Annotated in this window: 63 protein-coding genes and 2 riboswitches; of the genes, 43 read left to right on the top strand and 20 right to left on the bottom strand. The window is 66.7% G+C overall.

Annotated features, from left to right (window positions below; genetic code table 11):
• Positions 1-1,287, bottom strand: coding sequence for a hypothetical protein (locus HB724_RS08500; protein WP_213980490.1), 1,287 nt, complete (start codon positions 1,285-1,287; stop codon positions 1-3).
• A gap of 1,403 nt (positions 1,288-2,690) precedes the next feature.
• On the opposite strand from HB724_RS08500, the gene HB724_RS08490 reads away from it, so the two are divergent.
• Positions 2,691-3,263, top strand: a complete 573-nt coding sequence (locus HB724_RS08490) for a hypothetical protein (protein WP_213980488.1) — start codon at positions 2,691-2,693, stop codon at positions 3,261-3,263.
• 895 nt (positions 3,264-4,158) lie between these two features.
• Here the strand turns inward: HB724_RS08490 and HB724_RS08485 are convergent.
• Positions 4,159-7,176 carry an autotransporter domain-containing protein gene (locus tag HB724_RS08485; protein WP_213980487.1) on the bottom strand — a complete coding sequence of 1,006 codons (3,018 nt, stop codon included), beginning with the start codon at positions 7,174-7,176 and terminating at the stop codon, positions 4,159-4,161.
• 900 nt (positions 7,177-8,076) lie between these two features.
• On the opposite strand from HB724_RS08485, the gene HB724_RS08480 reads away from it, so the two are divergent.
• The 3 genes from HB724_RS08480 (at position 8,077) to HB724_RS08470 (ending at position 13,008) form a co-directional block, all read left to right on the top strand.
• On the top strand, positions 8,077-9,741 hold the full coding sequence (locus HB724_RS08480) for a ShlB/FhaC/HecB family hemolysin secretion/activation protein (protein ID WP_213980486.1): 1,665 nt from the start codon (positions 8,077-8,079) through the stop codon (positions 9,739-9,741).
• Positions 9,742-9,794: 53 nt separating this feature from the next.
• Positions 9,795-12,170 carry a filamentous hemagglutinin N-terminal domain-containing protein gene (locus HB724_RS08475; RefSeq protein ID WP_213980485.1) on the top strand — a complete coding sequence of 792 codons (2,376 nt, stop codon included), beginning with the start codon at positions 9,795-9,797 and terminating at the stop codon, positions 12,168-12,170.
• Between the two features lie 217 nt (positions 12,171-12,387).
• The gene (locus HB724_RS08470) at positions 12,388-13,008 is read left to right on the top strand and encodes a L,D-transpeptidase (RefSeq protein ID WP_213980484.1); all 621 of its coding nucleotides are present in this window, start codon (positions 12,388-12,390) and stop codon (positions 13,006-13,008) included.
• 624 nt (positions 13,009-13,632) lie between these two features.
• Here the strand turns inward: HB724_RS08470 and HB724_RS08465 are convergent.
• On the bottom strand, positions 13,633-14,388 hold the full coding sequence (locus tag HB724_RS08465; RefSeq protein WP_256731397.1) for a TetR/AcrR family transcriptional regulator: 756 nt from the start codon (positions 14,386-14,388) through the stop codon (positions 13,633-13,635).
• On the opposite strand from HB724_RS08465, the gene HB724_RS08460 reads away from it, so the two are divergent.
• The 8 genes from HB724_RS08460 (at position 14,381) to HB724_RS08425 (ending at position 30,457) form a co-directional block, all read left to right on the top strand.
• Entirely contained in the window at positions 14,381-16,855 is a 2,475-nt protein-coding gene (locus HB724_RS08460) for a TonB-dependent receptor (protein WP_213980483.1), read from the top strand. The two genes, HB724_RS08465 and HB724_RS08460, sit on opposite strands and share 8 nt — an antisense overlap.
• A 65-nt stretch (positions 16,856-16,920) precedes the next feature.
• Positions 16,921-18,483, top strand: coding sequence for a CehA/McbA family metallohydrolase (locus HB724_RS08455; protein ID WP_213980482.1), 1,563 nt, complete (start codon positions 16,921-16,923; stop codon positions 18,481-18,483).
• Between the two features lie 458 nt (positions 18,484-18,941).
• Entirely contained in the window at positions 18,942-19,433 is a 492-nt protein-coding gene (locus tag HB724_RS08450) for a hypothetical protein (RefSeq protein WP_213980481.1), read from the top strand.
• A 622-nt stretch (positions 19,434-20,055) separates the two neighbouring features.
• Positions 20,056-22,443, top strand: a complete 2,388-nt coding sequence (locus HB724_RS08445; RefSeq protein ID WP_256731396.1) for a TonB-dependent receptor — start codon at positions 20,056-20,058, stop codon at positions 22,441-22,443.
• Entirely contained in the window at positions 22,433-23,899 is a 1,467-nt protein-coding gene (locus HB724_RS08440) for an esterase-like activity of phytase family protein (protein ID WP_213980480.1), read from the top strand. The genes HB724_RS08445 and HB724_RS08440 overlap by 11 nt, the downstream gene beginning before the upstream one ends.
• 302 nt (positions 23,900-24,201) lie before the next feature.
• On the top strand, positions 24,202-27,009 hold the full coding sequence (locus tag HB724_RS08435) for a TonB-dependent receptor (protein WP_213980479.1): 2,808 nt from the start codon (positions 24,202-24,204) through the stop codon (positions 27,007-27,009).
• 2 nt (positions 27,010-27,011) lie between these two features.
• Entirely contained in the window at positions 27,012-27,719 is a 708-nt protein-coding gene (locus HB724_RS08430) for a DUF6250 domain-containing protein (RefSeq protein ID WP_256731395.1), read from the top strand.
• 14 nt (positions 27,720-27,733) lie between these two features.
• Positions 27,734-30,457 carry a Tat pathway signal sequence domain protein gene (locus tag HB724_RS08425; protein ID WP_213980478.1) on the top strand — a complete coding sequence of 908 codons (2,724 nt, stop codon included), beginning with the start codon at positions 27,734-27,736 and terminating at the stop codon, positions 30,455-30,457.
• Positions 30,458-30,510: 53 nt separating this feature from the next.
• Here HB724_RS08425 and HB724_RS08420 read toward each other — a convergent pair whose 3' ends face one another.
• The 6 genes from HB724_RS08420 to cysK all read right to left on the bottom strand — a co-directional run bounded on the left by HB724_RS08420 (position 30,511) and on the right by cysK (position 36,536).
• On the bottom strand, positions 30,511-31,356 hold the full coding sequence (locus HB724_RS08420) for an oxidoreductase (protein WP_213980477.1): 846 nt from the start codon (positions 31,354-31,356) through the stop codon (positions 30,511-30,513).
• Between the two features lie 150 nt (positions 31,357-31,506).
• On the bottom strand, positions 31,507-32,301 hold the full coding sequence (locus tag HB724_RS08415; protein ID WP_213980476.1) for a DUF1214 domain-containing protein: 795 nt from the start codon (positions 32,299-32,301) through the stop codon (positions 31,507-31,509).
• A 42-nt stretch (positions 32,302-32,343) separates the two neighbouring features.
• On the bottom strand, positions 32,344-32,817 hold the full coding sequence (locus tag HB724_RS08410) for a DUF1254 domain-containing protein (protein ID WP_213980475.1): 474 nt from the start codon (positions 32,815-32,817) through the stop codon (positions 32,344-32,346).
• A gap of 1 nt (position 32,818) precedes the next feature.
• Positions 32,819-33,778 (bottom strand): SUMF1/EgtB/PvdO family nonheme iron enzyme, encoded by a 960-nt coding sequence (locus HB724_RS08405; protein WP_213980474.1) that lies wholly within the window; start codon positions 33,776-33,778, stop codon positions 32,819-32,821.
• Positions 33,775-35,439 (bottom strand): arylsulfatase, encoded by a 1,665-nt coding sequence (locus tag HB724_RS08400; RefSeq protein WP_213980473.1) that lies wholly within the window; start codon positions 35,437-35,439, stop codon positions 33,775-33,777. The genes HB724_RS08405 and HB724_RS08400 overlap by 4 nt, the downstream gene beginning before the upstream one ends.
• A 137-nt stretch (positions 35,440-35,576) precedes the next feature.
• Entirely contained in the window at positions 35,577-36,536 is a 960-nt protein-coding gene (gene cysK, locus HB724_RS08395; RefSeq protein ID WP_213980472.1) for a cysteine synthase A, read from the bottom strand.
• A 159-nt stretch (positions 36,537-36,695) separates the two neighbouring features.
• Here cysK and HB724_RS08390 point away from each other — a divergent pair, with 159 nt between their 5' ends.
• The 6 genes from HB724_RS08390 to HB724_RS08365 are packed head-to-tail and all read left to right on the top strand — an operon-like array spanning position 36,696 to position 43,866.
• A complete protein-coding gene (locus HB724_RS08390; protein ID WP_213980471.1) occupies positions 36,696-39,056 on the top strand; it encodes a TonB-dependent receptor in 2,361 nt (786 codons plus the stop codon).
• Positions 39,057-39,058: 2 nt separating this feature from the next.
• A complete protein-coding gene (locus HB724_RS08385) occupies positions 39,059-40,399 on the top strand; it encodes an LLM class flavin-dependent oxidoreductase (RefSeq protein ID WP_213980470.1) in 1,341 nt (446 codons plus the stop codon).
• Positions 40,400-40,418: 19 nt separating this feature from the next.
• Positions 40,419-41,360: a TauD/TfdA family dioxygenase gene (locus HB724_RS08380; protein WP_213980469.1), complete on the top strand. Its 942-nt coding sequence runs from the start codon at positions 40,419-40,421 to the stop codon at positions 41,358-41,360.
• Positions 41,357-42,331 (top strand): aliphatic sulfonate ABC transporter substrate-binding protein, encoded by a 975-nt coding sequence (locus HB724_RS08375; RefSeq protein WP_213980468.1) that lies wholly within the window; start codon positions 41,357-41,359, stop codon positions 42,329-42,331. The genes HB724_RS08380 and HB724_RS08375 overlap by 4 nt, the downstream gene beginning before the upstream one ends.
• Entirely contained in the window at positions 42,328-43,107 is a 780-nt protein-coding gene (locus HB724_RS08370; protein ID WP_213980467.1) for an ABC transporter permease subunit, read from the top strand. Before HB724_RS08375 ends, HB724_RS08370 begins: the two co-directional genes overlap by 4 nt.
• A 3-nt stretch (positions 43,108-43,110) precedes the next feature.
• On the top strand, positions 43,111-43,866 hold the full coding sequence (locus HB724_RS08365; RefSeq protein WP_213980466.1) for an ATP-binding cassette domain-containing protein: 756 nt from the start codon (positions 43,111-43,113) through the stop codon (positions 43,864-43,866).
• 40 nt (positions 43,867-43,906) lie between these two features.
• Here the strand turns inward: HB724_RS08365 and ssuD are convergent, their stop codons facing one another.
• Together ssuD and HB724_RS08355 are read right to left on the bottom strand one after the other, a co-directional pair.
• A complete protein-coding gene (ssuD, locus tag HB724_RS08360; RefSeq protein ID WP_213980465.1) occupies positions 43,907-45,121 on the bottom strand; it encodes an FMNH2-dependent alkanesulfonate monooxygenase in 1,215 nt (404 codons plus the stop codon).
• 65 nt (positions 45,122-45,186) lie between these two features.
• Positions 45,187-45,630: an Rrf2 family transcriptional regulator gene (locus HB724_RS08355; protein ID WP_213980464.1), complete on the bottom strand. Its 444-nt coding sequence runs from the start codon at positions 45,628-45,630 to the stop codon at positions 45,187-45,189.
• Between the two features lie 93 nt (positions 45,631-45,723).
• A riboswitch (cobalamin riboswitch) is annotated at positions 45,724-45,926 on the top strand.
• Between the two features lie 109 nt (positions 45,927-46,035).
• On the opposite strand from HB724_RS08355, the gene cobO reads away from it, so the two are divergent.
• The 12 genes from cobO (at position 46,036) to cobU (ending at position 57,381) form a co-directional block, all read left to right on the top strand.
• Complete coding sequence (gene cobO / locus HB724_RS08350; RefSeq protein ID WP_213980463.1) at positions 46,036-46,644, top strand: cob(I)yrinic acid a,c-diamide adenosyltransferase; 609 nt, start codon at positions 46,036-46,038, stop codon at positions 46,642-46,644.
• The gene (locus tag HB724_RS08345; RefSeq protein ID WP_213980462.1) at positions 46,644-47,948 is read left to right on the top strand and encodes a cobyrinate a,c-diamide synthase; all 1,305 of its coding nucleotides are present in this window, start codon (positions 46,644-46,646) and stop codon (positions 47,946-47,948) included. The genes cobO and HB724_RS08345 overlap by 1 nt, the downstream gene beginning before the upstream one ends.
• Before the next feature lie 12 nt (positions 47,949-47,960).
• A riboswitch (cobalamin riboswitch) is annotated at positions 47,961-48,149 on the top strand.
• Positions 48,150-48,283: 134 nt separating this feature from the next.
• Entirely contained in the window at positions 48,284-50,236 is a 1,953-nt protein-coding gene (locus HB724_RS08340; RefSeq protein WP_213980461.1) for a TonB-dependent receptor, read from the top strand.
• A 35-nt stretch (positions 50,237-50,271) separates the two neighbouring features.
• Positions 50,272-50,814, top strand: a complete 543-nt coding sequence (locus HB724_RS08335) for a hypothetical protein (protein ID WP_213980460.1) — start codon at positions 50,272-50,274, stop codon at positions 50,812-50,814.
• Positions 50,814-51,221, top strand: coding sequence for a DUF1636 domain-containing protein (locus tag HB724_RS08330; protein WP_213980459.1), 408 nt, complete (start codon positions 50,814-50,816; stop codon positions 51,219-51,221). The genes HB724_RS08335 and HB724_RS08330 overlap by 1 nt, the downstream gene beginning before the upstream one ends.
• A complete protein-coding gene (gene cobT, locus HB724_RS08325; protein ID WP_213980458.1) occupies positions 51,218-52,234 on the top strand; it encodes a nicotinate-nucleotide--dimethylbenzimidazole phosphoribosyltransferase in 1,017 nt (338 codons plus the stop codon). The genes HB724_RS08330 and cobT overlap by 4 nt, the downstream gene beginning before the upstream one ends.
• Positions 52,231-52,800: a histidine phosphatase family protein gene (locus HB724_RS08320; protein WP_213980457.1), complete on the top strand. Its 570-nt coding sequence runs from the start codon at positions 52,231-52,233 to the stop codon at positions 52,798-52,800. The genes cobT and HB724_RS08320 overlap by 4 nt, the downstream gene beginning before the upstream one ends.
• Complete coding sequence (locus HB724_RS08315) at positions 52,797-53,516, top strand: adenosylcobinamide-GDP ribazoletransferase (RefSeq protein ID WP_213980456.1); 720 nt, start codon at positions 52,797-52,799, stop codon at positions 53,514-53,516. Before HB724_RS08320 ends, HB724_RS08315 begins: the two co-directional genes overlap by 4 nt.
• Positions 53,513-54,493, top strand: coding sequence for a threonine-phosphate decarboxylase (locus HB724_RS08310; RefSeq protein WP_213980455.1), 981 nt, complete (start codon positions 53,513-53,515; stop codon positions 54,491-54,493). Before HB724_RS08315 ends, HB724_RS08310 begins: the two co-directional genes overlap by 4 nt.
• Positions 54,486-55,424: an adenosylcobinamide-phosphate synthase CbiB gene (cbiB, locus tag HB724_RS08305; protein WP_213980454.1), complete on the top strand. Its 939-nt coding sequence runs from the start codon at positions 54,486-54,488 to the stop codon at positions 55,422-55,424. The genes HB724_RS08310 and cbiB overlap by 8 nt, the downstream gene beginning before the upstream one ends.
• Positions 55,412-56,872, top strand: coding sequence for a cobyric acid synthase (locus HB724_RS08300; RefSeq protein ID WP_213980453.1), 1,461 nt, complete (start codon positions 55,412-55,414; stop codon positions 56,870-56,872). The genes cbiB and HB724_RS08300 overlap by 13 nt, the downstream gene beginning before the upstream one ends.
• Positions 56,869-57,381, top strand: a complete 513-nt coding sequence (cobU, locus tag HB724_RS08295; protein WP_213980452.1) for a bifunctional adenosylcobinamide kinase/adenosylcobinamide-phosphate guanylyltransferase — start codon at positions 56,869-56,871, stop codon at positions 57,379-57,381. Before HB724_RS08300 ends, cobU begins: the two co-directional genes overlap by 4 nt.
• 4 nt (positions 57,382-57,385) lie before the next feature.
• Here the strand turns inward: cobU and HB724_RS08290 are convergent, their stop codons facing one another.
• From HB724_RS08290 to HB724_RS08280, 3 genes are read right to left on the bottom strand one after another with little or no spacing between them, the layout of a single operon-like run.
• Positions 57,386-58,255 (bottom strand): DUF4886 domain-containing protein, encoded by an 870-nt coding sequence (locus tag HB724_RS08290; RefSeq protein WP_213980451.1) that lies wholly within the window; start codon positions 58,253-58,255, stop codon positions 57,386-57,388.
• A gap of 13 nt (positions 58,256-58,268) precedes the next feature.
• Positions 58,269-61,364, bottom strand: coding sequence for a TonB-dependent receptor (locus HB724_RS08285; protein ID WP_256731394.1), 3,096 nt, complete (start codon positions 61,362-61,364; stop codon positions 58,269-58,271).
• 44 nt (positions 61,365-61,408) lie between these two features.
• Complete coding sequence (locus HB724_RS08280) at positions 61,409-62,731, bottom strand: dicarboxylate/amino acid:cation symporter (protein ID WP_213980450.1); 1,323 nt, start codon at positions 62,729-62,731, stop codon at positions 61,409-61,411.
• Positions 62,732-62,934: 203 nt separating this feature from the next.
• Here HB724_RS08280 and HB724_RS08275 point away from each other — a divergent pair, with 203 nt between their 5' ends.
• The 4 genes from HB724_RS08275 to HB724_RS08260 all read left to right on the top strand — a co-directional run bounded on the left by HB724_RS08275 (position 62,935) and on the right by HB724_RS08260 (position 69,123).
• Complete coding sequence (locus tag HB724_RS08275) at positions 62,935-64,701, top strand: ATP-binding protein (protein WP_213980449.1); 1,767 nt, start codon at positions 62,935-62,937, stop codon at positions 64,699-64,701.
• Positions 64,698-66,041: a sigma-54 dependent transcriptional regulator gene (locus HB724_RS08270; RefSeq protein ID WP_213980448.1), complete on the top strand. Its 1,344-nt coding sequence runs from the start codon at positions 64,698-64,700 to the stop codon at positions 66,039-66,041. The genes HB724_RS08275 and HB724_RS08270 overlap by 4 nt, the downstream gene beginning before the upstream one ends.
• 137 nt (positions 66,042-66,178) lie before the next feature.
• On the top strand, positions 66,179-67,813 hold the full coding sequence (locus HB724_RS08265) for an L-lactate permease (protein WP_213980447.1): 1,635 nt from the start codon (positions 66,179-66,181) through the stop codon (positions 67,811-67,813).
• 23 nt (positions 67,814-67,836) lie between these two features.
• Positions 67,837-69,123 (top strand): glycerate kinase, encoded by a 1,287-nt coding sequence (locus HB724_RS08260; RefSeq protein WP_213980446.1) that lies wholly within the window; start codon positions 67,837-67,839, stop codon positions 69,121-69,123.
• Here HB724_RS08260 and HB724_RS08255 read toward each other — a convergent pair.
• Positions 69,083-69,874: a hypothetical protein gene (locus HB724_RS08255; RefSeq protein WP_213980445.1), complete on the bottom strand. Its 792-nt coding sequence runs from the start codon at positions 69,872-69,874 to the stop codon at positions 69,083-69,085. The genes HB724_RS08260 and HB724_RS08255 overlap by 41 nt on opposite strands.
• Complete coding sequence (locus HB724_RS08250; protein ID WP_213980444.1) at positions 69,874-72,501, bottom strand: TonB-dependent receptor; 2,628 nt, start codon at positions 72,499-72,501, stop codon at positions 69,874-69,876. Before HB724_RS08250 ends, HB724_RS08255 begins: the two co-directional genes overlap by 1 nt.
• Positions 72,502-72,665: 164 nt before the next feature.
• Between HB724_RS08250 and HB724_RS08245 the strand changes: the two genes are divergently transcribed.
• The gene (locus HB724_RS08245; RefSeq protein ID WP_213980443.1) at positions 72,666-73,634 is read left to right on the top strand and encodes a LysR family transcriptional regulator; all 969 of its coding nucleotides are present in this window, start codon (positions 72,666-72,668) and stop codon (positions 73,632-73,634) included.
• A 169-nt stretch (positions 73,635-73,803) separates the two neighbouring features.
• Positions 73,804-75,105, top strand: coding sequence for an Hsp70 family protein (locus HB724_RS08240; protein ID WP_213980442.1), 1,302 nt, complete (start codon positions 73,804-73,806; stop codon positions 75,103-75,105).
• Between the two features lie 78 nt (positions 75,106-75,183).
• On the opposite strand, the gene HB724_RS08235 is transcribed toward HB724_RS08240, so the two are convergent.
• Entirely contained in the window at positions 75,184-76,089 is a 906-nt protein-coding gene (locus tag HB724_RS08235; protein ID WP_213980441.1) for a LysR substrate-binding domain-containing protein, read from the bottom strand.
• Positions 76,090-76,275: 186 nt separating this feature from the next.
• On the opposite strand from HB724_RS08235, the gene HB724_RS08230 reads away from it, so the two are divergent.
• From HB724_RS08230 to HB724_RS08220, 3 genes are read left to right on the top strand one after another with little or no spacing between them, the layout of a single operon-like run.
• Positions 76,276-79,485: an efflux RND transporter permease subunit gene (locus HB724_RS08230; RefSeq protein ID WP_213980440.1), complete on the top strand. Its 3,210-nt coding sequence runs from the start codon at positions 76,276-76,278 to the stop codon at positions 79,483-79,485.
• Positions 79,478-80,620, top strand: coding sequence for an efflux RND transporter periplasmic adaptor subunit (locus HB724_RS08225; protein WP_213980439.1), 1,143 nt, complete (start codon positions 79,478-79,480; stop codon positions 80,618-80,620). Before HB724_RS08230 ends, HB724_RS08225 begins: the two co-directional genes overlap by 8 nt.
• Positions 80,607-82,001: an efflux transporter outer membrane subunit gene (locus tag HB724_RS08220; protein WP_213980438.1), complete on the top strand. Its 1,395-nt coding sequence runs from the start codon at positions 80,607-80,609 to the stop codon at positions 81,999-82,001. The genes HB724_RS08225 and HB724_RS08220 overlap by 14 nt, the downstream gene beginning before the upstream one ends.
• A gap of 238 nt (positions 82,002-82,239) precedes the next feature.
• Here the strand turns inward: HB724_RS08220 and HB724_RS08215 are convergent, their stop codons facing one another.
• On the bottom strand, positions 82,240-85,395 hold the full coding sequence (locus HB724_RS08215; protein WP_213980437.1) for a TonB-dependent receptor: 3,156 nt from the start codon (positions 85,393-85,395) through the stop codon (positions 82,240-82,242).
• A gap of 337 nt (positions 85,396-85,732) precedes the next feature.
• On the opposite strand from HB724_RS08215, the gene HB724_RS08210 reads away from it, so the two are divergent.
• Positions 85,733-87,892, top strand: a complete 2,160-nt coding sequence (locus tag HB724_RS08210; RefSeq protein WP_213980436.1) for a prolyl oligopeptidase family serine peptidase — start codon at positions 85,733-85,735, stop codon at positions 87,890-87,892.
• Between the two features lie 251 nt (positions 87,893-88,143).
• Here the strand turns inward: HB724_RS08210 and hutC are convergent, their stop codons facing one another.
• Together hutC and HB724_RS08200 are read right to left on the bottom strand one after the other, a co-directional pair.
• Positions 88,144-88,899 (bottom strand): histidine utilization repressor, encoded by a 756-nt coding sequence (hutC, locus tag HB724_RS08205; protein WP_213980435.1) that lies wholly within the window; start codon positions 88,897-88,899, stop codon positions 88,144-88,146.
• A 100-nt stretch (positions 88,900-88,999) separates the two neighbouring features.
• A complete protein-coding gene (locus HB724_RS08200) occupies positions 89,000-90,361 on the bottom strand; it encodes a formimidoylglutamate deiminase (protein ID WP_213980434.1) in 1,362 nt (453 codons plus the stop codon).
• A gap of 106 nt (positions 90,362-90,467) precedes the next feature.
• Between HB724_RS08200 and hutI the strand changes: the two genes are divergently transcribed.
• The 3 genes from hutI to hutG form a co-directional block, all read left to right on the top strand.
• Entirely contained in the window at positions 90,468-91,676 is a 1,209-nt protein-coding gene (gene hutI / locus HB724_RS08195; RefSeq protein ID WP_213980433.1) for an imidazolonepropionase, read from the top strand.
• The gene (hutH, locus tag HB724_RS08190) at positions 91,673-93,211 is read left to right on the top strand and encodes a histidine ammonia-lyase (protein WP_213980432.1); all 1,539 of its coding nucleotides are present in this window, start codon (positions 91,673-91,675) and stop codon (positions 93,209-93,211) included. Before hutI ends, hutH begins: the two co-directional genes overlap by 4 nt.
• On the top strand, positions 93,204-94,605 hold a 1,402-nt coding region (hutG, locus tag HB724_RS20460; protein ID WP_256731393.1), incomplete at its 3' end, for an N-formylglutamate deformylase. The genes hutH and hutG, both read left to right, overlap by 8 nt.

Raw genomic sequence — 94,605 nt, 5'->3', positions numbered from 1 at the left:
TCATTCCCAAGATCGCTGATCGTCTCTGCGCCCGAGGATGTGGTTTGCCAAAAGCTGCATTCTCACGATGTCGGTAGAAACGCCAAAACGATCAGCCGCATCGTCATAGGTTTCCTCAGTCAAATCATCGGCCAAGAACGTTTTAAGCGCCTCGACTGGGCACAATAGCTCGGCAGCAAAACCGATCTGCGCGTTCTGCCGATCCGTGCGGCCGCGGGTGATGGGACGAAGCGATTCTTCTGTCCGTTCCATGTTACGGTCGCCGAGAATGCGAGCCAGATCAAAGCGTCGAGCACTCCCAGACCCGGAACGTAGCACAATGACGGATGGATTGAGTTCGAAAGATATAGGAACTCCGCCGATACGTCGATCGGTCGCCCCTCTCATCACGCCCGCCATTTCACAAAGCCTGTCATCGGTTACAACGTCGTCACCGAGCTTATCCGCCGCACGCAAGGCCGTGGCTGCATGAACTCCGCGCCACCAGGAAAGCGTTTGCGGGTCAGGTCCCTGGTACCCATGCCCAAGTGTGGCAGCATCTCCCAGCCTGGCGCCGATTCCTTCACGTCCAGCAATTTCCATCAATTCCGCGCGGCCAAGAGGCGCACGTTCTCCAGCCCCGTTTGCAGCGAGCTCCTCCACTGCACCAATCCCGAGTTCCTCGCTGTCAGCCTCGAGCTGCTCGATCAGCGCATCATCTGCTTCACCAGGATCCCAGCCCAACAGTGCCTCGAGCTTCCGAAAACGCGACAACTTGGGATCGGAACGCTCGGCAATGAGCTCATCCCACAAATCCCTCAAATTAGTCGCGCCAAGTTCCGAGCCTCTCAGCTGATCCAGGACACGGATCACAAAATTATCGATGGCCGCTTCGAAGTCATGCGCGGTCACAAGAAGCGGCAGTGATGAAAGGTAGCGCAACGGCTCGCTGGATCGAGGAAGGGTCGGGATTGGCCGGAGGATGACGTGATTGCCATCGGTTATGACAGCGGCGTTCGGCCAGATCCATCCGCCGCCGATCGCCGCCATATTGTGGGCGAGTCTCCAGCTTTGCGTTGAGCGAAATGGCTCCCATCGCAACCGCCACCAATTCCAGGTGAGCCATTCGGCCAAACGATAGGCGGGAAGATACACATGGCGCCCCGTTCTGCCCGCCAGAACATCATCGACCTCGGTTGCCCAACGATCGCCGACATGGATACCGAGCCCAGCATAGGTCGCACGCTCCTCCGGCGCGCCATGCTCAAGCCGCTCCCAATGAGCTTCTATCTGGAGGTGCTGGCCCATGCCGTATCCTAACGCAGATTCCCCCGGAATACGGCAGCAAAAGATCACTTACGTGGGTGCAATGCAGCCTACCCAATACGATGCCCGTAGCCCGATCTTGGTCTTACCCGGATGTTTTAGGGCCTCGGCTCATTGGACTCGCCAGCAACTCGTCCAGTTCACGTTCTATCTCACGCTGCGGGCGTGACACCGTAGACGCCGGCGCGTTTCCAAGGTGTCGAGAGGCCGCCGTTTCCTCAGCATTCGGCCGCACACGCACTTGCTCGGGGTATCGAGCACGCAGCGAAGCGACGAGGTCGGCTTCGACGAACCGCCAATCGCGGCCGATTTTCGCACCGGGTACGACGCCCGCCCTTACGTAACCCCTCAATGTGTTAGGGTGAACGCCGAGGATCTTGGCAGCTTCCTGAAGGGTCAGAACGCGTTCAGTAGTTCCTATGGGCCCGGCAACGCTAGGCGTGTGACTGTCGTCAGAGCTATGCATTTGTCATCGTTTCCCAGGCGCGCTGGCGAACCGACAGCGCCCTTGTGTTGCGGCCATCCTCAATCCACCGATAGCGCAGACACGTCCGCATCATGGCTGGAGCGAGGGCACGAATGCAGCTGAATGCCTCCACTTTTGATGATGCCTTGACCCGCCCGCTTTCAGTTTACAGTTCGGGCGTCATTTTACCGACTTAAGGCGCAATTGCATCACAATTTTACAGCATAAGCGATTGAAATATCAAGACTCTTGATCAGCAAGTCCTTGATTCGAGCCCAAAAGTGCGTCCGCCACAACTTCATCAAAGAAAACAATAAGTTAGGTCGTGGTCGCTAAAGCGACACCGACCTAATTTGCGTTTTAGGTCAGTTTTAGGTCGGTTTTTTCCGGAGAACTAACCGGGCATTGGCTTTGGCCTTCCCAAATCGATATCGCGAAACACGCGATCCATCTTGCGTTCGGCTGTGCGAGGGTTCCGCAGGGGGCAGCGTCGCGTTGTCGCCGATAGTGACCATCTCGGGGGATTGGCTGAGCCGCTTCACGGCCCCGGCGGCGATCGACAACGCAATCTCGGCGACTCTGCGACCGCCGATTGGCACCCCGGCTGGACCCTCGATGAAGGTGATCGCGTGCTCGGGCAACCGAGATGACGTCGCAGGCATCTACCGAGTCAGCCGTGCGAACGTTGTCAAGCATGGCATGGGTCCCGATCCGCGAGACCCAGCCACGCGCGCTCCGTCGCTGCGCGCGCGATATGGTCGATCTGATCGGCAGTCGGGATCGGGCATCGAGCCCATCAGATTCAAGACTCGGGATTTTCGCTGAGAGCCTCTCGACTGGGATGGAGGGCTACCCCAACGGAGATCCAGCAGCTTTTCGGATCATAAGCGGCACGTATATGCCCCAACCAGGAATTGAGGTGCCCGCACCCGGCACGTTCGTGCCCTCCCCCTTGAGAGATCCCCGCGACGCCGACAAACAAGATGGAGATCGGCCCGAAATTCGGCTGTGCCACAGGCTCTATGGAGTTCTGTTGAGCCGAAGGAATGGGACTGATCTGGCGGCCGTCAATCCGCGTGCGCGGCCGCAGCTCTTTGACACTGTAGATGAAATCCGGCTCAGCAAATTCAGCGATGATGCCGACATCGGACGGCCGCGTCCGATCTCGGCAGCCAACGGCAAAGCCAACAAGGTTCTTCGACGCGCGGCCGTGCGCGATCGAGGGATCGGCATCGGTTTAGCCAGAGGCGCAAGTCAGGTGGAAATCGCCGGCGATCGACGATTGGGCGACAACGCGAAAAATGTCGTCGCAATTTGCGCATCGATCGGCCTGGCCATAGAAAGGAAGATGGAGATCGCGATGCTGGCAGATCGGCTCGGAGGCGCCTTGAGCTTCCAATACCGAACCGAATGCGCTATTATCGCAGCAGGATTTGGAAGCCTTAGAACGGAGATTTCCGGTTTACAAAAATACCGGCAGTTTACGCCATAAGGTGAGAATGAAGCACCAGTTTACAGACTAAGTGATTGATAAATAAGGAAAAGCACGGACTCTTAATCAGCGGGTCCTTGGTTCGAGCCCAAGTGCGTCCACCATTATTTTCTTATAAAATCAAATACTTATAAGAGGACTGGCGAGGAAAAGCTTCTCGCAAGTCTCCCGCAACCACGCCTTGGCAGGGCCATGGCAACGGTATGGCAACATCCGCTTCGAGCTTCCATGAACTGCCTTGAGACGAATTTCCGACGGTTTCCTCGGTAGACCCGCTGATCATGTGGTGCGGCATTGATCAAGTCCGCTTCGGTCCGTCAGCAGCACGCAAAGTCCATTAGGGGCCTTTAGCGAACGGCCTGATTCTAGACTGTGGGCTCAGGAACCGGACGCTTTCCGGCCTTTCCGAGGGCACGAACACCTGACGCCGGTTGCGCCTCCGGCCCGTTTAAAGTTAGAGGCGCACCTAAATGCTATACTAACTTTTCAGATGATTTTGGCAGAGTCAGTATCGGCACTCTGGGCTCGATATGCGTGATTGAGGTCGCGGTGCCGGTATGCCCGCCCTTCGGTCGCGACGTTAGCATCGAGCTGATTGGCGCTTCGTCGATGCTGGTGCCGAGGCCCGGCTTGGCAACAGCCGGCGTCTCGGGTGTCCCGACACCAACGTCGCTGACAACAATTTCCAGTCCTCTCCGCGCGGCTGATAATCGACGAGGAACCTTGCCGTTGCGATCACCGGGAAGGACATGCTTGAGCGCGTTGATGCCAGTTGGTGACGATCAGTCCAAGACTGACCGAGGCGAAGGTGTTCCGGATTCCGGTCGGATCCTTCCCCGATATCGTCAGCGCCCGCCACCTGTCGCGAGGTGGCGGGCGCCAGTTTCAGCCTGGGCTAGAAGCGAATCTTGAAGTTTGCCTTCACTCCGTTGTCCGACGAGTCCGAGCCGATCTGGCCGGAGTAACTGACTCCGATCGATGCGGCCGAGCCCAGCGACGTGTCGAGACCCAGGTCGATGACCGCCGCTTCCTTGCTCAGCGGCACGCCCTGCGTGGAGAAGGTGCCGCTGCCCACGAAAGCCGCCTGGATGGTCGGCAATCGATCGTTGAACGCATGTCGCCATCCGATCATCCCATGGCCCCTCACGGCGCCCAGGCCCGCCGAAGCGCGAAGACCGATGGTGGAGAAGGTCACGTCGTCGTTCCGGCTGGCGACGGAAAGCGCGGCGGCGCCGCCCGCTTCCGTGAAGCCGTCCGTGTGCAAGCGCACATAAGCGACGTTCGCGAACGGACCGACTTCTCCCGCGCCCACGGGGAAGGCATAGCCGATATCGCCGAATGCCTGGGCGGTGTAGCCGTTATACCGTGACGACAGGCTGTCCGTGATGCCGGCAAAGGCCACGGCGCGGTCCACGTCGATCCGATGCCACGTATATGCCGCGCCGGCTCCGATGCTGAAGCCGCCGATCTTCGAGCCGGCATAGACGCCGGCGTGGTAGTTCTTCACATCCGCCGAGGAACCCCGCCCGTCCACATCATAATTGGCCGTGCTGTAGCCACCCATCACGCCTATCCGGGTCTTGCCGCCAAGACTGGTGTCGAGGCCCAGCAGGATTCCCTTGGTGTTGCGATCGAGCCTGGCGGTGCCGTTCCCGTTGCCGGTCTCGCCCCAGGAACCGAACCCCGAGCCCCAGAGGGACAGGCCCTCGGCCCGGTACGCGAGCCGATCCGTCATCGCGTTGCGGACATGGCGGCTGTCCTCGAACAGGCCGGTGCGCAGCGAGGCATGGACCTCGCCGGACAGCTGGTCGAAGGCGAGGACCGCATTCGCGGCCGTACCCACGCCAATGGCCTGCGCGAGCGGCCCGTTCAGCAGCAATCCGTCGAGCGACGTTGCGACAGCCGCCTGATTGGGGGTGGTGGCGAATTCCACATAGCTGACGCCGTTGCGGACGACGGTCACGAGCACCGAGGTCGGCGTGTACCCCAGTTCCGCGCCGAGGAACGGATAGTCCCCCGAAAAGGCGGCGCTTTCGAACGTTCCGGCGATCGATCCCGCGGATACGATCGTATAGGGCGCGTCCAGCCGCACGCCGCCCAGCGGCGTGACGGTCACGGCGCCGCCGAGCGTCGCGACGCCGCCCACCTGCACCAGATCCGACTGGCCCGCCGCGTTGACCTCGACATTGTAGGTGGAAGCCGGACCGAAGGTGTAGTTGCCACCCACGGCGATGGTGCCGATCGAATTGCCCGGGTTGGTCGTGCCGTTGTTGACGACGTTGCCGGCAATGTTCCAGTTTCCGCCGAGCACCGACGCGACATCGACATCCACGTTGCCGCCGGCATAGATCGAATCCGCGAGGGAGCCACCCGTGGTGGTCGAGCCGTTCCGCAACGTGACGTCACCGCCGATCGTGCCGCCCTGGTCGCTGAAGGTGAAATCGGTGTCGTTCCCGTCGAGATTGCCCTGGATCTCGGCTTTCCCTTCGAACTCGACCGCGCCGCCCGTATCCGTCGTGAAGTTGCGCACGCCGCTCGCCAGGCCGGTCCACGAAGCCTGGCTCGACACGAATACGTCGGTATAGCCGCCTCCGGTCTTCTCGTCGTTGTCGAGGATGTCGCCGCTGGACATCGATCCCGCGCCGAGCCTCAGGTCGACCTGCCCGTCTGCGCCTTCCGCGGTGCGATTGACCAGCAGCAGCGTGCCGTTGTTGCCGGTGAGAACCGATCCGTCGCCGATGTTGATCGACTGCACGCGCCCGGCAGTCTGCAGATCGGAGACCAGGCTCTGCTGCCCTGCGGCGACGGTCACGCCGGTCAGCGTCACGGTGGCATTGTCGGTCAGCTGCACGCCCACGCCGTTGGTGGAAGTCAGCGTGCCGCCGGTCACGTTCAGTGTGCTGCCGTAAAGGGCTTGCGCGGCAATGCTGTTGTCGCCGTGAACCGTTACGGCGCTGTTGGTCATGTTGATCGTGCCGGAAGTCTGCAGGTCGCCGACGTCACCGCCGGCCAGGATACCGACGCTGTTCGCACCATAGGTATCGACGGTGAGGTCGGTGGCGTCGATCACGCCGTTTCCGACACCATTCACTCCGCCGAGCGCCACCAGGCCGTTCGCCGTCTCGTGCGGTGCGTTGGGATTCTGCTCGCCCTGGATGGCATAGGTTCCGCCGTTGAGGATCAGGTGCCCGCCGGAATAGGCCCAGGCGGCATCGCCGGTCGATCCGTTCGTGGAGACATCGACATTATCGGCGGTGATCGTCGAACCCGCTCCCGACGCATAGACGCCATAGGCCATGAAGCCATCGGTATCGATCGACAGGTTGCTCAGGCCGATCGTGGCGCCGTCGACGGCATAGGCACCATAGGAGCGCTGGCCGAGCGTGGTGATGTTGGCGCCGTCCGCGGTGATCGACGAACCTTCGCCGGCCGCATACAGCGCATAGCTGCGCGACCCGTTGCCTTCCTGGAGGACGCGGCCCTGCTCGCCCAGCGTGCTTACGCTGCCGCCGGTCAATCCGACGCTGGAACCGTCATGGGCGTACACGCCGTAAGCGCCGACCAGATCGTTCGTCGAGCCGTTCGTATCGAGCGTGGAAATTACGCTGCCGGTAAGATTGACCGAACTCCCCCCGATCGCCTCGAGGCCGATCGCGGATGCATCTTCGGTCGAACTGTTGACGCCGGTTCCCGTAACGGCGGCGCCATTATCGACCAGGATCCCGTTGTAGGTGCCCGCGGGGATGTTTCCATCGGACGAAACCGTCGTCTGGGCGAATGCATGAGAGGAGAAGAGAAGCGCAAGAGGGATGGTCGAGGCCGATTTGAGGAGGATGCCATGCCGGCGAGTTCGAGTGGCATTTTTGGAATAATTGGCTGACGAATTATCGAAATTTTTAAGCAAAATTCTCATTGATCGATCCTACAAATACAACTCTACATCAATAATTTTATAATTATCCGAACATCATTAAATCTAACCCGCAGGAGAAAATAAGAGATATCATTATAACTAATCTGATATTAATTACATTCACCGTTTATTTATCTAATCAGTCACAACAAATAACTCATGGATTTGTTCAAAATTATCCATCGAAGCCTGTTTTATTATTTGGCGTAGACGCGCCATGCCGTGACCGATTGGCGCTTCCACAGGCGACATTCTGCAGAAGGCTGGGACGAGCAGACGGATGCCGTCGATGTCGACCAGACCCTGGATGCGAGATTCGTATGCGTCGCGGCCCGGTGTCCCGCGGAGACACCGCATCTTCGCGACCGCGCTTCACGCCATGGCGTGAATGCCTGAGGAGATCGAGTTAACCTGGTAGAATTTTGATTGGGGCCGGCCGGTCATCGGGAGAGTCAATATTTCTCCCGCCAAGTGACAACCTATGTGGATGCGATTCGACGGCCGCGGATGTAACTGAGCAGAACCGGACCGAAGCGGTCCTTGTATTCGTTCTCACCACTCTCGAATATAGTGGTACGCAAACCGAGAAATCCGGGGAAATTTGGCTGTTCTATGCAAATTATAAATGGTTAATTAATAGTTAACTCGGGATAATTGGAATATTTATTTTGCAAATATTGCAAATAGCCCTCTCCAGATGCAACTATCGCGGCCTCAGAGCATTGATGTTGCCTAAGTGTTTTGACCGCACGGATGATCAAGCATTCGTGGGTTTAGACTCGTATCGATCGAGCAACGATATACCGGCCGAAGCCGACTATCGGAACTTGCTACGTGCCCACCCCCACCGCTGCGTGAGGTGCGTCACGCCCTGATGACGCGCCAGCACTCGAGAACGCAATGTTCAAGCCATGTCATGTCGCGCTCGCGCTGCTCGCGACGACCCAAGCCGCGCACGCGCAGCAGGTGCCCAACGCGGGCACGCAGCTTCGGCAACTTCCACAGCCACAAATGCCCGCGAAGCCGGCACCCGATCTCGTCATCGATCATGCCGCGATCCTGGCCGATGCGCCCGGCGGCCCGTCCATCCCGGTGCATTCGCTCCGCATTACCGGGCAGACGCTGTTCTCCGAAGCCGAACTGCTGGCCGTGACCGAATTCACGCCCGAGCGTGCATTGACATTCGCCGAGCTTCGCAAGCTCGCCGCGCGCATTTCGGATTATTATCATGCCAGGGGTTATTTCCTCGCCCAGGCCTATCTGCCCGAGCAGGACGTCCAAGGCGGCACCGTGACGATCGCCGTGGTTGAGGGCCACTACGGCAAGATCGACCTGCGCAACGGCGCCCGTATCTCGGACGGCGTGCCCAGGCGCGTCCTCAAGGGACTCAACCCCGGCAACCTCGTCTACAACGACCCGCTGGAACGCCGCCTCCTGCTGCTGTCGGACATTCCGGGCGTGCGGGTGAAGGCCACGCTCGCGCCCGGCACCGCGGTCGGCACGTCCGATCTCCTTGTCGACGTCACGCCCGGCCCCCGCATCAGCGGCAGCCTGGAGGCGGACAATGCCGGGAGCCGCTATACCGGCGCCTATCGGTTCGGCGGCACCATCAACGTCAACAATCCGGCCGGCATCGGCGACCTGCTCAGCCTGCGCCTGCTCGCCTCGGACGGGGGGCTCGGCTATGGCCGGATCTCCTATCAGGCACCGGTCGGCAATGCGACGCTCGGGATCGCCTATGCCCATCTGCGCTACACGCTGGGCCGCGAATTCGAAGCGCTCGACGGCTCGGGCACCGCCGACATCCTCAGCGCCTATGCCAGCTATCCGGTGATCCGCTCACGCCGCGCGAACCTCTATGCGCTGGCGAGCTTCGACTACAAGATGCTCAGGGACGAGATCGGCATCGTATCGAGCGATTCCCGCAAGCGGATCCAGGCGGGGACGCTCGGCTTCGCCGGCGATTTCCGCGACGGCCTGGGCGGTGGAGGCGCGAACGCCTTTTCGGCCGGCTGGACGATCGGCAATCTCGACATCCGGAGCGCCGCGGAACGCATTGCCGACGCGGGGACCGCCCGCAGCGCCGGCGGCTACAACAAGGTCCAGGCCAGCTTCGCGCGGCTGCAGACCATCACCGGCCCCTTGTCGCTCTACGGCTTGGTGCGCGGCCAGATCGCCTTCGACAATCTCGACAGCTCGGAGAAGATGGAACTGGGCGGTGCCTATGGCGTCCGCGCCTATCCCGAGGGCGAGGCATTCGGCGACACCGGCTATCTCGCGACCGTCGAGGCCCGGCTGCGGCTCGGCCAATGGACGGGCAAGCTGCCCGGCGAGTTCGAGCTGATCGGCTTCGTCGATACCGGCGAGGTGCGATACGCTCAGGATCCCTGGTTCGCCGGATCCAACCACACCCGCCGCACCGGCTATGGCGCCGGGCTGAACTGGTACGGGCCCGAAGGCTTCATCCTGCGCGGCAGCTATGCCCGCAAATGGGGCACGGGACCGGCGACATCCGCGCCCGACCGCGACGGACGCTTCTGGTTCCAGATCGTGAAGCTGTTTTGACGAACAATCGAGAATGCCTGGGCGCCGTGCCTGTACGCGTAGAGGATTTTACCATGACCAGCACCGATCGCCGCAAGCACATGTTGTTCGGATCGACCTCCCTGGTGAAGTTCGTCGGCCTGGCCACGCTCGGCGTCGCTTCGCCCTTGGCGTGCTTCTCCGCCGCGCAGGCCCAGACCCTGCCCACCGGCGGCACGGTGGCGGCCGGGACGGCGACGGTCACCACGGGGGCCGGCACGGTGACGGTGAACCAGACCAGCCAGAATGCCGTGCTGAACTGGCAGAGCTTCTCGATCGGCAAGAATGAGTCGGTCGTCTACGTCCAGCCCAACAGCAGTTCGGTCGCGCTCAACCGGGTGTCCGGTCCCGATCCCTCGACGATCCTCGGGTCGCTCTCGGCAAATGGCAAGGTGTTCCTGGTCAACCCGAACGGCATCGTCTTCGGCAAGGGCGCGAACGTCAATGTCGGCGGCCTGGTCGCCTCGACGCTCGACCTGTCCGACGCGGACTTCATGAACGGGCATTACGCCTTCAGCGGCAGCGGCGGCACCGTGCGCAACGATGGGACGATCGCGGCCGATGGCGGCTATGTCGCCCTGCTGGGCGCGCACGTCGACAATCAGGGCGTGATCCGCGCCAATCTGGGCACCGTCGCGCTCGCCGCGGGGACCGCGATCACGCTCGACGTCGCGGGGGACGGGCTGCTCAACGTCGCGATCGACAAGGGGGCGGTGAACGCGCTCGTGCAGAATGGCGGCCTGATCCAGGCCGATGGCGGCCGGGTGATGATGACCGCCCAGGCGGCGGGCGCCCTGCTTCGCACGGTGGTGAACAACACGGGGATCATCGAGGCCCACAGCTTGGGGAGCCGGGACGGCCGGATCGTCCTGCTCGGCGACATGCGGAGCGGCACCGTGAATGTCGGCGGCACCATCGATGCCAGCGCGCCCGATGGCGGCGACGGCGGCTTCATCGAAACCTCCGCGGCGACCGTCAATGTCGCGAGCAACGCGCACCTCACCACCGCGGCGCAATCGGGCCTGACCGGCACTTGGCTGATCGATCCTGCCGACTTCATCGTCGGCGCGGGCGGCAACATCTCGGGCGCCACGCTGTCGACCCAGCTGGTGACCAACAATATCGTGATCAGCACGATCCCGCTGCCGGGCGACGCGACGCCGGGCAATGGCGACATCATCGTCAACGACGCGATCGCCTGGACCGCATCGGGCACGCCGACGACGCTGACGATGAACGGCTATCGCGACGTGACGATCAACGCGGCGATCAGCGCGACCAACGGCAATCTCGTGGTATGCTGCGGGCGCGACGTGACCGTGAATGCGCCGCTGACGACGGTCAACGGCAGCATATCGCTGAGCGCCGGCCAGGACATCCGGGTGTTCCATGCGATCACCACCACCGACGGCAATATCCGCCTGTGCGCCGGGCACGACGTGCATATCGACGACGCGATCACGCTGACGCGCGGCTCCACCATCCCCGCCCAGAGCCTGGGCCTGCCGATCGGGCTGACCATCATCGCCGGCGCGGACGGCAGCGGGCCCGGGATCGCGGGCGGAACCGTGATCTTCGCCGCACTCGCCCCGCCCACCACGGTCACCGTCGCGCCGACGAACATCTTCTACAATCCGGTCTCCTATGCCGCGCCGAGCGATTTCTCGACCAACTTCGTGCTGACCGAAGGCGCCACGCTGACCCAGCGGATGCTGCTCTTCCCCAATGGCGACAAGGTGTTCGACGGCACCAACAACGCGATCCTGGCGGGTTTCAACACGACTGCCGAATCCGGCCTTCCGGTCGGCGTCGTGCTGGTCGCCGATCCCGGCGCGACGGCGACGTTCGACGATCCGGCCGTCGGGACCGGGGTCGGGATCACCTATGCCGGATACAGCCTGGCGGGCCCCGATGCGGACCAATATGCGCTGGCCGAGAATTGCTGCACCGCCGGTTCGAGGACGCAGGGGACGATCAGCCCGGCAGCGACACCAACTCCAACTCCAACTCCAACTCCAACTCCAACTCCAACTCCAACTCCAACTCCAACTCCTACGCCCACTCCGACACCAACCCCAACTCCGACGCCCACTCCGACTCCAACTCCAACGCCCACTCCAACGCCCACTCCAACGCCGACGCCGACGCCCACTCCAACCCCCACGCCCACGGCGGATCTGCCCGCTATCCAGCAGCCGCTCACGGAGATCACCCCCGTGCTGGTGGCATTGCCCGTGGGGCCGGGTATCGCCGTGGCCGGCAATGGCGTTCGAATGCCCCCCACGCAGCTGGCATCGGTGGAGGTGCCGGTGATCCTCGAACAGCCTCCGGTGGAACGCCCCATTATCGAGCGCGAGGTGCCCAAGGCGCCGGTCGTTCCGGTCTATCGACGAAAACAGGCGCGCTACTGAGTTGCCTCCTCTCGTGCGCCACAAAAACCTTGCGCGCCGCGATGCCGGTCCGGCCAATCCGATGTCCTTTACCGGGCAATCTCGCCGTGCCGGTGAGAAGGCGCGAGGATCGCCAGCGCGCGGCCTGCTCCTGGGCTTGCTGATCGGCGCCGGGCTTTCCATGCCGGCCGCCGCACGCCCTTTGCAGGATACAGGCACCATCCCCGCACCTTCGACCTTGCCGGATCGCGCCCATGCGGACTTCGGCGGCGAAGTCGCCTCCCCGGGCAGCCAGGAAATCGCGAACTGGGTCGTCGCTTCCCGCGACAATCACGCATTGCCCTTCATCATCGTCGACAAGGTCAACGCGAAGGTCTTCGTCTTCGGCGCCGAGGGCCGGATCCGCGGTGCGGCGCCCGCGCTGCTCGGCATGGCGCATGGAGACGACTCCGTCCCCGGCATCGGCCAGCGCAAATTGGCGACCATCCGGCCGGCCGAGCGAACCACGCCGGCGGGCCGGTTCGAAGCCGCGCTCGGGAACGATTTCGACCAGGATATCCTCTGGGTCGATTACGACGCGGCGCTATCGCTCCACCGCGTTATCGTCGGCAATCCCAAGGATCGACGCCACGCCCGGCTCGCGTCGCCGACGCCGTCCGACAACCGCATTTCCTATGGTTGCATCAACGTGCCGGCGCATTTCTATGACGCGATCGTCGCGCCGGCGTTCAAGGGCACGGTCGGGATCGTGTACATCCTGCCCGAGACCAGGCCGCTCGAAGCGGTATTCGCCATTCGCGGCACCGGCCCTGCGGCGGCGAACAGCGCCACCCGCGCGATGGCGACGCCCGTCCGCTGAGAGGCACGCGCCCAGCGCACCGCCACGCTTCGGCAAAGGCAGCCGGCTCCATCAAGTGCCATATCGAGCGCACACACCATCACCCAAGCTGCGCCAAGTCGCCGTTCAACTCTTGAGGCCGAACCCGACGCAAGGGACACGGTCACTTCGTTTCCAGCGCGGCCAGCGCACTCTCTGGAAACAGCGCCATGAGAATCGCCATTCTCGGAGCCAATGGCTGCTTGGCATCCGGCTTTATCGGGTTGGTCGATATCCTGTGGTTGGCGCGGCGCGCGCTCGGGGACGGCTCTGCCCCGGCGCCTCTCGAAGGTATGACCGCCAGTGCTGGCGGCGCACCGGTCATCAACGACCATGGGCGCCGACTGGAGGTCGATCGCGATGTCGCAGCGATCACCCACTGCGGTGTGCCGATCGTCCCCGGGGTTCGCGCCCGACGCGAACAACCGGCCGGCCGCACTGGAAGGCTTGCGCGCCCTCGCCCGCTGGGTCCGGGACCAGCACAGCAAAGGCGCGCGCGGCTGCCTACATCGATCGGGGGCAGCAGCTCAGCCGCGAACGTCGCGCGCCCTTTTCGACCGATATCGCGCAAAGCGACCGCCCAGTCGCTGATCAACCGGAATGGCGCTACTTCCCCGTGATACGCACGCCATATTCAGGATAGTCGAACATCGACCTGAAGACCTTGTCCGCTTCATCGAAGACGAGTTCGCGGTTCACCGCTTCTTCCTTGAGCATCTCGTCGATCGAATAGGCCATCTCGACCGCGATGCGCGTGCGCAGCCGGACCACTTCGCGCGGCACTTGCGGCAGAAAGGGCATGTAGAGATCGGTCAGCACGTCGGCGACGTAATTGTGCGATGCGAGACGGATGGGCGCCAGCTTCGGGACCGCCCGGAGCGCCCGCATGATCCATAAGGCGCCAGGCTGCGCGCTCGTGATCGCATCCATCTCGCGCAGCAATTCGATGACCTTGTCGGCGACCATCTCGAGCCCGGCACCGCGATAGCGCGCCACCCAGGCATCCAGCGCGACATTCTGGCGCGCCATCAAACGCTCCGCGAGCGCTTCGATGATCGCATATTTGTCATCGAAATAGCGATATAGCGCCGGCGGGGTCACCCCCGCGCGCTGGCAGACCAGATTCGTCGAGATTCGATCGATGCCCTCCTGCTCCAGCACATGGCCGGCCGCATCGAGCAGCAGATCGAACGTCTTTCTGGACCGGTCCTGACGCGGCCTGCGATTGTCGGTGATGGCCTCTCTCCCCCGTATTCTGTCGCAGAGCCGGTGTGAAAAAACAAATCCACCATTGTCACAAAAATGATACTGATCGCTACCATATGCGGCGCCGCAACAAAAAAAGGGTTCCGCAATGCACAATCCGCATCTTCGCCTTTCCACCATGGCCGCCGTGGCGGCGCTATCGGCTTTCTGGGCCGCCCCCGCGCTGGCGCAGGACGACACCACGCCGGTTCAGGACAATGGCGAGATCGTCGTCACGGCGCGCGCCGGCAACACCGCGCAGAAGAAGGTCGAGGCGAGCTACGCCATCTCGACCATCTCGGAGGAAGAGCTGAAGATGAAGGCGCCGATCGGCGTCGCCGAGGCGCTCAAGAACGTGCCCGGCTTCTGGATCGAGAGCTCGTCGGGCGAGGCCAGCGGCAACATCCGCGTGCGCGGCATTCCGACCGACGGCTATTCGCAGATCGCGCTGCTCGAGGACGGCATCACCATCCAGCACGATGCGGGCCTGGGCTGGCTCAACGGCGACCAGGCGTTCCGCGTCGACCAGACGGTGCAGTCGATCGAGGTCGTGCGCGGCGGTCCCTCGTCGCTCTTCTATTCGAACGCGCCGGGCGCGGTGGTCAACTTCATCACGCGCCGCGGCGGCGATCATCTGGAGGGCATGGCCCGCTATGAGATCGCGGACTACAACTCGCACCGGGTCGACGGCTGGCTCGGCGGGCCGATCGGCAACAGCGACTGGCGCTTCTTCGTCGGCGGCTATTACCGCCTGTCGGACGGCCAGCGCCACACCGGCTATCGCCAGGACGAAGGCGGCCAGATCCGCGGCACCCTGTCGCGCGAGTTCGAGCGCGGCTCTATCATGTTCGGCGTCAAGCGGATCGACGAGCGGATCGGCAACGCGATGGTCACGCCGTTCATCAACGACAAGGACGGCAATCCGGTCGGCGTCCCCGGCTTCGATGCGTTGAAGGACAATATCGCGGGCCCCCAGACGCGGAAGTTCGATTTCCTGACGCCGAACGGCACCTATGATTTCGACAATGCCATGGGCACGACGATGAAGCTGACCCAGCTCACCGCCGAGCTGAAATACGACCTGGGCGGCGGCTTCACCGTGCAGGAGAATGCCCGCTATCACGACAGCTACACCAAGCGGAACAGCATCACCCCGCGCACCGTCGCCTCGGCGAACGACCTGCTGACCGGCACCTATGGCAAGCTGGTGCCGCTGGCGGCCGGCCAGCACTTCGCGTTCGGCTATACCAACGATCCGAACGCGCCGTTCGACCCGGCCAAGCAGAACGGCAACGGCCTCGCACTGCTGGATCTGGCGCGCTCGTTCACCGTGCCCGAGAGCGAGTTCGTCAACGACCTGCGGATCGTGAAGAGCGCCGAGTTCCTGGGGCATCACGACCTCGCGATCGGCGGCTATTTCGCCCATGTGAAGGAAACCTACGGCACCAACTCGGCGTCGGTCTTCACCGATGTGCGCGACAATGCCGCGCTGCTCGACGCCTATGTCGTCGATGCCGCGGGCAACCGCCTCGCCAAGCTCACCAACGACGGCATCGCCAGCTACGGCGTCGAGTTCAACAATGCCAACGGCACGTCGGACACGACCGCGCTCTATCTGAGCGACGAGTGGAAGATCACCGACAAGCTCCGCCTCGACGGCGGCTTCCGCTGGGAGAAGATCCACACCGAGGGCGCGGTCGAAGGCCGCAAGACCGTCAATCTCGGCCAGTCCCCGACAGGCGCCGACGATGCGGTGATCATCGGCAACGGCGCGTTCACGCCCTTCTCGCGCAGCTATGACCACACCGCCTGGACGGTGGGCGCCAACTATCAGTTCCAGCCCGATCTCGGCGTGTTCCTGCGCTACACCTCGACTTTCCATTTGCCGAGCGTGTCGAGCTTCCTCGGCAATCCGACCGCGCAGCCCGTCACCCAGACGATGAACTTCATCGAGGGCGGGCTGAAGATCGAGCGGCCGACCTTCAACTTCTATCTCACCGGCTTCCGCACGATCTACCAGAGCTACGAGATCGACGATTATCATCAGGTCAACGGCGTCTATGTCCTCAACGTCGGCTTCGGCGACACGCGCACGCTGGGCGTCGAGCTCGAAGGCACCTGGCGGCCGGTGTCGTGGTTCGACATCCACGCCAACTGGACGTACCAGGATCCGAAGTTCACCGAGTTCAAATATACCGACAGCGCCGGCAAGCCGTTCGACTATTCGCACAACCGGCTGGTCCGCGTACCCGAGAACCAGTTCCGCATCACGCCAGGGCTGAACCTGCTCGATCGCCGGGTCCGGCTCGAGGCCGATATCTCCTATTACGGCAAGCGCTATGCCGACGTCGCGAACCAGATCGCGCTGCCGGCCTATACCACGCTCGATGCCAATGCCCGGTTCGACGTGACCAGGCGGTTGAGCCTCAACCTGTTCGCCCAGAACCTCACCAACACGATCGGCCTGACCGAGGGCAACCCCCGCGCAGGCGCGATCAACAACGAGGAGGTCGGCAAGTCGGTCTATATCGCACGCTCGATCTTCGGCCGCAGCGTGCGCGGCGCCGTCACCTTCCGCTTCTGATCACGGGTCGCGGGGGCGGGCTTCGGCCCGTCCCCGCACTTCCCATGCTGACAAGGATCTCGACCATGACCATCGGATCATTCCCGCAGCGCGTCGCCCTGTGCGCCGCCGCCGTCCTGCTGCCGCTGGCGGCTTCCGCGCAGGTCTCGTCCGCGCCCGTCGCGCCGCCGCCCGCCTGGGACAAGGTGCCCCTCGCCCTGGGCCAGACCAAGCCCGACCTGGTGCTGACCGGCACCGTCGATCGCAGCAACTACCAGACCAATGTCCCCGTGCCGTTCGACGTGCCGGCGGGCGTCGAGCAGATCGGCATCGAGCTGACCTATACGCGGCCCGACAACAAGACCGTGATCAACCTCGGCCTGTTCGAAGGCACGCGCTTCCGCGGCTGGAGCGGCAGCAACAAGCATGCGGTCGTCATCGGCGAGACCAACGCCACGCCGTCCTACATCCCCGGGCCGGTCGGCGGCCGCCGCTGGGCGCTCGATCTCGGCATCTCGTTCATCGGCGAAGGCGTGACGTCCGAATACACCGCCAAGGTGTATTTCTGGCGCCACGGCGACAAGCCGGCGGTGTCGACCTTCTCGCCCGAGCCGCTCGCGCAGGGTGCGCGCTGGTATCGCGGCGACTTCCACATGCACACTGGCGAGAGCGACGGCTTCTGCGACAGCCGCAAGGGGCGCCACATCCCCTGCCCGGTCTACAAGACGGTCGAGGGCGCCGAGGCCGCGCATCTCGATTTCATCGCGATCACCGATCACAACAATGTCGGCCATTACAACGCGATGCGCGAGCTGCAGCCCTTCTTCGACGACGTGCTGCTGATCCCGGGCCGCGAGCTGACCACCGAGCAGGGCCATGCCAACATGTTCGGCTCGACCGAGTTCGTCGACTATCGGCTGGGCGAGAAGAGCGTCCCCGACATGAAGACGATGCTGCGGATGGCGACCGAGGCCGGCGCGATCGTCGCGGTGAACCATCCTTCCTCGCCCAGCGACTTCCGCTGCCGCGGCTGCGGCTGGACCGCACCGGCCGACGCGATGCCCTATGTCACGGCGATGGAGGCGATGAACGCCGGCAGCCTGTGGAAGCAGCTCGCCGGCACCGATGCGGGCGACAATATCGTGCGCTGGGAAGCCGAGGTCGCCAAGGGCCGGCGGATCACGGCGATCGGCGGCAGCGACAATCACGACATCCAACTCGGCCGCCTTGCCGTCGGCTTTCCCACGACCATGGTCTATGCGCCCAATCTTTCCGAGCGCGCCATCCTTGACGGCGTCCAGGCCGGCCATGTCTGGGTCGACCTGACGGGCGCTCCTGGCCACGGCTTCGATCTCGTCGCCCATGCCGGCGCCAAAATCGGCATGATCGGGGACAATCTGGCGCTGGCGAAGGGCCAGAAGGTCGCCCTCGACCTTCGCCTCCGCGGATCGAAGGGCGCCGCGCTGGTCGGGTTCATCGATGGCAAGCCGGCTCCTGAACTGGGGATCGAACGCATCGCCGACGACGACAGCGCCGCCAGCCTGACCTGGACCGGGGACGGTTCGGCGCACTGGATCCGCTTCGAGGTCCGCGAGGGAGCCAAGCGCATCCTCTTCACCAACCCGGTATATCTCAACTTCGCCCAGTGAGCCGAGGACCGGCGCGGTCCTATCCCTTTGCGGGACCGCGCCGGGATTCGCTGTCGACCGGAAAAGCGAAGGATCCGGCATTCCTGCAATGTCGCAAGGCGATCAGGCGCACTGGAATGCAGGCGATGCTCTCGGATGTCGACTTCAGGGCGCGACTGGCACAGTTCGGCATAGCAGTGGATCAACGCGCCGGCGGTGCGTGCATCTATGTGCGGGCAGCTAGGCCACGGTCCAATGCGGTTGCAGATGCTCGGCCATGAAGTGGACAAACGCTCTCAGTTTGGGCGTGATCTGACGGCCGGCCATAACATATTGAACTGATCGGTATCGCTCATCCACTCTTCCAGAATGGACGTGAGACGGCCATCGGCGATCTCCTCCCGGATCGCGAATTGACGCGCGTCACGGCGCTGTCCGGACAAGATCGCTAGTTCCGTGCGGCGCGGAACCAGATTGATATGCGCGCGACCTATAGCCTTATTCTGGCTCTCTCCGTTGGCTTGGCGGCTTGCGGCCAATCGATCCCCTCCACGGCACAACGAGGACAACAAACCGCCGATGTCTTGACCGGCAGCGGCGGACAATGCCCAGTGCAAGATCTTCTCGTCGCCGAGATCGCGACCTATTTCGGTGCGCCCGCAAAGTTAGGAACCAATGCGGCGATGGGCACCGGCTGCCAGTGGGTTGGCATAACGAGCGATGGCTCCAGTTTCGTCATGTTGCAGATCGTCGACGCTGGCGATCATTCTCCGCCCAAGGCGGCACCGGGCTTCAAGAAGCTCGCGGACGTCGGCATCAAAGGCTTCGTCGTCCCTCAAATAGGAGGATGGCAGGCCGGCGCGATACAGGGCGACAAGTCGATCAACGTCATAACCAGCGGCACGACCACCAGCGAGGCGCAGACGATCGCCTTCCTGCGCGAAGCTCTGAACCGGACAGGTGCGAAATGAACAAGTTCTTCCAAACATGAATGGCTGGTTTCAGGACCGGAACTTGGCGGTTTGAAAGACGGCAATGGACACCTTGCCGCCGGAAGGGCCGTAGTGAATGACCGGCTTTAGGATCTCCCAAACCCATCCTGAAGGTCCATGAGTGATCGGCAGCGGAAATTCAAAAGCCCCTTCCGGCGATCAGACGCGCGAAGAGGATTGGATCAGGCCCGCTGTCGATGGGGGTGTTTCGCGTGCTGCGCGCTTCCCGTGACGCCGGGGTCAATCGCATAGTGCTCACCTCCGTCTTCGGAGTTCCAGCGACGGGTTTCGGATTGTTAGACCTTCAGGCGGAATGACGACATTCGGGCGCCTTCCCGCCCCATTTCCATTATCTCAGCAAGGCGAGGTGTTTCCATCCCGAAGATCGCCACCGGCGCCCTCAACGATCCCCAGCGCGATCATCCCTTGGCGATTACCGCCTCCAGCACAGCGAGCAGCCCACACAACTGTTGCCAATAGGCAACGAAAACCGGGCGTTACGCATCGTCATCAAAATGTCGTGACTCCGTAACGATACCGACGCGAACCCGACCTAGCTCGCGATCGGGGCGGCCATCCGACCGCCGGACGGGGAATGATGATGACCGATTTTTCGCGCCGCCGGCTGCGCCATGGCCACGCTTACGCTTTTCTGATGGCTTCGGCCGCGCTGACCGCGCTCGCGCCCGCCGCGCATGCCCAGACGACCGACAGCACCGCGCCCGCCGCCGAAGCAAGCGACAATGGCGATTCCCAGGACATCGTCGTCATCGGCAGCGGCGAGACCCGCTCGGTCTCGACCCTGCTGCCGTCAAACCTCGACACGCTGCCCCCCGGCACCAGCATCCAGAAGGCGCTGAACTTCCTGCCAGGCGTGATGGCGCAGTCGATCGACGCGCTGGGCGTCAACGAGCAGTCGCTGTCGCTCCAGGTGCGCGGCTTCAGCACCACGCACCTCGGCTACACGCTCGACGGCATGCCGCTCGGCGACGGCGCCTACAACAACTATAACGGCCTCACCATCAGCCGCGCGCTGATCTCCGAGAATCTCGGCCGCGCCGATCTCGCGACCGGCATCGCCGGCCTCGGCATCCCCTCGACCAGCAATCTCGGCGGCGCGCTGACCTATGTGTCCAGCGACCCGCGCAAGCAGATGGGCGCCGCGGTCAGCCAGACCGTCGGCAGCGAGGACAGCCTGCGCACCTTCGTGCGCATCGATACCGGCGAGCATGCCGGTTTCTCGGCCTATATCTCCGGGCAGTACAGCCAGCAGGATCTGTTCGTGAACCAGGGCGCCTGGAACAAGTCCACCGGCAAGCAGCTGAACGGCAAGCTCCAGTACAAGTTCGACGGCGGCAAGATCACGGCCTTCGCGGACATCTCGCGCACCAACCAGGCCGACGATCCCTATCTGTCGAAGGACATGCTCGGGCGCCTCGGCTGGGATTGGGGCGGCTATGCGCCGGACTGGCAGTCCTATCTCGGCGTCGCCTATTGCGGCGTGACCGGGCCGACGGCGCCGACCAAGTGCGTTGCCGCACCGTCGCCGCAAAAGACCTCCGACGTCACCTTCACCAATGGCCAGATCCTGCGCAACGACGAACTATACTACCTCGCAGGGGATTTCGACCTCACCAAATCCCTCAGCGTGCACACGCAGGTGTATCACCATGAGGACAAAGGCGCGGGCAACAACTGGATCACCGGCTGGTCCACCCAGGGCACGGCGAGCACCGCCGACGACTTGCCGGTCCAGATCCGCGACACGCGCTACACCATCGACCGTACCGGCGTGCTCGCGAGCCTGAACTGGCATGTCGGCTTCAACGAGTTCCAGGCGGGCCTCTGGGTGGAGGAGAACACCAGCAGCGCCGCGCGCTATATCTGGACCAACGTCACGGCCCCCTTCAGCCTGGCGCAGTTCCTGAAGGGCCAGCCGGATACCGCCCAATGGGTGCAGGAGACCAAGTGGAAGACGCAGCAATTCTACGTCCAGGACACGGTGAGGCTGCTCGATGACACGCTGAGCTTCGATTTCGGTTTCAAGAGCACCTATTCGAAGTCGGATGCCCAGGCCCAGGACGGCATCGCCAAGAAGGCGCCGCCAGCATCCAGCCAGTTCGCGAGCGGCACGCTGACGGCCAAGGACAATTTCCTGCCGGAAGTGGGTGTGCGCTGGGCGGTTGCGCTCGGACACGAACTGTTCGCGAGCTATGCCGAGAACATGGCGATGTTCCAGGGCGGCTTCAAACTCGGTCCGCAGTCGGTATCCCAGGCCGTCTGGGACGCGCAGGGGAACACGCTGAAGCCCGAGACCTCGAAGAGCGTCGAAGGCGGCTATCGCTATGTGAGCGGCCCGCTCCAGGTTTCGCTGACCGGCTATTACGTGAAGTTCGACAACCGCCTGTTGCAGTATAACCCCTGCCCGACGAACCAGCAGCAGAACCCCGGCTGCGGCAATTCCTTCCACAACGCCGGCAGCGTCACGAGCAAGGGCGCGGAGCTCGGGGTGCTGTGGAAGCCGCTGCCGTGGCTGAGCTGGTACAATTCGGCTTCGTTCAACAAATCCACCTATGATGACGACCTCAATTGGTGCACCACCACCTGCGTGGTCAAGCAGACGGCAGGCAAGCAGCAGGTGGATACGCCGAAGGAGATGCTCGCCAGCGTGCTGACCCTGAAGCAGGACGGCTTCTCGGCCTCGCTGCAGGGCAAGTACACCGGCCGGCGCTATTACACCTACACCAACGACCAGAGCTTCGGCGCCGTCACCACGTTCGACCTCGGCCTTGGTTACGACTTCGGCGCTGCCTCCAGTGCGCTGAAGGGCCTCAGGCTGTCGCTGAACGTCACCAACCTGACCGACAAGCGCTATGCGTCGAACTTCGACAACAGCGTGTTCGCGCCGGACGACGCGGCCGGCAACCTCCTGGTGTTCCACTCGTCGGCGCCGCGGCAGATCTTCGGCACGATCGGCTATGCCTTCTAAGGGTCTGCGCGCCGTCGCGCTGATCCTGTTGTGGCTCCTCCCCGCCTTTACCGGCGGGGAAGAACCCATCACCCGGCCGCACCTGGATCAGACCACCGGCGCACGCAGCATCTCGCTGCACGGCCAGACTTTTATCAATCGGGGCCTGGTCGGCACCGGCCGGCTTCCGGCGGACACGGTCGATTTCCTCGGCGACACGCTGGGTTCCTTTTCCTCGCTGCAGATCGCGCCCGGAAGCTGGAAGCGCGTCGGCGATCACTATGAAGGCGTGCTCTGGACGCTGCCGGACCGGGGGCGCAACGATCCCGCCGAAAACCTCTTCTTCGACTATCCGGCGCGGCTGGAGCGCCTGCGCATCCGCTTCGCGCCGGGCGATGGCCGGGTTACCCTCATTCCCGATGGCGGACTGGAGCTGCGGGACTTTCGCGGCCGACCGTTCACCGGCGCCGATCCGGGCGCGGGCACGCTGACCGAGCGCGGCATCGTGCTGCCCGCGCCGCCCAGCGGCGTAGGCAGCGGCAAGGTGTCGCTCGACGCGGAATCGCTGCAATTCACGCGCGACGGCGGCTTCTATGTCGGCGACGAATACACGGCCAATATCTATTATTTCGACCCGCGCGGCCGCCTGCGCGGCGTGATCCAGCCGCCCCCGGCGATCGCCCCGCGCCGCGACGGGCGGCCCGACTTCGGTTCGTTGCACGCGCCGGATACCGGCCGGCGCAACAACCAGGGGCCGGAAGGCATGTCGCTGTCGCCCGACGGCCGCACCTTGTTCGTGGCCCTGCAGAGCGCGCTGATGCAGGATAGCGCCACCGGCAATGCCGCCGGCCGCATCAACACGCGAGTGCTGGTCTACGATGTGAGCCGCACGCCGACACCGGCGAAGCCCGTCGCGCACCATGTGATGCGACTGCCGACCTATACCGACGAGGGCAACGGCGGCGCGCCCAATCGCACCGCCGCGCAGAGCGAGATCCGCGCGCTCGACGGCCATAGGTTCCTGATGCTCTCCCGCGATGGCGCGGGTCGCGGCGCGGAGGGCAAGGCGCCCATCGTCTACAAGAGCATCCTGCTGGTCGACGTCGCGGGCGCGACCAACCTCGCCGGCACCGCATATGAGACGGGCACCGCATCGCTGCTGCAGGATCCTGCCGGCACGAAGCTGCGCCCAGGCATCGTCCCGGCCGAACGGGTCGAGCTGGTGAACATGCTCAATCCCGTGCAGCTCGCGCGCTTCGGGCTCAGCGTCGAGGCGCTGTCCGAGAAATGGGAAGCGCTGGACCTCGCGCCGGTACTGGAGCCGGATCATCCGGCCGACTATTTCCTGCTCGTCGGCAACGACAACGACTTCATCGCGCGCCGCTGCCGGATGTCCGGCCAGTCCTGTGACTCGGACTTCGACAATGACAGCCGGATACTGGTCTATCGCGTGAGCCTGCCGGCGCCCTTGCGGTAAGTGCGCATTGGCGGGCGGGCGTGCTCTACACCTTCCTGCGACTACGGGGCATGTTCGTCGCACGCGGCGGCGAACTGAGCCAGGTCGTTATACTTCGGTGCTCAGGCACGAGCCTGACTGGCGGATCGCATATGCCAGACTTCGACGCGAGGCCGATATTCGAACCGAGCAGACTTCGCGTTCCACCACGCGACGACAGCGCGCCTTCCCCGCCCGTTAGAAAAACTTAATTGTCTATCAAACTGATAGAAATTAGCTCCCGCCCCCAAGCCTACGTAATTCCAATAAAAATAGGGGGTCCAATGCTCACCCGTCTCTCGGGAGTGGCTGTCCTGCTGCTTGCCAGCACGTCGGTCCACGCGCAGGTCGCGCAGAACGAAGCGTCACAGCAATCCAAGACGGACGGCTCGGATCGGGCCGATGGCGAAGCCGATCGGTCCGACATCGTCGTCACCGGCATTCGAAAGAGCCTTGCCGATGCGCTGAGCGCGAAACGCGATGCCCCGCAGGTCATGGACGCCATTTCGGCCGAGGATGTCGGCAAGTTCCCCGACAAGAATATCGGCGAAGCGCTTCAGCGCGTGACGGGCGTGCAGATCACGCGCGGCGGCGGCGAGGGCCAGGCGGTCACGATCCGCGGCGCCGATCCCTCGCTCAACCGGGTCGAGATCAACGGCCAGTCCGCGCTCTCCACTTCGATCGCCGCCGCGAGCGGAAACGGCAGCAACCGCGCCGTCGACTTCCGCGACCTGCCGACCGAGTTCGTCTCGCGGCTGGAAGTCTACAAGTCCGCGACGCCGGACATGACCGAAGGCGGCCTGGGCGGCACGGTGCGCGTCATCACCCGGCGCCCCTTCGACGCCAAGGAGGGTTTCCTCGCCGGCTCGGCGCAGGGCATCTACAATGAGCTGGCCGACAAGGTGGATCCCAAGTTCGCGCTGATCGGCTCCAGGCTTTTCGCGCACGACACGATCGGCGTGCTGCTGTCGGGCACCTATGAGGAGCGGACCATCCGCTACGACCAGGCGCGCACGACCGGCTGGCGCCAGGTGGAGGCGATCGTGCCCGCGACGCCGGCGAACCAGAACTGCCTCTCCGGCCGCAACCAGGCCCGCTGCGTGGACCTCGACAATAGCGGCTTCGGCGACTTCTATCCCGATATCCCGCGCTACATCCAGTCGACCGAGCCGACCCAGCGCTATGCCCTGAGCGGCATCGTCGAATGGCGGCCCAGCGACCGCTTCAAAGCCTATGTCGAAGGCACGTTCACCAAGAGCAACACGACCTCGAACGACCAGTATCTCCAGCTCAGCACCTCGCAATCGGTCGCCAATGGCGGCATCGATCCGACAGATGTGGTGATCCGGGACGAGACCGCGGAAAAGGTGACCTTCGTCAACAATTCCAATCCCGGCAGCGGCCCGAGCGTCAATTATCGCAGCGTGATCGGCGGGCTTTATCGGCGCACCTTCAACGGCATCGCCGGTGCGGAATGGCAGGTCGGCAAGTTCAAGCTTTCGGCGCGCGGCACCTATGCGGCGTCGCGGGTGTTCAACGACGAGATCGACCTGACCGCCGCCGTCTCGGGCAAGGACGCCCTGCCCTGGATCACGATCGACTACAGCAATCCGCAGCAGGCGCCCAACATCATCCTGCCGTTCGACACGACCAAGGTGGACGGCGTCAACACGCTGTCGGCCGAGGCGCGCCCGCGCGTGAACAAGCAACGCGAGACCGGCGCCAAGTTCGATGCGGAATATCGGCCCGACAGCAACGGCTTCCTCAGCTCGATCAAGTCCGGCGCGGAATATCATTCGCTGGTATCGAGCAGCCAGTTCAACAACGCGGTCTACACGCTGAACGGGATCACCGGCCAGACCACGCTCACCCAGTCGGGCGTGACGGGGACCAAGGTTCTCGCCACCACCACGCCGGCCGCCATGCTGAGCCAGCTCCAGGGGCTGCTTTCCCAGCACGGCGAGATCCTCGACGGCAGCTTCTTCGATACGGGCAATCTCGGCTTCTCCGGCATCGATCGCTGGTGGAGCCTGGGCAACAATCTGGCCGACACGATCGGCGTGCCCGACCCCTATGGCAGCACCTCGCCGCTCGATACCTATCGCGTCACCGAGGAGACCGTGGCGGGCTATCTCCAGGGCGCGTTCAAGGCCGATCTCGGCTTCGACCTGTCCGGCGTGGTCGGCGCGCGCCTCGTCCATACCCGCACCGTCTCGTCGGGGAGCCAGAGCGCGAACAACGTGATTACGCCGGTGCGCTATGAGGGCGAATATACCGTCCTGCTGCCCTCGGCGAACCTGCGGGCGGAGATCATCCCGCGCAAGCTGGTCGTGCGCGCCACGGCCTCCGACGTGCTGGCGCGGCCCGCGCCCTCGCAGATGGCGCCCAATGTGCGCCTGGACGTCGTCAACCTGACGGGCTCGCGCGGCAATCCGGCGCTCAAGCCCTATCGCGCATGGCAGTATGACTTGGGCTTCGAATATTACATGTCGCGCACCAACTATCTGTCAGTCACGGCTTTCCAGAAGGACATCAAGTCGTTCATCGACACGGCCAAGCAGGACGAGGAGATCGACGGCCAGGTCTACACGATCAGCCTGCCCATCAACGGCACGCAGCACGTCAAGATCCAGGGTATCGAAGCCGGCGTCCAGCTCGGGCTCGATTTCCTGCCCGGCCCGCTCAGCCATCTCGGCGTCGTGGCGAACTACACCTACACCAAGGATAGCGGCTATGAAGGCCAGGACTATTTCACCGACGACGCGCTGCCCTTCCCCGGCGTTTCGCGAAACAGCTACAATGCATCGCTCTTCTATGACGATGGGCGGTTCGCCATTCGCGGCTCCTATAACTGGCGCAGCCGCTTCCTCATCAATGCGGTCGATCGCGGCAACAACCCGGCCTTTGGCGAAGCGTTCGGGCAGTTCGACGCTTCGGCGAGCTATGTCGTCAACAAACATGTCTCGGTCTTCCTCGAAGGCGTGAACCTGACGGATTCGACGCGGATCGAGAATGCCAACAGCATCTATCGCCGGAACGTGATCGAGACCTATGGTCGCCGCCTCTATTTCGGCGTGCGGGCGAAGCTCTGACCATGTTCCAGCTCACGCGGCGCGATGCGGTGACGGGGATGGCGGCGATGGTCGCCGTCCCCCTGGCGGCCCGGGCAAGGCCCGAGGGTCGGCTGCTGCATCGGGACGATTTCCGGCAAGGTATCGGCCATTGGTCCGTCGAGGCCGAGGCCCCGGCCCGGGTCGAAGCGGTCCATGGCATTCTGGAGATCGACGCACCGGCGGGGCTGACGCTCTGGTTCAGGTCCGAACTCCAGGGGCGCGTTGCCATCGACTATGATGTGCAGGCCGTGGGCGACGGCGGCCCGCACGACCGGGTGAGCGACGTCAACTGCTTCTGGATGGCGCAGGATCCCGCCGCGCCCGATGGCGACGCGCTGGCCCGGCCGCGCTCGGGGCGTTTCGAGGAGTATGACGACCTCCGGACCTATTATGTCGGCCTGGGCGGCAACGCGAACACGACCACGCGCTTCCGGCGATACATAGCGCGGCGGGGCGAGCGTCCCCTGCTCCCGGAGAACGACCGGCAGGACGCGGCCGACCTGCTCGTCGCCAATCGCTGGCAGCATCTGCGCCTGGTCGCGGATGGACGGGATATCGGCTTCTTCCGCGACGGCCGCCGGCTTTTCGCGTTCAAGGACACAGAGCCTTACATGCGCGGCCATTTCGCCTTACGCACGACGGCCAGCCATCTGCGCGTCCGCAATTTCACCGTCTCCGCTCTCGCCTGATCGAAGGAAATTCCATGTCCTGGTCCCGCCGTTCCGTCCTGCGCGCCAGCCTGATCGCGGGAGCAGCGACGACGCTGCCGCGCATCGGCTGGGCAGCGACCGCTCCCCTGCCCTCGACCGATCTCCAGTGGCTCGACGGCGCGGCGCCCAAATGGGATGGCGGACAGAGCTTCGGCGTGCCCTGGCCGCGCGGCGCCATGCGCCATGTCGAGCGGATCGGTGCCGCCGATCAGGATGGCCTGGCCGTTCCGGTCCAGAGCTGGCCATTGGGCTATTGGCCCGACGGGTCGATCAAATGGAGCGGCCATGCCTTGCCGGCCGCGGCGGGCCCGGCGCCCAGGGCTGTGCGTCTTGGCAGCACGAAATCCGCTGCTCCCGCCGGGCCTGTAAGCGTGGAGGAGAATAGCGACGCGATTGTGGTTCGCGTCGGCCCGACGTCGTGGCGCCTGCCGCGCACCGGCGCGGCGCTCATCGCGTCGGCGGAGCGTGGAGGCAAGGTGCTGCTGGAAGGCGTGCATCTGATCGCCCAGACCCGAAGCGCGCCTTCCGACGAGGAAGCCGCCCAGGTCTCGACGCGACATTTCGAAAGCCGGATCGAGAAGATCGCGATCGAGCAGCGCGGGCCGGTGCGCGCGGTCGTGAAGATCGACGGCACGCACAGCGACGGCCAGCGCCAATGGCTGCCCTTCAGCGTGCGGCTCTATTTCACTTCCGGCAGCGATGCCGTCCGCATCGTCCACAGCTTCATCTGGGACGGGGATGCGGACCATGATTTCCTCTCCGGCCTCGGCATACGCGCGCAGGTTCCGCTGCGCGCGCCGCTGCATGACCGCCATGTGCGCTTCGCCACCGACGACGGCATATTCGCGGAAGCCGTTCGCCCGCTGACCGGCCTGCGCCGCAATCCCGGAGAAGCCTTTCGCGCTGCGCAGATCGCCGGCCGGGCAACGCCGGCGGTCGAGCAGCTTCCCGCCGCCGTGAAGCCGCTGCTCGATCGCATTCCCGCATGGGGCGATTTCCGGCTCGCGCAGCCCAATTCCGATGGCTTCGTCCTGACCAAGCGCACGCGCCTGGGCCGCGCGCCGATCCAGTCGATCGAGGGGCACCGCGCCCGCGGCCTGGCCTATGTGGGCTCCCCCGACGGCGGCGCCGCGATCGGCCTGGCGAACTTCTGGCAGCGGCATCCGGCCCAGCTCGACGTGACCGGAGCGGTCGACGATGCCGCAGGGCTGACGGCCTGGCTCTGGTCGCCCGATGCGCCGGCGATGGACATGCGCTCCTATCGCGATGTGCTCGGCATGGAGACCTATGCCGCCCAGAACCAGGGCCTCGACATCACCTATGAGGATTATGAGCCGGGCTGGGACGCGGCCAAGGGGGTGGCGCGAACCAACGAGCTATGGCTGTGGGCGCTTGCCGCAACGCCGGAGAACGCCCAGCTCGACGCCTTTGCCAGCCATGTCGCGCAGCCGCCCCGCCTTCAGGTTCGCCCCGAACGGCTTCATGCCGCGGGCGTTTTCGGAAGCTGGGCCCTGCCGCAACAGGGGGACGGGCCGGCCGCGGTCATCGAGCGGCAGAACGACTTGCTGCTCGCCCAGTATCGCGACGAGATCGAGCGGCGCCACTGGTATGGCTTCTGGAACCATGGCGACGTCATGCACAGCTACGACGCCGACCGCCATCAGTGGCGGTACGACATCGGCGGCTATGCGTGGGACAATTCGGAACTCTCAACCGACCTCTGGCTCTGGTACAGCTATCTGCGCAGCGGCCGCGCCGACATCTTCCGCATGGCCGAGGCGATGACCCGGCACACCGGCGAGGTGGACGTCTATCATCTCGGCCCTTGGGCGGGCCTGGGGACGCGCCACGGCGTCCAGCATTGGAGCGACAGTTCCAAGCAGCCGCGCGTCTCCAACGCGACCTATCGGCGCATCTATTATTACCTGACCGGAGACGAGCGCGTCGGCGATCTGATGCGCGCCCTTGTCCGTTCGGAATATGCGCTCGAGCACGTCAATATCGGCCGCAAGGTCTCCGAACGCGCGCCGGAATCGCTGCCGCCCGGCGGCGTGAGCGCGGTGGTGAAAGCCGAAGGGCTACCGGCCGGCGTGATCCAGCTTCAGTTCGGCACGAGCTGGAATGCCTGTGTCGCGGCTTGGTACACCGAATGGGAGCGCACCGGGGACAGGCGCTGGCGCGACCGGATCGTCGCGGGGATGGAGAGCATCGCCGCGCTGCCGAAGCAATGGTGGGCGGGCGGCGCGAGCTTCGAGCTGGCGACAGGGCGCTTCATCTCGGGCGGCGACACCATCAGCGTCAGCCATCTGAACGGCGCGTTCGGCGTGGTGGAGATCATGGCGGAGCTGCTGCCGCTCGTGGATGCGCCCGGCTATCGCAAGGCATGGCTGGATTATTGCGCCTGGTACAACGCGCCGGACGCCGATTGGCTGCGACGTTTCGGCGAGCCTGCTCGCGGCCATGGGCTTCGCCAGGGGCATTCGCGATTCACGGCCTATGCGGCACGCGAGCTGAAGGATGCGGCCCTCGCCAAACGGGCCTGGCAGGAATTCCTCGGCGGCGAGATGAAGCTTGGCCTCTCCGTCAAGGAGATCACGGGCGAGGCGGTGCCGTCTTCCGTGGTCGAAGTGCAGAACCTGTCCACCAACACCGCCGCGCAATGGGGACTGGCCGCGATCGAGAACCTCGCGTTGATCGGAGACGCGCAACTTCGTTGAGGCGAGCGGCGAGAACAGGGCCATCACAGCCTGCTCTCGCCGCCTCGCTGGTTTCAGGCGGGAAAGTCGGTGGACAGGCCGAGCGCCCGCCACTGCTCGATCTCATCGAGACGGTCGCGGAGCTTGCGCGTGACCTGGTCCACGCCGAATGCGCCCAGAACGAGATGTCGAGGTGCGGTTTCCAGCGTGGAGACCTTGATGATCGCCTCCGCCGCGCGCACCGGATCGCCCGGCTGCTTTCCACTCTGGAGCTTCGTGTTGGCGAGGCGGACGCCGGCGGTCTCCGCATATTCCGGGATGTGGCTGGGCGTCTGCGTCATGGAACGGCCCGCCCAATCCGTGCGGAACGGCCCCGGCTCGACGCAGGTGACCTGGATGCCGATGGGCCTGCCCTCGGCGGCCAGCGCGTCCGAGAAACCCTCCACCGCGTGCTTGCTGGCGGCATAATAGCCGGAGCCCGGGAAACCGACCAGTCCCGCAACCGAGGTCAGGTTGATGATGCGCCCGCCGCGCTGCTTGCGCATCACCGGCAGGACCGCGCGCGTCATCGCGAAAAGGCCGAAGACATTGGCATCGAACTGCCGCCGAACCTCGATCTCCTCGCCTTCCTCGATGGTCGACATATAGCCATAGCCGGCGTTGTTCATCAGCACGTCGATGCGGCCGAAACGCTCAACCGCCGCCTGCACCGCCTGTTCGATCTGGCCCTGATCGGTCACATCGAGGCTGAGCGCGAGCGCATTGTCCGCATTGCCTTCGACCAGATGCGCGACACGGCTCTTGTCGCGCGCCGTCACCACGGCCCGCGCACCGCTGGCGAGCACCTGCCTGGCGATTTCATGGCCAAAGCCCGTCGAGCATCCGGTGATGAACCAGACTGGCGTTGCTGGGAGGGGCATGGATTTTCTCCTGTGGTTTGATGCGGCTTTACAGGAGGGATTTAGAGGGTCCGGCCCGATTGGATTAGACGGCAGTTCAAGGAAAACCTTGTTAGCAGGGCTTATCAATGCCCGCGCGACGACACCCGGACCGCAGGATCGGCCGAAAACTCACGCCTTTTCGAGCCTGGGCAAGGTGTAGGCGCCATCGAGCAAGTCCGGCCGCGGCAGATAGGCGCGGAAGAACAGACCATAGGGCTCGGCGGCCGGGGCCGGCAGCCAGTTGGCGCGCTGCGCTGTGCCGGGATCGTCGGGAGAGATCAGGATGTCGAGCGCCCCACCCTGCCCGCGCTGGAGGCCCGGCGTGCGATCGCCGATCGCGTAGCGGTCGATCGGGTTCTCGATGAAGAAGAACTGCCCATCGGGCGTCGCGCGGTAGAGCGTCAGCGACCAGAACCCGTCGAGCGGCAACGCGCCCGGCAGGCGCAGCCGCCAGCGCGTACCCGCCGGAAAGATGCTGCCGCCCTTCGCATCGAGCGCGCGGATATACAGCGCCTCCTCGCGCGGCAGGGCGCCCAGCCCGCCCAGCGCCACCCGCGCGCGATACAGATAATCCTGGCCGTACAGCCCCAGATTGGCGCGCGGATAGGACCAGCCATTGGCGACCGGCCCGGTCCAGCCCTTTTCGCGCAGCAACGTGCGGGCGGCGGCGAGGCCCTGCTCGATCTCGGCCGCCTGTGCGGGGCCGAAGCGGCCGGCATCCAAGCCGCCCTTCACGCCGATGCCCAGCGGCGCCACCGCTTCGAGCAGCCGCTCGTCGGTCGCCTGGGGCGGGTTCTCGACGATCAGCGCCTGGATCGTCTCCAGCAGCTTGTCCCAGGGCGCGGCGCGATCGGCGAAGGCGCGGCCCGGCCCGGGCGCCGCCGGCCCTTCGAGCCTGAAGCCGTCCTGCACCTTGTGCGCCACCGGCAGATCGGCCTTGCCGTCGACCAGCGTTCGAACGAGCAGTCACACCCAAGGCGTGGTCGCGCGCACCGCGAGCGGATCGTCGCTCGCCGCGCCCGGTCCCAGGATCGTGAAGCTGCCGCCGTCGCGGCCGATCGTGCGCGTGCCGAGCACCGCGAAATTGTTGGTGTACATATCCATCAGCGCGACCGAGAGATAGCGGTCGCCGCTCGGCGGGATCGTCAGCCGCACCGGGCCGTTGGCGAGATTGAGCCAGGCACTCGAATAGAGCGTGTCGTTGTTGGGCGTGGTGACGCTCACGTCCTTGGGTGTCGCTAACACGCGCTTGTGGAACAGGCGGTTGGCGGGCAGCGCGGCCATGCGGGCGCGGGTCTGCGCCATCTCGATCAGGGGCAGCGCGAAGATCCAGGCATCGCGCGCCGCGGCGGCGAGCGGCGGCAGGTCCGCCGCCATCGCCGCGCCGATCCGCACCAGCGGCAGCGAGGCCGCGGCCTTGAGCAGCGTGCGACGGTCCATATTATTCTCCTGATGTCGAAACGGTGCGGAAGCCAAGGTGCGAGGCGGCGAGCGTCTCGTCCTGCGCATGGCGCGCGGCGGGGCGATAGCGCGCGCAGTAATTGGCCGCGCAAAGGAAGGAGCCGCCCTTGATGACGCGGACGCGCGCGTCCGGCTGGGCGGGATCGAAGCTGGGATTGCCGGGCGTGCCGTCACCGGTGACGATCGGGCCATGGGTCGGCAGATACCAGCTTCCCGTCCACTCCCAGACATTGCCGATCAGGTCATAGGCGCCGTCCGCATCAGGCTTGAAGCAGCCCGCGGGCGCGCGGCCATAGAAGCCGTCGCGCTGCTCGTTCGTGTCGGGGAAGCCCCCTTGCCAGATATTTGCGGTGCCCGGCACAGGCCCTTCCTCGCCAGCGCCGCCGGCCCGCGCCGCCGCCTCGAACTGCTCCTCGCTCGGCAGCGCCCGGCCGGCCCAGCGGGCATAGGCGAGCGCATCGGCATAAGTGACGTTGACCACCGGATCGTCGTCGCGCCCGGCGATATCGCTGTCCGGACCGGCGGGATGGCGCCAGTTCGCGCCCTTGACGTAGCGCCACCACAGCCGCGGATCGGGCGCCTCGACCGGCGTGGCGGGCGGGCTGAACACGAAGGCGCCGCCGCCCGGCCGCTCGGCCTCGGTCACGTAGCCGGTCGCCGCGGCGAAGGCCGCATATTGGCGGTTGGTCACTTCATGCGCATCGATGTCGAACCGCGTGACCGAGACGCGCACCGACGGCCCTTCTTCGGCATAATGGCGCGTGCTGCCCATCATGAAGTCGGTCGCCTTCACGATGACAGGGCGATCCACGCGGCTGCCCGCGCATTTCGCCGGCACCGATGCGGGCGCGGCGGGCGCCACCGGCGGCACCAGCGCGAAGCCGGTCCCGACGACGCCGACCACGCCGAGCAGCGCCGCCAGAGGTCCAGTGATCCTCATGGGAAGGTCGCCGGAGTCGACGGCATGATGACGCCGGCATCCCTCGCATAATCGTCCCACGCCGCCGCCAGCGCGCGAACCCGCGCCGGCTCGCGCTTCGACAGGTCGCGCGTCTCACCGGGATCGCTGGAGAGGTTGTAGAGCTTCCACCCGTCGCCGAGATCGACCAGCTTCCAGTCGCCCTGGCGGATCGCGCGGCGGCCGAACAGCTCGCTGCCGATCGCCTCGCCCGGCGCATGGACGCGCGCGGCCCGGCCCTGGAGATAGGGCAGCCAGCTCCGCCCGCGCACGGGCTGGACCTCGCGGCCGGCGAAGCTGCCGCCCTGCCAGGTGCCGCCCGCCGCCTCGACCAGGGTCGGCAGCACGTCCATCACCGTGCCGTAGCTGTGGCTGACCCCACCCCGCCGCGATGCGCCCGGCAGATTGATGAACGCGGCGACGCGAGTGCCGCCCTCGCTGGTATAGCCCTTGTAGAGCAGCGACGGCGTGGTCGCCGCCTGCGCCCAGCCGGGACCGTAGCTCGCGAAGCTGGTCTGCTTGCCGAGATTGTCGAAGCGATTGTCGGTGAGCTTCAGGAGCTGCGCGACGCCCGGAATGCGCACTTCGCGCAGATCCATCCCCTCGGCGCCATTGTCGGCGAGGAAGACGATGATCGTGTTGTCATATTGCCCGGTTTCCTTGAGGTGCGCGATCACCCGGCCGACATTCTGATCGAGCCGATCGACCATCGCGGCATAGATCTCCATCAGCCGCGCCTGACGCTGCTTCTCCTCCGGCGACAGGCTCGCCCAGTCCTGCCCCGGCGGCAGGATCAGGTCGTGCGCACGGACATTCCTCGGCACCAGCCCCAGCACCTGCTGGCGCGCGAGCCGCTCGCGGCGCAGGGCCTCGAAGCCCGCATCATAGCGACCACGATATTTGGCCACGTCCGCCTCGGGCGCCTGTAGCGGCCAGTGCGGTGCGGTGAAGGTGAGATAAGCGAAGAAGGGCTTCGCCTTGTCCGCCTTGCCCAGATATTCGATCAGCTTGGTCGCGAAATAATCGGAGGAGTAGAAGTCCGTCGGCAGCGCCTTCACCGTCTCGCCATTCTCGCGATAGGTGCTGACGCCGAGCTGCTGCCAGTTGGGCGAGAGGTTGCGGCCATAATGGTTGCCGGCGCCCTGGACGAGATCGAAGGCCTGCTCGAAGCCGTGGCGGATGGGATCGTCCTCGGCGCGGCCGCCAAGATGCCATTTGCCCGACATCAGCGTCGCATAGCCGAGGTCACGCAGGCGATCGGCCAGCGTCACCACATCGCCGGGCAGATAGCCGCCATAGCCCGGCCGGCCGATCTGGTTGGGCGCGATCGTCTCGGTCATGTTGCCGAGACCGGCGAGGTGATTGTCGGTGCCCGAGAGCAGCATCGATCGCGTCGGCGAGCAGGTCGGCGCGCTGTGGAATCCGGTGAGGCGCAGGCCGCGTTCGGCGAGCGCATCAAGGTTGGGCGTATGGATCTCGCCGCCGAATGCACCCAGGTCCGAATAGCCGAGATCGTCCGCGACGATGACGAGGATGTTGGGCTTCGGCGAGGGCGCGGCGGGCTTCGGCTGCGGCGGGGAACCCACGGGCGCGGCGGATGTCGCGAGGACCAGGCTGGCGAACAGGAACAGATAGCGCTTCATCGTCTCTCCGAGGACTGGAATCCGATCGCACGCATCACACGCCCCTGCAGAACCACTGGGACGCCATATCTCTACTCACACGATAGAGATTTCCCAGCCTAGTTTCGCTTGGGGTCCGGCAACTCCTGTTTGTGCGCTCAATGGCCACGCGGCGTCGGCCCGGCCAGGGCGAAGGCCGGCGCTTCATGCGGCAGGAAATCGGGCACCGAGAGATAACGCTCGCCGGTGTCATAAGCGAAGCCGAGGATGCGTGCGCCGGGAAGCTCCGGCAGCTTCCGTGCGATCGCAGCGAGCGTCGCGCCCGAGCTGATCCCGACCAGCAGCCCCTCCTCGCGCGCGGCACGGCGGGCGAACTCGCGCGCTTCCTCGGCCTCGACCTGAATCACCCCGTCGAGCATGTCGGCATGGAGATTGGCGGGAATGAAGCCGGCGCCGATCCCCTGGATCGGGTGCGGGCCGGGCACGCCGCCCGAGATCACCGGCGAAAGCTCGGGCTCGACCGCGAACACCTTGAGGTTGCGCCACTCCATCTTCAGCGTCTCGGCAAGCGCGGTGATATGGCCGCCCGTGCCGACCCCGGTGATGATCGCGTCGATCGGCTCGTCGCGAAAATCGGCATATATCTCTTGCGCGGTCGTATGGACGTGCGCGTCGATATTGGCGGGATTGTCGAACTGCTGCGGCATCCAGGCGCCGGGCGTCTCACGCACGAGTTCGATCGCCCGGTCGATCGCGCCCCGGATGCCCTTCTCGCGTGGGGTAAGGTCGAAGGTCGCGCCATATGCGAGCATCAGCCGCCGCCGCTCCAGCGACATGCTCTCGGGCATCACCAGCACGAGCCGATAGCCCTTCACCGCCGCGACCATCGCCAGGCCGACGCCGGTATTGCCGCTGGTCGGCTCGATGATCGTGCCGCCGGGCCGGAGCAGCCCCTTGCGCTCGGCATTCTCGATCATGGCGAGCGCGATGCGGTCCTTGATCGATCCGCCGGGGTTCGATCGCTCGGACTTGATCCACACCTCGGCATCCGGAAACAGTCGCTGCACGCGGATATGCGGCGTACCCCCTATCGTCTCCAGGACATTGTTCGCTCGCACGGCGCTGCCTCCTTCGCCCTTTATATCCTATCTTTTTGATGGATAATAGAACACCGGTCGAGTCGGAACGGCTGATAGTTTTTGCTCAGCCCGGCCAAGCCGAACTCCTGTTGCAGCCTTTAATCTCTACTAGAATGATAGAGATAAGGGAGGCCGACAATGCACATCAGAAAAATCCGGGCGCTCGCACTGGCCGCGACTGCTTTCACGTCGCTCGCCGCGGCGCCCGCATGGGCCGAAGACCGCAAGCCCGATCCGACTGCCAAGGATCCCACCGGCGACGATCCGACCGCCGAGCCGCAGGCCCAGGACAATGGCGAGATCCTGGTGACGGCGCGCCGCCGCGAGGAACGGCTCCAGGATGTGCCCGTCGCGATCACCGCGGTCTCGGGCGACGAGCTCGCCACCCAGCACGTCTATCGCGTCGCCGATTTCGCGGCGAAACTTCCCAATTTCGCGGCGGTCCAGCAGAACACCCGCGTCTCGGGCCTCTATGTCCGCGGGCTCGGCGGCAACGCCAATAACGACGGCGCCGAATCCGGCGTCGGGCTGATCGTCGACAATGTCTTCTTCACCCATGTCGGCTTCAGCTGGCTCGATTTCGTCGATCTCGACCATATCGAGCTGGTGCGCGGCCCCCAGGGCACGCTGCTCGGCAAGAACACCACGATCGGCGCACTGATCGTCACCACCAAGCGCCCGAGCTTCACACCCGAGCTCAACCTGGAGGCGGGCTATGGCAACCAGAACCGCTATCAGATCCGTGCCAATGCCACCGGCCCGCTGATCGGCGACACGCTCGCCTATCGCGCCACCTTCTATCTCGATAAATCCGACGGCTGGGCGAAGAACGCCTATGACGGGCAGAAATATCTCGACGTGGACCGCTGGGCCGCGCGCGGCCAGCTCCTGTTCCAGAGCGGCCCGGTCACCAGCCGCCTGATCGGCGAGCATTACGAGACGAGCGAATACAATAATTACTATCCGCCCTTCGCCGATGCGACGACCTTCGCCAACGGCACGCCGCGCACCGCCGCCTGGGACACAAAGGTCCGCTCGATCTTCGGCTATGCACCGAGCTACGCGATCGGCAAGAACGCCAACGTCAACACGCAGGACCGGATCAAGAGCAAGGTCAACGGCGTCTCGAACGAACTGACGATCGATCTGGGCGGCCCCACCCTCACTGCGGTCAGCGCCTGGCGCCAGCTCCGCTTCCGCCCGTACAACGACAGCGACAACACGCCCTTCTCGATCCTGCGCGCCGGCTATGACGTGGATGTCGACCAATATTCGCAGGAAGTCCGCCTCGCTTCGCCCAGCGGCAGCGCGTTCGAGTGGCAGTTCGGCGGCTTCTTCCTGCGCGAAGATCTGGTCAGCAACAATCGATCGATCTTCCAGTCGGATTCGGCTGCCTATTTCCTGTCGCCCGCGCTTCCCGGCCTGGTGCTCGATGGCGTGGAATATGATCAGTACGGCAAGCTCCAGGTGACGAGCGGCGCCGGGTTCGGCCAAGCCACCTGGCATCCGACCGAGCGGCTTTCGCTCACCGGCGGTCTGCGCTTCACGCGCGAGACCAAGAAGGCATCGAACACCGCCACCGTCTTCGGCGGAGCGGCCCTGCCGGGCACGCTGTCGCCCTATCGCACCGCGATCGTCAATGCATTCGGCGGCCTGTTCGTGGTCGCGGACCAGCGTACCACCGATAGCTGGTCATGGCTCGCCAACCCGTCGTTCAAGCTCTCGGACGATGTGCTGCTCTATGCCTCGGTCAGCTATGGCGAGAAATCGGGCGCGGCGAACCTGGGCGCGACGCCGGGCAAGCCGCTCATCATCGATCCCGAGAAGTCGACCGATTACGAGGCCGGGATCAAGACCACGCTGGCCGGCGGCCGCGCGACGCTGAACCTCAATTTCTACTGGAACGACATCCGCGACTATCAGGCGGTCCAGCTCGATCCGACGCGGTTCGCGCTCGGCAACTTCCTGGGCAATGCCGCGCGGGTGCGGTTGCGCGGCGTCGAGCTGGAAGGTTCGGCGAGGATCGGCGGGGGCTTCAGCCTCTCGGCCAACGGATCGTACAACGACGCGACCTACCGCTCCTACACCAACGCGCCGCCGCCGGTGGAATTCACCTATGCCGGCGCCCCGGGCTCGGTCGATCTCTCGGGCAAGCGCGTGATCGGTTCGTCCAAATGGACCGGCCAGGCGAGCGTCGACTATGACGCGCCGGTCTCGGACCGGTACAATCTCACCGGCTACATCAACCAGACCTATCGCAGTTCCACCAACCTGCTGAGCCCCTATTCGGCCTATGGCCGGCAGGAAGGATACGGCCTCACCAACGCCGGCATCGGCATCCGCACCAGCGACGACCGCTATTCGCTGCTGTTCTGGGGCCGCAACATCTTCGACAAGCGCTATGCGGTGGGGATCGGCGCGGCCAATGCCGTCTCGCCCTTCGTCAAGGTGCTGGGCGATACGCGCACCTTCGGCGCCACCGCCAAGGCGCGGTTCTGACCATGGCGCGCGACCGCCAGATGCGGCTCGGGGCCTTCCTGATGGGGGTGGGCCATCATGTCTCGGCCTGGCTGCATCCATCGGTGGACCCACGCGCGCTTACGGAGCTCCGCCACTATGTGCATCTCGCGCAGGTGGCGGAGCGTGCGAAGTTCGATGCGATCTTCTTCGCCGACAATGTCGCGATGTTCGGCGGCCCGTCGGAGATCGGCGCGCTGGCGGCGCCGATCTATTATTACGAGCCGCTGTCGCTGCTCGCCGCGATCGCGCCGCAGACCGAGCGGATCGGCCTCGTCGCCACCGTCTCCGCGACATATCTCCCGCCCTATCACCTCGCCCGCAAATTCGCCTCGATCGACCATCTGAGCGGCGGACGCGCCGGCTGGAACTGCGTGACCTCGGGATCGGACGCCGAGGCGCATAATTTCGGGCTCGATCACCAGCCGGAGCATGCCCATCGCTATGCCCGCGCCGGCGAATATGTCGAAGTCGTCAAGACGCTGTGGAACAGCTGGGAGGAAGGCGCGCTGATCGCCGATCGCGAGGCGCGCCGTTACTATGACCCCACCCGAGTCCACCCGATCGACCATGAAGGCCGGTTCTTCAAGGTCGCCGGCCCGCTCCAGCTCGATCGCACGCCGCAGGGCCATCCGGTGATCGTCCAGGCCGGCTCGTCCGACGACGGCGTCGCGCTCGCCGCCACCACCGCCGAGCGGGTCTTCACCGCGCAGCAATCGCGCGACGACGCGATCGCCTTCCGCCAGCGCCTGCGCGACGCCACCGCCGCCAACGGCCGCGACCCGGACGAGATCCTCGTGCTCCCGGGCATCATGCCCTTCGTCGCCGAGACGCGCGAAGCGGCGCAACGCTATCATGACGAGCTCCAGGAGCTGGTCGATCCGCGCATCGGCATCGGCCTGGTCTCCGGCCTGATGGGGGTGGACCTGTCGCAGCATCCGCTCGATGGCCCGCTGCCCGAGCCGGCCTCAACCGAGGGCTGGCAGAGCCGCCAGAAGCTGTTCGTCGATACCGCCCGCGCCGAGGGGCTCACGATCCGCCAGCTCATCGCCCGCGTCGTCACCGCGCGCGGACACAAGACGATCATCGGCACCCCCACCGACATCGCCGACCTGCTGGAAGACTGGTTCGCTGCGGGTGCGGCGGACGGCTTCAACATCATGGGGCCGACCTTGCCGCAAGGGCTGGAAGCCTTTGCCGAGCTGGTCGTGCCCGAATTGCAGCGCCGCGACCTATTCCGCACCGAATATGCCGGCCGCACGCTGCGCGACCATCTCGGCCTCGCCATCCCCCGAACCCCGGCGCTCGCCGCCGCTGCCGAGTGAAACCGAAAGGAGACCTGCCATGACCGTCTCTACCGCCTTCAATGCCTATCTGAACGCGCCCGATCCCGATATCCCGCTCGATATCGTGCCGGTCGGCGGCCGCATCGGCGCCGAGGTGCGCGGGCTGAAGCTCTCGGCTGATCTCACGCCCGAGCAGCTCAAGGCTGCCCGCGCCGCGCTGGTGCGCCACAAGGTGCTGTTCTTCCGCAGCCAGCAGCATCTCGATGACGAAGGACAAGAGGCGTTCGGCCGCGCCTTCGGGGATCCGTTCGAGCACCCCACCGTGCCGTCGCGCGGCAATTTTCTGTTCGAGCTGGACTCGCACCACGGCGCGCGCGCCAATCACTGGCATACCGACATCACCTTCGTCCCCGGCTATCCCTTCGCCTCGGTGCTGCGCGCCGTGACGATCCCGCCGGCCGGCGGCGATACGGTCTGGGCCAACACCGTCGCCGCGTACAAAGACCTGCCCGAGCCGCTGCGCCAGCTCGCCGACGGGCTACGCGCCATCCACACCAATGCCTATGACTATGCCGCCGAACGTCCCAACGCGACCGAGGAGCAGAGGAAGTTGTTCGCGGCGATCTTTGCCCGCATAGTTTATGAGACCGAGCATCCGGTGGTCCGCGTCCATCCCGAAAGCGGCGAGCGGACGCTGCTGCTCGGTGGCTTCGTCAAGCAGTTCGTCGGCGTGCCGCCGCAGGACTCGCGCGCGCTCTACGATCGCCTGCAAAGCTATGTCACGCGGCTGGAGAACACCGTGCGCTGGCGCTGGAGCGAAGGCGACGTGGCGATCTGGGACAATCGCGCCACCCAGCATTATGCGATCGACGATTACGGCGCGCAGCATCGCATCGTGCGCCGCGTGACGCTGGCAGGCGACGTGCCGGTGGGCGTCGACGGCCGCGAAAGCCGGGCGATCAAGCCGGAGCCCGAGCCCCTGCTGGAGGCGGCGGAATGATTACGCGCCGCCAGTCCCTCGCCCTGCTCGGCGGCACCGCCGCCGGGCTCGCGCTCGCCGCTTGCGGCACGAAGCCGGAGCGCAAGGACGTCGTTTTCGCCACGCAGAAGAACGGCGTTCCCTTCCTCGCCGAGACGCGGGGCGAGTTCGCCAAGCGACTTCAGGCGCGCGGCATCGGCCCGGTCAAATGGGTCGAGTTCGCCTCCGGCCCGCCGCTGATCGAGGCGATCCGTGCCGGGGCGGTGGACATCGGACTCGTTGGCGACACGCCCGTCGCCTATGCCCAGGCCGCCGGCACCGATCTCTTCTATGTCGCCGCGCAGAGCTTTCCCGGACTGGTGGGTAGCGGCCTGCTCGTGCCGTCCAAGTCGAGCGTCACCACCCTCGCCCAGCTCAAGGGCAAGAAGATCGCCTATACCAAGGGCTCGGCGGCCGAATTTGCGCTCGCGGCGGCGCTGAAGCAGGTGGGGCTCGGCCTTGGCGACATCGCCGTCGCCAATCTCGCCCCCGGCGATGCACAGACCGCGCTCGCCAATGGATCGGTCGATGCCTGGGTAGTGTGGGATCCGTTCTTCACCCTCGCCCAGATCCGCGGCGGCGCGCGCGAAGTGCCGCTGCCCGCATCGGGGATCAACACCACGGCCTTCTACATCGCTTCCGGCGCCTTCACCCGCGAGCGGACCGACGTGCTGCGCGCCGCGCTCGACGAACTCCGCGCCGAGGCGAACTGGGGCAACGCCAATCGCCTCTATTATCGCGATCAGGTGGCCAAGGCGACGCGGCTGCCGCCCACGGTGCTCGACGGGATGCTGGCGCGGTACAAGGACTTCCTGTTCCGGGTCGATCCGGTCACGCCGGACGTGATCGCCAACCAGCAGAAGGTCTCCGACTATCTGTTCGACGCGGGCGTGCTCCCGAAAAAGGTCGATGCGGCCAAGGCGGCCTGGACCGGCTGGAAGCCCGCGCCATGACGCGCGCCGCAACATGGAAGGAGAGCGCGCTCGTCCCGGCGATCGTGCCGGTGGGGCTGCTCGCGATCTGGCAGATCGCTTCCATGGCTGGCCTGCTGCCCTCGCAGATCCTGCCCGCCCCCACGGCGGTCGTGAAGGCCGGGGCCGAGCTGACCGCGGACGGCGAGCTGCTACATCACCTCGCGGTGAGCACCGCCCGCGCGCTGACCGGGCTGGTCGCGGGCGGATCGATCAGCTTCGTGCTCGGCCTGGTCTGCGGCCTCTCGCCCTTCGCGCGGCGGCTGCTCGATCCGACCCTGCAGATGGTGCGGACGATCCCGCACCTCGCACTGCTGCCGCTCGTCATCCTGTGGTTCGGGATCGGCGAGCAGGCCAAGATCCTGCTGGTCGCCTGGGGCATCTTCTTCCCCATCTATCTCAACACCTATCTCGGCGTGGTGTCGGTCGATCCGCAGCTCATCGAGATGGGCCGCATCTACGGCATGAACCGCTGGGCCCTGTTCCGCCGGGTGATCTTCCCCGGCGCCCTGCCCTCGATCCTCGTCGGCCTGCGCTTCGGCCTCGGCATCATGTGGCTGACGCTGATCGTCGCCGAGACGATCGCGGCCAATTCGGGCATCGGCTATATGGCGACCCAGGCGCGCGAGTTCAGCCAGACCGACATCATCGTGCTCGCGATCTTCGTCTATGCCGCGCTCGGCAAGCTCGCCGACAGCCTGACCCGCACGCTGGAGCGCCGCCTGCTCCGCTGGAACCCCGCTTATGCAAAGGCCTGAGCCATGAACGCACCCGCGCTTCGTCTCATCGAGGAAGGCCGCCGCCCCAGCGCCGGCGCGCCGGTCGCCGTGCGCGAGTTGTCGGTCGCCTTCGGCCAGAACCAGGTGCTCGATCGCCTCAGCCTGACGATCTCCCCCGGCGAGTTCGTCGCGATCGTCGGCCGATCGGGCTGCGGCAAGAGCACGTTGCTGCGCGCGATCATGGGCCTGATCCAGCCAGGCGGCGGCAGCATCGACGTCGATCGCGCCGCCGCGCGCCTAGTCTTTCAGGAGCCGCGCCTGCTGCCCTGGGCCAGCGTGCGCGACAATGTCGCGGTGGGGGCGCCGGCCGGGCTCGACCGCGCCGAGCGCGACCGGCTGATCGACGCGCGCCTTGCCGAGGTCGGCCTAGCCGACAAGGCAGAGGAATGGCCCGCGGCGCTCTCGGGGGGCCAGCGCCAGCGCGTGGCGCTCGCCCGTGCGCTGATAAGCCGCCCGCGCCTGCTCGCGCTCGACGAGCCGCTGGGCGCGCTCGACGCGCTAACCCGGATCGAGATGCAGGCACTGGTCGAGACCGTCTGGGCAAGCGAAGGCTTCTCGGCGCTGCTGGTGACGCATGACGTCGCCGAGGCGGTGGCGCTGGCCGATCGCGTCGTCGTGATGGAGGCGGGCCGGATCGCGCTCGACCTGCCCATCCCCGTCCCCCGCCCGCGCCGTCACGGCGACGCCGAGCTGGCCGGGCTCGAAGGGCTGATCCTCGATCGGCTGCTGGGCCGCTAATCAAATCCTCCCCGAGCAAAGCTCAGGGAGGATTTTTGCTTCAGGTGAAGCGGCCGGCGGGGACCGGCTCCTGCTTCAGGCCCTCCGCCGCTTGGCGGACTTCGGCGGGTGTGAAGAAAGGCCGGAGTGGCGGCAGTGTTGCGCCGCGGCGATGCGGCAGGTTGAGCTTCGGGAACAACAGCTCAGCCACCCGATAGGCTTCCTCCAGATGCGGATAGCCCGAGCCGATGATCGTATCGATGCCGATATCGGCATATTCCTGAAGCCGCTCGGCCACCGTCTCCGGATCGCCGACCAGTGCCGTGCCCGCGCCGGTGCGCACCAGCCCGATGCCCGCCCACAGGTTCGGCGCGATCTCCAGATTGGCGCGGCTCCCCTTGTGCAGCGCCTGCATCCGCGCCTGGCCGACCGAATCGCTGCCCTTGGTCAGATAGCCCTGGAACAGCGCGATCTGCTCGTCGGTGACATGGCGGATCAGATCGTTGGCGGCATCCCATGCCTCACCTTCGGTCTCGCGGACGATGAAGTGGATGCGCAGCCCGAAGCGGATCGTGCGCCCCCGCCGCACGGCGCGCTCGCGGACATCGTCGATGATCTCCTTGAGCTGCGCCGGCGGCTCGCCCCAGGCGAGATAGACGTCGACATGCTCCGCCGCGATCTCCCGCGCGATCTCGGACGAACCGCCGAACCAGATCGGCGCATGCGGCTCCTGCACGAAGGGGAAGAGCAGCCGCCCGTTCTCGATGCCGAGATATTCGCCCTGCTGCGTCACCGTCTCGCCGCGCGCGAGCTTGCGCCAGATGTCTAGGAACTCGGCGGTCTGATGATAGCGCTGGGTGTGATCGAGGAAGATGCCGTCCTGCGCCAGCGCCTGGGGGCTGCCGCCGGTGACGACGTTGAGCAGCGCGCGGCCGTTCAAGAGCCGGTCGAGCGCCGCCGCCTGCCGCACCGCCTCGGCCGGCGCGGTGAGGCCGGGGCGCAGCGCCACCAGCAGCCGCAGATTCTCGGTGAAGGGAGCGATCGAGGCTGCGGTGATCCAGGCATCGGCGCACATCGCGCCGGTCGGCATCAGCACGCCGTAATAGCCGAGCCGATCGGCCGCCACCGCCACCTGGCGCAGATATTCGGGATCGGGCGCGCGCTCGCCCTCAGGCCAGGCGAGCCGGCGATTGTCGCCGCCCGAGGGGATGAACCAGAGGAAGCTCAGGGGGCTGCGATCCGCCGCCCCCGAAGCCGAACCGACGATACCCGACATAGCCTGCACTCCTGCCCTTGAGATGCCACAGGCAAGCGTTTCCGGCGCGCGCCGGCAAAGCAGGATTAATTGTCTAGTGCGTAAGTAGAGTTTAGTGCCTCGGGCAGCGGATTGGCGAGGGTAACGCCGTCCAGAATGCGCGCCGTCTCGTCGCGCAGATAGAGCATCAGCTTGTGGAGGCGGCATTCCGCCTCGGTCACGCAATTGTCGCAGCGCTCATAGCGGAAGCGGCTCGCACAGGGGACCAGCGCGAGCGAGCCGTGCGTCATGCGCACCAGATCGCCGATCCGCACCTGCTCGGGCGGCTTCGCCAGCATATAGCCGCCGTCGCGGCCCCGCTGCGAGGCGACCAGCCCCTCGCGATTCATCTCGGAGAGGATGACGGTCAGGAACTTGGCCGGGATGTTCTGCCTCGCCACGATCTCGGCCAGCGGCACCGGCCCCTGCCCGTATCGGTCGGCAAGATGCTGGAGCGCGCGGATCGTGTAGCGGGACTTCTGCGAGAGCATGCCGGGGCTCTATGCGCGCGCGGCTCGCGCGTTTCAATCGAGACTGGTGCTGGCGTTCCGATCCCGTGCACTGTAGGCCCGGCGGCGAGGAAGATATTCCTCGACTGTGCCGGTGCCCCTCGGGGCTGAAAAGGGAATGCGGCGGGCGCTTTCTGCGTCCGGCAAGCCGCGGCTGTCCCTGCAACTGTGCGCGGCGAGCCATGGGACCATATGCCATTGGGAGCGATCCCGAGAAGGCGGCTCCGCCCGGCGACGACCCGCAAGCCAGGAGACCTGCCGGCGCGGGTCGCTCTTGCCCGGTCCAGGGAATGGCCAGGGCACGGTCCTCCGTTGGGCGACATCATCATCGGGCGAAGCGTCCGGCCTGCGCCGGGCGCCGCGTCCTGTCGCGGGAGCAGAACGGACATGACCGAAGACGAGATCGACGCCGCCCACAATGCCAAGGCGAAGAAACGCCAGGCGGCGCGCGCCAAGATCATGGTGGACAAGACGCAGGAAAAGGGCCTGCTGATCGTCCACACCGGCAAGGGCAAGGGCAAGTCCACCGCCGCCTTCGGCATGGTCTGCCGCGCGCTGGGTCACGGGATGAAAGTAGGCGTCGTCCAGTTCATCAAGGGCGGCTGGGCGACCGGCGAGAAGGCGGTCTATTCGGCCTTTCCCGGGCAGATCGAGCACAAGGTGATGGGCGAAGGCTTCACCTGGGACACGCAGGACCGGGCCCGCGACATCGCATGGGCACGCGCCGGCTGGGAGGAGGTCAGGCGGATGATCGCCGATCCCGAGATCGCGATGGTGGTCGCCGATGAGCTCAACATCGTGCTGCGCTACGAATATCTGCCGGTGGAGGAAGTCGTCGCGGGGCTGATGGATCGCGCGCCGATGAAGCATGTCATCGTCACCGGCCGCAACGCGCCCAATGCGCTGATCGAGGCAGCGGACTTGGTCACCGAGATGGTGCAGGTGAAGCACCCCTTCCGATCGGGCGTGAAGGCACAGAAGGGGATCGAATTCTGATGGCTCCGCTCGCGCCGGGGCTGGTGATCGGAGCGCCGCAATCAGGCGCGGGCAAGACGATGCTGACGATCGGTCTCCAGCGCGCCTTTGCCCGGCGGGGACTGCGCGTGAAGGGCGCGAAATGCGGGCCGGACTATATCGACCCGGCCTTCCATCGGGCCGCGATCGGCCATGCCTCGGTCAATCTCGACGGGTTCGCGATGGAGGTGCCGCTGCTGCGCGGGCTCGCGGCTCGCGCGGCGGAGAATGCCGATCTGGTGATCGCCGAGGGCGCGATGGGCCTGTTCGACGGCGCGCGAGCCGCCGGCCGATCGGGCGCGCCGGCCGACATCGCACGACTGCTCGACTGGCCGATGCTGCTGGTGATCGATGCACGCGCCGCCGCGCAGTCGATCGCGGCCATCGCGCACGGCTGCGCTACCTTCCCCGGCGCACCGCGCATCGCCGGCATCATCGTCAACCGCGTCGCCAGCGAACGCCATGCCCGGATGATCGAGGACGGCTTCGCGCGGATCGCCCTGCCGCTGCTCGGCACGATCCGGCGGGATGATGCAATGGCGTTGCCCGAGCGGCACCTCGGGCTGGTCCAGGCGGGCGAGACCGAAGGGATCGACGCCCGGATCGATGCGATCGCCGACCGGATCGCGGGCCAATGTGACCTCGACGCGATCCGCGCGGCCGCCTCGCCCACCGCCCGTGCCCCGCTCCCACCGCTGGCAGTCCGTCCTCCCGGCCAGCGCATCGCGGTGGCGCGCGACGACGCCTTCTCCTTCCTCTATCCGCACCTGCTCGACGCATGGCGCGCGGCAGGCGCCGAACTTCGTTTCTTCTCCCCGCTCGCCGACGACGCGCCGGCGGAGGATTGCGACGCCTGCTGGCTCCCCGGCGGCTATCCCGAACTCCGCGCCGCGCGGATCGCCGCCAATCGGGGCTTCCTCACCGGACTGCGCACCTTCGCGGCGACCCGCCCGGTCCATGGCGAGTGCGGCGGCTATATGGTGCTGGGCCGCACGCTCCAGGATGCCGACGGCACCACCCATGCCATGGCTGGCCTGTTACCGGTCGATACCAGCATGGCCCGCCGCAAGCTCACTCTCGGCTATCGCCGAGCGACGCTGCGCCACGACGCCGGCTTCGCCCCCGCCGGCCGGGAGCTGTTCGGCCACGAATTCCACTATGCGACGATCACCGCCTCCGAAGGCGAACCGCTCGCCGACATGGCCGATGCCGAGGGCAACGCCCTGCCGCCCGCCGGTCACCGGGCGGGCAATGTCACCGGCAGCTTCTTCCACTTGATCGCCTGACGCAAAGCCCGTAACGACCGCGTCGCGACAGGTTCCCGAGAGGGATCAAAAGGGAACGGGGTTCGAAACCCCGGCTGCCCCTGCAACTGTAAGCGGCGAGCCATCGGCCACATGCCATTGGGATCCCAGGATCCTGAGAAGGCGGCCCGAACCGGCATTGACCCGTGAGCCAGGAGACCTGCCCGTCGCGGTCGTTCTTCGTCCGGACAGGGTGTGCCGGTCGAGCGAGGGTTTCCTCGAGCAACGACGATCGCCGCGCGGGTTCGTGCGGGCGGGAGTCGTGTGCGCCCCTGCCCTTCGGTCCCGAGCGGTCATGTCAACGACCGAGGGATCATATGCGCTTTCAATTCCAGACCGGCTTTCTGCTCCTCTCCACGCTGTCCGCACCCGCTTTCGCACAGGAAGCGCCCGCGGCACCGGACGACGAAATCGTCGTCACCGCGCTGCGCACGCCGCTGCCGCTCGATCGGATCGCCTCGACGATCACCGTGCTCGACAAGGAGGAGATCGACCGCTCCCAGGCGCCGATCGTCTCCGATCTGCTGGCCCGCACGCCGGGCGTCAGCATCAGCCGCAACGGCGGCTTCGGCACCGCCACCCAGGTCCGCATCCGCGGCGCCGAGACCGACCAGACCGTGGTGGTGCTCGACGGCGTGAAACTCGCCGACGCCTCCTCCACCGGCGGCGGCTATAATTTCGCCAATCTGCTCACCGGCGATGCATCTCGGATCGAGATATTGCGCGGGCCGCAATCGATCCTGTGGGGCAGCCAGGCGATCGGCGGCGTGGTCAACATCGCCACCGCGACGCCGACCGAGCCGCTCGAAGGATCGATGGATATCGAAGGCGGCTCGCGCCAGACGGTCAATGCCCGCGCCGCGATCGGCGGACATGACGGCGCCGTCGATTTCCGCTTCGCCGGCAGCGCCTTCTCGACACAGGGCATCTCGGCAATCAGCCCGCGCTATGGCGGGAACGAGAACGATCCCTATCACAATGTCAGCGGCACCGGCCGAGTGGGCGTACGGCTGGCCGAGAATGTCTCGATCGATCTGCGCGGCTATTATTCGAGCAGCCAGACCGATATCGACAGCTCGGGCACCGTGCCCGACAGCCCCGAATATTCGACCAACGAGGAATGGATCGGCTATGCCGGGCTGAACGCCGGCCTGTTCGGCGGCGCGCTCAACAATCGCATCGCGTTCAGCCAGAGCGACACCGTCCGCCAGAACTTCAATCCCTCGCGCAAAATCCGCACGCAGGGCTTCGACGCCAAGGGCCAGACCCGCAGCTACCAGTATCAGGGCAACCTCGCGCTGCCGGGCAACTGGAAGCTGGTGTTCGGCGCCGAGCGCGAGGAGCAGAAGATGCGTTCCGCCTCGCCGGGCGACAACAATGCCGCCTATGCGACGATCCGCGCCCACGCCTCGCTCGACAGCTATTACGCCCAGCTCAACGGCACGATCGTCGACGGCCTGACCGTCTCCGGCGGCGTGCGGCACGACCATCACAGCAGCTTCGGCGATAATGACGTGCTGGGCGGCGGCGCGGCCTGGGCACTGTTCGGCGGCAACACCGTGCTGCGCGCCAGCTATGGCGAGGGCTTCAAGGCACCGACGCTCTACCAGCTCTTCAGCGATTACGGGAACCAGGCGCTCCAGCCCGAGCGCTCGCACGGCTGGGACGCCGGTATCGAGCAGCACCTGCTCGGCCGCCATCTCGTGCTCTCCGCTACCTGGTTCGATCGCACCACGACCAACCTGATCCTGTTCAGCGGCTGCCCCGCCACCGACAAGCCGCCGCTCTGCTTCACGCCGGGCACGACGGCGCCGCGCTCGGGCTATTACGCCAATATCCAGCGCAGCCAGGCGCATGGCGCCGAGGTGGCGGGAGCGCTGCGCTTCGGCGGGTTCAGCCTGGACGGCAACTACACCTGGACAGTGTCGGAGGACCGCTCGCTGGGCGTCGATTTCGGCAACCAGTTGCCCCGCCGCCCGCGCAACGCCGCCAACGGTTCGGCGACCTATGCCTGGCCGTTCGGCCTCTCGACCGGGGTGGCCGTGCGCTGGTCGGGCAAGACGCTCGACACCGCGCAGACCAGCGCCACCGTCGCCCCGCTGGAGAACGCCGCCTACACGCTGGTCGACCTGCGCGCCGAATTGCCGATCAGCAAGGAGCTGAAGCTGTTCGGCCGCGTCGAGAATCTGTTCGACGAGTATTACGAGACCGCCCGCCGCTACGGCACGCTCGGCCGCAGCTTCTATGCCGGCTTCCGGGCACGCTTCTGATGCCCCTCCCGCAAAACCCCAAGGAGACGCCTGCCATGTCGAATCTTTCGCCTGCTGTCGCCCGCAATCTCTGGATCGGTGCGATGGTCGTCGCCAGCACGGTGACCACGCTCCTGCTCGCTTGCGCCACGCCCTTCCCGGCGCTGGCGGCACTTGCCGCGCTGCATGTCCGCCGCACCGAAGGCGTCGCGCTGATGCTGGTCGCCTGGATCGCCGCGCAGATCACCGGCTTCGGCTTACTCCATTACCCGATCGATGCGAACAGCATCGCCTGGGCACTGGCGCTCGGCGCGGCGGCGATCGGATCGTTCTTCGCCGCGGACGTGACGGCCAAGGCGATGCCCGGCGCCCCTTATGTCGCGCGTATGGTCGCGGGCTATGTCACAGCTTATGTCGCCTTCAAGGCAGTGGTGCTGATCGGCGCCTTCGCGCTCGACAGCGGCTGGGCGGCGTTCACACCGGAGATACTGCTGCGCCAGTTCGTCCGCTATGGGCTGATCCTGCTCGGGCTGGTCGCGTTCCAGCGGCTGCTGACGCTGGTCGGCATCGACGGCGCGGCCCGGCCGGCACACGCCTGATGCTGCGCGCCGCCGCGCCCGGCCCTTCGGTGGTCGTCTGCAACACCTGCCGCCATTCGAGCGATGCGCGTGAGGATGCCGAAGGGGTGCGCGGCGGCGCCCGGCTGGCCGAGGCGGTGCGGACCCTCGCCACCTCGGATCCGCGCTATGCGGGGATCGCGGTGGAGGAGATGCCCTGCCTCTTCGCCTGCGCCGCTTTCTGCACCGTCCATCTGCGAGCACCCGGCAGGATCGGCTATGTCCTCGGCCGCTTCGCTCCGGATGCGGAAGCAGCGGCGGCGATCCTCGATTTCGCGGTCCATCACGCCGCCAGCGCACATGGCCAGGTGCCGTATCGCGACTGGCCGCAGGGCGTTAAGGGCCATTTCCTCGTTCGAATCCCGCCCGAAGGCCAGATAGCGACATGACATTCTTCCCCGATTCCACCACATTCGAAGCCGCGCTCGCCGCCCTGCCCGGCCCCGATGCGGATGCGCGCGCCGCCGCCGAGGCGCGCCAGGCGATGCTCACCAAGCCCGCCGGATCGCTCGGCCGGCTGGAGGAGATCGCGATCCACTTCGCCGGCTGGCAGGGCCGCGAGCGCCCTCGCATCGAGCGTGGCCGCGCAGCGATCTTCGCCGGCAATCACGGCGTCGCGGCGCAGGGTGTCAGCGCCTTTCCGGCCGAAGTGACCGCCCAGATGGTCGCCAATTTCCGGCATGGAGGTGCGGCGATCAATGCACTGGCGGGCGCCGCGGGTCTCGAACTCACCGTGGTCGCACTGGAACTGGAGCGCCCGACCGCCGATTTCACCGCCGCACCGGCGATGGACGAAGCCGAATGCCTCGCCGCCCTGTCCGCAGGCGCGGCGGTGGTCGCGCCCGGCCTCGACCTGCTCGTGGTCGGCGAGATGGGCATCGCCAACAGCACCGCCGCCGCCGCACTCTGCACGCGAGGGCTCGGCGGGACGGCGGCCGATTGGGTCGGCCCCGGTACCGGTCTCGATACCGAGGGCGTCGCGCGCAAAATCGAAGTGGTCGATCGCGCAGTCGCCTTTCATGCTGACGCGCCCATGACGCCACTGGAGACCCTGCGCCGCCTCGGCGGCCGCGAAATCGCGGCGATCGCCGGCGCGGTGATCGCGGCCCGGCTCCAACGCATTGCGGTGGTGCTCGACGGCTTCATCAGTTGCTCGGCGCTGGCGCCCTTCATCGCCACCGTTCCAGGCATCGCAGATCATTGCATCGCGAGCCATCGCTCCGCCGAGCCTGGCCATCGCCGGTTGCTCGATCGCCTGGGTCTCGATCCGCTGCTCGACCTGGGGATGCGGCTCGGCGAGGGCAGCGGCGCAGCGGTCGCCGTGTCCGTGATCCGCTCGGCGTTCGCGGCGCATGGCCAGATGGCGACCTTTGCCGAAGCAGGCGTCGCCGGCGCGGCATGACGCCGTTTCCGCTGCACCTGCTGCGCCACGGCGCGCCCGACCGCCCGGGGCTGATGATGGGCCGGACCGACGGCGCGCCGAGCACGGCGGGCATCGGCGCCTGTATCGCCCGCGCCGCCGATCTCGAATTCGAGACGCTGGTGACCTCCGATCTGCGCCGCACCCGCGAAGCCGCCCTTGCCATCGCGCAAAGCCGCCCGTTCCCGCTCGCCATCGATCCGCGCTGGCGCGAACTCGATTTCGGCGAATGGGACGGCCTGGCTCCGACCGAGATCGACGGAGAGGCCCTGGCGCGCTTCCATACCGATCCCGACGCCAATCCTCCCCCCGGCAGCGAGCGCTGGTCGAGCCTGCGCGCCCGCGTCGCCGCCGCGCTCGGCGACCTGTCCCCCGTGCCGACCCTGATCGTCACCCATGGCGGCGCGATCCGCGCGGCGCTCGCGCAGCTCTGCGGCTTCGACATTCCTCAGCTCTGGGCGTTCGACCTGCCCTATGCATCGCTGGTCTCGCTGCGCGTCTGGCCCGGCGAGGCGCCCGCCGCCCAGATCATCGGCCTGCGCACATGAAGGGCCTGATCGCCGCGCTGCAATTCCTCACTCGGCTGCCGATGCCGCGCATCGACATAAGCGAGGCGCAGTTCGCGGCATCGATACGCTGGTTCCCCGTCGCGGGCCTGGTCATCGGCGCTATCGTCGCCGGAGCGGCATGGACCGGCGGACAAATCGATCCCTGGACCGGCGCCTTGGCAGGACTGGTCGCCTGGGTGCTGGTGACCGGAGCGCTGCATCTCGACGGCCTTTCCGACCTGGCGGATGCGATGGGCGCAGCGCACAAGGGCCGCGAACGGCTCCTCGCGGTGCTCGCCGATCCGCATATCGGCAGCTTCGGCGCGGTCGCGATCGGCCTCCAGCTCATCGCCAAGCTCATCCTGCTCCATGGGCTGATCGAACGCGATGCGTTCCTGGCGCTGCTTTTCATACCCTTCGCCGCCCGCATCGGCCCGCTCGCCTGGACGCTCTGGCTCCCGCCGCTCCATGCGGGCCTCGCCGCGCGTTTCCGTGCCGCAATCCGGCCGGTCCATGTCCTGCTCTGGACCCTGCCCCTCATCGCCACCGCATGGTTCGTGCCCGCGCTGATCCTGGCGCCGTTGCTGATCGCGGCCTGGGGCATCTGGCTGCGCGACAAGGTCGGTGGAATCTCGGGCGACGGGCATGGCGCGGGGATCGAGCTGGTGGAGACCGGGCTACTCGCCGCCGCGCTCCTGGCAAGCCATTGGCGATGACGTTCACCTTTCATGGTGGCCGGCTGAGCGAAGCACGCTCCGCTTATGCGGAAGCCAGCCGACCCTGGCTGGACCTCTCGACCGGAATCAATCCGCACGCATGGCCGGGCATTGCCGATATCGACATCGACTGGCGCGCGCTTCCCGACGAACGGGCGCTGATCGCGCTGGAAACCGCAGCTGCCACCTATTTCGGCACGCATGCAGCGAATGTATGCGCCGTGCCGGGCACCGAGATCGGCCTGCGGCTGGTGGGCAGCATGATCGAAGGGCCGAGCGTGCATGTCGGCCCCGGCTATCGCACGCACACCGCGATGCTGCCCGGCGCGCGCGCGATCCGCACCGAAGAACTGCCGGAAATACGAGACGCCTCAATCCTCCTCGCCAATCCGAACAATCCGGACGGACATGTCACCAGCTCCTCGCTCCTCGACGCGCATCTCGACCGGCTCAAGGGAACGCCGCACTGGCTGATCGTCGATGAGGCATTCGCCGATACCCAGCCCGCGATCAGCATCGCTGACCGGATCGACGATGCGCGACCGCTGATCCTGTTCCGATCGTTCGGCAAGTTCTTCGGGCTTGCCGGCGTCCGCCTCGGCTTCGTCCTGGGACCGCAGGCACTGATCGAGCGCGTCCATGCACGGCTGGGCAGCTGGCCCGTTTCCAGCGCGGCGCTGGCGATCGGCACGGCCGCCTATCGCGATCGGGCATGGATCGAGGCGATGCGCGACCGCTTGCGGGCCGAGGCCGAGGCGCTCAACCGCGTCCTCCTGCGCCACGGATTGCAGCCCCAGGGCGATTGCCCGCTGTTCCGCCTGATCCAGGCGCCGGATGCACCGGCCCTGTTCGACCACCTCGCCCGCCAGGCGATCCTCACCCGCCCCTTCGATCAGGATTCCCACCGGCTCCGCATCGGCCTGCCCGGAAGCGACGAGGCGCTGGCACGGCTCGATCGCGCGCTGGCATATGGCTGAGCCCATCGCCCTGCTGGCGCTGGCGGTCGACGCCGCGCTGGGCTGGCCGACTGCGCTTTACCGGCGCATCGGCCATCCGGTCGGCGCCTTCGCGCGCCTCATCCAAGTATGCGAGCGTCGCTGGAACCGTGGCAGCCACAGCACCGCCTTTCGATATGCCGCAGGCATCGCGACCCTGCTGCTGCTGATCGCCGTCGCCGCCGGTCCGGGCGTCATGCTGCACCAATTGCTGCGGAATGCTGCGGGTCCATGGGCCTGGATATTCGAGGCGCTGCTTGCCGCACCGGCCCTGGCGCAACGCAGCCTCTACGACCATGTCCGGCCGGTCGGCATCGCGTTGGCTGCCGGGGATCTCGAAACCGCCCGCCCCGCCGTCAGCCGCATCGTAGGCCGCGATACCGCCACGCTCGACGAAGTCGGCACCGCCCGCGCCGCGATCGAGAGCCTGGCGGAAAGCTTCTGCGACGGCGTGGCCGCGCCCCTGTTCTGGCTACTGCTGCTCGGCCTGCCCGGCGTCTGGGCCTACAAGGCGGTCAACACCGCCGACAGCCTGATCGGCCACCGCGAGGAGCGCTGGCGCGCGTTCGGCTGGGCCGCCGCGCGAACCGACGATCTGCTCAACCTCATACCCGCCAGGATAGCCGCCGCGCTGATCTGCCTGTGCGGCATGGGTGGATGGCGCATCCTGTGGCGCGACCACCAGCTGCATGCCTCTCCCAATGCCGGCTGGCCCGAAGCCGCGATGGCCGGCGCGCTCGGGCTGTGGCTCGGGGGGCCGATTGCCTATGACGGCGTGCTGCAGCAAAAGCCCTGGATCGGCGCCGGCCTGCGCGATGCGACGCCCGGCGACATCCGCCGCGCGCTGGCCATCTATGTTCGCGCGTGCCTTTGCCTCTGGATTGTCGCAGGAACCGTCGCATGGGCGCTTTGATGCTCCAGGGAACCGGCTCGGACGTCGGCAAGTCGGTGCTGGTCGCCGGGCTCTGCCGCGCCTTCGCCAATCGCGGGCTCGGCATCCGCCCGTTCAAGCCGCAGAACATGTCGAACAATGCCGCCGTCACCATCGATGGCGGCGAGATCGGCCGCGCCCAGGCGCTCCAGGCGATCGCCGCGCGCGTCGAGCCGCATAGCGACATGAACCCAGTGCTGCTCAAACCCCAGGCCGACCGCACCTCGCAGCTGATCGTGGGCGGCAAGGTGCGCGGCACGCTCGGCGCCGGCAATTTCCGCGCTGCGCGGGGAGAATTGCTCGGCGAAGTGATGGCGGCCTATCACCGCCTGCGCGAGGCATGCGACCTGGTCATCGTCGAGGGGGCCGGTTCGCCTGCCGAGATCAACCTCAGGGCCGGCGACATCGCCAATATGGGATTCGCCCGGGCAGCGGGCGTGCCGGTGGTGCTGGTGGGCGATATCGATCGCGGCGGCGTGATCGCGGCGATCGTCGGCACGCGAGCGGTCATCGATCCCGAGGACGCCGCAATGATCCGCGGCTTCATCATCAACAAGTTCCGCGGCGATCCGGCATTGTTCGCGGACGGTTATCGCCAGATCGAGGCGCTGTCCGGCTGGCGCGGCTTCGGGGTAGTGCCCTGGTTGCCCATGACGGCACGCCTGCCGAGCGAGGATGCCGTGATCCTCGAAGCCCGCGCCCTGCGCCACGAGGGCCGGTTGGTCGTCGCCTGCCCGATCCTGCCGCGCATCTCCAATTTCGACGATCTCGATCCGCTCAAGCTGGAGCCCGAAGTCGAGCTGCGCATGGTGCCGCCGGGCACGCCGATCCCGGCCGAGGCGGCGCTGATCGTCCTGCCCGGCTCCAAGGCGACGATCGCCGACCTCGCGGCGCTCCGCGCCCAAGGCTGGGACATCGACATCCGCGCGCACCATCGGCGCGGCGGCGCGGTGCTCGGCCTGTGCGGCGGCTATCAGATGCTCGGCACGCGGGTCAGCGATCCCGCCGGGCTGGAGGGGCCACCGGGATCGATCGAAGGGCTGGGCCTGCTCGATGTGGAGACAGTTCTCTCCCCCGCCAAGGCTCTGCGCCATGTCCGCGGCACCGCATTGGGCGCGCGGTTCGAAGGCTATGAGATGCACATGGGCGAAACCACCGGCGCCGGCACGGCCCGGCCGCTGGCCATCTTCGAGGACGGCCGCCCCGATGGCGCGGTCAGCGCCGACGGGCTGGTGACGGGCACCTATGTCCACGGATTCCTCGCCGATGCGGCGCAGCGCCGCGCGCTGCTCGCGAGGATCGGCGCCCAGGGCAGCGGCCGCGATTATCGCGCGTCCGTCGATACCGCGCTCGATTCGATCGCCGAGGAACTCGAACGGCACCTCGATCTCGACGCCCTGCTCGCCCCTGCCCAGACGAGGAAGCCATGAAGCCGCACATCCTTTTCGTCCTGGGCGGCGCCCGGTCGGGCAAGAGCCGCTACGCCCAGACGCGCGCCGAAGCGCTGGACGCCGGACTGATGTTCGTCGCCACCGCGCAAGCCTTCGACACGGAGATGGCCGATCGCATCGCCCGCCACCGCGCCGATCGCGGCCCGCGCTGGCGCACGGTCGAAGCGCCGCTCGACCTCCCGACTACCATAGCTGCCGAAACAGCCCCATCCAGCGTCGTGCTGGTCGATTGCCTGACGCTCTGGACCTCGAACCTGCTGCTCGGCGAGCACGACATTCCCGCCGCCACCGACGCGCTGGTCACTGCATTGGGCAAGGCGCGGGGACCGGTAATCCTGGTCGCCAACGAAGTCGGCCTGGGCGTCGTGCCGGACAATGCGCTGGCCCGGCAGTTCCGCGATGCGGCGGGTTTCCTCAATCAGGCGGTGGCGCAGGCGGCGAACGAAGTTCAGTTCGTCGCCGCCGGCCTGCCCCTACGAATGAAGTAGGGCCTCAGCGCCGCTCCGCCGCAAGTTGCTCCGAAGCGATCTTCTGCAACGCGACGGCCTGTTCCTTGGAGATACCGAGATCGTCCGCCGCGCGCTCGTCCGGCCCCAGCGTCTTGGGATCGATGCCCGTCACCTGGCCGAACACCACCAGCGCCTCCAGATAATAGCCGTAGATGCTCCCGTGATAATGGTCATAGGTCCACAAATCGACCTGGCCGAAGGCGATCCCGTCATAGGGATTGGGATCGGCGACTCCCTTGGCGATCGCCCGGTCCCAAGCCTGGCCCACGGGGAGAATGCCGGCGATGTCACGCGACGCGGCGCGCACGCGCTCGGCGGCGGCGCGCAGGTCGTTCGCCATCGCGTCGATCGGCTTGCCGGACCAAGGGCTGCCCGGCCGATAGACCTGATCGGCGCGTGTCCAGGTCGACATCAGCAGCACTTGCGCACTCGGATTGGCCTGCTTCGCCATGCCCGCCAGCAACGGAGCATATTTCAGATAGCCGCTCGCATCGCCCGGCCGCTGGCGATCGAGCGAGCTCAGTTCCTGCAGGATCACCACATCCCACTTGCCGCCCAGCTTCGCGCGGCGTTCCTCATAGTGGAAGGCGAGCGGCTTGCCGCCCTGCGTCTCCAGGCTGACCTTCCAGTGCAGCCCCGCCTCTTCGGTGAACCGCTTGAACAGCGCAGGCACGCCGCCATAGCCGTCGCCGTTCAGATCGGTCACGCTATCGGCGCGATAGCGCTTCACCGCGGAATGCGCCCCCTGGGTGAAGCTGTTGCCGACGAACAGGATCGTCTTGGGAGGCGCCGCCTCCTGGGCCAGCGCGGAGGCCGGCACCAGGGCGAGCAGGGCAAGAAACAGAGCCTTCATACGCATACCCTTCTCAGAAACGCTTGCTGACGCTGCCGTACCAATAGCGGCCATAGGGGACGTAGAGCGATCCCAGATAACCGTCCGACACCACCGGCGGCTGGGTGTCGAAGATGTTGCGCGCGCCGATGCGGAAGCGCGTGTCCTTCAGCCAGCCGTCCTTGAAGCGATATTGCGCATAGAGGTTGACCGTGGCCTGACCGTCGACCGGATAGGGATCGCCGTTCGCATCGAGGAAGTTGGTATCGTAGACGGTGCCGACATAGTTGACGAAGCCGCCGATCTGGACCGGGCCGCTGCTCCAGGTGAGCGAGCCGGTCAGGCGCCATTTCGGCTTGCCGCGATCCTCGATCAGGTCGCTGGCGTCGGTGAGCGGGGTGGCCGGATTGATCTGGCCCGCCGCGCGCGCGTCGAACAGCGCCTGCACCGCCGGCGGGGTGTCGCGGCTGAACTTGGTGAGGCGCGCGGCGTTCAGCGCCAGGTCGAACTTACCGATGCCGGTGCGGACATTGTAGAGCAGCGCCAGATCGAGGCCCTGCACCGTCTGCGGCAGCAGGTTGGTGAACTGGTCGTTGATCTGCGTCACCGCACCGACCGGCGCCAGCCCGGTGCCGTCGAACATCGGCGCATCGTCGGCGGTGGGCGCCGCGCGGATCACGTTCGGATTGCTGGAGCCCTGGAGCCGCAGCAGATAGTCGAGCACCAGCGCGTTCTGCGGGCCGAACTGGCCGACGATGCCGACCTGGTTGATCGACCAGAAATCGGCGGTGAGCGTCAGGTGGCCGGCCTTGCCGTTGATGAACTTGGGCTCGAGCACCACGCCGGCGGTCCAGTTGGTGCTGTTTTCGGGCTTCAGATCGGGATTGCCCGAGATGAAGATCGAATAGCTGATCCCACGGCCGCATGCGCCGAAATTGGCGATGCGATCGGCGCGCAGATCGGCCTCGCAGCGATAGAAGTCCGTGTTCGAGCCCAGCCGCGAATATTGGACGGTCTTGGTCTGCTCCAGGTTCGGCGCGCGGAATCCCTTCGAATAGGAGCCCCTCAAACGGACGCCGTCGATCAGATCCCAGGCGGCGGCGATCTTGGGTTTGAAGACGCTGCCGAAATCGCTGTAATGCTCGTAGCGGGCCGCGAGTTGGAGATCGACGCGGCGGATCAGCGGGATGCCCATCTCCGGCGCGATCACCGGCACCGCCAGCTCGCCGAACGCCGAGAAGACGGTGCGCTTGCCGCTGGTGCTCGGCGTCGGGCTGACGGCGGCGACGTTGGACAGGTTGGTCTCGCCGGTCACCGCATCGACGAAGGCGATATCGCCGTTGAGATTGGGATCGCGGACGTCCATCTGCGTCTCGCGCCGCCCCTCGACACCGAACGCGATGCCCAGATTGCCGCCGGGAAGCTGGAGCAGGTCCGGCCGCGACAGCTTGAAATCGGCCAGTGCCAGGGTGGTCTTCGAACGGCGCCGCAGATCGAAGCTGATCGCGTCGATCGCCGTCTGCGACGAAGGCTGGCAATCCCCCACGCTCGGCGTCGCCGCGCAGCCGCCGTTGAAGGGATTATAGGCGTCCGGCGTCGCCAGCGCGAGGCTCGCCTGGAGCTTGGTCATGTTGATCGCGTTCGAGACGTCAGTCGCCTGCGCCTCCGAATAGAGGATCGCGGTGTCGAAATCGAAGGTGCCGATCCGGCCCTTGGCGCCGCCCAGGAAACGCGACTGCCAGTTGCTGGTATCCACCGTCTGCTGACCCGCATCGACGAAGCGATAGGTGCTGAGCCGCACCGGCAGGCCGGCGGCGGACACGTTGGTCAGGCCGGGGATGCGGTTCGGATTGGGCGTACCGTCGGGCAGCGTCGCCGCGCCGAACGGGTTCCAATAGTTGGAGGCCGGGATCACGATCGCGTTGAGGTTGATCGTCGGCGGCTGGATGCGCTGCGTGCTCGCGCGATAATAGCCGAGCTCGGTGTAGAGGGTGACGTCGTCCGACACGTCGTAATGCGCGGTCAGGAAGCTGTTGTAACGATCGATCGACGGCGTGACGCTGGTGCCGGGGCGCGTGTCGAAGCGCTCGGAACGCAGCGTCGATGCGGTCGCGCGCGTGCCGGTGCCCAGGCAGGTATCGGCGTTGATCGTGACGACGCAGCCGGGATTGGCGCTCGATTGCGTGTGGAAGGCGCCGGCCGAAGACGTGAGCGCACGATTGCCCGTCATGCGGATCGTGCCGGGTCCGCCGACCACGGCCAGGTTCGCCCAGGGCGACTGGGTGGCGCGGCCGTCGGCGGTCAGATTGCCCGCGAAATCGGGATTGTCGGCGAAGAAATCGAGCAGATTGTCGCTCGCCGTATAGGGCTGGTCCTCGGCGCGCATCGCGGTGCGGTGCGTGTAATCGAGGTACAGCGACACGTTGCCGCGCCCGCCGGCGAAATCGGTGCCGACCATGCCGGTCCCCTCGAACTCGCGGCGATGCGTGCCCTCGGCCCCGCCATAGCGCAGGTCGATCGTGCCGCCGTTGAAGTTCGACTTGGTGACCGTGTTGACCACGCCCGCCACCGCGTCCGCACCATAGATGGCGGCGGCGCCGTCGCGCAGGATCTCCAGCCGCTCGATGCCGGCGACCGGCAGCGCGTTGGAGTTGTAGCCGAGCACCGGCACGTTGCCGTCGCCCGCCTGGCTGGTCGGATGCTGGACGAGGCGGCGGCCGTTCAGCAGCACCAGCGTATTGCCCACGCCCAGATTGCGCAGGTTGATCGAATTGACGTCACCGCGCGCCGCGTTGCTGGTCTGCGGATTGTTGGATTCGTTGAAGGTGATGTCGCCCGCCTGCGGGATCGAACGGATCAGGTCGTCGCCCGAGGAGGCGCCGGTCGCGTCGATCTGGCTGGAATCGATCACCGTCACCGGCAGCGCGGTGTTGACCTTGGCGCCGCGGATCTGCGAGCCGACCACGACGATGTCCTGCTCGGGCCTCGAGGCGGGGCCATCGGTGTCGGCCTGCGCCTCGGCCGCTTCCGGCGCGGCCTGCGGCGTTTCCTGCGCGAAGGCGCTGGTTGCCCAGCCGATCGCGGCGATGGCGGTGGTGGCGGCTAGCGCCGGACGGATCATACCCCTCATGCTCTCTCTCCCTTTTTAGGCCCATCGTTGCGTGGGCATCGTCTTCAATTGATGGCTTCGGCGTCCCTCGCGCCCGGATTGGCAAGCACCTGCGCCAGCTGGGCGCGGTCGAGCTTGTTCTCCCATCGCGCGACCACGATCGCGGCGACGGCGTTGCCGATGAAATTGGTGAGGCTGCGGCACTCACTCATGAAGCGGTCCACGCCCAGGATCAGCGCCATGCCGGCGACCGGCACCGAGGGCACGATCGATAGCGTCGCGGCCAGCGTGATGAAGCCCGCCCCGGTCACGCCCGCCGCGCCCTTGCTGCTCAGCATCGCCACGCCGAGCAACGCGAACTGCTCGCCCCAGCTCAGATGGATGCCGCAGGCCTGGGCGATGAACAGCGCCGCCAGCGTCATGTAGATATTGGTGCCGTCGAGGTTGAACGAATAGCCGGTCGGCACGACGAGCCCGACCACGCCCTTGTCGCACCCCGCCCGCTCCAGCTTTGCGATCAGGCTGGGCAGCGCGGCTTCGGACGAGGAGGTGCCGAGCACCAGCAGCAGCTCGGCCTTCAGATAGTTGAGCAGCCGCAGGATCGAGAAGCCGTGCAGGCGGGCGATGATGCCCAGCACCACCAGCACGAACAATATCGACGTCAGATAGAAGGTCGCGACCAGCCCGCCCAGGCTCACCAGGCTGCCGGCGCCATATTTGCCCACGGTGAAGGCGATCGCGCCGAACGCGCCCACCGGCGCCGCGCGCATCAGGATGCCGACCAGCCGGAACACCACCAGCATCACCCGCTCGGCCAGATCGAGCACCGGCTGGGCCGGCTCGCCGACCAGGCTCAGCGCGATGCCGAACAGGATCGCGACGAACAGGGTCTGGAGGATCGAGCCGTCGGTGAGCGCGGAGATCATCGTCGTCGGGATGATCGCCATCAGGAATCCGGTGACGGTCGATTCATGCGCCTGATGCGCATAATCGGCGACTGCGCTGGCGTTGAGCGTCGCGGGATCGACATGCATCCCCGCGCCCGGCTGGACGATATTTGCAACCGCCATGCCGACGAGCAGCGCCAGCGTCGAGACGGCAAGGAAATAGCCGAATGCCCGGCCGGCGACGCGGCCGACAGCGGCGAGCTCGCGCATCCCGGCGATCCCGGTGACCACGGTGAGGAAGATCACCGGCGCGATCACCATCTTCACCAGCTTGATGAAACCATCGCCGAGCGGCTTCAGCGCTTCGCCGACCGCGGGATAGAAATGGCCGAGCAGCGCGCCGCACAGGATCGCGAACAGCACCTGCGCATAGAGATGCGCATAGATCGGCGTGCGGCTTGCGGGCGTGGGCACGGCATGGGTGACGATCGGGTGGGCCATTCATCCTCTCGATGCGCGGAGTTGCGCCGGACCTCTTGTGTCGAGGTCTTGTTGGTGCACCCTAATGGTTGCGGATCACGCCGCCAGACTGCATACAAGCCAATGGAAAACAACGATTATCCGAATTTCATCCTCATGGCCGCTTGCAGAAATGTGCGGATTCCCGCACAGGATGCACCGATGATGTGCGACGATCCACACAGATGAAATCGCTCCGCCGCTCTCATCTCGCCGTGCTCGCCCTCGTGCTGGTCGCCGTGGCGCTGATCGCCTGGGCGGGCGACCGCTGGGCGCGCGGCCGCGCCAATGCGGCGGCGGACACCTCGGCGGTCCAGATCGCGCGCACCCACGCCGCGCTGCTCAACAGCGAACTCCAGAAGTTCCGCCTGCTTCCCTTGGTGCTGATCGAATATCCCGACGTCGCCGGGGCGCTGGACGGCAACGCCGGCTCCCGCGCGGCGCTCGACCGCACGCTGGAGCTGCTCGCCTCGCGCACCGACGCCGCCGACATCTATGTGATCGGCCCCGACGGCGTGACGGTGGCCGCCAGCAACTGGCGCAAGCCGACCAGCTTCGTCGGCCAGAATTACGGTTTCCGCCCCTATTTCCGCGACGCGATGCGCGACGGTTCGGCAGAGCTGTTCGCATTGGGCACGGTCAGCCGGCGGCCCGGCCTGTACCTCGCCCGCCGCGTCGATCGCGGCGGCAGCCCGCTCGGCGTGGTCGTGGTCAAGGTTGAGTTCGACTCGGTCGAATCCGCCTGGGGCCGCGCGTCGGGCGCGAGCTTCGTCACCGATGCCAATGGCGTGATCCTGGTCACCAGCCTGCCCGATTGGCGCTTCCACACGATCGGCGGAGTCGATCCCGCCGTGATCGCCGCGGCCCGGCGCACGCTGCAATATGGCGGCAACCCGCCCCTCCCCGCGCCGATCCGGCTCGCAATGCCCCGGGCGACGAGCACCAGCGGCGCGCGCGAGCGGTTCCGCGTCGCTGCCGAACCGGCGCCGATCGCGGGCGGCAGGCTCTATCACATCTCGCCGCTCGACGTGCCCCTCGCCGCGGCGCGGACCCAGGCGCTGCTGCTCGGGCTGGGAACGCTGGTCGTGCTGGGCGGGATCGCGATCATCGTCCTGCGATCGGGCGAAAAGCAGCGGCTGCAGCGCGAGGCGCGCGAGGCGCTGGAGCGCGAGGTCGAGCGCCGCACCGCCGAGCTGCGCGACGCCAACGCCCAGTTGATCATCGAATCCAAGGAGCGCGCCGAAGCGGACCAGCGCTATCGCAATGCGCGCGAGGAGCTTGCCCAGGCCAGCCGGCTCGGCACGCTGGGTCAGGTCACCGCCGGCGTCGCGCATGAGATCAACCAGCCCGTCGCCGCGATCCGCACTTTCGCCGAAAGCGGCGCGACGCTGATCGATCGCGGCGCGGGCGACACCGCCCGCCAGAATTTCGCGCATATCGTCGAGCTGGCCGACCGGATCGGGCGGATCACCGCCGAGCTGCGCGGCTTCGCCCGCAAGCGCACGCGCAGCGGCGGCGCGGCCACGGTCGCCTCCGTGCTGGAGGGCGTGATGATCCTGATCGGCGAGCGCGCGCGCGGAATCGTCACGATCGGCGTGCCGGCGGAGGTAAGCCGCCTCACGCTCAAGGGCGATCGGGTGCGGATCGAGCAGATCCTGGTCAACCTTCTCCAGAACGCGCTCGATGCGATCGCGAACCAACCGGGCGGCAAGGTCTTCATCGACGCCGCCGCAATGGAGGACATGGTGGAACTCAGCGTAGAGGATACCGGCCCCGGCATCGATGCCGCGATCGGCGACAGCCTGTTCACGCCCTTCACGACGTCCAAGCCCGGCGGCCTCGGCCTCGGCCTCGCCATTGCCCGCGACATCGCCCGCGAGTTCGGCGGCGATCTGCGCCATGTGCCGCTGGCCGGCGGCACCCGCTTCACGCTGAAATTGCCGACGGCATGATCGCAGCCTCCTCCAACCGCGTGCTGTTCGTCGAGGACGACGAGACGCTGCGCGCCGCCACCGTGCAGGCGCTGGTCCTGGCGGGTTTCGAGGTGACCGCCTTCGCCGATGCCGAATCCGCGCTGGCCGCGATCGACCGCAGCTTCGACGGCGTGGTCGTCTCCGACATCCGCATGCCGCGCATGGACGGGCTCGACCTGCTCGCCCGGTTGCGCACGCTCGATCCCGATCTGTCGGTGATCCTGGTGACCGGCCATGGCGACGTGCCGATGGCGGTAAAGGCGCTCCAGGACGGCGCCGCCGATTTGCTGACCAAGCCCTTCGCGACCGATCACCTCGCCGCCAGCATCCGCCGCGCGCTGGAGCGGCGCGCGCTCGTGCTGGAGAACCGCCGGCTCCAGGCCGCCGTGGCGGGGCTGGAGAATGACGACGGGCTGATCGGCGAAAGCCCGGCGATGACGGCGCTGCGCGAAACGATCCACCGCATCGCCGCCGCCGATGTCGACGTGCTGGTCGAGGGTGAAACCGGCACCGGCAAGGAGCTGGTCGCCCGGCTGATCCACCGCGAGGGGCCGCGGCGCGGACGCCCCTTCATCGCGGTCAATTGCGGCGCCCTGTCGGAAGCGACCGCCGAGATCGAGCTGTTCGGCCACGCAGCGGACAGCGTGCCCCAGACCCGCCTCTCGCGGACCGGCCAGATCGCGGCGTCGGACGGCGGCACGCTGCTGCTCGACGAGATCGATTCGATGCCGCCCGGCCTCCAGGCCAAGCTGCTCCGCGTGCTGGAGGAGCGCGAGGTTCAGCCGATCGGCGCGGAACGCCCGACGCCGCTCAACCTCCATGTGATCGCGACGACGAAGAGCGATCTCGCCGCGGCCAGCCAACAGGGCAATTTCCGGCCGGACCTCTATTACCGCCTCGCCACGCTCCGGCTTCGGGTGCCCCCGGTGCGCGAGCGCGGCGAGGACCGGCTGCTGCTGTTCGCCGCCTTCGTGGCCGAAGCCAGCGCGACGCTCGGCCGCGAGCAGGTCGCGCTCGATGGTGCCGTCCATGCCCGGCTGCATCACCATGACTGGCCGGGCAATGTCCGCGAGCTGCGCAACTTCGCGTTCGAGGCGACGCTGGGCACCTCCACAGCCCTGCCCGCCAGGCCGGACACGCAAGGGTCGCTCGCCGAGCAGGTCGCCGCTTTCGAGGCCGCCCTGATCCGCGACGCACTCGAACGGCACAGGGGCAGCGTCCAGAACGCGATCCGCGAGCTCGGCCTCCCGCGCAAGACATTCTATGACAAGATCGCCCGATACGGCATTAGCGCGGCTAGCTTTCGCCCGGCCCGATAAGCCGATCCGGCTCGCGAAAACGTCACGCCTTCATGCAACACAGTGTTGCATGCGTGATGCTGGCCGTGGCCAGATTACCCGGCAATAGAGAGGCACGCGCACCGCGGCGGTCGTGCGGAATCGAGGCTCAATCTTTCGTGTCGTGGACGCAGACCTATTCGCCATTGGGATCGCCGTTCGCCTCCGTCGCGATATCGGCGCTGCCAATCCTGGCGCTGCTCGCCGCGATCGCGGTGTTCCGGGTTCGGGCGCATCTCGCCGCCCTGCTGGGGCTCGGCATCGCGCTGGCGGTGGCGGTCTTCGCCTATGGCATGCCGACACGGCTCGCGGCCGGTGCGGCGCTGCTCGGCGCGGGATATGGGCTGTTGCCGATCGGCTGGCTCGTGCTCAACGTGCTGTTCCTCTACCGGCTGACCGTGGAGCGCGGCCTGTTCCAGCGGCTCCAGATCCAGGTGGCCGGGATCACACCCGACCGGCGGCTGCAACTGCTGCTGATCGCCTTCTGCTTCGGCGCATTCTTCGAAGGCTGTGCGGGGTTCGGTGCGCCGGTGGCGATCACCGGAGCGATGCTGGTCGGGCTGGGCTTCGCACCAGTCGGGGCGTCGCGGCTCGCGCTGATCGCCAATACCGCGCCGGTCGCCTTCGGCTCGCTCGGCACGCCGATCCTCGCGCTTTCCGCCGCGAGCGGCCTCCCGCTGCTGCAGCTGAGCGCGATGGTCGGGCGCCAGCTTCCCTTCTTCTCGCTGCTCGTGCCCTTCTGGCTGGTCGCCGCATTCGCCGGCTTCCGCGGCATGCGCGAGGTGTGGCCCGCCATCCTGGTCGCCGGCCTGGCCTTTGCGATACCGCAATTCCTGGTCTCCAATTTCCACGGCCCCTGGCTGGTCGACGTCGCGAGTTCGCTCGCCTCGATCGGCTGCCTCGCGCTGTTCCTGCGGCATTGGCAGCCGGCGCGGATGTGGAGCGCGGTCGAGGGGCGCGATGCCGGCGCCTCGGTCGAGCATGTCGCTGCCGGCATCGACTGGCGCGCCTGGATGCCCTGGCTGATCCTCAGCCTCGGCGTGTTCCTCTGGGGACTGCCGGACACCAAGGCATTCCTCGACGGATTGTTCGCGCCCAAGCTGCCGATGCCCTGGCTCGACGGAGCGGTGGTACGCATGCCGCCGGTAGTCTCCACGCCCCATGCCGAGCCGGCCGTGTTCGTCTTCAACATCCTGTCGGCGACCGGAACCGGCATCCTCCTCTCGGCGATCGTTGCCGGCTTCGCGATGGGCGCCTCGCCGCGCGCTATGGTGGCGACCTGGCTCGCGACGCTGCGCCTGGCGCTGCTGCCGCTGCTGACGATCGCGGCGATGCTCGCGCTCGGCTATGTCACGCGCTATGCCGGCATGGACAGCGTGATCGGGCTGGCGCTCGCGCAATCGGGCTTCCTCTATCCGTTCTTCGGCACGCTGCTCGGCTGGCTCGGCGTCGCGGCGACGGGATCGGATACTGCCTCGAACGCGCTGTTCGGCGGGCTCCAGCGGACCACCGCCGAGCAGCTCGGGATCAGCCCGGTGCTGATGGTCGCGGCGAACAGCTCGGGCGGCGTAATGGGCAAGATGGCCGATGCGCAGAGCATCGTCGTCGCCGCCACCGCCACCGGCATACGCGGGCGCGAAGCCGAGATATTGCGATATGTGCTGTTCCACAGCGTGGTGCTGGCCGCGCTGGTGGGGCTGCTGGTGATGGGCCAGGCCTATATCTGGCCCCTGACGAACATGGTGGTGAAATGAGGCAGGACGGTCCCGGCGGGACGATGGTTACGAGTGCGCCGCCGGCGCCGCGGCAGATGCTGATGGCGTTGTTCGAGAATGCGATCGCCGCGATCTCCGCGCGGCACACGATGCCCGCGCTCCCGCCCCTCCCCGCGCCGGGCCGCACGCTGGTGATCGCGATCGGCAAGGCGGCAGCGGAAATGACAGCGGTGGCACAGGAGCGGCTGAACGGCCCGGTATCGGGGCTGGTCATCACCCGCGCCGGCCATGGCTTCGACGGCGGGCGGCTCGATCGCGCCTTCCGCTATATCGAGGCGGGCCACCCCGTGCCCGACAGCGCGAGCATGACCGCGGCGGAGGAAGCTCTGGCGATGGCGGGCGAGCTCGGCGCGGGCGACCGGCTGCTGATGCTGGCCTCGGGCGGCGGATCGGCACTGATGGCGCTGCCGGTCGCGGGCGTGACGCTGGCCGACAAGCAGGCGATCACCGGCATGCTGCTGCGATCGGGCGCGATGATCTCCGAGATCAATTGCGTGCGCAAGCACCTGTCGCGCGTAAAGGGCGGCCGGCTGGCCGTCGCCGCCGCGCCGGCGAGCGTGCGGACCCTGGTGATCTCCGACGTGCCCGGCGACGATCCCTCGTTCGTCGCCAGCGGCCCGAGCGTCGCCGATCCCACCACGCTTGCCGAGGCGCGCGACATATTGCGCCGCTACGCGATCGAAGCGCCCACCGCCGTCTGGCGCGCGCTCGACGATCCCGCCAACGAGACGCCGCCGCCCGATACGCTCGGGCTCGCCGGAAGCGACATCCAGATCATCGCCCGCGCGCGCGACGCGCTGGCGGCAAGTGCCCGGCTGGCGGAGAGTTTCGGCTACCGCGTCACCGATCTGGGCGACCGGCTCCAAGCCGAGGCGCGGCATCTCGGCGCAGGCCATGCCGGGCTGGCGCGGCGGCTGGCGGCGGACGGCGTGCAGCGCGTGATCCTGTCGGGCGGCGAAGCCACCGTGCGCGTCGCCAATCCGCACGGGCATGGCGGCCGCAACCTCGAATATCTGCTGGGCCTCGCGATCGGGCTGGCCGGCGCGCCGGGCATCCACGCGATCGCCTGCGACACCGACGGCATCGACGGCACCGAGGACAATGCCGGCGCGATCATCGGCCCCGATACGCTCGCCCGCGCCGCCGCCCTGGGCCTGGACCCGGCGGCGGCGCTGGCGAGCAACGAGACCTATGCCTTTTTCGCGGCGCTGGGCGACCTGGTGGTGACCGGGCCGACCCGCACCAACGTCAACGACTTCCGGGCGATCCTGATCCAGGGTTCAGGCTGAGCGGCGTGCCGACCATCTCGCGCGCCTTGCGCTCGATCGACCAGAGCGTCGCCGGTTCCGCCGGATCCCAGTCGATCGCCTGCCCGTCGGTAGGGATCGCATAGGTCGCGACCAGTTCGAGCACGTCGCCCTTCGCCGGAATCCGCAGCGCATAGAGCTCGGGCCGGTCATGTCCGGTCACGTAGAGCAGCCCGCCCTTCCAGCTTCCGCCCGAGCAGCTCTTCGGCGCGAAGCGCGCCAGCACCGCATCGGGGAAAGTAAAACGCCGCTTCTCGCGGAACTTGCCGTCCAGCTCGACCAGCAACGTCGCGCGGTGATCGCGGCCCGGCACGCCACCGCGATCATCGTAATTGGCGAAGATCGCCCACCAGCTTGCGCCATGCCGCGTCAGCACCGTCAGCGATCCGGGGAAGTCGCCCAGCGCGACGGTGCGCTTGTGGCGCAGCGTATCGGCGTCGAAATATTCGACCAGCGAATGCTGCGGCACGTCGGGATAGTTGGAGGCGGCGCACACCAGCTCGCGGCCGATCAGGCTGCAACTGTTCATATGCCTGAAGTGCGCCGGATCGCCTTCCCAATGCCGCACGCGCTTGCCGGTGTGCTTGTCGTACTTGCCGATCTCGTGGTTCGAGATCGCATAGACAAAATGCGCCCCGGCCGCGACGCCCTGATTGGCTTCGCTCGCCGGGATGCGATGAGGCGCTGCTTGCGGCGCGAGCGCCGCAAGCAACAGGGGGATGGCGATCCGCATCAGAACTTCGCCGAAATGCCCGCATAGAAGGTGCGGCCATAGCGTTCGTTCTGGATGATCCAGTCGGTGTTGCCCGACTGATATTGGCGGGTCGGCTCGTCGGTCAGGTTCTGCGCCTCGAAGAACAGCTGGGTGCCCGGCAGCAGCTTGAAGCTCGCCTTCGCATCCAGGCGGCGCAGGTCGTTGTTGTACTGGTCCTGCACGCCCGAATCGAGCAGGCCGGCCGAGATGAGCTGCTTGCCGGTATTGTGATAGGCGATCGAGGCTTCCACCCGGCCCTTCTGGTAGAAGAGCTTGGCGCCGTACAGATAGTCCGACTGGCCCGGGAAGGTGCCCTTGGGGCCATCCGGAATATCGAGGTTCGATTCCGTCAGCGTCGCGTTGAGCGCGATGCCGAAGCCCGAAAGCAGGCCGGGCAGGAAATCGAACTGCTGCTGATACTGCGCCTCAAGGCCCAGGATCTTGCCCTTGTCGGCGTTCAGCGGCTGCGAGAAGCTCGCGGTCTCATAGGGCTGGCCGTTGAAGCTCGTGTCGAACAGCGTGTACGACTGGGTGAAGATCGGGTTCTTGATGAACTTGGCGAAGGCCCCGAAGCTCAGCAGGCCGCCCTTGGCGAAATACCATTCGGCGGTCGCATCGAAATTGTCGGCGCGGAACGGCTTCAGGTCCGGATTGCCGAACGAGACGCTGACCGCCTTCAGCCCCGGCTGGGTGCCGTCATCGACCGTGATCTCGCCGCCCGGCGACAGGTTGGCATATTCCGGCCGGCCGATGCTGCGCGAATAGGCGAGGCGCAGCACCATGTCGGGCGAGGGATCGACGCGGAAGATCAGCGACGGCAGGAAGTCGTCATAGTCGCTGCTGCGCGTCGCCGGGAGGATCGTCGTGCCATCCTGCAACTGGTTGCCGGTGATATGCAGCCTGGTGTGCTCGAAGCGCACCCCGGGGGTGACCGTGACCACGCCGAACTTCAGCTTCGCCATCACATAGGCGGCGCCGACATCTTCCGTGAGATTGAAGTCGTTGAGCGTCGCGTTGGCGATCGAAGTCGGATCATCCTTCACGAAGAAGGCGCCGCCGATGTTCTTCGCGGTGAAGTCCTTCAGCGCCTGGATGTTGAAGGTCGGGCCGTTGACGAACTCGCGGCCGGGATCGTCATTGTCCGGGCGGACGATGACGGCGGGGCCGTCCAGGCCGAACTGGCCCATGGTGAAGCGCGTCGCGGCATTGCCGCCGCGCCCCCAGGTATCCTCGCTCGAGTCGAAATCGCGGTCGCTGGTGCGATATTTCACGCCCGCCTTCAGGAAGCTCTCGCCGCCCAGGTCATAGGTGGCATCGAAGCGGCCCTGCCAGATGCCTTCGGTGCCGCTCTCATGATGGAAGAGATAGGAGCGGAACTGCATATCATTCGGCGTGCATTCGGTGCGCGGCGTGGCGCTGTAGATCGTGTGCGAGAAATCGAAGTCGACCGTGCCGGGATTGCAGCGGAACTGCCAGGTCGGGAAACGGTCGAGCACTTCGTTGTGGCTGCGCGCGCCCATATATTCGAGCTTGAGCCGGTCGAGCTCGGTCGATCCGCCGACGATGCCGGTGAGCACCGTCTTGACCTTGTAGTCGAGCCGCAGATCCTCGCGCCGCTCCGTGCCGGTATCGACGGTGCCGGTCAGTCCGTCCGGATTGAGGTGGAAATTGGTGGTGTTGTTGACCGAAGGATCCTCCGCCGTGTCGCCGACCAGCGCCTGGGTGGCGAAGTCGAGGCGATAGCGCGCGCGGATCTCGTTCTCGATGAACTTCGAATAGAGGCCGCGGACATAGAAGGTCTGGTGGTCGTTCGGATGCCAGTCGAACGCGCCGGTCGCGCCGATGCGCTTACGATCGAGCCCATATTCGGTGTACTTGATGTTGGTCGGCGCGCCGCCGCGCGCGAAGCCCGCCACCGGACGCCAATCGTCGGGATAGAAGCCCTCGGACACGAAATCGCGGTTCGAATAGCTGACGCCCAGCACCACGCCGAACTGCTCGTCGGGGCCGAACCGGCCCGCCACGCTGGCATCGCCGCGCACCGGCACCTTCTCGTTGAGCTCCTGATAGCCCGCCTGGGCGTTCACCGAGACGTTGAACGCATCCTTATAGTCGAACGCGGTCTGGGTGACGAGGTTGAGCGTGCCGCCGATGCCCTGGCCGTCCATGTCGGCGGTCTTCACCTTGGCGATCTCGACACGGTTGAGGAGCTGGCCCGAGACCACGTCGAGCGGCAGCGCGCGCGTGTTGCCGTCGGGGTTGCCGATCTCCAGGCCGTCCAGCGTATAGCCGTTGAGCGCCGAGGGAACGCCGCGCACCGAGACGTAGCGGCCTTCGCCCTGGTCGTAGCTGACGCCCACGCCGGGAAGATGCTCCACCACTTCGGCCACGTTGCGATCGGGAAGCTGGCCGATCTCGTCCGACGCCGCGACGTCGAGCACGCCGATCGCGTCGCGCTTGATCTCGATCGAGCGCTCCTGCTGCGCGCGCTGGCCGGTGACGACGATCGCGTCCTCGGATTCAGGCGCGTTCACGGTCTCCTGCGCGAACGCCGTGAAAGGGACGCAGCAAAGGAACGCCGCGCCAACCAGGTATCTGTGCTTCATTGGACCCACCCTTTGTAATTTGCCGATCCGGCGCGGGCGTTGGCCCGTCTGCCGGTCGCAGGCTCCACTGGGTGCGGCTGATGTTGCTTTCGTGACTCTGCTGCGTCGCGGAATCGCAACATTGTGTTGTCATGGATGGGACGCCGCGCGCGGGAGCCCCGTAAATGCTCGAACTCAACGACCTGCTGACCTTCACCAAGATCGTGGAGATGGAAAATCTCACCAAGGCGGGCCGCTCGCTCGGCGTGCCGAAATCGACGGTGAGCCGCCGGATGACTCGGCTGGAGGAGCATCTCGGCACCCAGCTCGTCCGCCGCAGCACCCATCAGGTGACGCTGACCGAGCAGGGCGCGCTGTTCTATGAATATTGCCAGCGCTGCCTGGGCCTGTTGCGCGACGGCGAGCGCGCGATCCAGAACCGGCACTCCAATCCGCAGGGGCTGCTGCGGATCGTCGTGCCGCACGAGCTGGACCGGTCGGTGCTCGGGCCGCTGATGAGCGACTATCTGGAAACCTATCCCGATGTGCGGCTGGTGAGCGTGGTCGCGAGCGAGCAGGTGGCGCTGCTGCGCGACGGGTTCGACGTCGCGATCGTCGCCGGCGAGCTGCCCGATGCGGGCTCTTCCTTCCTCGCCACCAAGCTGGGCGAGGCGGAATACGGCATCTACACCGCGCCCAGCTATGTCGAGCGCAAGGGCATGCCGCAGAGCCATGTCGATCTCGCGCGGTTCGACCTGCTCGCCTGGGGCGAGACCGACATGCGCGGCCTGTGGCGGCTGAGCGGCGAGGCGGGCGAAGTCGCGGTCGAGTTCAAGCCGCGGCTCGTGTGCAACGATCTGATGCTGCTGCGCCAGTCGGTGCTGTCGGGGCTCGGCATCGCCGCCCTGCCCGCCTTCATCTGCAAGCACGATCTCGCCAGCGGACGCATCCTGGAAGTGCTGCCGGGCTGGCACGCGCCGCCGATGCAATTCTACGCGGTGTTCCCGCACCAGCTCGGCATTCCGCCGCATGTCCGGGCGCTCATCAACTATCTGGTGGAGCGCCTCCGCCCGACCTTCTCCTGGGACGTGCGGCCCCCGTCGAGCCTGGCCGATCCCATGGGCGCCGCCGGGCGGGAGACGGAATTCACCTGAAATCGGGCCGACACGCGGTGTTGCCATAAATGCAACATTGCGTTGCGCCATAGGCCTTGCCTACCCCTCTTCAAGGAGGTCGCCGCTGAGGCCCGCTTGCCCATCGCGCCCACTTCTGCCACAGGCGGCGCCCCCGCGCCGGGCGGGGTCCAAGCCAGCGGAGATTCTCATGCCCAGCGCTGCGGCCGGCCCTGCCCTGGGCCTCGACTTCGGCACGACCAACAGCGTCGTCTCGCGCGCGGACGGCACCGGCGCATCCGAGCTGGTACCCTTTGTCGGCGAGCACGCCACCGGCGCGGTGTTCCGCTCGGCGCTGTGCTTCTGGCTCGACGATGCGGTGCGCGGCGGCGTGGCGCATGAGGCCGGCCCCTGGGCGATCGCCGAATATCTCGAATGGCCGCACGACAGCCGCTTCATCCAGTCGTTCAAGAGCGTCGCGGCCAGCCCCCTGTTCGAGCAGGCGACGGTGTTCGACAAGAGATACCGGTTCGAGGAGCTGGGACGGATCTTCCTCGCCCGCCTGACCGCGCATGCCGGCGGCGCGCTCGACAGCCGGCCGGCGCGGATCGTCGTCGGCAGGCCGGTGGAATATGCCGGCGCCCGCGCCGACGCGGCGCTCGCCCGCCAGCGCTACAACAGGATGTTCGAGGGCTTCGGCACCGAGATCCACTATGTCTATGAGCCGCTGGGCGCCGCCTATAGCTATGCCTCGCGCCTCACCGAGCCGGCCACGATCCTGGTCGCCGATTTCGGCGGCGGCACCAGCGACTTCTCGATCGTCCGCGTGGCGGAGCCCGGCGCCGCGCGGCGCTGCGTGCCGCTGGGATCGGCGGGCATCGGCATCGCCGGCGACCGGTTCGACTATCGCATCGTCGACCGGCTGATCCTGCCGATGCTCGGCAAGGGCGGGCTCTATCGCTCGTTCGACAAGGTGCTGGAGATCCCGCGCAGCTATTTCGCCGATTTCGCCGACTGGTCGCGCCTAGCGCTGATGCGCAACCGGAAAACGCTCGACGAGCTCGGCCGCCTGCAACGCAGCGCGATCGAGCCCGATGCGATCGGCCGGATGATCGCGCTGATCGACAACGAGCTCGGCTATCCGCTCTACGACGCCGTGGGCCAGGTGAAGCGCGCCTTGTCGAGCCAGGACCATGCCGGATTCCGCTTCAGCGGCGCGGGGCTGGAGATCGAGGCCGATGTCAGCCGCGCCGAGTTCGAGACCTGGATTGCCGAGGATCTGGCGCGGATCGGCCAGACGATCGACGCCGCGCTCGCCAGGTCCGGCGTGGAGGCTGGCGCGATCGACCGCGTCTTCCTCACCGGCGGATCGTCGCTGATCCCCGCGATCCGCGCGATGTTCGCCCGGCGCTTCGGCGAGGACCGGCTCGCCACCGGCGGCGAGCTGACGTCGATCGCCCACGGCCTCGCGCTGATCGGCGGCGAGGCGAACGTCGCCGAATGGGCGGCGTGATCGTCGGCATTTAATCACCGCCAATCCCATCGTCACCCCGGCCGAAGTGCCGGGTGACGGAGGGGGCGATACACCGCCTCAGCCTTCCGCCGCCGCCGATTCCTTCGCGATGATCTCCAGGAAATTGCGGCACGGCAGGCTCGCGCCGTCGCGCAGATGGATGAGCCACATCGCCGTGGTCGATTCGGGATCGGCGAGCGGCCGATAGACCAGCTTCGCCGATTGCAGCGCACACATCGATTCGGCGAGCACGGTCACCCCCACCCCCGCCGCGGCAAGCCCGAACAGCGTCGAGACCTCGCGCACGGTATGCGCCACCACGGGCTCGATGCCGATCGCGCGCAGCAGCCCCATCAGCTCGTCGGTGAAGGTCGCGCCGTTCTCGCGCGCATAGAAGAGCATCGGCTCGCCCGCGAGATCGCGCAGGTGCAGTTCCTCGATCCCGGCAAGGCGGTGATCCGGACGCATCGCCACGAACAGCCGCTCGCTCAGGATCGGCGTCACCTGGATATTGTCGCAGATCTCGGGCCGGCGGATGCTCCGCACGAAGCAGGCGTCCAACGCATGATCGACCAGCGCGGTCGGCTGGGCGCGCCCCGCCACTTCGGTCAGGTTGAGCTTCACGTCGGGCCAGGCCTGGCGGAAGGCGAAGATCGAGCGCGCGATCAACGGCACGAACGGCGCCGATGCGTTGAAGCCCAGATTGAGCTCGCCCAGTTCGCCGCGGGCGGCGCGGCGCGCGACGTTGATCGCCCGCTCGGCCTGATCGAGCGTCGCGCGCGCCGCGGGCAGGAAAGCGGTGCCAGCGGTGGTGAGCCTCACGCTGCGGCTGGTGCGCTCGAACAATCGCACGCCCAGCTCGGCCTCCAGCTGGCCGATCTGCTGGCTGAGCGGCGGCTGGGAAATTCCAAGCCGTGCCGCTGCGCGTGCGAAGTGCAATTCTTCAGCAACACCGATGAAATAGCGAAGGTGACGTAGCTCCATGATCGATACATATTACATATCGATCATGCCGCAAACAATATTGGACGCGGATGCTTGAGCGCGCGCAAGGGGATTTTTGCTGCGGTAGCGAACTGGGGAGTGCGCTACACACCTTCGTATGGAGTTGTTGTCGATGATCTTGCTCCCCAATTCCGCCACCAATCGCCTTGACCGGAGCCGCCGCCCTTGATCGGAATTGTTCGGACCGCGCTCGCGCGGCCGCTTACCTTCATCGTCATGGCCATCCTGATCCTGATCCTCGGCGTGCTCGCCGCGATCCGGACACCGGTGGACATCTTCCCCGACATCCGCGTGCCGGTGATCGCCACCGCATGGCAGTATAGCGGCCTGTCGCCGGATGAGATGTCGGGCCGGATCATCACGCCCTTCGAGCGCGTGCTGACCACCACCGTCAATGACATAGATCATATCGAGAGCCAGTCGATGCAGGGCATCGGCGTGGTGAAGATCTATTTCCAGCCCGGCGCCGACATCCGCACCGCCACCGCGCAGGTGACATCGGTGTCGCAGACGGTGCTGCGCCAGCTCCCGCCGGGCATCACCCCGCCGCTGATCCTCAACTACAACGCATCGACCGTGCCGATCGTCCAGCTCGCGCTGTCGGGCAAGGGCATGTCCGAAGGCCAGTTGTTCGACATCGGGCAGAACACGGTCCGCACCAACCTCGTCACCGTGCCCGGCGCGGCGGTCCCCTATCCTTCCGGCGGCAAGCAGCGCCAGGTCCAGATCGATCTCGATCCGCAGGCGCTCCAGTCCAAGGGGCTGTCGGCGCAGGACGTGGGCAACGCGATCGCGGCGCAGAACCAGATCAATCCGGCGGGCTTCGCCAAGATCGGCGGCTATCAGTACAGCATCCGGCTGAACAACGCGCCCGGCTCGATCGAGGAGCTCAACGCGCTGCCCGTGAAGGTCGTGAACGGCGCGACCATCTATATGCGCGACGTGGCGCATGTCCGCGACGGCACCGCGCCGCAGACCAACGTCGTGCATGTCGACGGCTCACGCTCGGTGCTGATGACGGTCCTCAAGAACGGCGCCACCTCGACGCTGGCGATCGTCCAGGGCGTCAAGGACGCGCTGCCCAGGATCCAGGAGAATCTGCCCGACACCCTCAAGATCGTGCCGATCGGCGACCAGTCGCTGTTCGTGAAGGCCGCGGTCGAGGGCGTGGTGAAGGAAGGCGCGATCGCCGCGGCGCTGACGTCGCTGATGATCCTGCTGTTCCTCGGCTCATGGCGCTCGACCGTCATCATCGCGATCTCGATCCCGCTCGCCATCCTCGCCGCGATCATCGCGCTCTCGGCGACCGGCAACACGCTCAACATCATGACGCTGGGCGGATTGAGCCTCGCGGTCGGCATCCTGGTCGACGACGCGACGGTGACGATCGAGAACATCAACTGGCACCTCGAACAGGGCAAGCCGGTCCACCAGTCGATCCTCGACGGCGCCGCGCAGATCGTGACCCCCGCGTTCGTCTCGCTGCTCTGCATCTGCATCGTGTTCGTGCCGATGTTCTTCCTGCCGGGCGTCGCGGGCTTCCTGTTCGTGCCGCTGGCGCTGTCGGTGGTGTTCGCGATGATCGCGTCGTTCATCCTCTCGCGTACCCTCGTGCCGACGATGGCGATGTATCTGCTCCGGCCGCACGGCGCGGGCGACGATCACGACCAGCACAGCGCCGGCACGCCGACCTCGCGCAATCCGCTGGTGCGGTTCCAGCGCGGCTTCGAGAATCGCTTCGAGAAGATCCGCACCGGCTATGGCAAGCTGCTCGAAAAGGCGCTGGGCGTGCCGAAGCCGTTCATCATCGGCTTCCTCGCCGTGGTGGGCCTGTCGTTCCTGCTGGTGCCGCTGCTCGGGCAGAATTTCTTCCCGTCGGTCGATGCCGGCGCGATGGCGATTCATGTCCGCGCGCCGGTCGGCTCGCGCATCGAGGATACCTCGGCCCAGTTCGACCGGATCGCGCGCCGCATCCGCGAAGTGATCCCGGCCAACGAGCTTGTCTCGGTCGTCGACAATATCGGCCTGCCGGTCAGCTCGATCAACACGACCTACAACAACTCCGGCACGATCGGCCCGCAGGACGGCGATATCCTGATCCAGCTTTCCGAGGATCACGCGCCGACCGCCAACTATGTCCAGAAGCTGCGCGAGGAGCTGCCCAAGTCCTTCCCCGGTTCGACCTTCTCGTTCCTGCCGGCCGACATCACCAGCCAGATCCTGAACTTCGGCGCCCCCGCCCCGATCGATATCCAGGTCACCGGCCGCGATGCCGATGCGAACGCCGCCTATGCCCGCAAGATCCTGCGCCGGATCACCGGCATCCCCGGCGTCGCCGATGCGCGCATCCAGCAGTCGTCGCGCTATCCGCAGCTCAACGTGAACGTCGATCGCACCCGGATCGGCCAGTTCGGCCTCACCGAGCGCGACGTGACGACCAGCGTCGCCAGCTCGCTCGCCGGCACGTCGCAGACCGCGCCGGTCTTCTACCTCAATCCGGACAACGGCGTGTCCTATGCGGTGGTCGCGCAGACCCCCGAATATCGCGTCGGATCGATCAGCGATCTCTCCAACATCCCGGTCAACGGCCCCGGCAGCGGCGGCGACAGCCAGGTGCTCGGCGGCATCGGCACGATCACCCGCAGCAATGGCTCGGCAGTGGTCTCGCACTATAACATCGCGCCGGTGGTCGACATCTTCGCGACGCCGAACGGCCGAGATCTGGGCGCGGTGTCAGGCGACATCAACAAGGTGCTCAAGCAGCTCAAGGGCGAGGCGCCCAAGGGCGTCACCGTCACGATGCGCGGCCAATATGCGACGATGAACAGCGCCTTTTCCGGCCTCGCTTTCGGCCTGATCGGCGCGATCGTGCTGATCTATCTGCTGATCGTGGTGAACTTCCAGAGCTGGCTCGATCCGTTCGTCATCATCACCGCGCTGCCAGGCGCGATCGCGGGCATCATCTGGATGCTGTTCACCACCGGCACGACGCTGTCGGTGCCCGCGCTCACCGGCGCGATCATGTGCATGGGCGTGGCGACCGCGAACTCGATCCTGGTCGTCAGCTTCGCCCGCGAGCGGCTCGCCGAGCTGGGCGACTCCACCGCGGCGGCGCTGGAGGCGGGCCTGGTCCGCTTCCGCCCGGTGCTGATGACCGCGCTCGCGATGGTCATCGGCATGCTGCCCATGGCGATGGGCTTCGGCGAAGGCGGCGAGCAGAACGCCCCGCTCGGCCGCGCCGTGATCGGCGGCCTGATCGTCGCCACCTTCGCCACGCTGATGTTCGTTCCCGTCATCTTCAGCCTCGTCCACAAGCGCAAGCCCGGCACGGCCGGCGCGGACCGGCCCATTCCATTGGAGGAAGCACATGCCTGAGAACGGCAACAGCCGGCTCAAAATCGGCGGCGGCATCGCCGCGGTCCTGGCGATCGGTATCGTCGCCACCGGGATCGTCACGCGCGCCAGCTCCGAGCACCGTTTGGCCGAATGGACCGCCGCCCAGGCGGTCCCCAGCGTCACCGTGATCCGGCCCACCGCGGTCGCCGCCGGCGACGCGCTGCGCCTGCCTGCCAATCTCCAGGCGCTCAACAGCGCGCCGATCTATGCCCGCACCACCGGCTATGTCCGGCGCTGGCTGGTCGATCTGGGCGATCCGGTGCGGCAGGGCCAGGTGCTCGCGATCCTCGACGCGCCCGATGTCGACCAGCAGCTCGCAGCCGCCCGCGCCGACCTGCAGACTGCCCGCGCCAACCAGCAGCTCGCCGCCACCACCGCGACGCGCTGGAGCACGATGCTCGACAAGGACGCGGTCTCGAAGCAGGAAACCGACGAGAAGCGCGGCGATCTCGCCGCCAAGACCGCCGTCACCAATGCCGCCCAAGCCAATGTCGCGCGGCTCCAGGCGCTGACCGGCTTCACCCGGCTGGTCGCCCCGTTCGACGGCATCGTCACCAGCCGCTCGACCCAGATCGGCGCGCTGGTCGTCGCCGGCAATGCCAGCTCGACGCCGCTGTTCACCGTCTCCGACGTCAGCCGCATCCGCGCCTATGTCCGCGTGCCCCAGGCCTATTCGGGCCAGATCCATCCGGGCATGCAGGTGGGCCTCACGCTTCCCGAATATGCCGGCCGCACCTTCACCGCGACGCTCACCCGCACTGCCGGCGCGATCGATCCCGGTTCGGGCACCGTGCTGGTCGAGCTCCAGGCGCCCAATGGCGATCGCGCGCTCAAGCCCGGCTCCTATGCCCAGGCGAGCTTCCCGCTGCGGGGCGCGGGCGGCACCGTCACCCTGCCGCCGAGCGCGCTGATCGTCGGCTCCGGCGGCACTCAGGTCGCGGTGGTCGGGCCGGACGGCAAGGCGCTGCTGCGCACCGTCACCATCGGCCGCGATCAGGGCAAGGTGGTCGAGATCACCGCCGGCCTCGCCGCCAACGACCGCGTGATCGACAATCCGCCCGACTCGCTCCAGAGCGGCGATCCGGTCAAGGTGCTCCCCAATGCGGGCAAATAAGGCGGCGCTGATCGCCGCGACCGCGCTGGCGCTCACCGGCTGCTCGATGGCGCCGGACTATCACCGGCCCGAGATCGTCACCGCCCCTGCTTACAAGGAAGGCGGGCCGTGGCAGACTGCAGGAACTGACGTCCCCGCGGCCGGCAAATGGTGGGAGATCTTCGCCGACTCCACGCTGAGCGGGCTGGAAGAGCGCATCGAGGCGGGCAGCCCCAGCCTCGCCGCCGCCGCCGCGCGCTATGAACAGGCCGCCGCGCTCGTCCGCCGCACCCGCGCGGACCTGCTGCCCGAAGTCGATGTCGGCGGAAGCACCCAGCGCGACCGCGTCTCGGCCGGGCGCCCGCTCTCGCCGGGCAATTCCGCGACCTACAACAACAGCCAGATCGGCGCCTCGCTCGCCTATGAGATCGATCTGTTCGGCCGCGTCCGCAATTCGGTGAAGGCCAGCGAAGCCGATGCCCAGGCCAGCGAGGCCGATCTCGCCGGCGTCCGCCTCGGCCTCCAGGCCCAGCTCGCCGCCGCCTATTTCGACATGCGCGGCCTCGATGCGCGGATCGTGCTGCTGCGCCAGACGGTCGAGGCCTATCAGCGCGCCTTCGACCTCACCGATACGCGCCATTCGGGCGGGATCGCCTCGGGCATCGACGTCAGCCGCGCACAGAGCCAGCTTTCCAGCGCCAAGGCCGAGCTCGATGCCGTCGCCGCCGATCGCGCGCGCGACGAGCATGCGATCGCGGTGCTGATCGGCGAAAATCCGTCGAGCTTCTCGATCCCGGTCGCCGATACGCAGCTCGCCCCGCCGGCGATCCCGGCCGCCCTGCCCTCGACCCTGCTCGAACGCCGTCCCGACATCGCAGCAGCCGAGCGCCGCGTCGCCGCCGCCAACGCCCAGATCGGCGTCGCCAAAGCGGCCCTGTTCCCCAGCGTCACGCTGGGCGCACAGGGCGGCTTCCAGGCTTCGAGCGGCAAGCTGCTGAGCGCTGCCAACAGCTTCTGGGCCCTGGGTCCGCTTTCGGCTGCGCTGGCGATCTTCGACGGCGGCGCGCGCCGCGCCAATGTCCGCATCTCGCGCGCGCAGTATGACGAAGCGGCGGCCAATTACCGCGAGACGGTGCTCACCGCCTTCCGCGAAGTCGAAGACGATCTCGCCGCCGGCCGCCACCTGATCGATCAGGAACGCAACCAGCGCGACGCCGTCGCCGCTGCCGAGCGTACCCGCGATCTGGCGCTGACCCGCTATCGCGACGGCGCCGCCGATTATCTGGAAGTCACGATCGCGCAGACCGCCGCGCTCGACGCCGAACGCGCCCTGCTCGACACCCGCTCGCGCCAGCTCGGCATTGCGACGGATACGATCCGCGCACTGGGCGGGCTCTACTAGGGGCAGGACGCCCCGCCCCTTCCTCCGTCACCCCGGCCGAAGTGCCGGGGTCCACCGTGCGGCTGGGAGAGCCGCTCGAACCGGGAAGGGCTCGCTCGCGGACAAGCAAATCCCGGCACTTCGGCCGGGGTGACGGTTGAAGGATGCCGGCCGGGCACCGAATGTCGATCCGGCCCCGGCCTCACCTCATAACACAAGAAAAATCCCGGCGGGCAAATGCCCGCCGGGACCGAACCCATCAGAACTTGTAGTTGAGCGACACCGTATAGCGCCGGCCGAGCAGGTCATATGCGGACGTGGCGTCATACGGGAACGGCGGCGCGGTATCGAACAGGTTCGTCACCGTCACGCGCATCGTCGCCTTTTCCTGGATCCGCTGCGACAGGCCCAGGTTGAACAGCCACTGGCTCTTGAGCTCCAGGATGTCGCGGCTGTCGTCGTTGAACAGGATGTCGTACTTCGCCTTGCCGGTGTAGTTGGCTTGGAGGTTGAGCCCGAAGCCGCCGTCGCTGCTGAAGGCAAGATTCGCCTGGCCGCTATATTTGGGCGTCCCGATCTCGCCGGCCTGCGGATCGATCGTCACGCCGTTGTTCGACGAGCGCAGCGTATCCAGATAGAAGAGCGACCCGCCCAGGTTCAGCCGCCCGGGAATGCCGACCCCGTCGAGCGGGAGCATATAATCGACCTGCGCGGTCAGCCCCTTGAACTCGATGAAGTCGCCATTGACGAAGCCCGTGCGGATGCCCGGATTGGCAGGATCGCTGGCGATCTGGCCGTTCACGTTGGGATCGTCGCTGTGGACGCGGGTGAACTGAGTGCAGAAGCTGTTGCCCGCATCCGGATTGGTCAGGTCGAACGAGGGATTGTCGTAGCAGCCCTCGGCGATGTTCGCCGCGGTGAGCGAGGCGATGTTGCCCTTCACCTTGATCCGGTTCCAGTCGATCGCCGCCTGGAAGCGCGGGATGAAGCTGGGCCGCAGCACGACGCCGAAGGTATAGCTGTCCGCCACTTCGTTCTGAAGGGTCGGATTGCCGCCCGTGCGCCCCGGCACCGCCGAAGTGCGCGCCAGTGAGCTGAAGGTCGCCGGATCGACGCCGTAAGCCTTGTAGAACGCATCGCAGTTGCGCTGGCGGACGCTCGGGTTCGAGCCGCTGCCGATGTTCGCCACGTCACAGGGATCGGGGAAGAACGACCCGGCATTGGTCTGCGGCGTGAACAGCTCGACGATCGAGGGCGCACGCAGCGAACGGGTGAAGTTGCCGCGGAACTCGATATCCTTGATCGGCCGGTAGCGGCCACCCGCCGTGTAGGTCCAGAACCCGCCATTGACCGAGTTGTTGACGTAGCGCGCACGGCCCTCGGCCGTCAGGCTCTCGATCAGCGGCACATGGTTCTCGGGCGAGACGAGCGGTACCAGCAACTCGCCGAAGACTTCGTTGGTGTGGAAGCTGCCCTCGTTGCCGGAAATCGCGGCGGCACGTCCGCGACCCGCCACCTGGAACGGATCGGGTGTGAACTGGCCATATTCACGACGATGCTCGAAGCCGACGTTGAAGCCGACGCCACCCGACCACAGGGTGATGAGGTCCGACGAGCCGAAGTTGATATTGTACACTTCCTGCTCGATCACCGACTTGGCGGTCGACCGGTAGTTCACATAATCGACTGCGCCCGGATTGAGCCGGCCCGGACCGAACGGATCGAGCGCCACGCAGGCAGCGTCGGCGATCGGCGCGATCCCGCCCGGCGCCGCATTGACGATCGGGTTCGGGTTGCAGTTGTTGATTGCGTTCACGAACTTCTGCTGGTCGAGCAGGATCGAGTGGAAAAAGCCCTCGGTGCGGCCGTAATTGGCCGAGGCTTCATAGGTGAAGTTCTTGCCGAGCGCCTGGAAATCGCCCGTCAGACCCACCACGCCGCGATAGACGTTGGTCTCGGACGATGCAGCACCGTTGGTGATGTCCACGAAATCGCGCGACAGGTAGAAATTGTTGACGCCATAGCCCGCAAGCACGCTCTTCGCCTGGGCGTTGAGCCGCGGATCGTTGATGTTGAAGAGCAGCGCGCTGTTCACGCCGCCCGGAAAGAGCGGCGAGTTGTAGACCGGCTGGTCGATCACTTCGCGGCCGATGCCGTGATAGTAAGTGCCCTCGAAGAACGCCTTGATGTTGGGCGTGATCTCGTAATCGGCGTTCAGATTGGCCGTATAGCGTTCGAGGTCGTTGGTCAGCGGGCGGGTGTCGGCCAGGTTGAAGCCGTCGCCGCCGCTGCCATAGGTGTTGCCGAAGGGCATGCCCGGATTGAACGGCACGATATTGCCGTTGGCATCGAACTGGATCCGGTCGAAGCCGCCCACGCCGAAGCCGGCGGTGCTGCCGTCCGTGGGGTTATAGGTCTGGAAATTGGCGGGCGTCGTGCCGTTCGCCGGAATATAGGGCAGGATCAGGCCCGCGGTGGATTCGGTGAAGATGCGCGTGTTGCCGATCAGCACCGTGTTGGGGATGCCGTCGGTCGATCCGCCATTGTACGGCACGAGCGGATTGATGCGTCCGTCGTTCGCCGTCGTCCGGCCGGGAATGCGCGTCTGGGCCGAGCCCGCGGTCGGGTTGGTCTGGAAGGTGAGCCCCGCCGAGGCCCGATCGCGATCCACGGCGCGCAGGCCGTCGCTGCGATCATAGGATCCGCCGATCAGCACATGGCCCCGGCCTTCCGGCCCGAACTTGAAGCCGGCGATGCCCGACAGATTGGCGCGGAAATTGTCGCCCTGGTTGCTGATGCCGCTCAGGCCCTGGAGCTCGACGCCCTCGTAATCCTGCTTCAGGATCACATTGACCGTGCCCGCGATCGCGTCAGAGCCATAGATCGGCGCGCCGCCGATGGCGACGTTCTCGATCCGGTCGATCATCAGCGGATTGATGACGTTGAGGTCGACCTGGAGGCCGGCGGGATTGCCGAGCACGGTCGGCGCGTTGGTCGAGACGAAGCGGCGGCCGTTGACCAGGGTCAGCGTGCGCGCAGTGCCCAGGCCGAACTTGTTCACGAAGTTTTGGCTGACGCCATAGCTGCTCTGGCCGCCCTCGGCATTCTGGGGCACGCCGAAGCCGGGCTGCTCGTTGAGCGCGTCGGCCACGTTGGTCAGGCCGCGGGCGTTGAGATACTCGTTCGAAACGACCGTGACCGGTTCGAGCGAGTCGAACTCGGCGCGCTTGATGCGCGAGCCGGTGATGACGATTTCGCCATTGTCCTGGGCTTCACCGGCGGTAGGAACCGATGTGGCCGGCAAATCCGATTGCGGTGCCGTGGCATCGGATTCGGACGCCGTCTGCGCCCAGCTTACGGACGGCAGCAGCAGCGCCAGAGTGAGAACGCTAGCCGAGATAAATCGGGTCTTCATTGCTTATCCCCCTGTCCTTGTTTTTGAGCTCCTTTTCCTGCCTGCGTCCGGATATCCCCGTGCCTTTGCGACCTGTGGGGCTCTTATTTGTATAGACAATTGGTAGTCCGCGTTTCACCGCATTGCAACATTGAATCTGCGCGATCCGGAAAGATATTTCACCCGCTCAGGCGCAACGCACTGAAAAAGGTTGTGAAATGCGGCATATCGGCAACAATCTTGCCATTTCGCGCCGCACGATGTGGCGATGCACCATTTTTTGTATAGACATTTAATCCCGCGCATAGGACATTGAAGCTGCGGGGCGGGACGCTCCGGGCATGAGGGGAGCGCAACCATGATCCTGAATCACAAGACCTCTATCGGCCGAGTCGCTGCAAGGCGCGCCGGGGCAGCCCTGCTGCTCGCGGGAGTGGCCATCGCGACGCCCGCCGCCGCGCAGACGGCACCGGCAGCCGCGTCGCATTCCGCGACCAATCCTTCCCCCGCCGTGCTGGCGGCGTTCCCGATGAACGACGAGATCCGCACCAAGGTACGCGCGATGCGCGGCCTGGCGCTGTCGCCCGACGGCAAGTCGGTGCTCGCCAGCATCACCGATACCACGGCCGAGGGCGGCCTGCCCCATCTCTGGCTGCTCGCCCAGGGCGCCAAGCCGCGCCAGCTCACCTTCACCCGCTCGGGCGATCGCGGCGGCGAGGCCAGCGGCCAATTCTCGCCCGACGGCAAATCGGTGCTGTTCCTCGCCGGGCGCGACAGCGTCCGCTCGCTGTTCCGCCTGCCGCTGGCCGGCGGCGAGCCCGAGCGGCTCCAGATCACCAAGACCCAGGCGGGCGAAGTCACCGGCGTCTGGGGTGGCGCGCTCAAGAAGGACAATGTCGTCTCGCCGGGCGGCTATGCCTTCTCGCCCGACGGCAGATATCTCGCGCTCTGGGGCGAGGATCCCGAGGATCCGGCGATCAAGGCCCGCAAGGAGCGCAAGGACGACGGCTACAACCATGAGGAGCCGGAGTCGCACACCTTCCTCTACATGGTCGATTTCACGACCGGCGCGACCCGCCCGGTCAAGCTCGACGGCAAGTTCGCCTCGGTAAGCTGGTCCTATGACAGCGCCGACATGATCGTGACCACCGATCCGCGCTCAGACCTGACCGGCCCGGACAGCAGCTTCTGGCAGGTGAACCCCGATACGCTAGCTGCGACGAAGCTCGACCTGCCCAAGACCGCCGGCGGCGTCACCTTCCTCCCCGGCCGCAAGCGGCTGGTCTATACCAACCAGTGCCTCGAGGATTCGCCGCCGCGCTGCAACGACCTCTATGTGAAGGATCTCGCCACCGGCCAGGCCAAGAACCTGACGCCCGGCTTCGACGGCGACATTCCCGAAAACTACACGGTCCTGCCGAGCGGCGACCTGGCGCTGGCGATCCCGACGCACATGCGCACCCGCCTCGCCACGCTCTCCACCACGACCGGCGCGGTGACCTGGCATGATTTCGGCCTGCCCGTCGCGGGCTCGCTGGTCACCAACGGCAAGCTTTCCGCCTGGGCGTTCATCGGCACCGGCCCGACCGATCCGAGCACCGTCTTCCTTACCCCCAAATGGGGCGCCAAGCCCGTCACGCTCGACGCGCCCGCACTGATGCCGAGCACCTGGGCCAAGGTGCCGTCGAAGCTGGTCACCTGGCAGAATGAAGGCCTGACGATCGAAGGCATGCTCTACATGCCGCCGAACATCGCGCCGGGCACCAAGGTGCCGCTGATCCTCAGCATCCATGGCGGCCCCGCCGGGCGCTTCCAGGATGATTATTCCGCCGCGATCCAGATGCTGGTGGCCGAAGGCTGGGCGGTGATGCAGCCCAATATCCGCGGCTCGACCGGCTATGGCGCCAAGTTCCTGGGCGCGAACAAGAACGACCTGGGCGGCGCCGACTTCCGCGACATCATGGCCGGCGTCGACATGCTCATCAAGGATTACCCGGTCGACGAATCCAAGATGGCCCTGATCGGCTACAGCTATGGCGGCGAGATGGCCGGCTTCGTCGTCGGCAAGACCGATCGCTTCAAGGCGATCGTCTCCGGCGCGCCCGTCATCAACCAGTTCAGCGAATACGGCACCGAACGCGGCACCTTCTACGATCGCTGGTATTATGGCCGGCCCTGGGATCATTTCGCCGATGTCTGGCGCCAGAGCCCGATCTCGACGGTCATGAACGCCAAGACGCCGTTCCTGCTGCTTCAGGGCGAGGAGGATGTCACCGATCCGCTCGGCCAGTCGCTGGAGATGTGGCGCGCGCTCAAGCAATATGGCGCGCCGGTCGCGCTGATCGTCTATCCGCGCGAAGGCCATGGCGAGACCGGCGGCAGCTTCCGCTCGCTGGTGAGCCAGGAGCCATGGCACGGCATCGACCTGCGCCGCCGCATGTTCGGCTTCCTGCGCGCCGCCCTTGCCGGCGAGCCCGATCCGCTCGCCATCGCGCGCAAGGACGTACCCACGCCCTGACGCCTTGTCCCTAGCCTCCCCTGCTCCCTCGCGGGGAGGACCGGGCGCCCGCCACACCGGAATCCCGTGGCGGGCGCCCTAATTTTCTAAAGATCCTCCCCGGCACGGGGAGGGGGACCGCGCCCGCAGGGCGTGGTGGAGGGGGAGCGCCCCAAACGACTTCCCAAGTGGAGAACCCCCTCCACCAGCCTATGGCTGGTTCCCCTCCCCGTGCCGGGGAGGATCTTGGAGTCACTACCCCTTTTCCCCGATCACTCCGCGAAGATATCGGCGCTCCGGGTCTGCGACGCGAAGCGCGCGGTCAGGTCGAAATTGTCCCCGTGGAAGACCATGCGGACATAGGTGATCGATTCCTTCTCGCGCCACGTCCAGCGCTCCAGCACCAGGCATGGCTTGTCCTGCCGCACCTTGAGCAGCGCCGCCTGCTCGCCCGCCGCCGCCGCGGTGATGCGGTGCTCCGCCTCGGTCCAGGGCACATGCGCGAGCAGCCAACTCCCCGGCGGCGTCTCCGAGAAATCGGCGTCGATCGCGGAAGGAACGGCGCTCAGGTTGATGAGGCGATCCTCGGCCGCATAGGGCTTGCCGTCCGCCAGATGCAGGCAATGCAGCGACAGCAGCTTGCCGTTGTGCGGGATCTTCATCGTCGCGCCCCCCGGCGTATCGGCGCCCAGCACGGTCCGGCCGATCAGCTCCAGCCGATAGACATGGCCGCGCTTCTCGATCTCCCGCCGGATATCGGGGATCTCCAACGCCGCCATATGGATGCGCGGCCGCGTCACGAACGAGCCGCGCCGCCGCTGGCGCGAGATCAGGCCGGCAGAGGCAAGCGTCGACAGCGCCTTGTTCACGGTCATCCGCGAGCAGCCGTAACGCTCCATCAGCTCATGCTCGAACGGGATGCGATCACCCGGGCGCAGCACGCCCGACATGATCTGGCTTTCGATCGCGGTGCGTATTCTCTGGTACAGCGGCCCGGTTTCGGCTTCTGCGCGTCTAGGCTTTATCACCGGCGCGTCCGATCGTCATCCAAGCCCATGCGAAATCGCAATGTCATCTAGCCCCCGAACCGATGGTTGCCGCGCAATGGAAAGCAGCGGGCGACTCAGGTCAAGCATTCTCGGTCAAAGTCCGCAGCGCCGAGACATAGCGCCGGGTGACGGCATCGCGCGCGACATGGCGCCCGCCCTTCACCCATTGCCGCCCGCTCCGCCAAACACCGTCGATCATCCCGCGGCTGTCGGCGAAGACGAACGCATCGAGGATCGCGTCGTCCGCGCGCCCGGCGAGCGTCGGATGCGCCATGTCGAGCGTCAGGAAATCCGCGCGCGCGCCGGGAGCCAGCCCGAACGCCTCCATGCCCAGCGCCTGCGCACCGCCCTTCCCCGCGCGATCGAACAGCAGCCGCCCGGTCGAAGGGCAATCGTCGGTCGAGAGCAGGTTGCGCCCCCGCTCGGCCAGCCGCTGCGAATATTCGAGGCTGCGCAGCTCCTGCGCGAGATCGATCAGCACGTTCGAATCCGATCCGACGCCGAATTGCCCGCCGACCTCCAGAAACGCTCCGGCCGGAAAGATGCCGTCGCCCAGATTGGCCTCGGTGATCGGGCACAGCCCCGCCACCGCACCGCTCCGCGCGATGCCGCCCAGTTCCTCGGGCGTGACATGCGTTGCATGGACCAGGCACCAGCGCGCATCGACCGGCGCGTGCGTCAGCAGCCATTCGACCGGCCTCTGCCCGGTGAAGCCCAGGCAATCCTCCACTTCACCGGTCTGCTCGGCGATATGGATATGGATCGGCCCGTCAACGCCGATCGCGATCGCCGCGTCGAGCAATTCGGGCGGCGCGGCGCGCAGGCTGTGCGGCGCCACGCCGACGATCCCGCCCGCCGGCGCCACCGCGCGCCGCGACGCCTCGATCAGCCGCGCATAGCCGTCGGCATCGTTCACGAACCGGCGCTGCTCCGGCTTGGGCGGCGTGGCCCCGAATCCCGAAGCGGCATAGAGCACCGGCAGCAGCGTCAGCCCGATGCCCGCCTCCGCCGCCGCAGCGGCCACGCGCCCGCCCATCTCGGCCGGATCGGCGAAGGGCGCGCCGTCGCGATCATGATGGACATAGTGGAACTCACCCACCTGGACGAAACCCGCCTCCAGCATCTCGACATAGGCGAGCGCCGCGATCGCCTCGATCTCGTCGGGGCCGACATGATTCGCGAATCGGTACATGATGTCGCGCCAGGTCCAGAAGCTGTCGGCGCTCGAACCGCGATGTTCGGCCATCCCCGCCATGCCGCGCTGGAAGGCATGGCTGTGCAGGTTCGCCACGCCGGGCAGCGCGATTCCGTGCCGCTCGTCCCCCGCTTCGGGATCGGCGCCGGCCAGTATCTCGACGATGCGGCCGTCCTCCACCGACATGCGGACCCGGTCGGCCCAGGCCCCTCGCAATAACGCCGATTCGAACCAGAAATGCTGCATTGGCCGCCACCCTCAAACGCCGTTCCAACGGATATCGATCAATAAATGTATAGACATTTTCTCCCGATATCCTAGAGCGGGGTTATCAGGTTCTTGGGGGTAACGGGTGCAAGTCGAACGTCTCTGGAGCAATGCCAGGCTCGCGACGTTACGCGCCGATCTGCCCGGGCTCGGAACGATCGAGGACGGCATCGTCGCCTGCTCCGGCGACCGCATTCTATATGCCGGATCGCGCGCCGACGCGCCCGCTTTCGACGCCGAATCCGAATGGGATATCGAAGGCCGCTGGATCACGCCCGGCCTGGTCGATTGCCACACCCACCTCGTCTATGCCGGCAATCGCGCCCGCGAGTTCGAGCTGCGCCTGGCCGGCGCCAGCTATGAGGAGATCGCCCGCGCCGGCGGCGGCATCGTCTCGACCATGACCGCCACCCGCGCCGCCACGCGCGACGAGCTGATCGAGGCGGCGCTGCCCCGGCTCGACACGATGCTGGGCGAAGGCGTGACGACGATCGAGATCAAGTCGGGCTATGGCCTGTCCGAAATCGACGAGATCAAGATGCTCTCCGCCGCGCGTGCGCTGCCCGGGCTGCGTCCGGTCCGCGTCGCCGCCACCTTCCTCGGCGCGCATGCGCTGCCCGGCGAATTCAAGGACGATCCCGAAGCCTATATCGACCTGATCTGCGACCGGATGATCCCGGGCATCGCCGCCGAAGGTCTCGCCGACGCGGTGGACGCCTTCTGCGAGGGGATCGGCTTCACGCCCGCGCAGGTCCGCCGCGTGTTCGAGGCCGCCAAGACCCATGGCCTGCGCGTCAAGCTCCATGCCGAGCAGCTCTCCAATCTCCACGGCGCCGCGCTCGCCGCCGAATATGGCGCACTTTCGGCCGATCATCTGGAGCATCTCGACGCAGCCGGCGTCGCCGCCATGGCGGCATCGGGCACCGTCGCGGTGCTGCTCCCCGGCGCCTTCTATTTCACCCGCGAGGAGCTGCGTCCGCCGGTCGCACTGCTGCGCAAGGCCGGCGTGCCGATCGCCATCGCCACCGATTCCAATCCCGGCACCTCGCCGCTCACCTCGCCGCTGCTCACGATGAACATGGCCGCGACCTTGTTCCGCCTCACCGTGGACGAGTGCATCGCCGGCATGACCCGCGAGGGCGCCCGCGCGCTCGGCCTGCTGGACGAGATCGGCACGCTGGAGGCCGGCAAGCGCTGCGACCTCGCGATCTGGGACGTCGAGGAGCCGGCGGAGCTCGTCTATCACATGGGATTCAATCCCCTGCACGCACGCATCTGGGGAGGCCAGGCATGACTATAATTCTCGAACCCGGAGCAGTCCCCCTTGCGGACTGGCACGCCATCTATCGCGGCGCGTCCGCCACGCTGAGCCCCGCGTGCCGCCCGGCCGTCCAGCGCAGCGCCGACATCGTCGCGCGCATCGCCGAGCGCGATCAGGCGGTGTACGGCGTCAACACCGGCTTCGGCCTGCTCGCCAGCATCCGCATTGCGCCCGCCGACCTGGAGACGCTCCAGCGCAATCTGGTGATCTCGCATGCCGCCGGCGTCGGCGATCCGATGCCGCAGGGCGTGCTGCGCCTGATGATGGCGCTCAAGCTCGCCAGCCTGGGCCGCGGCGCTTCGGGCGTGCGCCCCGAGACGCTCGACCTGCTCGGCGCGATGCTGGAGCGCGGCCTGTTGCCCGTCGTCCCGGCGCAAGGCTCGGTCGGCGCCTCGGGCGATCTCGCCCCGCTCGCGCACATGACCGCCACGATGATCGGCGTCGGCGAGATCGACAGCGGCACCGGCCCCCGCCCTGCCGCCGAAGCGCTGGCCGAAGCCGGCCTCGCCCCGATCACGCTCGGCGCCAAGGAAGGGCTCGCCCTCCTCAACGGCACCCAATTCTCCACGGCCTATGCCCTCGCCGGCCTGTTCGAGGCCGAGAACCTCTTCGCCGCCGCCCTCGCCACCGGTGCGCTTTCGACCGAGGCGGCCAAGGGCTCCGATACGCCCTTCGATCCGCGCATCCACGCGCTGCGCGGCCATCGCGGCCAGGCCGAGGTCGCGGCGATGCTGCTCGCGATGATGCAGGCGTCGGAAATCCGGGCCTCGCACCGCGAAGGCGACAAGCGCGTCCAGGATCCCTATTGCCTGCGCTGCCAGCCCCAGGTGATGGGCGCCGCGCTCGACCTGCTCCGCCAGGCCGCCACCACGCTCGCGATCGAAGCCAACAGCGTCTCGGACAATCCGCTGGTGCTGGGCGAGGGCGAAGTCCTCTCCGGCGGCAATTTCCACGCCGAGCCCGTCGCCTTCGCCGCCGACATGATCGCGATGGCGCTGTGCGAGATCGGCTCGCTCTCCGAACGCCGCCTCGCGATGCTGGTCGATCCCGCGCTCTCCGGCCTGCCCGCGTTCCTGACGCCGCGCCCCGGCCTCAACTCGGGCTTCATGATCCCGCAGGTCACCGCCGCCGCCCTGGTCTCCGAGAACAAGCAGCGCGCCTTCCCGGCCAGCGTCGATTCGATCCCGACCTCGGCGAACCAGGAAGATCACGTCTCGATGGCCGCCCACGGCGCGCGCCGGCTGATGGCGATGGCCGAGAACACCGGCAACGTGATCGCGATCGAGCTGCTCGCCGGCGCCCAGGGCTATGATTTCCACGCCCCCCTCGCCGGCAACCCCGCCGCCCAGGCGGTCCACAAGGAAATCCGCCAGGCCGTCCCCGGCCTTGTCGAGGACCGCTATTTCCATCCCGACATCGCCGCCGCCGGCGCGATCGTCCGTTCGGGCCGCCTGCGCGAGGTCGTCACCGCCAACGGCGTGACCATCCCCTCGGTGCTCCATGTCTGAGGACTGGCTGGTCGTCCGCCGCGGCAATGCGCCGCTGGTGCTCGGCATGCCGCACACCGGCACGGACATTCCCCACGAGCTCGCCGATCGCTTCGCTTCTCCCTGGCTGGCGCGCAAGGACGCCGACTGGTGGATCGACCGGCTCTACGACTTCGCCGAGAAGCTCGACGCCACGATCGTCCGCACCCGCATCTCGCGCAGCGTGATCGACGTGAACCGCGACCCCAGCGGCGCCTCGCTCTATCCGGGCCAGGCGACCACCGAGCTCTGCCCGACCACCAGCTTCGACGGCGAACCGCTCTACCTGCGCGGCCAGGAACCCGACGCAGCCGAGATCGAGAATCGCACCACGCGCTGGTTCGCCCCCTATCACGCCGCGCTCCAGGCCGAACTCGACCGCCTGCGCGCCCGGCACGGCCATGTCGTGCTCTACGATTGCCACTCGATCCGCAGCAACGTCCCCCGCCTGTTCGAAGGCGAGCTGCCCCAGTTCAACATCGGCACCAACAACGGCACCACCTGCGCCCCCGCCCTTGAGCAGGCCGTAGAGCGCCAATGCGCCGCCTCGGGCCTGTCGCTGGTGGTCAACGGCCGTTTCCGCGGCGGTTACACCACCCGCCACCATGGCCGCCCGGATCGCGGCATCCACGCCATCCAGATGGAGCTCGCCTGCCGCGGCTATATCGACGAGCCGGACGTCGCCACCGAAACCAACTGGCCCACCCCGTTCGACCGCGCCCGCGCCGCGCCGCTGGTGGCGCACCTCACCAACATCCTCACCGCCGCCCGCACCTGGGCAACCGCACAAGAGAAGGACCGCATGACCACTCGCCTCGACAACAGCCGCACCATCCGAGCACCGCGAGGCACGGAGATCACCGCGAAAAGCTGGCTCACCGAGGCGCCGCTGCGCATGCTGATGAACAATCTCGATCCCGAGGTCGCCGAGAAGCCCGAGGAGCTGACCGTCTATGGCGGCATCGGCCGCGCCGCGCGCAACTGGGAGGCGTTCGACGCCATCGTCGCCAGCCTGAAGCGGCTGGAGAGCGACCAGACCCTGCTCGTCCAGTCGGGCAAGCCGGTCGGCATCTTCCGCACCCATGCCGATGCGCCGCGCGTGCTGATCGCCAATTCGAACCTCGTGCCGCACTGGGCGAACTGGGAGCATTTCAACGAGCTCGATCGCAAGGGGCTCATGATGTACGGCCAGATGACGGCCGGCAGCTGGATCTATATCGGCACCCAGGGCATCGTTCAGGGCACGTTCGAGACCTTCGCCGAGATGGGCCGCCAGCATTTCGGCGGCAGCCTGAAGGGCCGCTGGATCCTCACCGCCGGCCTCGGTGGCATGGGCGGTGCGCAGCCGCTCGCGGCGGTGATGGCCGGCGCCTCGT

The sequence above is a fragment of the Sphingomonas sp. dw_22 genome (genome assembly GCF_018449795.1).
Lineage (GTDB): Bacteria > Pseudomonadota > Alphaproteobacteria > Sphingomonadales > Sphingomonadaceae > Sphingomonas.
Note: the sequence above shows the minus strand (reverse complement) of the source record. Positions and strands in the feature narration are given on the sequence as shown.

What these genes read in the sequence shown, in the direction of transcription:
- cobO (WP_213980463.1), top strand. Translation starts at nt 46,036, where the DNA reads ATGACCGAAGACGAGATCGACGCCGCCCACAATGCCAAGGCGAAGAAA.
- cobU (WP_213980452.1), top strand. Translation starts at nt 56,869, where the DNA reads ATGAAGCCGCACATCCTTTTCGTCCTGGGCGGCGCCCGGTCGGGCAAG.
- HB724_RS08275 (WP_213980449.1), top strand. Translation starts at nt 62,935, where the DNA reads ATGAAATCGCTCCGCCGCTCTCATCTCGCCGTGCTCGCCCTCGTGCTG.
- HB724_RS08500 (WP_213980490.1), bottom strand. Translation starts at nt 1,287, where the DNA reads ATGGGCCAGCACCTCCAGATAGAAGCTCATTGGGAGCGGCTTGAGCAT.
- HB724_RS08215 (WP_213980437.1), bottom strand. Translation starts at nt 85,395, where the DNA reads ATGAAGACCCGATTTATCTCGGCTAGCGTTCTCACTCTGGCGCTGCTG.
- HB724_RS08435 (WP_213980479.1), top strand. Translation starts at nt 24,202, where the DNA reads ATGCTCACCCGTCTCTCGGGAGTGGCTGTCCTGCTGCTTGCCAGCACG.
- HB724_RS08225 (WP_213980439.1), top strand. Translation starts at nt 79,478, where the DNA reads ATGCCTGAGAACGGCAACAGCCGGCTCAAAATCGGCGGCGGCATCGCC.
- HB724_RS08345 (WP_213980462.1), top strand. Translation starts at nt 46,644, where the DNA reads ATGGCTCCGCTCGCGCCGGGGCTGGTGATCGGAGCGCCGCAATCAGGC.
- HB724_RS08250 (WP_213980444.1), bottom strand. Translation starts at nt 72,501, where the DNA reads ATGAAGCACAGATACCTGGTTGGCGCGGCGTTCCTTTGCTGCGTCCCT.
- HB724_RS08420 (WP_213980477.1), bottom strand. Translation starts at nt 31,356, where the DNA reads ATGCCCCTCCCAGCAACGCCAGTCTGGTTCATCACCGGATGCTCGACG.
- HB724_RS08240 (WP_213980442.1), top strand. Translation starts at nt 73,804, where the DNA reads ATGCCCAGCGCTGCGGCCGGCCCTGCCCTGGGCCTCGACTTCGGCACG.
- HB724_RS08485 (WP_213980487.1), bottom strand. Translation starts at nt 7,176, where the DNA reads ATGAGAATTTTGCTTAAAAATTTCGATAATTCGTCAGCCAATTATTCC.
- HB724_RS08445 (WP_256731396.1), top strand. Translation starts at nt 20,056, where the DNA reads ATGACCGATTTTTCGCGCCGCCGGCTGCGCCATGGCCACGCTTACGCT.
- HB724_RS08255 (WP_213980445.1), bottom strand. Translation starts at nt 69,874, where the DNA reads ATGCGGATCGCCATCCCCCTGTTGCTTGCGGCGCTCGCGCCGCAAGCA.
- HB724_RS08480 (WP_213980486.1), top strand. Translation starts at nt 8,077, where the DNA reads ATGTTCAAGCCATGTCATGTCGCGCTCGCGCTGCTCGCGACGACCCAA.
- HB724_RS08235 (WP_213980441.1), bottom strand. Translation starts at nt 76,089, where the DNA reads ATGGAGCTACGTCACCTTCGCTATTTCATCGGTGTTGCTGAAGAATTG.
- HB724_RS08400 (WP_213980473.1), bottom strand. Translation starts at nt 35,439, where the DNA reads ATGAAGCGCTATCTGTTCCTGTTCGCCAGCCTGGTCCTCGCGACATCC.
- HB724_RS08405 (WP_213980474.1), bottom strand. Translation starts at nt 33,778, where the DNA reads ATGAGGATCACTGGACCTCTGGCGGCGCTGCTCGGCGTGGTCGGCGTC.
- HB724_RS08220 (WP_213980438.1), top strand. Translation starts at nt 80,607, where the DNA reads ATGCGGGCAAATAAGGCGGCGCTGATCGCCGCGACCGCGCTGGCGCTC.
- HB724_RS08320 (WP_213980457.1), top strand. Translation starts at nt 52,231, where the DNA reads ATGACGCCGTTTCCGCTGCACCTGCTGCGCCACGGCGCGCCCGACCGC.
- HB724_RS08335 (WP_213980460.1), top strand. Translation starts at nt 50,272, where the DNA reads ATGTCGAATCTTTCGCCTGCTGTCGCCCGCAATCTCTGGATCGGTGCG.
- HB724_RS08410 (WP_213980475.1), bottom strand. Translation starts at nt 32,817, where the DNA reads ATGGACCGTCGCACGCTGCTCAAGGCCGCGGCCTCGCTGCCGCTGGTG.
- HB724_RS08385 (WP_213980470.1), top strand. Translation starts at nt 39,059, where the DNA reads ATGGCGCGCGACCGCCAGATGCGGCTCGGGGCCTTCCTGATGGGGGTG.
- HB724_RS08340 (WP_213980461.1), top strand. Translation starts at nt 48,284, where the DNA reads ATGCGCTTTCAATTCCAGACCGGCTTTCTGCTCCTCTCCACGCTGTCC.
- HB724_RS08355 (WP_213980464.1), bottom strand. Translation starts at nt 45,630, where the DNA reads ATGCTCTCGCAGAAGTCCCGCTACACGATCCGCGCGCTCCAGCATCTT.
- cobT (WP_213980458.1), top strand. Translation starts at nt 51,218, where the DNA reads ATGACATTCTTCCCCGATTCCACCACATTCGAAGCCGCGCTCGCCGCC.
- HB724_RS08285 (WP_256731394.1), bottom strand. Translation starts at nt 61,364, where the DNA reads ATGAGGGGTATGATCCGTCCGGCGCTAGCCGCCACCACCGCCATCGCC.
- HB724_RS08425 (WP_213980478.1), top strand. Translation starts at nt 27,734, where the DNA reads ATGTCCTGGTCCCGCCGTTCCGTCCTGCGCGCCAGCCTGATCGCGGGA.
- HB724_RS08455 (WP_213980482.1), top strand. Translation starts at nt 16,921, where the DNA reads ATGACCATCGGATCATTCCCGCAGCGCGTCGCCCTGTGCGCCGCCGCC.
- HB724_RS08270 (WP_213980448.1), top strand. Translation starts at nt 64,698, where the DNA reads ATGATCGCAGCCTCCTCCAACCGCGTGCTGTTCGTCGAGGACGACGAG.
- HB724_RS08475 (WP_213980485.1), top strand. Translation starts at nt 9,795, where the DNA reads ATGACCAGCACCGATCGCCGCAAGCACATGTTGTTCGGATCGACCTCC.
- HB724_RS08200 (WP_213980434.1), bottom strand. Translation starts at nt 90,361, where the DNA reads ATGCAGCATTTCTGGTTCGAATCGGCGTTATTGCGAGGGGCCTGGGCC.
- HB724_RS08365 (WP_213980466.1), top strand. Translation starts at nt 43,111, where the DNA reads ATGAACGCACCCGCGCTTCGTCTCATCGAGGAAGGCCGCCGCCCCAGC.
- HB724_RS08280 (WP_213980450.1), bottom strand. Translation starts at nt 62,731, where the DNA reads ATGGCCCACCCGATCGTCACCCATGCCGTGCCCACGCCCGCAAGCCGC.
- hutH (WP_213980432.1), top strand. Translation starts at nt 91,673, where the DNA reads ATGACTATAATTCTCGAACCCGGAGCAGTCCCCCTTGCGGACTGGCAC.
- HB724_RS08260 (WP_213980446.1), top strand. Translation starts at nt 67,837, where the DNA reads ATGGTTACGAGTGCGCCGCCGGCGCCGCGGCAGATGCTGATGGCGTTG.
- HB724_RS08310 (WP_213980455.1), top strand. Translation starts at nt 53,513, where the DNA reads ATGACGTTCACCTTTCATGGTGGCCGGCTGAGCGAAGCACGCTCCGCT.
- ssuD (WP_213980465.1), bottom strand. Translation starts at nt 45,121, where the DNA reads ATGTCGGGTATCGTCGGTTCGGCTTCGGGGGCGGCGGATCGCAGCCCC.
- HB724_RS08450 (WP_213980481.1), top strand. Translation starts at nt 18,942, where the DNA reads ATGCGCGCGACCTATAGCCTTATTCTGGCTCTCTCCGTTGGCTTGGCG.
- cbiB (WP_213980454.1), top strand. Translation starts at nt 54,486, where the DNA reads ATGGCTGAGCCCATCGCCCTGCTGGCGCTGGCGGTCGACGCCGCGCTG.
- HB724_RS08245 (WP_213980443.1), top strand. Translation starts at nt 72,666, where the DNA reads ATGCTCGAACTCAACGACCTGCTGACCTTCACCAAGATCGTGGAGATG.
- HB724_RS08315 (WP_213980456.1), top strand. Translation starts at nt 52,797, where the DNA reads ATGAAGGGCCTGATCGCCGCGCTGCAATTCCTCACTCGGCTGCCGATG.
- HB724_RS08460 (WP_213980483.1), top strand. Translation starts at nt 14,381, where the DNA reads ATGCACAATCCGCATCTTCGCCTTTCCACCATGGCCGCCGTGGCGGCG.
- HB724_RS08440 (WP_213980480.1), top strand. Translation starts at nt 22,433, where the DNA reads ATGCCTTCTAAGGGTCTGCGCGCCGTCGCGCTGATCCTGTTGTGGCTC.
- HB724_RS08210 (WP_213980436.1), top strand. Translation starts at nt 85,733, where the DNA reads ATGATCCTGAATCACAAGACCTCTATCGGCCGAGTCGCTGCAAGGCGC.
- HB724_RS08380 (WP_213980469.1), top strand. Translation starts at nt 40,419, where the DNA reads ATGACCGTCTCTACCGCCTTCAATGCCTATCTGAACGCGCCCGATCCC.
- HB724_RS08430 (WP_256731395.1), top strand. Translation starts at nt 27,012, where the DNA reads ATGTTCCAGCTCACGCGGCGCGATGCGGTGACGGGGATGGCGGCGATG.
- HB724_RS08390 (WP_213980471.1), top strand. Translation starts at nt 36,696, where the DNA reads ATGCACATCAGAAAAATCCGGGCGCTCGCACTGGCCGCGACTGCTTTC.
- HB724_RS08370 (WP_213980467.1), top strand. Translation starts at nt 42,328, where the DNA reads ATGACGCGCGCCGCAACATGGAAGGAGAGCGCGCTCGTCCCGGCGATC.
- HB724_RS08375 (WP_213980468.1), top strand. Translation starts at nt 41,357, where the DNA reads ATGATTACGCGCCGCCAGTCCCTCGCCCTGCTCGGCGGCACCGCCGCC.
- HB724_RS08300 (WP_213980453.1), top strand. Translation starts at nt 55,412, where the DNA reads ATGGGCGCTTTGATGCTCCAGGGAACCGGCTCGGACGTCGGCAAGTCG.
- HB724_RS08290 (WP_213980451.1), bottom strand. Translation starts at nt 58,255, where the DNA reads ATGAAGGCTCTGTTTCTTGCCCTGCTCGCCCTGGTGCCGGCCTCCGCG.
- HB724_RS08330 (WP_213980459.1), top strand. Translation starts at nt 50,814, where the DNA reads ATGCTGCGCGCCGCCGCGCCCGGCCCTTCGGTGGTCGTCTGCAACACC.